A 115,343-nucleotide genomic window follows, 5' to 3' on the forward strand; every position below is an offset into this window, starting at 1 on the left:
GCTCCAAAACATCCACATTCAAAATTCAGCCGGATATCGGCTTTGCCGTCGATGTCGGCATTGCTGGTGATACACCGGGGGTTTCCGAAAAAGAAGCGATGAGTAAGATGGGGGAAGGCCCGCAAATCGTCATCTATGATTCATCGATGGTGGCACATAAGGGATTGCGCGATTTCGTCACCGACACGGCTGATGAATTGAATATTCCTTATCAATATGAATCGATTCCAGGCGGCGGGACGGATGCCGGCTCCATCCATTTAACGGCAAATGGTGTTCCCGCTCTGGCGATCACGATTGCCACACGCTACATTCATTCACACGCAGCAATGCTACACAGGGATGATTATGAGAATGCAGTTAAGCTCATTGTCGAAGTGATTAAACGCCTCGATCGCGAAGCGGTTGATCGGATCATTTACGAATAATATAGTGAAATTAAAAATGGAGAGGCCTAATTTAGGTCCTCTCCATTTTCTATTTCTTATATCTACTTATCTTCGACGATTATATAGACCGCTTTGATGGGGCCATGGACTCCGACGACAAGGTCCATTTCGATATCAGCAGAGTTGCTCGGGCCTGTTATGAAATTGATGCAGGAAGGAACGACCTCGCCCCGTTTAACTTTTGAACGGATGGCCGCAGCAGCCTGGGTCATTCGCGGTACGATGGTGCTTTTTGGAATGATGGAAACATGGCAAGAGGGAAGGAAGCTGATGGAACGGCCGTGATCCTTGTCGCTGAACAAGACGACGGTCGCTGATTCTGCTAATGTCATCTCACTGAATGTGATTCCGATGTTAGCACTTTCGGCTTTTTCGATATTTTCTTTCCCGGCTTGGTGATCCCATATATGGACATCTTTTTCCTTTAAGATACCCTCTAACCCATAGTCGGAAAACCGATCGTCCTTAGGGATGATCAAGGGACCGTTTCCAAGCTCCTCGATTACCTGTGTTAAACAATGCATCACTTCCTTGGAGTCGGTAACGTGAAATTGAGTATGCACCCGTTTACATTGCTCCTCCAATTCCGCGACAAGATCATTTGGTGTCGCATGTTTCAAAACTTCTTTTTGGGGGGCGTGCTTCCATTCCGGAACGGAGATGCCTTCCGTAATAGGACCCCTTCCCAGGTTTTTTGCTATATTGTTTAAAAATGTCCCTTCATTATGGATGATTCCATTCATGATGGTTTCCCTCCTTTTTCCCGATTTTTGAACCAGTCCCGAAAGCTCTCTTTCCCTGGAGCAGGGAACTCGCGGCTTTCTGTCCAAGTTTTGAGCGGTCCCGGTCCTTTCGAGATGATATCCCCCGTTTTAAAAGGGGACATCGCTGATGGTGCGATTTTGGAGCCGAATTTATAAAGCATAGGCGATGCCGCACCAATTCCGAAGGCCTTCATGGCCATCTTTTCTGAAAACGGCGCCATTTTTTCCTTTTCAACGATGACTTCCCGATGCTTCCTCAGTAAATCATGGAGAGGAATCTTTACCGGACAGGCATCTGTACAGGCGGCACAAAGAGTGGAGGCATATGGAAGTTCCTTGAAATCATCATATCCTCCGAGTAAAGGTGAAAGCACAGCACCGATTGGTCCGGGGTATATTGAACCATATGAATGACCGCCAACCTGGCGATAGACTGGGCAGACATTTATACAGGCAGCACAGCGAATGCATTGAAGAACGGATTGAAACTCAGTTCCCAAGATGGAGGAGCGTCCATTATCCACGATCACAAGGTGAAACTCCTCGGGTCCGTCTACATCACCTTCATCACGCGGACCGGTAAGTGCGGTGATGTAACTGGTCAATCTTTGGCCGACAGCGCTTCTTGTCAATAAGCTGACAAGGACTTCGAATTCATCGAATGTAGGTACAAGCCGTTCCATTCCCATCACGGTGATTTGCGTTTTTGGGAGGGCGGTGACCAAATCTGCATTTCCTTCATTCGTCACCAAACCGATCGAGCCCGTTTCCGCAATCGCAAAATTACAGCCGGTAATGCCCACATCGGCGCTTAAGAAATCTTTCCGCAGAATGCCCCGGACATGGGCGGTAAGCTCTTCCGGCTTTTCAGTTTGCGTATATGCAAGCTTTTCTTTAAAAACATCCCTAATCTGCTCCTTATTTTTATGGAGAGCAGGTGCGACGATATGGGAAGGGGGATCATGATCATCCACTTGTAAAATGTATTCACCAAGGTCCGTTTCAACGACATCGAGGCCAACTGCCTCAAGAGTGGCATTCAAATTGATCTCTTCCGTGACCATCGATTTGGATTTCACGACCTTTTTGGCATTCTTTTTTACAATAACATCCTTGATGTAACCGCTTGCTTCTTCAGCCGTTTGAGCGAAGAAGACATGACCGCCTCTTTTCGAAACATTTTCTGCGAGCTGGTGCAAATAGAAATCAAGGTTACTAAGCACATGCTGCCTGATTTCTTCCCCAAGGGAACGCCAATCCTCCCAGCTTCCCAATTCATCAACGGCAGTCAGCCGCCGTCCGTGTAATCGTTCTTGGGCACTCGATACGGCCAATCGCATAAAATCATTATGTATTCCTTCATCCACCCGGTCTTTAAACTTGGCAGAGCTGGTTTTCATAGCCATAATTTTTTCCCCTCCTCGCTTTCTTTAAATACTATTCAGGACTTCCGCAATATGAAGCACTTGCACCGGTTGCCCCTTCCTTTGGATCCGCCCGCCGATATTCATCAAGCATCCTGCATCCCCGCCGATTAAAAAATCTGCCCCGGTATCTTCAATATTGCAGACTTTCTCCTCGACCATTTGCCCGGAAATGTCACCCATCTTGACCGAAAAGGTTCCCCCGAACCCGCAGCAGTTTTGGGCATCCGGAAGTGGTGTCATTTCCAGCCCCCTGACATGGCTTAACAAAATGGCAGGTGCTTCCTTGACCTTAAGCAGCCGTGTCATATGGCATGAAGTATGATAAGTGGCCTTTCCCTTAAGGGTCGCCCCGACGTCGGTCACTTTTAAGACATCCACGATGAATTGGGTCAATTCATATGTTTTAGCCGCTAATGATGCCGCTTTCTTTTCCCATTCGGCATCCCCTTTGAATAGGGCCGGATATTCCTTGAACATCGCTGCACAGGAACCGGAAGGGGTTACGATGTATTCAGCATCCGCGAACGTTTTAATCATCTTTTTCATGGCTTCCTTCGATTCCTTCGTATACCCGCTATTATATGCCGGCTGTCCGCAGCATATCTGGGATTCTGGGAAATCGATCTCACAGCCTAATCTCTCGAGTAGCTCCACTGTCGCTTTGCCGACATTGGATTGAAACAAATCGACTAAACATGTTGCAAAGAGAGTAACTTTCAATCTGAACTCCTCCTATTTCAAATAAGTTAACAGGTCATCTGATGACTAGAAAATGGAAAAAGGAAATGGTTTAGAGAATATACCAATTTCCATGATTTTTTAAATGAGATAATCGTTTTCAAAATAATATATCAATTTTATCCTTTTTTGTATAGGGTATTTTTGAAATTAATGAAAGGTCAACTATGCTTTTACTGATTTTTTTGGATGACCCGGTCCAGTGATTCCTCGACGCTTTGAAGGTGAAACAGCATGGCACTGCGGGCTCCGTCTTCATCCTGTGCCAAGATTGCATCATAAATCCTGACATGCTGCTGATAAAGCTGCTTAAGTGTCATCTCTTCGGAATAAAGCGCAACCCGACGGATATCACGCATCTTTTCCGTCATTAATTCTGAAACATGGTTCATCAATGTAATCAGCAGCTCATTTTGTGATGCGTTTGCCACTGCAACATGGAAGGCGATATCCGCTTTATCACTGAGTTCTTCATCATCAGATACCTTTTCCATATTAAAAAGCCTGTCCTTGAGTTCGGTAAGGTTTTCTTCCGTTCTTTTTTTCGCTGCCACTTCTGCCGTACCGGACTCAAGTATTTTCCGAACTTCCAGTAAATGCTTGATATTGTCTTGATCCATCAAAAGGGCGGCAGACAAGGGGTGGTTCATGATGGCGGGGTCGAAGGTTTTAACGAATGTTCCTTCACCTTGTTTTATTTCAATAAGACCCATTGAACTCAATGCACTTAATGCTTCACGGATGGCCGGGCGCCCGACTTGGAAATTTTCCGCAAGCTGCTGAATCGAATCCAATTGTTCACCTGGTTTCAGGCTGCCTGACCGAATCATTTCATAAAGTTCATCGCTGACTTCTTCATAAATTTTTTTCGGCTTTATTTTTTTATATACCAAGTAGTAGCACCTCTATTTTCTATGAGTTTCTCTGATTAATATTATATAACACAAATGCTATATGACACTTCCAGAAGGGTGAAAAATCAACAAAAAATAAAAAAAATCTTGATTTTATATTTTCAATCATTTAATTTTAATGAGTACTCATCAAGTCATCGGATGACTTTGAATATTTCGGTATGTAAGGGGTTTCAATTAGCGGTTGATTTCTGAATTTTTTAAAAAATCTATAGAAAATGGAGTCGAAATGAATGACATGGACACAAAACTTTACGCCGATCACCGATAATTTAGTTTTATCATCTCTTGCCGCACTCATTCCAATTCTTTACTTTTTCTGGGCACTTACCATCAAACGTATGAAAGGTTACATTGCAGGTATAACCACTTTGCTTGTAGCTCTTGCAGTGGCTGTATTGATATATGGAATGCCTGCAGGAAAAGCAGTGATGTCTGCTTCACAGGGAGCCGTATATGGGCTGCTCCCAATCGGATGGATAATCATCACTTCCGTATTTTTGTACAAAATGACTGTTAAAAGCGGACAATTCAATATCATTCGTTCTTCAGTGCTTTCGCTTACGGAAGACCGCCGTCTCCAGGCATTATTGGTGGCATTTTCTTTCGGGGCATTTTTAGAAGGTGCCGCGGGATTTGGAGCACCTGTCGCCATTTCGGCTGCGCTTTTGGTCGGTCTCGGATTTAACCCGCTATATGCAGCCGGAATTTGTTTGATCGCGAATACCGCTCCGGTAGCATTCGGGGCAGTTGGAATACCGATTATCGCCATGGAAGGCCCTACTGGCATAGCCGCCATGGAGATCTCGAAAATGGTCGGCCGCCAATTGCCATTCCTTTCGGCTTTCATTCCGCTTTATCTCATTTTAATAATGACTGGGTGGAAAAGGTCGCTTGAAGTCCTGCCGGCAATTTTGGTTTCCGGATTTTCCTTTGCCATCACACAGTACTTAAGTTCAAATTTTCTTGGGCCCGAACTACCGGACATCCTTTCCGCGTTAGTGTCACTATTTGCATTGGCGATCTTCCTTAAATTCTGGAAACCTAAAACGATCTTTCGCTTTGCCTCCGAGGAAACGGCAGCCACTGTCGAACCTTTATATACAGCCGAAGCGGAGACAAAATACACGAAGTGGCAGATATTCCATGCTTGGTCACCATTCCTTCTGTTAACGCTTTTCATAACAATATGGGGGATGAACCCAATAAAGCCGGCTCTCTCCGGACATTATGAAGGCAACAATGTGCTGCTTGGCGCAATCAATGAAATCGGGAAGCTATTAACCTTCCAAATCGAAGTCCCAGGTCTGCATAATGAGATAATCGGAAGCAATGGATTGCCGATTGCGGCTTTCTATAAAATAGAACTGCTCGGGGCAGCCGGGACTGCCATTTTACTGGCTGCAATCGTAACGAAGTTCATCGCACACATGTCTGCAAAAGACTTTTATAGCACCTTTGTTGAAGCGATGAAAGAGTTGGCAAAGCCCATCTTGATGATTTCTACCGTGGTGGCCTTTGCCTACGTGACGAATTCTTCAGGAATGTCGACAACATTAGGGATGACCCTTGCAAAATCGGGTGATTTATTTCCGTTCTTCGCACCGGTTCTCGGCTGGCTAGGGGTGTTCATTACCGGATCGGATACATCAGCCAACCTCTTATTTGGCAGTCTGCAGAAAGTGACCGCTCTTAAAGTTGGAATGGAACCGGTGCTGGCACTGGCGGCGAACTCTTCCGGAGGGGTCACCGGAAAGATGATCTCACCACAATCGATAGCGATTGCATGTGCTGCCGTTGGCTTGGCGGGCAGGGAATCGGAATTATTGAGATTCACGCTCAAACATAGTCTTTTCTTATTGCTGCTTGTTTGTGTGATTACCTTCTTGCAAAATGGCGTCCTTTCCTGGATGATTCCATAAGTAGAATGAGGCTCCCTTTTCATAGGGGAGCCTCGAAATATTTTTCAAGCCCATACAAAAAAGGAGGACATATAATGCAATTGGCAGCTGTGGCAGGGAAATTGGTTCATGAGGTTCGGAAACTGATTGAAGAGGAAATCATCATTATTGATAATGCTGGCACAATTATCGCCAGCACCGACAGCAGCCGTATTGGATCTTATCATGAAGGAGCCATCCACGCTTTCAACAATCGTGAGAAATTGATCATCAACAAACAGGATGAACGAAGTTGGAAAGGAGTGAAGGCAGGTATAAACCTACCTATTTTCTTCAACCAGGAAGCCGTTTGTGTCATTGGAATTACAGGTGACCCCAAACATGTTTCCCCTTATGCGGAACTATTAAAAAAGATGACGGAGATGTTCATTCAGGAAAGCTATCATTTCGAACAAGCAGAATCCCAATCACGTCTGATGGAATTCTTTGTATTTGAATGGCATCAGCTGCAGACGTTCAATGAACATTTCCTTCAGAAGGCCAAGTTGCTTGGGGTCGATGTTCATGCAGACCGAATCATCACTCTTGGGGAATTCAAGACTGAGGAAATCATTGAACCTCATGTATGGAGAACGCTTCAGATTTACATAAGCCAGCAGCATCCCAATGACATCGCAGTCCGTTGGGGGAGGAACCAATTCGTCATTCTTTCAATAGCCGATTTCATCGGTTCAAAAAACCAGCAATATAAGAAACTAAGTAAACTGCAAAAAAAGCTGGAGGAGAGTTCGGGTTATAAAGTGTGTGCAGGAGTTAGTTCGCGTGCATCAGGATCCGCTTTCAGGTCGGCGTTTTTTAAAGCGGAACGTTCCTTGAAAATCGCGTGTCCTTCATCAGGGATCATATTTGACGAGGACTTGAAGCTTGAGGTCCTGTTTGATGAAGTTACCGCTGAAACAAAACAGGAATATTTATCCAGGACAATTCAGGAGCTGCTTCCTAATGAGGAGCTGCTTAAAACCCTCTCCATGTATTTTGCATGTGATCTATCTTTGAAGGAAACAGCCGCAGCCCTGCACATCCATATCAATACCCTTCATTACAGGCTTAAGCGCATAGAAGATTTGACCCGACTGAACCCTAGGAAGCTAGCCGATTTAGTCACTATGTATCTAGCGGTAAGAGTATTGGATAAACATACAAAATAATTCTCTGGAAAGCACTAAATTCTATATATTCATACATAGAAGGCCAAGTGTTTTTTTTCTTATACTTACAACATATAAAAAATCTCGAAATTTCCTATGTTTATGGAGGAGGATGTACATGTTAACAAAACAGGTTAAGCAGCTACTTCTTACCATCGTCGGTCAGGAGAATTACGATGACTCGAAAGTGGAATGTCTAGTCTATTCATATGATGCAACGCCAGGCTTTCAAGCGATGCCGGATGCTGTCATTAAACCGGGCAGCACAGCTGAAGTCGCAGCCATCGTCAAAGTTTGTAACGAATATAATGTTCCGATCGTTCCACGCGGGTCTGGGACGAATTTGAGCGGAGGCACCTGCCCGACAGAGGGTGGGCTTGTCCTTTTATTCAATCGAATGAATTCATTACTTGAAATAGATGAGGAGAACTTAACGGCTACCGTACAGCCTGGGCTCATCACATTGGACTTGATTTCAGCAGTTGAAGAGAAGGGATTGTTTTATCCGCCGGATCCGAGTTCGATGAAAATCTCCACGATTGGCGGCAACATTAATGAGAACTCTGGCGGACTGCGAGGATTAAAGTACGGAGTCACCCGTGATTATGTCATCGGGCTTGAAGTTGTCCTTCCGAACGGGGACATCATTCGAACAGGGGGGAAGCTTGCCAAAGACGTAGCCGGATATGATTTAACGAAACTATTTGTCGGATCGGAAGGGACCTTGGGAATCGTTACGGAAGCGATCCTAAAGCTGATCCCCATGCCGGAAACGACAAAGACGATGCTTGCCTTATATCAAGATCTGGATGCTGCAGCCCAGTCAGTGGCCAAGATCATTTCAAATAAAATCATTCCTGTTACATTGGAATTTCTGGATCGACCGACTTTGATAGTTGTTGAAGACTTCGCGAAAATCGGTTTGCCCACCAATGTGGAAGCGGTCCTGCTGATTGAACAGGATGGGCCGCCTGAAGTGGTGGAACGTGATATGAAAAGGATGGCCGATATCTGTCTAGAGGAGAAGGCGGTTTCAGTGGAAATTGCCGAAACGGAATCTGACGCTGTCGCCTTGAAAACAGCAAGACGGACAGCCCTTTCCGCACTGGCACGCCTAAAGCCGACAACCATTTTGGAAGATGCCACCGTTCCCCGCTCGGAAATTGCCAAAATGGTTAAAGCAATTAATGAAATCGCAGACAAGCATGACGTGGATATTTGCACTTTTGGTCATGCTGGGGATGGGAACCTGCATCCAACGTGCATTACCGACGCTCGTGATCATGAGGAAATGGAGAGGGTGGAGCTCGCTTTTGCCGACATTTTTGCCGCGGCTATCGACCTTGGCGGGACGATTACCGGTGAACATGGTGTAGGAGCGATGAAGGCCCCGTATCTTGAATGGAAGCTGAAGAAAGAAGGGATTGACGCAATGAGGGCGATTAAACAAGCTTTCGATCCCAAAAACATCATGAATCCCGGCAAAGTATTTGCCAAGGAAACCAGGAAAAGAGTGGTGGTTACTTCATGACGACAGTTCAGGAAAGGAAAACCATTGCCATTCAATTCGCGGAAAAAATGAATGAAGATGAATTGTTGAATTGTATGCGCTGCGGCTTTTGCTTACCCCATTGCCCGACATACATAGAATCGGGGCTAAAGGAATCCCATTCACCAAGGGGCCGGATCGCACTTATGAAAGCGGTGGCGGATGGTGTGATTGAGCCTGATGAGGATGTAGAACGTTCGTTGAGTCTTTGCCTCGGCTGCAGGGCTTGTGAGCCTGTGTGTCCTTCAGGTGTCAAATATGGACATCTTCTCGAAGAAGCAAGGGATATCATCCATCAGAATAAAAAACACAGTTACCCTGTAAAAACGATTCGCAAGGCCGTCTTTAGTGGGTTATTCCCACACCAGGAGCGAATGCAGGCCATGACGAGTTTGCTTGGCTTCTATCAGAAATCAGGACTGCAATACATTGCCCGTAAAACGGGAGTCCTCAGCCTGCTTCCGGAAAATTTGACAACCATGGAAAAAGTGCTGCCGAAAGTCCCGAAAAAATCAGAAATGAAAAATAGGCCGACCAAGCTGCCTGCAACCGGAACGCCGCTCAAAAAGGTGGCTTTCTTTTCCGGCTGCTTGATGGATACGATGTTTTTGGAAACGAACAAGGCCACATTAAAGCTTCTTCAACTGGCCGGATGTGATATCGTGATTCCGAAATCCCAGGCATGTTGCGGGGCGCTGCACGGGCATAGTGGCGAAAAAGAAGGTGCTAAGCAACTGGCCAAGCGTAATATAGAAGCTTTTGAAGCAGAGGAAGTTGATTATATTATTACGAATGCCGGCGGCTGTGGAGCTTTTCTCATAGATTATGACCATCTGCTCCAAGCTGAACCAGAATGGCACGACCGTGCAATCGCATTTAAAAATAAGTTGAAAGATATCAGCGAGATACTTGTTGATTTGCGTTTCCAGGAAAAGATTCGCTTGAAATTGCCGGCTCAATCGGTAACTTTTCAGGATTCCTGTCACTTACGGAATGTGATGAACACCTCATTGGCTCCGCGAGTTCTCCTTCAATCGATAGAAGGAATCGACTTCAGGGAAATGAAGGATGCGGATCGGTGCTGCGGCTCCGCAGGGATTTATAATATTGTTGAATCAGAGATGTCCATGAATATTCTTGACTCTAAAATGGAGAACACGAAATCGACACACGCCGATATTGTTGTAACGGCAAACCCTGGCTGTTTGTTACAAATGCAATTGGGGATCGAGAGGGAAAACTTGGGGGATTGTACGAAAGCAGTGCATATTGCAGACCTGCTAATAAAGGCTGTGTCTTTATAATAGAAGAAAAAAGAATGTAAATAGAAAATAAATGTAATTATTTGGTTAAACATTACGTTTTAATAAATGAGGAATCCCTTGTAAAGTCTGGATTTTAGAAAAAAATGCGTTCTGTGCTGAGAACGAATTGTAAATGTTATAACAAAAAAGAAATATTGATTCCTCGTTTACTTAGGACCATGGCGGGTAGTGTTTATATATAGCATCCACTAAACGAAACAACAAAACCTAAGGAGGAATGTAAAATGAATAAAACAGTATATGGAGTTTATGAATCAAACGCAGAAGTGATCCAAGCAATTAATGCACTTAAGGCAAAGGGTTTTGAAGGGGACGATATTACTGTCGTCGCGGACAAGGAAGAAACATTGGATTTCACGAACCACAAACGCGAAACGGATGTTCATACAATGACGAATGTTCCTAACGACGAATCTTTTATGGACAAGGTGGCACGTTTCTTCATGCCGGAAGATACGGCAGATCTTTCAACAAGATTGGCGAATGCAGGCCTTTCGAATAGTGAAGCGGCTGAACATGTCTTTGATGTAGAGAACGGAAAAGTCCTGGTTCTGGTTGAAGAAGGTGAAGGCCATCTTGGAACGGCAAAAGATAAATTCACGACCGGAACAATGGACACTGCCGGTACAAGGCTTGATACAAACTCCACTAACCAACTATTTAACGGCACTGAAAAAACCGATGCATTAAATAAAGAAGATGTATATGGAGTCAACGGACACGGCCGTGAATTGCCAGAGGATGAAAGGACGCTTACACTACGCGAAGAACAGCTGAACATCGATAAAGAAAAAGTTCAGACAGGTGAAGTCGTCATTAACAAAGAAGTCAATGAACAGCATAAAACGATAAATGTCCCTGTTGAACACGAAGAAGTGACAGTCGAGCATAGATCAGTTTCAGGACGTGAAGCGAATCTGGAAACCGGGAGCATTGAAGATGGGGAAACAATCAGGATCCCTGTTGTTGAAGAAAAATTGGAAGTTTCGAAAAAACCGGTCGTCACTGATGAAATTGTCATCAAGAAACATGCTGTACAAGAAACGGAACAAGTTCAGGATACTCTTAAAAAGGAAGATATTCAGCTTGATAGTACAGATGATTCGATCGTGAATGAGAAAAAGGCAACTGAACATAGAACCGACCGCTTCTAAGCTTGAAGGAAAAAGCCTGCAGTTTTAAAACTGCAGGCTTCTTTTTGATTTTTAGAGACTTATTAAAGGTTCGAGCCTAGGGAAGGCAAACCTTTTTGTTTAATTAGCACCCATCAGGGTATAAATACACATAAGAAGAAATATCGGAATAATAGGAGGAGGAAGAAGCATGGGAAAAACATTATATGGTGTTTTTAATACGGAAAGAGAACTAATCCAGGCTATACAATCCCTCAAGGGAAAGGGGGTCCATGAAGGAGAAATAACGGTAATGGCTGATAGGAAAGAAGATTTGGATTTCGTCAATGAAAAGCGTGATCCGGATGTCGAAGTCGTTACTAACTTAAATGAGGATTCCTTCATTGATAAGATGAAACATTTTTTCCTGAACGAGGGTTCTGAAGATATAAGGAACCGACTAGGTGAGTTAGGGCTTGCCGATAGTGAAGCCACTGCTTATATAAATGAAGTGGAGGCTGGAAAATTCCTGATTCTTTTAGATGAATCGAAAACCGTATCAGCACGAGAGAACATCTCTTCCAACCACATCGAGGATACGGACGAACCTGCAGAGAATCCGCTTAAAACAGGAGTGGTGAACAATCCGGACCCTAACCTTTTTCCTGAAACAACAGCGAATGCCTATCAATCAGGAGAAGTGGAAGCACAGCCAGGAAGAAATGAAGAGCTTCACGGGAATTCAGCTAACATCTTTGAAAATGAAGAACTGGGTACGAAGCGAGCTCAAGAAAGGGAAATCTGGGGGAACTCCACGGAAAAATTCAAGAAGCAAAAACCAGGTAATCATGAAGGAACACTGGCAAGCGACCCTCATGCAGACCAGTTTTCTGCCGATACTGACAAAGCCCTCGATGCCCAAGGATCACTGGATCAGACTCTGAGCCCGAATGCGAGCGGACAGCAAGAGGAAGGCTTGCAAGAAGAATACATCAAAAATAGAATCAATACCGACAATCTGTAATACGCAAAAAGAACAGCCTGCACAAGGCTGTTCTTCAGTTTGTGGATAAAGAGGGTTTCGGAAAATATATCTTTCATCAAATTATGTTCCCGAAAAATCTGACCCAAAGCAACATCTTATATCCTCCGGTTTGATATAGTTGATTGGAGCGAGCGGGTGCCTGGAATGGAAATCAACGTCCAAGTTGTACAAGCCATAAAGAAATTGCAGGCAAACTCGATTCTTCATCTAGTTTGTCTACAGGCTGTTTTTTAAAAATCCTTTAGGCAAAGGGTTTTCCCGTTCATTAGTTGCGAATTTCCGCTATACTATTTGCTTGTTTAATGTTAAAGCCACAAGGTATAATGACTAAGGAATTTTATTTTTAGTAGAGTAACAAGGAGAGGGAGAAACATGGAAAAAAACGTATATGGTGTTTTTGACTCTAATCCGGAAATACTTGCTGCAATTCAAGACTTAAAAGCTAAAGGCATATCTGGCACCCAAATGACAGTGGCAGCTGATATAAAAAATCACGTGCAGCTTGGAAATGAACATACGGATATACTGATCATTGCCAATCAGGATAAGGAGGACACTCTTTTCTTGAAAATTTTCCATTACTTCACAGATGAAGGATCTGGAGATTTACGCAGCTTTTTCACGAAATATGGCTACTCTTTTGCTGAGACAAAAGCGATGCTTGAAGAAGTGAGCTCAAAAAAACTCATCTTGCTGCTTGATGAAGAAGTCTCCATCGAAAAACTTAAGGCTGGCGAAGCGAAATCAAAAAAATAACAGCCTGCTAAGGCTGTTATTTTTTTAATCCTGCTTCGAGGGCAGTGATCATTTCCTGTTTTTCCTGCTCGGATGAATTTTGCCAGATGACCTCGAATAATACTCCCAATCCAGGAAGCATTTTTTCCTCGCCATTTTGTATGGCATCGACAATCGTGTCTTCCAGCTGCTCTTGCGAATTTCCAGATACATTTTGGATGATCGCATTACGTAAGTTTAAATTCATAATTATTCCTCCTCTAACACATAATGACTGACATTAATAGCATTTCACAAACTCGCATGCAATATGTATGCGAATTGCGTTATAATAGGAAAATCAGTGTGAAGTTAAAGGAGCGTTTACCCTTGAAATATATCGAATCCGTAAAAAACCCGCAAGTTAAGCATTGGAAAAAACTTTTGACCAAAAAAGAACGCGATAAAACAGGTAAATATTTAATTGAGGGTTTTCACTTAGTTGAAGAAGCCTTAAAAGAAGAAATCGTCTTGGAAGTGATCATAAATGAAGAAACTGAAATGCCTGCCCATTTTAAGGTGGAAGGCACAGAACTCATTTATGTGAAAAATGATATTATGAAGGCGATATGCGATACCGAAGCCCCGCAGGGAATTGCCGCGGTTTGTGAACAGAAATCAACGAGCATGGCGTCCATCAATCCGGATAAGCTATTGTTGATCGATGCCGTTCAAGATCCGGGTAATATTGGAACGATGATCAGGACAGCGGATGCTGCTGGAATCGATGCGGTCATACTTGGCGAAGGGTGTGCCGACTTGTATAATCCCAAAGTGGTCCGTTCGACGCAAGGAAGCCTCTTTCATATGCCTGTCATTAAAGGGAACCTTTCCGAAATCATCGATGAGCTGAAGCAAGGCGGCACACCGGTTTATGGCACGGCATTAGAAGGCGCATCGCCATTTGAGGAAGTGGAAAAGTCTTCCCGATTTGCCCTCCTGGTCGGTAATGAAGGCCAAGGGGTATCAAAGGAATTATTGGTGAAAACGACTAAAAACCTTTATATTCCCATCTACGGAAAAAGCGAATCATTGAATGTGGGTATCGCTGCCGGGATTTTAATGTACCATTTACGAAAATCGATTTGAAACGGCCGAAGAATTATAATATAATAAAACAGAATTTTATAATGAAACGACGATGACAAAGACTAGTAGCTTTAGTTAACCATATCCAGGGAGAAAATGCCTTGACTGAAAGCATTTTTATGGCACTGCTTAAGTGAATTCACCTTTCGAGTTGGCATTGGGAAGACAGGATGTCTGAAAAATGTTCCGGTGAAGAGCCGTTATTTTTAATGAAGTGAGTGCAGAAGTTTTTTTGTTTTGTGCACTAATAAGGGTGGTACCGCGATACATAAACCTCGTCCCTTTAGGGATCGGGGTTTTTTTGTGTTCATTTTTACAAAAGGAAAATAAAGGAGGAAGACATGATGCAGGAACGTTTACTAGAACTGCAGGAAGAAGCGTTGCAAAAAGTTGCCGCCGCTTCCGAATTAAAAGAACTGAATGAAGTCCGTGTTGCTTATTTAGGGAAAAAAGGGCCAATCACTGAGGTATTGCGCGGCATGGGTAAATTATCTGCCGAAGAACGCCCGAAAATCGGGGCACTTGCCAATGATGTACGGGAAGCGATCGCAACAAAGATCGAGGAGAAACAAAAAGCACTTGAAACTGCGGCAGTCAATGCAAAGCTAGCAACTGAAACGATTGACGTCACACTTCCAGGACGTCCGGTAAACAAGGGGAACCTTCATCCTTTAACACGTGTCGTGGAAGAAATCGAAGACTTATTCATCGGTATGGGTTATACGGTCGCGGAAGGCCCTGAAGTTGAAAGCGACTATTACAACTTCGAGGCACTTAACTTGCCAAAAAGCCATCCGGCACGTGATATGCAGGATTCCTTCTACATCACGGATGAAATCCTGATGCGTACGCATACGTCACCTGTTCAAGCAAGAACGATGGAAAAACATAAAGGTCAAGGTCCTGTTAAAATCATTTGCCCAGGAAAAGTATACCGCCGTGATAACGATGATGCGACACACTCCCATCAATTCCAGCAAATTGAGGGCTTGGTCATCGATGAGAACATCAGCATGAGCGATCTGAAAGGAACACTAGACGTATTTGCGAAAAAAGTATTCGGGCAAGACCGTGAAATCCGTCTTCGTCCTAGTTTCTTCCCATTTACCGAGCCTTCCGTCGAAGTCGATATTTCTTGTAAAATCTGCGGCGGTAAAGGCTGCAGCGTTTGTAAACAAACAGGCTGGATCGAAGTGCTTGGCGGTGGAATCGTTCATCCGAACGTCCTTGAAATGGCTGGCTTCGATTCCAAGAAATACTCTGGATTCGCATTTGGAATCGGTGTGGAACGGATTGCCATGTTGAAGTACGGCGTGGACGATATCCGTCATTTCTATACGAATGATGTTCGATTCTTAAAACAATTCAACCATCACGAAGCATAAATTTTTTATTTTAAAAAGGAGGACCTACCATGTTTGTGTCATATAAATGGTTACAAGATTATGTTGACCTTTCAGGCATCAATGCGACGGAGCTAGCTGACAAAATCACGAAAAGCGGCATTGAGGTTGAAGGGGTAGAAAAGAAAAGTGAAGGGCTAAAAGGGGTCGTCATCGGGCATGTCCTAGAACGTGAACAGCATCCAAATGCGGATAAATTGAATAAATGCCAAGTTGATATAGGGGCTGAAAATCCCGTTCAGATCATCTGTGGAGCACCGAATGTCGATAAAGGCCAAAAAGTCGCAGTCGCTACTGTTGGCGCGGTCCTTCCAGGTAACTTCAAAATCAAGAAAGCGAAACTTCGCGGAGAGGAATCGCACGGGATGATATGCTCGCTTCAGGAATTGGGCTTCGAATCCAAGCTCGTTTCCAAGGATTATGCTACAGGTATCTTCGTCTTCCCTAATGATGTGGAAGTAGGGAAAGATGCATTGGAGGAACTTGGTTTAAGTGATGAAGTGCTGGAACTTGGGCTGACTCCAAACCGTTCCGACGCTTTGAGCATGCTTGGTGTTGCATACGAAGTGGGAGCCATTCTAGGCCGGGAAGTGAAATGGCCGGTTGTCGAGAAAGAAGAGGCAGCTGAAAAAGCAACTGATTATATCAGTGTCAAAGTGGAAGCGAAAGAAGATAACCCGATATACATGGCTAAAATCATCAAGGATGTAAAGGTCGGCCCTTCACCGCTTTGGATGCAGACTAGGTTGATGTCTGCAGGTATCCGACCTCATAATAATGTCGTGGATATCACGAACTACATTTTACTTGAATATGGCCAACCGCTCCATGCCTTTGATTATGACCGCTTTGGTTCAAAGGAGATCGTCATCCGCAGAGCGAAGGATGCTGAAAAAATCGTAACATTGGATGAAACTGAACGCACTTTGACACCTGACCATTTAGTGATCACAAATGGCAGCGAGCCTGTTGCGATAGCTGGTGTGATGGGCGGAGCTGATTCCGAAGTTAAAAATGATACGACGAACATCATTATTGAAAGTGCATATTTTGCAGGTACAGTAGTTCGTAAAGCATCGAAGGACCATGGATTACGCAGTGAAGCCAGTGCCCGCTTTGAAAAAGGCGTCGACCCAGCACGTGTACGTGAAGCTGGAGAACGTGCTGCACAATTGATTGCGCAATATGCAGGCGGAACAGTCTTACAAGGAGCAGCAGAAGTTGACGAATTGACAATGGAACCTGCAGTCATTAGCATCACTCTTGAAAAAATCAACACACTTCTTGGCACAAGCATGACCGTATCAGTTGTGGAATCAATCTTCAAACGTCTGCAATTCGGCGTTGAACTTGACAATGAAACATTCACAATCACAGTCCCAACGCGCCGTGGTGATATTACGATTGAAGCTGATTTAGTCGAAGAGGCTGCACGTTTATATGGATATGATAACATTCCCGCTACACTTCCAATCGGCTCTGCTACCCCAGGCCAATTGACTGACTATCAAATTAAACGGCGGAAGGCACGCCGTACACTTGAAGGCGCAGGCCTTTATCAAGCGGTGACCTATTCACTGACAAGCCAGGAAAAAGCGTCCCAATTTGCATTGGAAGCAAGAGAATCCATACGATTAGCAATGCCAATGAGTGAAGAACGGAGCCAGCTGCGTTTAAGCATCGTGCCTCAATTGCTGGAAGTCGTGAAATATAACAATGCCCGCCAAATTGATTCACTGGCACTGTATGAAATCGGTTCAGTATTCTTTAAGCGTGACGAACAAGAGCTGCCTGAAGAAAAAGAACATATTGCTGGAGCAATCACAGGCCTATGGGAGTCACATCTATGGCAAGGTGAAAAGAAACCAGTGGATTTCTTTGTAGCCAAAGGCGTGATCGAAGCATTATTCGACACACTTGGAATAGCTGATCAAATCAGTTACCGCCAAGCGGAAATCAACGACATGCATCCAGGACGGACAGCGGAAGTACTATTGAATGGTGAAGTGATTGGCTTTATCGGCCAAGTGCACCCAACTGTCCAAAAAGACTTGGATATTAAAGAAACATACATTTTCGAACTTTCCTTAAAAGCATTGGCAGAAGCCGAAGTAGCGCCGATTGCTTACCAAACCATTCCGCGCTACCCATCAACCACACGCGATATCGCGCTCGTTGTGGATCAAGCTACGAAAGCCGGGGACATTCAGGGAATTATTGAAGAAGCCGGTGGCAAATTGCTGAAAGAAGTAAGTATCTTCGACTTATACGAAGGTGAAAGAATGGAGGAAGGCAAGAAATCCATTGCCTACTCACTGAAATACTTCGACCCGGAACGTACTCTAACGGACGAGGACATTACAAAAGCACATGATAAAGTGCTTGAAGCCGTTAAAGAAAAAGCTGGCGCAGAGCTAAGAGGATAAAACCAAAAAGACAGCTCCCTGAATCTTGGGGAGCTGTCTTTTAGGATTTTACGAGTAAATTGCGAGAATTCACGAGTAAATGGCGCAAACTCACAGTAAAAAGCGCGAACTCATGAGAAAAAGGCGGCTTTTCCAAAAGATCAGCCGCTTTCTTCTATTTATGATATTTCTGTTGATATAGTCGCTTCGCTTTTTCTGTATTGGCGAAGTGGGTTTTCGTGAATTCGTTTAATGAATCGATTCCTTTTTCATGAATCAATCTTGCGGCCGCTTCATCGACTGCAAATCCGGCTCCTTTAGGGATTTTGAATCCGGCCTTTTCACTCAGCAAGTCAAAGCGTTTCACGAATGCATATCGGGCCAGGATGGATGCGGCTGCTACTCCAAGGTGTATGCCTTCCGCTTTTGTGCATAGATAGGTGGCGTTGGCTTGAAATAGTTCTTGCCCTTTAAGGTAATTGAAAAATACCTCTGGTTGGGCGAATTGATCAATAAGGACCGCTTCCGCTTGTTCCGGGTGGATTTTTTGCATGAGATTCTTGATTGCTTGGTTATGGAGGAGTGCCTTCATTTTTCCTTGTGACATTCCCTTTGCCTGGAGCGCATTATATTTCGGGTTGTCGCATGTGAGCAGGCTGAATGGCACTACATCCTTAATCTGTTTGGCGATTTCGATGATCTGTGGATCTTTGAGATTTTTGGAATCCTGGACACCAAGCTCCTTTAATAGGGCTAGTTGTTCCTTTTTTGCATATACGGCTACGACGGTGATCGGGCCGAAATAGTCTCCTGTTCCGACCTCATCGGATCCAATCACAGACATGGTTCCGATATTTGCAGGCGGCGAATATCGATGGACATTGACTGATGCAGAGGATGTCGTTTTTTTCTTTGGAGCAGCAGCAGTGGTGCCATTTTGCCATTTTACTGCTTCTAGCTCGGCATTTTTACCCTGAAAAAGCACCTTTCCAGATTTATAGGCGGTCACCGTACATAACGGCGGTTTGGCGGAAAAGATGCTCCCGGGCGGCTGCTTGGCGGCCAAGGATGAAGAATAGTGGGACTTCATAGCCTTTATTTGTTCAGGGCTGATAAGTAAAACAACATGGGACATAATGGGTAAGCTCCTAACTTCATTTTGTTTATTAGGTAATCCTCTTCCTAAAATTCGTTTTCGTTTGACAAATTATTGAAATTTTTATGCGAGAAATGACGATGTACTCTCTTTCATGACGAAAAACTTCGTGATATGATAGAATTAGGATTGTTTAGATTGGGGGCATCATTTTGTCAGACGATAAACGAAATAAAACAACAGTTGATATATACGGACAACCATATACAATCGTCGGTACAGAAAGCGCAAGTCATATGCGCCTGGTCGCTTCGATGGTTGACGAAAAAATGAGAGAGATCAGGATGAAAAATCCATACTTGGATACAAGTAAGCTAGCGGTGCTAACGGCCGTGAATACCATCCACGAATATATTAAATTAAAAGATGAATTAGACCAGCTTCAACTGGAATTAAAGAGAGAGAAGGACTGAGTACATGCTTGATTTAGCAATTCTGGCCATTCTTTTAATCGGTTTATTAATCGGTTTAAAGCGTGGCTTCATTTTACAAACGGTTCATATGACAGGGTTCATAGTAGCCTTCATCGTCGCCTATGTATTTTACGGAGATCTTGCTCCCAATTTGAAATTGTGGATTCCTTTTCCAACGATGGGAGATTCCTCGACCCTTAATATGTTTTTCGATACAGTCGGGCTTGATACGGCGTATTACAATGCAATTGCCTTTGCAATCATTTTCTTTGCTGCCAAGATTCTTTGGCAAATGATAGGATCCATGCTCAACTTCATTACCCATCTTCCGATATTAAAGCAGCTGAATCGCTGGGGTGGAGGGATATTGGGCTTTCTCGAAGTCTATCTTATCATGTTTATTATATTATATATAGCTGCCATGCTGCCAATGGATTCAATCCAGAAACCATTAACGGGCTCGTTTCTGGCAGAATCGATCGTGAAACATACGCCGTTCCTATCCGAGCAGGTGAAGGAACTTTGGTTTCATGATCTAAAACAATCTTAATGTCAGTATAAGTGGGCCTGCCTCCCTTTCTCAAAGTCCTGGATTCCTATACTTTGAACGGGGGAGGCCCCTTTTTATGTAGCAGCATGTAATTCCCCCTAAGTTAAGAATCGGACTGCTTGTACTTTACCTCCAAGAAAGGTATCTTTAAGAAAGTGAACATGGGAGACCCTACTAATTTTTCCGGCGGTGAATTAAATGACAATTAATAAAAAAGATATCATTAAATTATTAGAAAAAATTGCAATATATATGGAATTAAAAGGAGAGAACCCGTTCAAGGTTTCAGCTTTCCGAAAGGCAGCAGGCGCCTTGGAAACGGATGACCGGAGCCTGTCGGAGATCGAAGATTTTACCGCTTTAAATGGAATCGGGAAAGGAACGGCATCCGTCATCGAAGAGTATATAAATGAGGGGAAATCGACTGTACTTGAAGAGCTTCAGGAGCAGGTGCCAAAAGGATTGATTCCGCTCTTGCAGCTTCAAGGTTTGGGCGGGAAGAAAATTGCCAAGCTTCATAAAGAGCTGCATGTCAAAGATGTGAATGATCTTAAAATCGCCTGTGAAGAAGGCAGGGTCGCGGCGCTTGCCGGTTTCGGCAAAAAAACGGAAGAGAAGATCCTGTCTGCAATTGCCGAGGCGGGTTCAAGGCCCGATCGACTCCCCCTTGCCTTCATGAGGCCGATTGCGGCTGATATTGAAACGGCCCTTGCTAACATGGAATACATCATCCGTTCTTCCAGGGCCGGCAGCATCCGGCGCATGAGGGAAACGATCAAGGACCTAGATTTCATCATTTCGACAGATCAACCCGAAGAGGTTAAAAATCAACTGCTAGCAATAAAAGGGATAAAGCAGGTAATTGCGGCCGGTGATACAAAAGTATCGGTCGTGCTTGATTATGAATATGATATTTCTGTTGATTTCCGAATCGTTAAGGATAAGGAATTCATCACGACACTCCATCATTTTACAGGTTCGAAGGATCACAATGTGCGGATGCGCCAGCTTGCTAAAGATCGCGGAGAGAAAATCAGCGAATATGGGGTGGAAGTGACTGAAACCGGTGATGTATTGACGTTTGAAACGGAAGAACAATTTTATAACCATTTTGGCCTTCCTTTCATTCCGCCAGAAATACGTGAAGATGGAACGGAAGTCGAGCATTATGATGCTAATGAACCTCTCATATCTATAGAGGCCATTAAAGGTGATCTGCATATGCATACCACATGGAGTGATGGGGCTCATACGATTGAAGAAATGATTGAAGCATGCCGTGCAAAAGGGTATCGATATATGGCCATCACCGATCATTCGCAATATCTGAAAGTGGCGAACGGCTTGACCGCGGAACGTTTACGAGAACAAAAACGAATCATCCATGAACTTAATGAAAAATACGCTGACTTTACCGTTCTTTCAGGGATTGAAATGGATATACTTCCTGATGGGACACTTGATTATGACGATGAGCTGCTTGCAGAGATGGATTTGGTGATCGCATCGATTCACTCAAGCTTTTCACAGCCGAGGGAAACGATCATGGAGCGCTTAAAAACGGCTCTGAATAATCCGCATGTAGATATCATCGCCCATCCAACGGGAAGGATCATTGGCAGACGCGCCGGATATGATGTGGATATAGAGATGCTGATCGAACTGGCTCGTGAAACGAATACCGCCTTGGAATTGAATGCGAATCCGAACCGATTGGATTTGGCACCTCCCCATCTGCGCAAGGCGCAAGAAGCGGGGGTTCCTATCATAATCAATACGGATGCCCACAGCATCGACATGCTTGAACATATGCCTGTTGGGGTCTCGTCAGCCAAAAAGGGCTGGATTAAAGAATCAACGGTTCTTAATGCAAGGGATACGGATGGATTATTGGCGTTTTTAAAGAGAAATGATTAACTATTTGCCCATAAATAAGGAGGAGCTTTAACTCCATGCATAAAAAAGCTTTAAAGACATTGGAATTTCATAAAATAAAAGAACAATTAATCTCACACGCATCCTCATCCATAGGAAAAGAGAAGGCAGAGCAATTAATGCCTTCCACGGATTTTGAAGAAGTGTCGAGATGGCAGGAAGAAACAGATGAGTCAGCCAAAATCGTCCGGTTGAAAGGTAACTTGCCATTGGGAGGGATTTTCGATATCCGTCCACATGCAAAAAGGGCACAGATTGGCGGAATGCTCTCACCGATGGAACTGATGGAACTTGCGAGTACGATTCGTGCCGGCAGGATCCTCAGCCGTTTTTTCGAAGAACTCGCAGAGCAGGAAATTGATGTTCCGCTATTATCTGAATATATCGATTCCCTTCATCCGTTGATTGATTTGCAACAGGAAATTACGTTTGCAGTAAGCGAACATGGCGAAGTGATGGATTCTGCCAGCGACAAGCTTCGTACCCTAAGAAACCAAATTCGGACGAACGAAAGTCGCGTCAGGGAAAAACTGGAAAGTATGATCCGTTCTTCAAATGCATCAACAATGTTATCCGATGCCATCATCACCATCCGGAATGATCGATTCGTCATCCCGGTAAAACAGGAATACCGCAGTGTATATGGCGGAATCATTCATGATCAATCATCATCAGGGCAGACGTTGTTCATTGAACCACAAGCAATTGTTCAACTGAATAATGTCCTGCAGGAAACCCGTGTGAAGGAAACGCAGGAAATAGAACGGATATTGATTGAACTATCGGAAAAAGTCGGTGCGTTCACCCCTGAATTGCTTCATAATGTCAAAGTGCTTGCACAAATAGATTTCCTTGTTGCCAAGGCAAAATATGCAAAAGCGATAAAAGGATCCAAGCCGATTCTGAATAATGAGGGACGCGTGAAATTATTCAAAGCGAAACATCCGCTCATTCCGAGTGATGTTGTCGTAGCCAATGATATTTTTCTTGGTGATGAATTTACGACAATCGTCATCACCGGTCCGAATACAGGAGGGAAGACGGTTACCCTGAAAACGATAGGCCTCTGTACGTTAATGGCCCAGTCGGGTCTGCAAATCCCTGCGCTGGATGGTTCCGAAACGGCTGTGTTTTCTTCTGTTTATGCCGATATTGGCGATGAACAGTCGATTGAACAAAGCTTAAGTACATTCTCTTCGCATATGGTCAACATTGTCGATATCCTTAAGCATGTCGATTATGACAGCCTTGTTTTATTCGATGAGCTTGGAGCGGGAACAGATCCACAGGAAGGTGCCGCTTTGGCCATTTCCATTTTGGATGAAGTGTATAAGCGCGGAGCACGTGTAATTGCAACGACACATTACCCGGAATTAAAAGCGTATGGATATGATCGGGAAGGCGTCATTAATGCAAGCGTCGAATTTAATGTGGAAACCTTGAGTCCCACCTACAAACTTTTGATCGGTGTACCAGGGCGGAGTAATGCTTTTGAAATTTCCAAGCGTCTTGGTTTGGAAGAAAGCGTGATAAGCAGCGCCCGCAGTCATATTGGTGAGGACACGAATAAAGTTGAAAATATGATAGCATCACTTGAGGACAGCCGCAAGAAGGCTGAAGAAGAGGAGCTGGAAGCCAAGAATCACCTGAAAGAGGCGGAAATTCTTCATAAAGACCTTCAAAGGCAAATTGATGAGTACCATGAAGAACGGGATGCGATGGTCGAAAAGGCAGCAAAACAGGCAGCAGCAATCGTTGAAAATGCACAAAAGGAAGCGGAAGCGATCATTGCCGATTTACGTAAACTGCGACTGGAAAAGCATGCCGATGTTAAAGAGCATGAACTGATCGATGCCAAAAAGCGGCTTGAAGAAGCAGCGCCTAAAGTGAAAAAAACGTCAAATAAAGCTGCTAAGCCGCTGGATAAAAGCTTGAAACCTGGAGATGAAGTTAAGGTAGTAAGCTTTGGTCAAAAAGGTCACTTGATTGAGAAGGTCTCAAATAATGAATGGCAGGTTCAGATCGGCATCATGAAGATGAAGGTGAAGGAGTCTGACCTGGAATTCATCAAGAGCACAAAAGTAAAAGAAACAAAGCCGCTTACCACAATCAAAGGCCGCGATTATCATGTTAGCGTGGAACTTGACCTCCGTGGAGAACGCTTTGAAAATGCAATTTCAAGAGTGGAAAAGTACATTGATGATGCTCTTTTGGCCGGTTATTCGAGTGTTTCCATCATTCATGGTAAAGGAACGGGCGCTCTTCGGTCCGGAGTCCAGGAATACTTGAAAAATCACCGCTCTGTCAAAAGGATTCGCTTCGGGGAAGCCGGTGAAGGCGGAACAGGTGTTACGGTGGTGGAATTTAAATAAAGGAAAGCGGTCACTCCGGCTATTTAGCCAAGCCGGGTGGCTAGTTACCATTCGGGAGTTGGACCATGGAGAACATGTGGGAAAATGAATATGTATATATAGCTGCTCGTTACAGTGTCGTTATTTTGTGCATGATTGTTTTTTTAGCCATTTTTGAACTTGTCACAAAGTACAAGAACTGGGAGGAAATCAAACAGGGAAACCTTTCTGTCGCATTGGCAACAGGTGGTAAAATATTTGGGATCGCCTATGTATTCCAACAGTCCATTCTCCATCAGAATTCGCTTCTTACCATGATTGGCTGGGGCGTATACGGATTTGTCCTGCTGTTAATCGGGTATTTCATTTTTGAATTTATGACTCCTGGATTTAAAATAGATGAAGAAATACAAAAAGATAATCGGGCAGTTGGATTCCTATCGATGATCATATCAATCGCATTATCTTTTGTCATCGGCGCCGGAATTTCTTAATGCCCTTCATGAGAGGGAGTAAGCTGTGGAGAAACTTGCAAAAGTATTAATTGTTTGTTGCGGTATCTTTTTTCTGTTTGGAATCATTTATATGACATTCTTCAATTGAAGCGGCCATTGTGCCGCTTCTTTTATTTGAACTCTTACAAAAGTTAGAAATAACATTGGTCAAATAGACTTTACGGCAAAGGAAGAGAAATATGGCTCACTCCAAATTGATACAAAAGATTGAAGCATTATCGCTTAATGCTTTACCGTGCATGCAAACTTATATGAGATGAAACCTTCACTAGAATTGAAGGTAAACTGGTTCTACCCTAATTTGTCTACAGTCTGTAAGGAGTGGATCCACTCCTTTTTTTTCTCTCTTTTAATGTATTTCGTTCCCTGTGGTTGGCATAGGATATATACTGGTCTGCTTCTCATCATAAGGTCTTTATACTCTGAAATTCGGCAATTGTAAGAAAATCCCGATTGTATTATAATGATTAAGAGTATTGAGAATATTCAGAAGGAGGGGGCAAATGAGCAATAAGCCATGGCAAGCTATTTATCCGGAACAGATACCCGCTGTTTTGTCGTACGAAGATAAACCTCTTTATTCTTTTTTGAAGGAATCAGCTGAAGAATTCCCTGATAAAGTATCGATTCATTTCCAGGGAAAAGAATTAACTTTCCGGGAAGTGCATGAATCGGCTTTAAAGTTTGCAGCCTATTTAAAAAGTATCGGTCTTCAAAAAGGTGAACGCGTTGCCGTCATGCTTCCAAACTGCCCTCAGGGTGTCATAAGCTTTTTTGGGATTTTGATGGCCGGCGGAGTCGTGGTTCAAACGAATCCAACCTATACGGAACGTGAATTAGAATATCAAATGAAAGATTCCGGAGCGAAAATAATTTTAGCGATGGATATTTTATTTCCCCGTGTCACAGCAGTGGCATCAAGAACGGATATAGAACATATAATTGTAACCGCTATCAAGGAATATTTACCATTCCCGAAAAATCTTATCTATCCTTTTATCCAAAAAAAGCAATACGGCATTGTCATCAATGTGGAGCATGAAGGGAATCATCATTTATTTTCCGAAATCATGAAACGAAAGATCACTGAAGAAGTCACAGTGCCAATCGATGTGGATAATGACCTTGCGCTTTTGCAATATACAGGTGGGACAACAGGCTTTCCCAAAGGGGTCATGCTTACCCATAAGAACATGCTGGCAAATACGAAAATGTGCAATGCATGGCTTTATAAAAATAAGCGTGGTGAGGAAAGGATCCTTGCGATTCTGCCTTTCTTCCATGTATACGGTATGACTACTGTTTTGGTTTTATCCGTCATGGAAGGGAACACCATGATCATCATGCCAAAATTTGATGTCGAAGCGACGCTTAAAACCATTCAAAAACAGAAACCGACCATGTTTCCAGGAGCACCCACGATGTATATTGGCCTCTTGAACCATCCGGATATCGCCAAATATGACCTTTCTTCCATCAATGCCTGTATAAGCGGTTCTGCATCATTGCCCTTAGAGGTCCAGGAGCAGTTTGAGAAAATTACTGGCGGAAAGCTTGTTGAAGGCTATGGGCTTTCAGAAACCTCACCGGTGACACATGCTAATTTCATTTGGGATCAGCCGCGTGTAAAAGGAAGCGTTGGACTGCCTTGGCCAGATACCGACTCGGTGATTCTGTCCCTGGAAAACTTTGAAGAGCTTCCTCCGAATGAAATTGGAGAGATTGCAATAAAAGGACCACAGGTGATGCAAGGATATTGGAATCGTCCGGATGAAACGGAAAAAACCTTTAAAAATGGCTGGCTGCTTACTGGCGATCTGGGTTACATGGATGAGCAGGGGTTCTTTTATGTAGTCGAGAGGAAAAAGGATACAATCATTGCAGGCGGTTTCAATATATATCCACGTGAGGTGGAAGAGGTGCTATACGAGCATGAGGCCATACAGGAAGTGGTTGTGGCAGGTATCCCTGACCCATATCGCGGGGAAACCGTCAAGGCCTATGTCGTACTGAAAAAAAATGCGAGGGTCACAGAAGAGGAATTGAATGAATTTGCCAGAAAGAACCTGGCTTCCTATAAGGTGCCGCGCAGCTATGAATTCAGGAATGAACTTCCAAAAACGACGATAGGAAAAATCCTGAGAAGGGTCCTAATCGAGGAGGAAAAGAAAAAAATATCCGAGGAAAGAAAAGAAGCTTAAACATGCACCCCCTTTTAACGGAGCAGCGGAAGAGAGCTCCGTGTTTTGCAAAACGGCTGGACAACCTATGGATGGGGACTGTACAATGAACAGAAGTGGAATGTCAGGCCCCTTAGAAGTTTTGCTTGACAGTAAAGGGTCATCATTTTATGATAGAAATATGAATGATGGTTCATTCATTTTCTGAAAGGGGACATCCAGTGAAAAGCAACAGACCTAAGTATAATCAAATTATTGATGCGGCCGTTATCGTCATTGCCCAAAACGGTTACTATCAAGCCCAAGTATCCAAAATCGCCAAGCAGGCAGGGGTAGCGGATGGCACCATATATCTTTATTTTAAAAATAAAGAAGATATCCTAATATCATTATTCCATGAAAAGATGGGCTATTTTGTGGAACAGATCGAAGAAGAGCTAAAAGGAAAGACCACTGCTTCGGATAAACTGCATGTGCTCATCCAAAAACATTTTAAAAACCTTTCAGAAGACGTGAATTTAGCAATTGTCACTCAGTTGGAATTAAGACAGTCGAATAAAGAATTGCGCCTAAGAATTAATGATGTGTTAAGAGGGTATTTAAATTTAATCGATCAAATCATTATAGAAGGAAAAGAAAACGGCGAATTCCTGCCTGATTTAAATAATTTACTTGCCAGGCAGATGATTTTTGGAACGATTGACGAAACAGTGACGACCTGGGTCATGAACGAGCAAAAGTATTCGCTCCCAGACCTTGCACCTGATGTTCACCGCCTTCTGATTGGCGGCTGTGGCCTGAAAAGTTAACGATTTAAATAGAGGATGGCGAGCCATCCTCGAAAGAATCGGTTAATTCTGCTTCCAGCTTTATCGGGAAGTGATACATATTTAATTTTCGAAAAAGTTTGACTAGTATGCCTGGAGGGATTGAAATGGAATATCTTAAGCTTTCAGTCGAAAATCATGTGGCTTTTATAACGATTGATCATGCACCTGCAAATGCACTTTCTTCGGCTATCATCGGAGAGCTGTCACAGGCCTTCGACCAAATTGAGAATGATGACGCCGTACGGGTTGTCCTTCTTCATGGTGAAGGAAGATTCTTCTCTGCAGGAGCAGACATTAAGGAGTTTACGGAAGTGAAAGACGGGAAAGCTTTCGAGAAGCTGACCAAGAACGGGCAATCTGTTTTTGAGAAAATCGAATCTTTCCCAAAACCGGTCATTGCAGCCATCCATGGAGCGGCCCTTGGCGGAGGATTGGAGCTGGCCATGGCCTGTCACATCCGTTTGGTAACCGAAAGGGCTAAACTGGGTTTGCCTGAGCTGCAGTTGGGCTTAATCCCTGGATTTGCTGGGACCCAACGTCTTCCTCGTTATGTGGGCATGGCAAAGGCAGCTGAAATGCTGTTTACAAGTGAACCGATTTCAGGTACCCAAGCTGTACAATGCGGATTGGCGAATCATGCCTTCACGGATGAAGAATTGATTCCGAAAGCTAAAGAACTAGCCAATAAAATTGCCAAGAAAAGCCCGCTTGCTTTAAAGTCGGCCATAGAGTTATTAAATTATTCCAAGCATGATGCCTACCATAAAGGTGTGGAAAGGGAAGCAGCCCTCTTTGGCCAAGCTTTCGATACTGCTGATGCACAAGAAGGAATCGGCGCTTTCATTGAAAAAAGGGAAGCTGTATTCACAGGGAAATGATGATTCGAGTATAAATAACTATTTTTATATATCATGCAGGATTTTGATGAAATCTGTAGAATACAATACTATATATCAATAAAATTCATAATCTTCAAAACTCAAATCATTCGGGAGGTATTATCGTGAACATTTATGTACTGCTGAAAAGAACATTTGATACAGAAGAAAAAATTACTCTATCCAACGGGAAAATTAATGAGGATGGAGCAGAATTCATCATTAATCCATACGATGAGTATGCAGTTGAAGAAGCAATCCAGGTGCGTGATGCACAAGGCGGCGAAGTAACGGTTATTTCCGTCGGAACCGAAGAGGCTGAAAAGCAATTACGTACGGCGCTGGCAATGGGTGCTGACAAAGCCGTATTGATAAATATAGAAGACGATATTGAAAATGGCGACCAATTCACGACTGCCAAAATTATAGGCGAATACTTAAAAGATAAAAATGCCGATTTAATCATTGCAGGGAACGTTGCAATTGATGGCGGTTCTGGTCAAGTGGGACCACGCGTGGCCGAAATTTTAGAAATTCCTTATATTACTACCATTACTAAGCTGGACATCGAAAATGGAAATGTAAGCGTTATCCGTGATGTCGAAGGGGACTCTGAAACGATCGAAGCATCCCTTCCGTTGTTGGTAACGGCTCAGCAAGGGCTAAACGAACCACGTTATCCATCATTGCCGGGAATCATGAAAGCGAAGAAAAAACCGCTTGAAGAATTGGAATTGGATGACCTGGATTTGGAAGAAGAAGATGTTGAGGCAAAAACAAAAACGATTGAAATTTACCTTCCTGCTAAAAAAGAAGCTGGAAAAGTATTAAACGGCGAAATCGGTGATCAAGTAAGCGTACTTGTTCAATTATTACGAAGCGAAGCAAAAGTGATTTAATCGAAACGGTACTTTTTCAAAATAACAACACACGACAAAAAGATAAAATAGTGCACAGGAGGTTTTTATAAATGGCTAGAAAGTTTCTTGTATTGGGCGAAGTTCGTGACGGTTCACTGAGAAATGTATCATTTGAAGCTATCGGTGCGGCTAAACTTGCTGCAGATGGCGGGGAAATAGTAGGTGTCTTGGTTGGTGACAGTGTTCAAAATTTCGGAAATGAATTGATCCAGTATGGGGCAGACCGGGTTGTTGCAGTCGAAAATGATCAATTGAAACAATATACTTCAGATGGTTATGCGCAAAGCTTGCTTGCCGTCATCGAACAGGAAAAACCAGAAGGAATATTCTTTGGACATACGGCCCTAGGAAAAGACCTTGCACCAAAATTGGCTGGAAAGCTTGAATCAGGATTGATCTCCGACGTTACATCCATTGAAGAAGAAGGCGGAAATATCGTTTTCACCCGTCCGATCTATTCCGGTAAGGCATTTGAAAAGAAAATTGTAACAGATGGCGTGATATTCGCGACAATCCGTCCGAACAATATCGAACCATTAGCGAAAGATGAGTCCCGCTCTGGTGATGTTTCTACATTAAGTGTGGATATCAAGGATCTACGTACAATCATTAAAGATGTTGTAAGAAAAGCCAGTGAAGGGGTCGACCTTTCAGAAGCGAAAGTAATCATCGCTGGTGGCCGCGGCGTGAAAAGTGAAGATGGTTTTGAACCATTAAAGGAACTGGCACAAGTTCTTGGCGGAGCGGTAGGAGCTTCCCGCGGAGCATGTGATGCGGATTATTGCGATTACTCTCTGCAAATCGGGCAAACGGGTAAAGTCGTAACACCTGACCTTTATATCGCCTGCGGAATTTCCGGTGCGATCCAGCATTTAGCTGGGATGTCCAACTCCAAGGTTATCGTTGCGATCAATAAAGACCCGGAAGCTAACATATTCAATGTGGCGGATTATGGAATTGTCGGAGACCTTTTCGAAGTCGTTCCGTTACTAACGGAAGAATTCAAAAAACTTAAAGTTAACGCGTAATAGAAATAATACAGATGAGGGGCAAGACATTTGGCATAAGCCGATACATGTCTTGCCCCTTTATTTGGCCTGCATATTTACTCTTTTTTTGGACATCCTACCACTGAAGCAAAATATTAGCATCGATTCGAGCAACAATGATATACTGTTTTTAGTTATTTGAGTAAATTTGAGGAGGAAATATATATGGCAATTATAAATGCAACTGACCAAACGTTCACAACAGATACTAGCGAAGGTGTCGTTCTTGTAGATTTTTGGGCTCCATGGTGCGGACCTTGTAAAATGATCGCTCCTGTTCTTCAAGAGCTTGATACTGAAATTGGCGATACAGCAAAAATCGTAAAAGTGGATGTGGATGAAAACCAAGAAACAGCTGGAAAATTTGGTGTGATGAGCATCCCGACATTAATCGTGCTTAAAGACGGTGAAGTGGTTGATAAGGTTGTTGGTTTCCAACCTAAAGAAGCACTTGCTGAACTTATTTCAAAACACGCGTAATAGTAGGTTAGCTAAAAAAAGCTTCAAGTCTGCGGACTTGAAGCTTTTTTCGCTATCTTGATATATAATAATTGTAAAAAAGGGAGAACAGGAGGCTGAATGCATGAATCAACAAATAAAGAATAAACTTGCCCTTCTTCCCGATCAACCTGGTTGTTATTTAATGAAAGATCGTCAGGGAACGATCATCTATGTAGGCAAAGCGAAAGTGTTGAAAAATCGTGTCCGTTCTTATTTCACGGGATCTCATGACGGAAAAACATTCCGGCTCGTGAATGAAATTGAGGATTTCGAATATATTGTCACCTCTTCCAATATCGAGGCTCTTATTTTAGAGTTGAACTTAATCAAAAAACATGACCCAAAATATAATGTCATGCTGAAGGATGATAAGACGTATCCCTTCATAAAGCTGACTGCGGAACGCCACCCACGTCTAATCATTACGCGAAAAGTCAAAAAAGACAAAGGTAAATATTTCGGTCCTTATCCGAATGCATTTGCAGCTAACGAAACGAAAAAATTGCTCGACCGCATCTATCCCCTAAGAAAATGCAATACTTTACCTGATCGCGTTTGTCTCTACTATCACCTTGGCCAGTGCCTGGCCCCATGTGTATATGATGTAGAGGAACAGGAATATAAAAAAATGGTGGATGATATCAACAGGTTCTTGAACGGCGGGCATACTGAAATAAAAAAAGAACTGACTGAAAAAATGCTGGAGGCATCGGAAGATCTCGATTTCGAGAGGGCCAAGGAGTTCCGTGACAAAATTGCCCATATCGATATTACGATGGAGAAGCAGAAAATGATGACGACAGATTTCATCGACAGGGATGTATTTGGTTTTGCTTATGATAAAGGCTGGATGTGCGTTCAGGTATTTTTTGTCCGGCAGGGTAAATTAATAGAAAGGGATGTTTCACTTTTTCCGGTCTACGATGAACCCGAACAGGAACTTCTTACATTCCTCGGTCAGTTTTACGAGATTACGAACCACTTTAAACCAAAGGAAATCTTGCTGCCTGAATCAGTGGATGCCGAAATGGCCGAAGGGCTGCTTGGTGTCAAAACGATTCACCCGAAACGGGGAGCGAAAAAAGACATGCTTAAATTGGCGAATAAAAATGCCTCCATCGCGCTTCAGGAAAAATTCTCTTTGATTGAAAGGGATGAAGAAAGAACGATCAATGCGGTGGAAAACCTCGGGAAGCAACTGGGTATCTACACCCCGCATCGAATTGAAGCTTTCGATAACTCCAACATCCAGGGAAGTGACCCAGTTTCCGCTTTAGTCGTGTTCATTGATGGAAAGCCGGAAAAAAGGGAGTACCGCAAATATAAGATCAAGACGGTCCAAGGGCCTGATGATTATGAATCGATGCGTGAAGTGGTCAGAAGAAGGTATTCACGGGTATTGAAAGAAGGGCTGCCGCTTCCGGACTTGATCATCATTGATGGCGGAAAGGGACATGTGGAAGCCGTTCGGGATATTCTGGAAAATGAATTGGGCCTTGATATTCCACTTTCAGGCCTCATTAAGGATGAAAAGCATAGGACCTCGCAATTGATGATCGGAAATCCGCTTGAAATCGTACCTCTTGATTCACGGAGCCAGGAATTTTACCTATTGCAAAGAATTCAGGATGAAGTCCATCGGTTCGCGATTACATTCCATCGCCAGCTACGCGGGAAAAATGCAGTTCACTCCCAGCTTGATGATATTCCAGGAGTCGGGGAAAAGCGAAGGAAGCAATTATTAAGGCATTTTGGATCATTGAAGAAAATCAAAGAGGCAACCGCCGAGGAAATCATGGAAGCTGGCATGCCAAAAGGGGTAGCAGAGGGAATCGTTAGAAAATTACAAGAATAATCTTGCTACCGATAAATCTCTATGCTATGATTAAAAAGAATTTTTAACTAGACAACTTAAAAGTGCTGATAGAGGTGCGGAATTCAAGAGTAAAAACCTGGAGAAGTATGAGCTTCCATGAAAGGTTTTGAAAGGGGATGACGCCGAAGGAAGACAAGACTCATACCTTGTTTTCCTGGTCCGACATTTAATAAATGTCGGATTGTCAGGGTTTATATCCTGGAGAGCTATCTCACTGTGTTTACAGTATTTAGATATGTGATCACAGCAATGAGATATTTCTCATTGCTTTTTTTATTGCCTAAAAAGGTAGAGAGGGTGCATGAGGATGGCATTAATCGTTCAAAAATTTGGCGGAACATCCGTCGGAAGCGTAGAAAAAATCAAAAATGTTGCCAATCGGGTAATCGAGGAAGCGCAGAATGGAAATGAGGTAGTCGTCGTTGTTTCAGCCATGGGGAAAACCACGGATCAATTGGTTTCCATGGCCCGGGATATTTCCGGAACCCCGAGCAAGAGGGAAATGGATATGCTATTGACTACGGGGGAGCAGGTAACGATTTCCCTGTTAACGATGGCATTGATTGAAGAAGGTCATGAAGCCATTTCGTATACTGGCTGGCAGGCTGGCATGCAAACGGAATCCGTTCATGGGAATGCCCGGATTTTAAACATCGATGCCACGAGGATCCAAGCTCAGCTTCAGGATAAGAAAATAGTGGTCGTGGCTGGTTTCCAGGGGAACGATGCAAATGGGGAAATCACTACCTTAGGGCGAGGCGGTTCCGATACGACAGCGGTTGCCATCGCTGCAGCGCTGAATGCGGATAGATGCGATATTTATACGGATGTAACGGGTGTTTTCACAACGGACCCTCGCTACATAAAAGGCGCACGAAAACTCCAATCGATTTCTTATGATGAAATGCTGGAACTTGCCAACTTGGGGGCGGGCGTCCTTCATCCAAGGGCTGTCGAATATGCAAAAAATTATCAAATACCGCTTGAAGTCCGTTCAAGCATGGAGAGAGAATCAGGAACGATCATTGAGGAGGAAGCAACTATGGAAGAAAACTTAATTGTACGCGGGATTGCTTTTGAAGACAGTATTACGAGGGTCACAATATATGGTTTGCCCCAATCACTTGGTGCATTATCCACAATCTTCACAACACTTGCGAAAAACCGGATTAATGTGGACATCATCATTCAAAGCATGACTGCCGAGGATACGACCAATCTATCTTTTTCCACAAAAAGTGAAGATACGGAAGCGGCCTTGATCGTGCTGGAAAATAATAAAGAACAATTGGGATTCGACCGAGTCGAAACGGAGAGCGGATTGGCAAAAGTATCCATCGTCGGTTCTGGTATGGTATCCAATCCGGGAGTGGCTGCCGAGATGTTTGAAGTGATGGCCAATACAGGCATCCAGGTGAAAATGGTCAGCACATCGGAAATTAAAGTTTCGACTGTCGTCAATGAAAAGGAAATGGTGAAGGCGGTTGAATCTCTTCATGAAGCATTTAAACTAGGTCAGCATGCAAATGTGCTAGCTTAAGTGTCAGGAGTCCAATAAAAAACAGACTTCCGGTAAAAAGGGTAAGTCTGTTTTAAGGGCTTATTAGATTGGATCTCTGGGATCCCATTGGATGGTGAATATCACTTTTTTTGCGCGGCGTTTAATTTCTTCCGTTGATTCGCTGAGGAATTTTTTTTGCAGTGTAAACTGCTCGGCAAGGAAACCGGCTTCAAGTTGGAAGTGACAATCAGGGTGTAAATCCAGGCGGCGGCTGATTATTTCACCCGTCAGGGATAATTCCATCTCGTGTTTCGTATATTTCAAGATTTCCAGATTGCCCCATCCAGCGCTTTGGAAAAATTCAATCACTTCCTGATCGCCATTCAATGGGAATTTTCTTGCTAATTGTTTACCTGCCCAATAGAGGATTTGATTAGAGTCTTTTCCGAGAATATCGTTCAATAGAACTTCTCTGATTAATTCGTATCCGAAAGCTGGAACCAGGAATTCTTCAGTTTGAATTTCTTCAGTTTGAATCTCTTCTTCTATCGCAGCAGCAATATTTTTTTTCATAATTTATCGCCTCTTTCTGTAAATCTATTATAAACGTATTTCTTTTGCAAATTATACTGTTTTTTATTTATTTAAATAACAATTGGAAAAAAATGAGAAATTATATCGAGATATTAATAGTTAAATTAGAAATTTATTCAAAATATCATCTTGACATACAAAAAATAGCTAATTTAATCCAATAAAATCTATTCTGAAAAAGAGATTTCTTGTATCCGTTTTCTTGACGCATATAGAAGTCAGGAGTAAAATGGACATGTCACATAATTGTAAAGGAAGTATAGAGGAGTTTTTTTGACTCTATACTGTATTTTCACGCGGAGATAAAAGGTAGCCACCAGTTTATCTTTGCATGATTTTTCACAAATTAAGGGGGGGCACTTAGTGGCAAAAAATCGTGAGTTTGGGAATCGCAGGCTTCATTCACTTCTAGGAGTAATTCCAATTGGTCTATTCCTAATTTTTCATTTATCGGTAAACTTTATGGCAACAAAAGGAGAAGAGACTTTTAATGGGGCAGTTCATTTAATTGAGTATACGCCCGTGAAGATTCTGGTAGAATGGGTCGTCATCTATCTACCGCTCATTTTCCATGCTGTGTACGGAATTTATATTGCCTTTACAGCAAAAAACAATTTAGGCAGATTTAGTTTCTTCCGTAACTGGATGTTCATGCTACAACGTCTAACTGGAATCATAACGTTGATTTTCCTTGTTTGGCATATATGGGCAACTAGAATTCAAGCAGCTATGGGTGCTGAAGTTAACTTTGACATGATGGCTGAAATTTTCTCTAGTCCATTTATGATTGTGTTCTATATTGTTGGTATTATCTCGGCAATCTTCCACTTTGCTAATGGATTATGGTCATTTGCAGTTAGCTGGGGTCTTACAGTTTCACCAAGATCGCAAAGAATCATGACTTACTTTACATTGATCGTTTTCGTTCTTCTTTCTTATATCGGAATCAGCGCAATTTTCGCTTTCGTATAAGAAGATAGAGTTCATTTATAAGAATTAGGAAAAACATAGCTTGGCTAATGGAAATAAGGGAGTGACAGAATTGGGTAAAGGTAAAATAGTTATCGTTGGTGGAGGTCTAGCTGGATTAATGGCTACGATCAAAGCAGCAGAGCTGGGACAACAGGTTGATTTATTTTCTTTAGTGCCTGTTAAACGCTCTCACTCAGTTTGTGCCCAAGGCGGAATCAACGGGGCAGTAAATACAAAAGGTGAAGGGGATTCTCCATATATCCACTTCGACGATACAGTTTATGGCGGAGATTTCTTGGCTAACCAACCGCCGGTTAAAGCGATGTGCGAAGCAGCACCATCGATTATCCATATGTTTGACCGTATGGGTGTTATGTTCAACCGTACTCCGGAAGGTCTTCTTGATTTCCGTCGTTTCGGTGGTACTCAACATAGCCGTACAGCATTCGCTGGTGCAACAACTGGTCAGCAATTACTTTACGCATTGGACGAGCAGGTTCGCCGTTATGAAGTTGAAGGCCTTGTAACGAAATATGAAGGCTGGGAATTCCTTGGAGCTGTAATCGATGATGAGCAAACAGCACGCGGTATCGTAGCTCAAAACCTGACTTCAATGGAAATCAAATCATTCCCTGGAGACGCAGTCATCATGGCGAGCGGCGGCCCTGGAATCATTTTCGGTAAATCAACTAACTCAATGATCAATACGGGTTCAGCAGCTTCCATCGTTTATCAACAAGGTGTAAATTATGCAAATGGTGAGTTCATTCAAATTCACCCGACAGCAATCCCTGGAGATGACAAACTTCGTCTAATGAGTGAATCCGCTCGTGGTGAAGGTGGACGTATCTGGACATATAAAGACGGAAAACCTTGGTATTTCCTTGAAGAAAAATACCCTGCTTATGGTAATCTAGTACCTCGTGATATCGCGACTCGTGAAATCTTCGACGTCTGCATGAACATGAAGCTTGGCATTAATGGAGAAAACATGGTTTACCTGGATCTATCACATAAAGATCCGAAATTACTTGATATTAAACTTGGCGGAATCATTGAAATCTACGAGAAATTCATGGGTGAAGATCCTCGTAAAGTTCCAATGAAAATTTTCCCTGCCGTTCACTATTCAATGGGCGGTCTTTGGGTGGATTATGACCAAATGACTAACATCAAAGGTTTATTCGCTGCAGGTGAGTGTGATTACTCACAACATGGCGGTAACCGTCTTGGCGCTAACTCACTTCTTTCTGCAATCTATGGTGGTTCAGTCGCTGGACCGAACGCCGTTAAATATATTGAAGGCCTTGATAAAACTTCAGAATCCATTCCTTCTTCATTGTATGAAGGGTACGAAAAACAAGAACAAGAGAAATGGAATGAAGTCATGTCTCTTGATGGTAACGAAAATGCGTACGTCCTTCACAAAGAACTTGGTGAGTGGATGACACAGCATGTTACTGTAGTTCGTTACAATGACAAGCTGAAAGAAACGGATAACAAGATTCTTGAACTGATGGAACGTTACAAGAAAATTAACATCAATGACACGGCTAAATGGAGTAACCAAGGAGCTGCATTCACTAGACAGCTGCAAAACATGATGCAATTGGCTCGTGTAATCACAATTGGTGCGTTAAACCGTGACGAAAGCCGCGGAGCGCATTACAAACCTGATTTCCCAGAACGTAATGATGAGGAATTCATGAAAACTACTATGGCAACATTCAAAGGCTTGGATCAAGCACCTGAATTCCATTATGAAGATATTGATGTATCACTGATCGCACCGCGTAAACGTGACTACACTACGAAACACTAAAGAGGGGGAGCAAAAAAATGGTTGAAACTAAATCTGAGACTAAAACAGTCCGTTTTATAATCACTCGTCAAGATACACCGGATTCAGCTCCTTATGATGAGGAATTCGAATTAGCATACCGCCCGAATATGAACGTAATTTCGGCTCTTATGGAAATTCGTCGTAATCCGGTAACTGTACAAGGCAAGCACACTACAGCAATCGCATGGGACATGAACTGTCTTGAAGAGGTATGTGGTGCTTGTTCTATGGTTATCAATGGTAAACCAAGACAATCATGTACAGCTCTTATCGATCAATTGGAGCAGCCAGTTCGTCTAGCTCCAATGCGTACATTCCCTGTTGTTCGTGACCTGCAAGTCGATCGCAGCCGTATGTTCGACTCATTGAAAAAGGTAAAAGCATGGATTCCAATCGATGGAACGTACAATCTTGGACCGGGACCGCGTATGCCAGAAAAGAAACGTCAATGGGCTTACGAGTTATCTAAATGTATGACTTGCGGTGTTTGTTTGGAAGCTTGTCCGAACGTAAACAGCAATTCAGACTTCATGGGGCCACAACCATTATCACAAGTTCGGTTGTTCAACGCACATCCAACAGGTGCAATGAACAAAGCTGAACGTTTAAATACAATCATGGGTGATGGAGGACTTGCAAACTGCGGTAACTCACAAAACTGTGTGCAGTCTTGCCCTAAAGGCATTCCATTAACTACTTCGATTGCAGCGTTGAACCGTGATACTACGATCCAACAATTCCGTAACTTCTTCGGCAGCGATGAAGTTTAAAAATGAACATGAAAGAACCTATATCTTATGATATGGGTTCTTTTTTTATCGATTGATAGCTTGGATTGATGTGTAAAATGATTTGTGGCACCCGCAAATGCTGAATGACTAAATTAATGAAGTGAGAATGATAAAATTAAACATCTTCCAATATAAAATACTTTTCATTATGGCTTTTTTCTTATAAAATGAGTGAATAGTCATTCATTTCAGAAAGGGTGTGCACAAGTTGGGCAAAATATCATATATCGATAATATAACGGAGTGGATCAATGATTTTTCCTTTAAACATGAGATTAAGGTCCGCTTTTCAGAAACTGATATGTTTGGGCACTTGAATAACACGATTCCTTTTACTTATTTTGAGGAAGCACGGATTGAGTATTTCAATAGCATGGGATTCATGTCGGATTGGACCTCTGCTGAATGCGGTGAGATGCCGGTTGTTGCTAACTTACAGTGTGATTACCTGAAGCAGGTTTTTTTCAATGATCGATTGACAATCCATGTGAAAGCTGACCATATCGGAAATTCTTCAGTGGACATACATTATATGGGGACCAAACAGGATGGATCAATTTGTTTAACGGGCAGGGGGACGATTGTACAAGTCTCCAAGGCCACCGGAAAGCCGATACCTTGGACGGAAGAGATGAAGCACTCGATGTGGCAAACTGTGCTGGAACATTCCTAAAAATATTTCCATTTAGACAAGTAAAATAGTCACTCCATTGCCTCAGCCGACATACTATATCTTGACTAAATAGACACCCACTCCGGGTTTTATGCTGGTGAAGGCAAGGAGGGTAACATTACTTGAAGGAGAACGAATTCACTCATAAGCCACTACTCACCAAAAGAGAAAAAGAAGTATTTGAGTTACTAGTACAAGACAAAACAACAAAAGAAATCGCAGGTGAATTGTTTATTAGCGAAAAAACAGTTCGAAACCATATTTCGAATGCGATGCAGAAGCTTGGAGTTAAAGGACGTTCGCAGGCAGTCATAGAACTCCTTCGTATGGGAGAACTTAAGCTTTAATGTGTTAACTCTTAATACGTAAGCCTTATAAATATTTTCTCTCCCGTTCATTGGCAGCATATAAGGAAGGGCAAAACAATTTGGTTGTTTTGACTTCTTTGGATGCTGCTTATTTTTATGAGAGCGTTTCATTATGATTCCAGGTAATCAATCTTGAAAATCATTTCACTTTCATCCAAAATGGTAGTATGATAAGTTTCATGAAGTGGGGAGCTGTGTGTATGGATGAAGAGAAGCAGGCGGCATATGTAGCCGATATCGAGAGGGAATTGCGCTATGTATCGTCATGGCTTAAACAAAGGGGAAGAGAAATTCTCCATGATTATAAAATTACCATTCCTCAATTCGTGGCTTTGCAATGGCTTTTTGAATCAGGTGACATGACGATTGGCGAATTGTCCACGAAGATGTTTCTCGCCTTCAGCACAACGACGGATCTGATTGACCGCATGGAGAAACATCAGCTTGTCCAGCGTGTCAGGGATGAAAAGGACCGGCGTGTGGTTCGAATTCACCTTCTTGAAGAAGGTGAACGGATAATCGAAGAAGTGATTAATAAGCGGCAGCAGTACTTGAGTGGCGTGTTAGTCAATTTTAACGAATCTGACATCATGTCCCTCAAAGGGATTCTAGTAAAACTACATCAAGAAATGAAAGAAAAATGAGGCGAGTTTTTTGAAACAACCGATAGGCATCATTGATTCAGGGGTAGGCGGTTTGACAGTAGCTAAAGAAGTCATGCGTCAGCTTCCAAATGAAAATATAATTTACTTAGGTGATACAGCAAGATGCCCTTATGGGCCGAGGACCAAAAAAGATGTCCAAACCTTTACATGGCAAATGACGAGGTTTTTGATGAAGAAGGAAATAAAAATGCTGATCATCGCCTGCAATACAGCGACTGCAGCTGTACTGGATGAAATCAGGGCAACACTTCCGATTCCGGTGTTGGGTGTCATCCATCCAGGGGCAAGGGCGGCATTGAAAGTTTCTGATTCCTTGCATATTGGCGTGATTGGTACGGAAGGCACGGTGAAAAGCAAAGCATATGACGACGCGCTTGCCTCCATCAATTCCGATGTGAAAGTAGATAGTTTAGCATGCCCGAAATTTGTCCCAATCGTAGAAAGCGGGGAGTTTGAAGGGGGTATCGTCAATAGGGTCGTGGCACAAACCTTGAACCCGTTGAAGAAAACGAAGATCGATACATTGATCCTTGGATGTACCCATTATCCACTGCTGGGGCCTGTAATCTCTTCCTATATGGGGGATGAAGTACAAGTCATTTCCTCTGGGGAAGAAACCGCCCGTGAGGCAAGTGTCATTTTGGATTACTATAAATTAATCAATAAAAGCAAGCTCCGCCCAGTTCATCGCTTTTATACAACCGGTTCCAGAGATATGTTTGGTTCCATCGCGTCGAGCTGGCTCGGTATTCATGTCAATACCATTGAAACAATTAAAATCGATCACTTATAAGACTTCCATTTGGAAGTCTTTTTTTCTTGTCTTGAACAGACGGTGTTAGTATCGATACGGTGATTATGAGACATATGACAGATTCATATTTTGGAACAAGAATTTCCCTATCAACATAAAGCCTGCTTTCAAGAAGTGCGAAAGGGTTATGGACGAAGATGTAGGTGATTTCATCGGAAAAAAGAAAGAAGGTTCAAGGATCTGGCTTGTCGGCAGTGCAGAATTAGTGAGAGATTTCATAAGGGAAACGCAGGTGGATGAAATGATTCTGTCCATCATTCCGGTTATATTGGGGAATCGGATTCGATTGTTCCATTCAGGTAGTCCCGAAATCCCAGTGAAGCTGACAAACGGGCAAATTGCCCAGCCCCATTATCAAAGAGAAAAATAATTGGTCTATTTTCCCCTAGGGCTCGTATAAATAGGAGTACAAACTGTCCTAGGAGTGATTTTATGTCCAATAAATCAAAAGTAACAATGGCTGTGACCATTCTGGCATCTTCTTTTTGGCTTTCAGGCTGCGGATTATTTGGCGGTGAAGAGAAAAAGGAAATAGATCCGCCAAAGGATGTTTCATTAGTCGAGGATGAATCTTCATTAAAAGAAACAGAAATGAATGGTGAGGAAAAGCCCGCGACTGATGGAGAAGAGGGCGCTGTTGAAACGAAAACAGTGAAGACGGAGTTATATTTAATTGATAAAAGCGGGTATGTGGTTCCACAAACATTGGAACTTCCTAAATCGGAAGCTGTCGCCAAACAGGCCCTTGATTACCTTGTCACTAACGGACCTGTCACGGATAAACTTCCGAATGGATTCAGGGCCGTCATTCCTGCCGATACCCAAATAAGCGTGAACATTAAAGACGGAGTGGCTGTGGCGGACTTTTCGCCGGAGTTCAAAAATTATCAGAAAGAGGATGAACTTAAAATCCTCCAAGCCATTACATGGACACTGACACAATTCGACTCGGTCGAGAAAATCCAAATGAGAATTAATGGGGAAGATATATCCGAAATGCCTGTCAATGGCACACCGATAGATGAGAATGTCTCAAGGTCGTCAGGAATCAATATCGATACGAGTGACGTAGTCGACATTTCCAATACCAAATCACTGACCGTTTATTATGTAGGCGGTGACGAGGAGTACACCTATTATGTTCCGGTGACACGCAGGATCAGCGAAACGGTGTCTGATAATGTAACAGCGGTCATTCAGGAATTAACGAAGAGTCCTTCAGGTTCAAGCCTGCAAACAGGGTTCATGAGTGATGTAGCTTTACTTGACGAGCCTAAAATCGCAGAAGGTAAGGTCAGCCTCAATTTTAATGAAAATATCCTTGGAAGCTTTAAAGAGAAAAAGGTATCACAAGAAGTCCTTGATGCCTTGGTCCTTTCCTTAACGGAACAGAAAGGAATTGAAAGCGTTGAAGTGCAAGTGCAGGGCAGCGCAGATGTTCTTAATGAAGAAGGCAAGAAATTATCCGAACCAGTGGTCCGTCCAGAGAAAGTCAACACAGGTAGTTTTTAAAGAGCAATTTATATCTGGAAATCACAATGAGGCAGCCTGCAGCTGCCTCTATTTTTTATTCCACAATTGAATTACCACGCTGTTATTGCACCTGTTGTATACATTGTTTTTAGTTGAATGCTAATACCGCCGCCAAGCATTTCTAGTATCAAGAGAAAGTTTTTACATAAATAAATTTTTAAAAGGGGAAATTACTTTTAATCGTGTAATTAATGGGGGGATATTATGGATCAAAAGATCATTCAGGCTTTACACATCTATGTTTTAATCATCATGAATACAGGATTCATGGTACATGTCCTACTCCTTCCCAATATATTGACCGCATCTCAACGCGACGCATGGATAAGTGTCATAATAAGTGTTGTTCCATGTATCGTTTGGACCCTATTTATTTTTTATATTTATAAAAAACTAGATAAAGAAGATATAATCGCTTTTCTAAAAAAATGGTCTACACCTTTTGTTACATATATTTTCACAATAGCATTTGGGTTGTACTTTATATTTAACGCCTTCATTACCGTCAAGTTTACAGTGATTTGGGCAAAAGCTAATTATACTCATGACATACCGAACATCGTAGTCGTTAGCCTATTCACTTTTATTTGTATTTTTGCAACTTATAAAGGAATACGCACCATAAGTACTTTGGCTCTCCTGTTTCTTCCGTTCGTCACTTTTTTTGGGATATTTGTGGGGCTGGGGAATACGAGTAATAAGAATTACGAATTATTGTTCCCGATATTTGAAAGCGGGTATCGCAATACTCTAAATGGTATTTTGTATACGAGTGCAGGATATTTAGAAATTATCGTTTTTTTATTTTTGACTCCTTACCTGAAAGATAAGCTAAAAGCCAAGTGGCTTTTATTAGTTAGTGTAATTTTAATCATGCTTACGTTAGGACCCCTGATGGGGGCGATTGCAGAATTTGGTTCTGTGGAAGCAGTGAAAATGAGGAATCCAGCTTATGAACAGTGGAAGCTGTTAAGGTTTGGCTATTATATTACTCGACTCGATTTCCTGTCCATTTTCCAATGGCTTTCAGGTGCCATGATTCGAATAAGTTTATGTTTATTTATAGGATATAAATTAATCTCAAATTCAAAACATCAGAAGTGGATACTGCTCTCACTATATTCATTAATTGTTATTGGAACGCTAATCCATTGGGATGCCACTTCATTTTTTTATTTTATATACAAATATTTCTTTCCGATCAGTAGTCTGTTTCTCTTGGGTGCTGCAATTATACTGTTATTCCTTATTATAAAAAAGGGAAAAGGAAAAGGTGAAACATTATGAGGAAGGGAAAATTGAATGGAACTCCTTCTTGCATTGACCAAATCCAAAAATGGTTCGAACATTCCTCTGATGTTTTTTTAAGAAAAAAAACATTTGATCCTGAAGGTCGTTATTTGTTGGGGTTTTTATATGCGCCAAACTTAGTCGATATGCAATTTATCAATGAAGTGATACTGCCTACAATATCAAAAGCGGTTCAAGAAAATGGGGAATTAACAATTGATCAATTAAGCAATATTATGGAGATCAGTACGCTAAAAAAAGACGCCGATTTAAAAGAGGAAGTAGAAAGCATTCTATTTTCAGGAGACTTAATCATTATTAATGAATCTTCTAATGAAATTTATTATACCCCATTAGCTAATTCCCCTAAGCGTAGTCCGGAAGAGTCCAATATAGAATCTTCCATTCGCGGACCTAGAGATGGATTTATTGAGAATATTTCGGATAACATGTCTTTAATTCGCCAAAGGTTAAAAACGTCAACACTTAAATGCATAGAATATACAATCGGGAAAAGAAGTAAAACCAAAATATTGCTACTTTATATAGATGACATTATTAATCCTTCGATTCTTTTGGATATTAAAAAACGATTGGATTCATTAAATGTTGATATCATAGTCAGCAGTTACCAAGTTGAAGAACTCCTATATGATACTCAACTTTCCATCTTCCCTTTAATGGATTATATCGGTCGACCGGACTATGTTGTTGAATCCTTGAATCAAGGACGCTTTGCCATCCTGGTGGACGGGAATCCCACATGCTTGATCGGACCGACCAGTATTAATCAGTTACTTTATTCTGCTGATGACGCACATGCAAGCTTTTTTTACATTAGTTTTATGCGCATCATTCGTGTAGTCGCCTTATTTGTAACGGTTGCGTTACCGGGTTTTTTTATAGCGTTAGTTTCCTATCAATTCGACCAAATTCCCTTTTCGCTTCTTGCGACGATTTCAATCACGAGACAAGGATTACCGATACCTGCTTCTTTAGAGGCATTCATGATGATCATATTGTTTGAACTATTTAAAGAAGCTGGTCTTCGCCTGCCAAAAGCTGTAGGTCCGACGGTTTCTGTGTTGGGTGGATTGATTATAGGTGATGCAGCGATTCGGGCAGGGCTGACTTCACCCTCCATGTTAGTAGTAATAGCTGTTACAGTTCTCTCAAGCTATACCTTAATCAATCAGAATATTGCTGGAAATATCGTTCTTATAAGGTTATTCATATTTGCTTGTTCAGCGTTTTTAGGCTTGTTTGGATTCTTCATGGGAATATTCCTTATCTTGATTGTTGTGGTTTCCTTGGAAAGTTTCGGACAGCCTTTTGTGAATCCATTTTCCAAACCAAATAAATCGGATATGTTAAAAGTCTTATTCAAGCTTCCGTATGGGATGTTAAGGCAGCGGAATCAAGCTATACAGTCCAGTGATAATGAACCGCAAAAGGAGTCGAACAAATGAGAAAGCTAATTGCAGTCATGGTTATTGGCTGTCAACTTTTATTGACGACAGGATGCTGGGGAATGAAGGAAATTCAAGCTCAAACATATGGATCCGCTCTAGGGATCGATTATAAAGAGGGTGAATTCATCTTATACTTTCAAGCGTTGAATTTTGCGGATATAGCAAAACAAGAGGGGGCCACTGCATTACAAGAAAGATCTACTGTTGTCATTGGGGAAGGTAAAGGGGAAAGTATCGAGGAAGCATTTACCGAATTAGAACAACATGCCGCATTACCGCTTTATATCGGGCATATTAACTCCTTCATTTTAAGTGAGAATGTAATCAAGAATAAAATGAAGGATTTCATTGAATATGTAGGAAAAGAGCCCTTATTGCGATACAATTCATGGCTGTTCGTTACGAACAAGGATATTAAAAAGGTGTTTGACAGTGATAGTTTCTTTAATCTTCCTAACTTATTCACGATCATTCAAAGGCCAGAGACCGTTATTAACGAGAACTATTTCATTTCCCCGTTAAAATTCAGTGAACTGGTTTCGAAGTTTTATCAACCGGTTGGTTCCATTTTAATTCCCTCTTTGGTCATAAATGAGCATCATTACTCAGAGGGCGGGAAAGAAAAGAAGATACCAACATTGAATGGCGGCTATGTTTTATCAAAACAACAATATAAAGGGTACGTAAGTAAACAAGATTTGATAGGTTTAAAATGGGTTGAAAACAAGGCGACAGTAATGTTTTTTTCCCTGAACAAACAAAAGGTAAGTGTTGAAATCATGGACCCTAAAACAAACATCATAGTATTGGAACAACAAAAGAAACCCTTATATGACTTAGAGGTTAGAGCAAATGGAATATTGAAACAAAATATAGATAACTTGGATATGGAAAAAATCGAAAAAAAGGTAGAAACAAAAGTTAAGCATGATATTTTGAAGACATTGAAGACGGGGGAGAAAATCAATACAGACCTATTTAACATAAGTGAAAAGGCATACAGATACCATGTCAATAAGTGGGATAACAGAATTATTAATTCCTTTGATAAGACTTCAATAAATAACATAAAAGTTAATATCCATATTGAACATAGTGAAAATTACAAACGTTAGTTTATAAGTTTCAGGTTATTGCAGATGAGGGAGTTGTGTTAGACTTAACTTATCTGGAAAATTCAGCAGCCTTTATTGATCATGAAAGGCAGCGCTGAATTCGTCCGTTTGGCACTGGAGAATAAGCGGCTTAACATATAATGAGTACAGCAAATTCTTTCTTAGCCCGAAAAGAGCTCACATGCCGATAAAATGAAAAAGGGTGAAATGAAAAATGAAGACAGTAATAATTGCAACGAAAAATAAAGGGAAAGCAAAGGAGTTCGAAAGCTTATTCTCTGCTAAAGGATATGAAGTCAAAACACTTCTTGATGTACCGGATGCTCCGGATGTTGAGGAAACAGGGACGACATTTGAAGAAAATGCGATCCTGAAGGCAGAGGCCATTGCCCATCAGCTAGGCCGTTTTGTCATTGCTGATGATTCCGGATTGATTGTAGATGCATTGGAGGGCCGTCCAGGCGTATATTCTGCGCGCTATGCTGGAGAGTCCAAGAGTGATGAAGCGAACACGGAAAAAGTCCTCCGGGAACTGGAAGGCGTGCCAAAAGAGGATAGAACGGCGAGGTTTTATTGCGCATTGGCACTAGCGTCACCCAACCAGGAAACGATTACGGTATCGGGAACGATGGAAGGCTTGATTACAGAACGGCCTTCAGGAGCGAATGGATTTGGTTATGATCCCATCTTTTTTGTTGAGGAACAGGGTAAAACAAACGCAGAATTGACAAAAGAGGAAAAAAACAAAATCAGCCACCGTGCCAATGCATTGAGGGCCCTAGATGAAAAACTTGATCTATTTCTAAAAAGGGAAGAAGGAATGTGACGATGAAAGTGCTAATAATGAGTGACAGTCATGGCTTAACTCATGAAATCAGCATGATTACCGACCGTCATAAACAAGAGGTTGCAGCCATGATCCATTGCGGTGATTCAGAGTTGGAAAGAAATGACCCTCACATGTCGGGGTTCTTAGCCGTACGCGGGAATTGTGACTATGATTCGGCATATCCGAATGACATTGTGGAGAACATCGCAGGCAAGCGTTTCTTCCTTACACATGGACACCTCTATAACATAAATATGACCTTGATGAACCTATCTTATAAAAGTGAAGAGACAGGGGCGGATATTGTTTGCTTTGGTCATTCCCACGCTGCAGGCTCTGAATTGATTGACGGCAAGCTCTTCATCAACCCGGGAAGCATTCGTCAGCCGCGTGGACGAAAAGAAAAAACCTATGCCATTTTGGAAATCGGAAATGACCAACTTGAAATCATCTATTATGACCTTGAAGGAAAAATCGTTGAAGAACTAAGAAATGCTTATCAAATGGAATGACTTCATGTATAATGAACAGGAAGCGTTTTTCCCCGCTTCCTGGTTATTTAAAAAAGAAAAAACTTTTTTTGAAAAAGCGTTGACTTTCTTTTGATATCCTACTATAATAAGAAGTGTCCTAAGGGAACAGTTAAGGTAATACATAAGTTTTACCGCAACTTATATCATAAACGTCTCAGTAGCTCAGCTGGATAGAGCAACGCCCTTCTAAGGCGTCGGTCGGGAGTTCGAATCTCTCCTGGGACACTACTAAAAAAAGCCAAAACCTTCAAAGGTTTTGGCTTTTTTACTTTTGGCTTAAGACAATGAGGGTAATTTAAATTTGCTATCCTTTTAACTGTTAAAGTTCGTATGACGACAAGAAGTTTTTTATTTCATATTTATCGCAGGTGGATGACCTTTTATGTCGAACTTGTTATAAATAAGGAGATGTTTAAATGAATAAAGATAGATTATTCAAGTTCATTCAAACTTCCACTCGGGGCAATTTCTTCTCAGTCGAAATAACCGAAGATGGAACAGAAGTGGTCCAATTAGCCAAGGAGTTAGAAAAAGAAGGAAGAATCAAGTTGAGGGAATGCAAACGAAAAGAGCAAGGTGTTTATCTGGAAGGAATACTTAAGTTTGTGCCTAGCTAATACTTAAAGAGCTCAACGAAGGACTAATATTAGGAATTTCATATGTTCCACAAACTCAGGCATCCATGATTGGATGCCTGAGTTTGTATCTAAATTTTAAAGCAAAGTTGATTGGAGCCGGTGTGCGAGACTCCTGCGGGGAAAGCGCGTGCCTCGAGTGGAAATCAACGTTCGATTTACAAAAACCAATTATTATCGAGTTTGTCTACAAATTCAGGCATCCATAATCGGATGCCTTTTTTCTATATCAAATTCTATTTAATGTTTGGAGATTTTTTTTAATGATTTCACGGTTTTTGATTATTGCCGTATTCAATTCTTCGACGGGTGAACTTTTATCATCTCCTAAACTAAGCTGCATCCCACTTGATTGGTTTTGTATAAGTAATTCAATCGAATCGCGTAATTCTGGCAGTGATACCTTGAATTGTTCAGATAAATGTTGTATTGCCTTGTGTAAATCGGTGTTATGGATTGATGGAACAATTGCATTGTTTTCATCTTTCAATATATATCCTCCTCTAAAGCTTATTCACGCTTATATAGCATATTATTGGGGAAATTAAGCTTATTATTCAATGTGCTATAAGGCATAGTGTCAGGGGGATCGTTTCGTTTAATGGATGGTGTAGCGCCTGTCAGCTGTATTGTATGTTATGAAGCCCTCTGGCCACCGAGTACATCTTTGGATACTTTGCTGGAGTTAAATTAGAAAAAACATTGACATAATGCAAACGAATTAATATTATGTTTATTATATTATAAACTTTATAGGGAAGTGTTTGTTTTATGAAGGACGCTGAAATGTTTTGGAGCGCATCTCAGGATGAGCTTAAACAAGGGTATATAGAAGGTGAGAACCAATATGTTTGTTTGCTGTGCGGAAATGCAGTTGAAAAGGGGGTGGTATACCCGAAAGATGGGGTTCTTTATGAAGCAAAGAGGTATATGCGGATTCATATTGAACATGCACACAACTCCGTTTTTGAATACTTGATCGATCTCGATAAAAAACTTACAGGTCTCACGGACCATCAAAACCGCCTTCTTCGCCTATTTTACCAAGGGAAGAATGATGCTGAGGTTCAGGAGGAAATGGGGATAGGCAGTCCGTCCACCATTCGGAACCATCGTTTTGTGTTGAAAGAGAAAGAGCGTCAGGCTAAGTTGTTTTTAGCCCTGATGGAACTTTTGAAAGATAAAGATGAACATGCGCCGGCATTTATCCCGCTTCATCAAAAAGCGACGATGGTTGATGATCGTTATAACGTTACCGAGGATGAAAAGGTGGCTGTACTGAAAAAATACTTCCCTAAAGGCAGTCAGGATGCATTAAAGTCTTTCCCGCCAAAGGAAAAACAAAGGCTGATCATTCTTCAAGAAATTATGAACCGATTTGAAAATGAGCGGAAATACGAAGAAAAAGAAATCAATCAAATTTTGGGTACCGTTTATCATGATTACGTTCTTTTGAGAAGGTATTTAATAGAATATGGATTTTTGGATAGAAAGCCTGATGGGAGCCAATATTGGCTGAAGAAATGATGACTGGAGGCAAGAAAGATGGATCGTAAAAAAGAATTGAAGCAATTATATAAAGAAACGAAAGTTGAAGCAGGTGTATACCAAATCAGAAATACGGTAAATAATAAAGTTTTTATCGGAAGCACGAGGAATTTAAAGACGTTGAAGGGGAAACAATTTGAATTGGAAGTCGGAACAAACACCAATAAAGTGCTGCAAGGTGAGTGGAACCAATATGGGAAAGATGCTTTTTCTTTTGAGGTGCTGGAAGTATTGAAGCCGAAAGAAACAGGATTTTTTGATGTTAAACGGGAATTGAAAAAACTTGAAGAAATGTGGATGGAAAAAATACAGCCATACGAAGAACGGGGATACAATAGAATGAAATCCACTGACTTGTAAGTGGCCTTAAAACAGGGAGTCATTTGTGGCTCTTTTTTTGTGGGAAAAAAATCAGAGGATCTCACTTGTTGTAAGTTTTTAAATGGTTTAAGCTAATAATGAGGGTCCTGTTTATGAAATAGGGGGAAACCAGTGGAGACCTTCACTAAATAATTTATTTTAGGAGTTGCGAATGAAAAAAATAGGATGGACCATAACGGGGATAGGAGCAATCATAGCGCTGGGGGCCTTACTTTATCCTTTGAATGTTATTGATAAAACTCTATGTATATATTTATTGCTCGGCGGTGCAGGGCTTATGTTTGTCGGGTCTATGTTCAGGGCCTTTTCACTCCTGAAAAGATGACTGATTTTATTAAGGTGATGACATGGAGAAAAACCAATTGAAATATGCCCAGCAGCATCTGGCTAATGAACGTACCTTTTAGCCTGGGTAAGAACGGTGATTGCGATAGTGGGGGTTGGTTTTCTTGCGACTAGCCTACATTTTACGTTTGGTGTGCATCGGGATCCCCGGATTGACCTGATCAGTATCGTGCAGGGGATGTTTACATGTGCATTGGGCCTTGTGATTGCAGGGCTGGCGAAGTTCGGTTATCTTCAGAAGAAGCGGCAAATCAATGAAGGGACATTCGAGCCCTCGAGTGCGACGTTATTCTAATCGCTGTTTTTATGGTCATATTGTTATCGATGATCATTTTATATTTTGTTTTCATAAAAGTGTAAAACTGTCCTAACATTTAAAGGGCAGTTTTTTCCATTTCTACTATTATATACTTATTCTTACATCGTTACGGGATGATTTCTTCCATTGATTAAATGCAATCAAAAAACGAAAGCTTGAAAAACACTGTATTTCAGGTTATGAAGAATTATTCAGACTGTAGAAAATCCGAAGAAAACCTGTTGCCTGCAGTAATTTTATGGTGTTTACAATTTGGACGTTGATTTCCGATCCAGGCACTCGCTTTCCGCGGGCGGCTCGGGAGCTTGAGCTTCCTCGGCTTGAGCCTGTGGGGTTCTCCTCTAGACTCGCTTTTCCCGCAGGAGTCTCGCACCTTCCTCTACAATCAACTTCGTAATAAAATTCAGATGGAAATCATAAAGGTCTTGAAGGTATGGCTACTTTGTGTCCGTTGATTCGGGTGCATCATTTGATGAAAGATAAATTTTCTGAACCCTATTGTCGACAAACTGGAATAATTAAAACCTTTTTATTACATTAAATACAGTGTTGTGCACGTAGCCATGGTGAAATTTGAAGTACCGGAAGGGCATATAAGCGGTAAGGAAAAATCGGTCAAGTTTTGCCTTTCTTGAAAAAATATATATTAGCCACCATCAGTTTGTGAATAAACTTCACATGGGCAATGCTAGCATTAAAACTTTTGAAAGTACTTTACTTTATTCAATTTCAATCGCATTTTAAATATTTGTTTAATTTCCATTTTGTGAGATATGATAAAGAGGAACTAAAAGGAGGTCATTAACATGGTTGATATTAGAAAAGGTGAAAGTTCTTTTTTTGTCGAAGAATCTGGTGAGAAATTAGCGGAAATTACATTCTTTAAATCAGGTGATGATGAAATCACGGTCGATCATACCGTTGTTTCTGACAAGCTGCGCGGACAAAAGGTAGGAAATGCCCTTGTTGAAAAGGTAATAGGATTCGCAAGGGAGGAAAAACTGAAAATTGTTCCGGTATGTTCGTTCGTTCAAAAACAATTTGAAAAAAATGAAGAATACGAGGATGTATTGGCTAAATGAACTAGAGGGCTGGACCAGGGGATGATTAATATCACCTGTGTTCAGCCCATTGTCATTTTTTTAGATAATCTTCACACCATCAATTCCCCAAGAAAAAAATATTAAACGCCTTTCCGCCTACAGTGTTGTTCGCATTTAATATAGGGGAGGTGCTAGGATGGCCATCAAATTACAAACCCTATTGAATCGCGCAAAGGAAAATATGGGAGGCGGTATGGATCCGGTCGTGAACGAGACGATACTCGAAGTGGTTAAATTAGCTTATGAAGCGGGGATATTTGTTCAAATAACAGCTGGTTATCGAAGTTTCCCAGAACAAAATGAATTGTATGAACGGGGCAGAACGAATAAATCAATGCCTATCGTGACTTATGCCAGAGCTGGCCAGTCCTTGCATAACTATGGACTTGCTGTAGATTTTGTCATTGTTAGTGATGACGGCAAGCGGACATTGTGGACAGAGGGCGAAAAGTGGACAAGGGTAGCGGCCATAGCAAAATCCCTGGGATTTGTTTGGGGAGGGGATTTTGAATTGTTCCGTGATTTTCCTCATCTTGGAATGTCAGGCGGTTTATCCACTAGAGATCTTCAAAAGGGATTGAGGCCGAATCTTATATCAAGAGTGGCGTCAGCGAACAGTGAAAGGGAAAATGGATGATCCGCTGTTTGAGAATACTAATACTAGTGACTGGCATCATGTGCGTAGTGCGAGGATATTTCAGTGGAGAAGTTTTGTTATCATTTTAATAATTTTAATGGGATATCTGACGTTTTTAAAAATTAAATATTGAAAAAACTTTTTTTATAGAATGTGGTCATGATAGGTATGTAAGCGGATACAACAAATCTTTCAATTTAGAATTATCAAAAAATTTCAAAAAACCTGTTGACTACTACCTGAAATACACGTAAGATAATCACAAATACAAGACATCAAACATAAGCGTTTCAAAAAATATGAATAATGCGAAAAGCATTGAAGAGGATAAGTAGTCTTTTAAAAAGGCAGTCACAGAGAGCCGGGTAGCTGAGAGCCGGTATTGTCCCGAAAGATGAACTCACCTTGGAGTTTCAGCTTGAACGTCAGACTAGTAGGGCTGAACGGGTGCGTACCAGTACCCGTTACCAAAACAGAGAATAGTGTAGGCTATTCAAAGTGCGCATGGAGTTTCATGCGAAAAAGGGTGGTACCGTGGAGTGGCTCATCAAGCCTTTTCACCCCTTTAACTTGCCGAGTGCAAGTACATTTGGGGTGAAAAGGCTTTTTTGTATGCATAAAAAGCTGAAAATTCTGAATGTTAAGAAATATTCAATAGAAAAGCGAAGGAGGTTTTTTACGAAATGACACAAAAGTCAGTTGTTGCTGATCGGAAAAGTGGAAAGACACATTATACTGGTGCTGAATTTCTGCTGAATGCATTGAAAAAGGAAAATGTTGAAGTCATCTTTGGTTATCCGGGAGGTTCTGTATTGCCGATTTATGACAAGCTTTACAGTTCAGAACTTTTTCATATTTTGACAAGGCACGAACAAGGTGCGATTCATGCAGCGGAAGGATACGCCAGGATTACCGGCAAGCCGGGAGTTGTCATAGTTACATCCGGTCCAGGGGCAACGAACATTGTCACCGGTTTGGCCGATGCAATGATTGATTCTTTACCGCTTGTGGTAATTTCGGGTCAGGTAGCTACCAGTGTAATTGGCTCGGATGCTTTCCAGGAGGCTGATGTACTGGGGATTACTACCCCGATCACAAAACATAACTATCAGGTAAGGAGGCCGGAAGACCTTCCACGCATTATAAAAGAAGCTTTTTATATCGCTTCAAGCGGCCGGCCCGGTCCAGTATTAATCGATATACCTAAGGACATGGCCATTATAGAAGGTGTATCGACTGAAGAGGAGCCAGAGATGAATCTCCCGGGCTATCAGCCGACGACCAAGCCGAATTACTTACAGATCAGAAAGCTTGTTGAAGCAGTAAGCGGGGCGAAAAGACCGGTCATTCTTGCAGGGGCAGGTGTCCTGCATGCAAAGGCCTCCCATCTATTAAAGGAATATGTCGAGCAGCAAGGCATTCCCGTCGTCCACACTTTATTGGGTCTTGGGGGCTTTCCGGCGGAACATCCTCTCTTTATCGGTATGGGTGGTATGCATGGCTGCTATGCAGCAAACATGGCGTTAGCGAAATGTGATCTATTAATCAATATCGGTGCCAGGTTCGATGATCGATTGACTGGGAACCTAGCGAAATTCGCACAGCATGCAACGGTGGCCCATATCGATATTGATCCAGCGGAAATCGGTAAAAATGTGCCGACAAAAATTCCGGTTGTCGGAAGTGCCAAGGAAGCACTGGCAGAGTTGATTGCGCAAAATGGCAAGAAACCGGAAATTGATGAATGGACAACACAGCTTACTGCATGGAATGAAGAGTTCCCATTGCGTTATACCCATGAAGAAGGCGTATTGAAACCTCAGCGGGTCATCCAGATGCTTCACGAAAAAACGAATGGGGAAGCCATCGTTACGACGGATGTTGGACAGCATCAAATGTGGGCAGCGCAATACTATCCATTTAACAAACCGAATTCATGGGTCACTTCCGGTGGATTGGGAACGATGGGCTTTGGCTTACCATCGGCTCTCGGAGCGCAACTGGCGAATCCGAAAGCGACGGTGCTTTCCATATCTGGGGATGGTGGATTCCAGATGTGCCTGCAGGAACTTTCAGTCATTGCCGAAATGAATCTGCCAATCAAAATCATCATCGTCAACAACGGGGCACTAGGTATGGTAAGACAGTGGCAGGAACTATTTCATGAAAAACGTTTCTCGCACAGTATTTTTCAATCGCATCCGGACTTCGTGAAATTGGCTGATGCTTATGGAATTCCGGGGTACAAAGTGACGACGGAGGAAGAAGCAAGCAACTGCCTGGATGTAGCGTTAAAGACTGATGGTCCAGTGTTGATTGATTTCCGGGTAAAACAAAATGAAAATGTCTTTCCGATGGTAGCACAAGGAAAAGGGCTTGATGAAATGGAAGGAGTTTAATCAATGAAGGGAATTCTTAGCCTCACCGTGAACAACAGGCCAGGCGTCCTGAATCGGATTACGAACCTGTTCACGAAAAGAAATTATAACATTGAAGGCATGACTGTCGGACCTTCCGAACAGGATGGCATTTCAAGGATGACCTTCGTGGTCGATGTTGATGACGAAGCTGTCATTGAACAGATCACCAAGCAATTGAATAAGCAGATCGATGTTTTGAAAGTATATGATATTACGAATCAATCGATTGTGGCGAGGGAACTTGCACTCATTAAAATATTGGTGACTACACAAACCCGAGCTGAGATTTATTCAGTCATCGAACCCTTCCGAGCTTCAGTTATTGATGTCAGTAAAGATAGCCTGACAGTTCAAATCACAGGGGAATCGGATAAAATCGAAGCCTTCATTGAACTGATCAAGCCATATGGCATCAAGGAATTGGCAAGGACAGGGACAGCCGCCATCCCGCGTGGAATGCAAATTGCACACGCTAAGAGTGCGACAATCGTATAAAAATAAAAACCAAAACAAACCAAAACAAACCAAAACAAAAAACAATGATGAAAAGGGAGATGTAATTATTATGGCAAAAGTATATTATAACGCAGAAGCAAACGAGAATTTCTTCAACAATAAAAAGGTAGCGGTAATCGGATATGGTTCACAAGGACACGCACATGCACAAAACCTACGTGACAGCGGTGTAGATGTAATCATCGGAATCAGGAAAGGTAAATCCTTCGATAAAGCGGTGGAAGACGGCTTCAATGTTTACACGGTGAAAGAGGCAGCTGAACAGGCAGACGTGATCATGAACCTATTACCGGATGAAACTCAGCCGAAAGTATACCAAGAAGAAATCAAGCCGGTATTGCGCGCAGGTCAAGCGTTAATGTTCGCACACGGATTCAACGTCCATTTCAATCAAATCGTTCCTCCGGCAGACGTAGATGTACTATTAGTCGCTCCAAAAGGTCCGGGACATCTTGTTCGCCGTACATATGAACAAGGCGCAGGGGTGCCAGCATTATTCGCCATCTATCAGAATGTTACGGGTGAAGCAAAAGATTTGGCCCTTGCGTACGCTCGGGGAATCGGCTCTTTAAGAGCTGGCGGTTTGGAAACTACATTCCAAGAAGAAACGGAAACGGATCTATTTGGAGAACAGGCCGTACTTTGCGGCGGATTGACTGCCCTTGTGAAAGCTGGATTCGAAACATTGACAGAAGCTGGATACCAACCGGAAGTAGCATATTTCGAGTGTTTGCATGAACTTAAATTAATCATCGACCTTATGTATGAAGGCGGTATGGAAAACATGCGCTATTCCATTTCTGACACAGCTCAATGGGGAGATTTCGTTTCTGGACCACGCGTTGTGACGGAAACTACGAAAGAGGCAATGAAAGCGATCTTGAAAGACATCCAAGACGGTGAGTTCGCTAAAGGATGGATCTTGGAAAACCAAGCGAATCGTCCAGTCTTCAATGCTATCAATAATCGTGAAAACCAACATCAAATCGAAGTGGTTGGCCGTGAATTAAGAAAAATGATGCCATTCGTAAAACCTCAACAAAAAGAGAAAGAAGTGGTAGCCGTTGCGAAAAATTAATATATTTGAAACTACACTTCGAGATGGGGAGCAATCAGCCGGTGTAAATTTGAATTTTACCGAAAAACTTGAAATTGCTTATCAGCTTGAAAGATTGGGTGTTGATATTATCGAAGCCGGTTTTCCGGCAGCATCCAAAGGGGATTTCAACTCCGTACAGGAAATCGCGCGCAAAATCAAAAACAGCTCTGTCACAGGGCTGGCGCGCGCTGTAAAAGAAGATATCGATGCAGCTTGGGATTCATTAAGGGGCGGGGAAGAACCAAGGTTGCATACTTTCATCGCCACTTCGCCCATTCATCGTGAATATAAGTTGAAAATGACGAAGCAGCAAGTGATTGAAAAGGCAGTTGATATGGTCAAGTACGGGGCAGCGCGTTTTCCGATCGTACAATGGTCTGCAGAAGATGCAAGCCGTACAGAACTTGACTATTTGGCTGAAATCGTTGAAGCGGTCATTCAGGCTGGTGCCAAGGTCATTAACATCCCGGATACTGTTGGATATGCAGCTCCAATCGAGTACGGAAACATTTTCAGATACCTTCGTGAACATGTTCCTTCTATTGATAAAGTTAGTTTATCCGCACACTGCCATGACGATCTTGGAATGGCGACGGCCAATTCATTGGCTGCCATCGAAGGCGGAGCTACGCAAGTCGAAGGCACAATCAACGGAATTGGGGAACGTGCCGGAAACGTGGCCCTTGAAGAAGTGGCCATGGCACTCTACATCCGTAAAGATTTCTATCAAGCGGAAACGGGTCTTGTATTGAATGAAATAAAAAGGACCAGTGATTTGGTCAGCCGCCTTACGGGAATGCAAGTACCTGCTAATAAAGCCATTATTGGTGCCAATGCATACGCACATGAATCTGGCATTCACCAGGATGGCGTGTTAAAAGAAAAAACGACATACGAAATCATTTCACCAGAACTTGTCGGGGTTTCGTCCAATTCGTTAGTTTTAGGAAAGCATTCAGGACGCCATGCTTTCAAAGAAAGATTACAAGAGTTGAATTTTACGGTAACGGATGAGGAAATGAACTCATTATTCATTCAGTTCAAGGAATTGGCCGATAATAAAAAGAACATGACGGATGAAGATATCGTTGCGCTGGTGCTTGAAGAGAAAGCGACGGATATCAGTTTTTATGACATGATTTCCTTACAGATTTCCCATGGTACCCATCAGACGGCGACAGCAACGGTCACGCTGAAAAAAGGCGATAATGAAGAGATTCAGGAAGCGGCTACAGGTGCAGGAAGTGTAGAAGCCTTATATAACACGCTTGAAAGATGTTTGGGCAGCGAGATCAGCTTGCTGGACTATCGAATTCAATCGGTGGGCGGCGGAATGGATGCCCTTGCTCAGGTTTTTGTAAAAATTGATTATAACGGTGTGGAAACAAGCGGCAGGGGTCTTGATCAGGACGTCTTGGAAGCATCCGCCAAAGCGTATTTGAACGCTGTGAACCGAGTGATCATCATGAAGGAACTGGAAGAAAAAGCAGTATTACAATAGGAAGGGGAGATTTCGATGAAAAGGAATATTGCGGTGCTTCAAGGAGATGGCATCGGGAAAGAAGTAACAAGAGGCGCTGTAGAAATCCTCGAAGCCGTTGCCCAAAGATATGGACACGATTTTGAATTTCAATATGGTGAGATTGGCGGCGGGGCCATCGATAACACAGGTGCACCCCTGCCGGATGAAACAGTGGAGATTTGTAAAAACAGCGATGCGGTATTATTAGGGGCCGTTGGAGGACCTAAGTGGGATGACCAGCCTGCGCACCTAAGACCGGAACGAGGTTTGTTGAAAATCCGCAAAGATTTGAATCTTTATGCTAACATCCGTCCAATCAGCTATTATTCCAGCTTGTCGGAATCTTCTCCTCTTAAAAAGGAATTCATTGAAGATGTGGATTTCGTGATTGTCAGGGAACTAACAGGCGGCCTTTATTTCGGAAAGCCAAGTGAGCGCATGGAAAAAGAAGGGCAAGAGGCGGTCGTCGATACACTTTTCTATCAGAAAAGCGAAATGAAGCGCATCATTGAACTTGCTTTTGCATTAGCATCGGATCGCAAGAAAAAAGTAACATCCGTGGATAAAGCGAATGTTCTTGAATCAAGCAGGATGTGGCGTGAGACAGCTGAAGAAATTGCCAAGGACTATCCGGATGTAATCCTTGAACATATGCTTGTTGATAATGCGGCCATGCAATTGATCAAAAACCCGAAACAATTTGATATTATCGTGACGGAGAATATGTTCGGTGATATTTTAAGCGATGAAGCGTCGGTATTGACTGGCTCGCTTGGAATGCTTCCTTCCGCCTCAATATCAACAAATGGGCCTAATCTATATGAACCGATTCATGGCTCCGCCCCGGATATCGCAGGCAAAAACCTGGCTAATCCGATTGGGACGATTTTATCAGCAGCTTCCATGCTGCGTCTATCCTTTGGTTTGGAAGATGAGGCGAAAGCCGTTGAGCAGGCTGTGGAAACGGTCCTTGAATATGGCTTAAGAACAGGCGACATCGCAAATGGCCAACCAAATATTACATCCACTTCAGAGATGATCGCAGAAATAAAAGCAAATCTTTTAGACCAGGAAGCCATTTCCAATATCATGGGAGCTTACGCATAAACTTCTTTCACGGCCTAACAATAGGCCGTGTTTTTTAAAAAAATACAAGATTGATCGAGGTGGGATAGTGATGGGAAAGTCGATAATAGAGAAAATATGGGATCGCCATATTGTAAATGAAGAGGAGAATAAACCGGATTTAATTTATATAGACCTTCAATATATTCATGAAGTGACCTCTCCGCAAGCATTTGAAGGATTGAGATTAAAAGGACGCACAGTCAGAAGACCCGACCGTACTTTCGCGACAATGGATCATAATGTGCCAACCGTTAACCGCTATTTCATCGAGGATGATATTGCAAGGAAACAACTAGAGGCGCTTGAGCAAAACTGTAAGGAGTTCGGCATCCGCCTTGCTGATTTAGACAGCCCGGATCAAGGTATCGTTCACGTTATCGGGCCGGAATTAGGGCTTACACAGCCAGGAATGACGATTGTCTGCGGAGACAGTCATACTTCCACACATGGTGCGTTTGGCTCGATTGCATTTGGAATCGGTACGAGTGAGGTCGAGCATGTTTTGGCTACACAAACCCTATGGCAAACTAAACCGAAAACATTAAAGCTTGAGGTTAATGGCAAGCTTGGTCATGGTGTGATGGCGAAAGATGTCATTTTATATGTGATTTCTAAATTCGGCGTCAATTTCGGTACTGGACATATCATTGAGTATTGTGGGGAAGTTTTCCGGGATATGTCGATGGAAGAGAGAATGACGGTTTGCAATATGTCGATCGAAGGCGGGGCAAGAGCGGGGCTGGTAGCTCCCGATGAAACCACGTTCTCTTATTTGAAAGGTCGTAAATATTTGCCGAAAGGAGAAGAGTTCGAACGATGTGTTCAGGACTGGAAGTCACTTTCCAGTGATGAGGATGCTGTTTATGACCAAGAAATCATTCTTGATGGCAGTTTGATTCCACCGATGGTGAGCTGGGGGACGAATCCTGGAATGGCTAGTGGCGTGGACGGTAAAGTGCCTACCTTCGCGGAAGATATCATGGATCCCAAGGAACTGAATCGAGCCATTGAGTATATGGGTCTTAAGGAAGGCATGCCGATCACGGAAATTCCCGTACAACATGTTTTCATAGGATCGTGTACCAATTCGCGCATTGAGGACTTACGGCAAGCTGCAGAAATGATCGAAGGCCAAACTGTTCAAAAAGGAGTTCGGGCGATGGTCGTTCCCGGTTCACAAAGCGTCAAAAGGCAAGCGGAAGATGAAGGGTTGGATGAAATCTTCAAATCTGCGGGCTTCGAATGGCGTGAATCGGGCTGCAGCATGTGCCTGAGCATGAATCCTGACGTGGTTCCGTCCGGTGAGCATTGTGCCTCCACAAGTAATCGGAACTTCGAAGGCAGGCAAGGCGCTGGAGCAAGAACGCACCTGGTTAGTCCGGCTATGGCTGCCGCGGCCGCCATTCATGGGAAATTTGTCGATATTAGGAATTTGAAAAGAACTGAACAAGTCCATTAAGAATACGAATTAACCGGAGGTGCATAGAATGGAACCCATTACTATATATAAAGGAAGAGCGGCGGCACTTGACCGTAAAAACGTGGATACGGACCAAATCATTCCAAAGCAATTTTTAAAACGGATTGAGCGAAGCGGATTTGGCGAATTTTTATTCTATAACTGGCGTTTTGATGAAAATGGACAGAAGCGTCCTGATTTTGAATTGAATCAGCCTCATAATCAAAACACGTCCATTTTAATAGCAGGAGAAAATTTTGGCTGCGGTTCTTCGCGTGAGCATGCCCCTTGGTCATTGAAAGACTATGGATTCGATATCATCATCGCTCCATCTTATGCTGATATCTTTAAAAGTAATTGCATGAAAAATGGGATGGTCCCCATCGCTTTAACCCAGGCTGAAGTAAACTATTTAATGGAGAGAGTGTCGGCACCTGACTATGAGTTGACGATCGACCTCCCCAATCAGACATTGAATGATGGTCAAGGGTTTGAAACAAGCTTTGAAATTCATCCATATTGGAAGGAAATGCTCATCAAAGGCTGGGATGAAATTTCGATAACGCTTCAATATGATAAAGAGATTTCTGCCTATGAATCTCAAAAAAAGGCTGTTTCGAGCATTTAATATTAATAGAAGAAGGTCATATCCCGTTCTCCTTTCTTGATTAGAAAGGATGCGGGATTTTTTTATCTGGGAAAGAAAGAAAGAAAGGTGTTCATCCATCCCATATAAATTTTGTGTTTCCTGCTATTACATGCTAAACTGTTTCTCAAAAAGCGAACGGTGAGGCGGAAAATAGGATGGATAATGAGAATAACCAAAAGAAGGCCGAAGAAACCAAGATTATCGCCTTTCCAAATCTCGGTGATAGGCTGATTGCAAAGGGACTGGATGAGCTTGGAAACAGAAACTTTAAAGCGGCTGCACAGCTTTTCAGCCAAGCTAGGGAGTATGAGCCCGAGAATGATGAAGTTTGCATGGGACTAGTGGTCTCACTAGTCGAACTTGAGCATTACAAGGAGTCAAAAGAGTTGTGTATAGAGATGCTGAATAAAGGCATCGGTGACTATTTTCAACTGATCAATATTTATTTGATGGTTCTGCTGCAATTAGGCGAGCATCAGGAAATGGTCACGACGATCGAACTGCTATTTGAAGAAAGCCAAATTCCTTTTGATAAAGAGGAACATTTCGAAAAGATGCTTCAGTTCAGTAAAAGGGCCCTTGAGGATAAAAAAGAGGAGAAGGAAAGGCAAAATCAGCAGCTTTCAGAGGAATTGCAGGAGGATGAACTTTTTGAAGGGAAAACGGATAATGAAATGCTAATGGTCATTTCAAAACTAACGAATATCAATATTCGACCATTTATCCCTCAAATCGAAAAATTTCTACAAAAAGAAGAGGGACACCCTTTCTTTAAAACGATGCTCCTTAACATTCTTATCGACCAGGAATATAACGAGGAAGTGACGTTGAGGAAATTCAATCAATCGAAGTCGGTCATACCAAGGGGATTGAAAAGTTTGAAGGAGACGGACTTCTATAAGAAGGTAACCGGACTGACCGAAGAGGAAATCAGTCAGGATAATCCGAGCTTATTTGAAATGGTCCATAGTTTGATTGAACGTCATTCTTTTTTATTGTTCCCTTTTGAACCCGGACCTGAAAGCTTGCCTGCATGGGCAGCTGCCTATCATGCCTTGGCGGAAGAATACATGACCGGGGAAGTTTTCGGTAGGGACTTAGCGGACCTGTACCAGGCTGATGAGGAAAGCATTGCGGATATTCTTTCCTATTTAAAAGAAATTGAAGAAATTTCTTATCCCATTATTTAAGCTATTGCTGTTGTAACAGATTAATCCTGTGGTATAATGTAGTGGTTGTAATGTATATTCGTCTAATTTTGACGATTTCCCCAATATTTTTTGGGTATATTTGAAGGATGACTTGTTAACACTTGCAAAGCATATTCATCCAATGCTTATTATTGAAGTATATAGATTTTTTGGAGGGAAACACATGTCTGTAAAATGGGAAAAACAAGAAGGTAATCAAGGCGTACTAACAATTGAAGTTGACGCTGCAAAAGTAAACGAAGGTTTAGACGCAGCTTTCAAAAAAGTAGTGAAACAAGTAAATGTACCTGGCTTCCGTAAAGGTAAAATGCCACGTCAAATGTTCGAAAAAAAATTCGGCGTAGAATCACTTTACCAAGATGCGCTTGATATCATTCTTCCAGATGCTTATGCAAATGCTGTCGAAGAAGCTGGAATTCAGCCTGTAGATCGTCCTGAAATCGACATCGAGAAAATGGAAAAAGGCGAAAACCTGATCTTCACTGCAACTGTAACAGTTAAGCCTGAAGTTAAATTGGGAGATTACAAAGGTGTTGAAGTTGAAAAATTCAATACTGAAGTAACTGACGAAGATGTTGAAAACGAATTGAAAACTTTACAAGAGCGTCAAGCTGAGCTTGTCGTTAAAGAAGAAGGACAAGTTGCTGAAGGCGATACAGTTGTTCTTGACTTTGAAGGATTCGTTGATGGTGAAGCATTCGAAGGCGGAGCTTCAGAAAACCATTCATTGGAAATCGGTTCAAACTCTTTCATTCCAGGATTTGAAGAGCAACTTGTTGGTCTTGAAACTGGTGCTGAAAAAGATATCGAAGTTACATTCCCTGAAGAATACCATGCTGCTGAACTTGCAGGTAAACCAGCAGTATTCAAAGTGAAAATTCACGAAATCAAAACAAAACAACTTCCTGAGTTGGATGATGAGTTCGCGAAAGATGTCGACGACGAAGTGGAAACTTTGGCTGAACTTAAAGAAAAAACAAAACATAAATTAGAGCATGACAAAAAGCACGAAGAAGAAAACTTCATTCAAAACACTGTAATTGGTAAAGCTGTTGAAGGCGCAGAAATGGACGTTCCTGAAGCGATGATTTCAAATGAAGTTGACCGCATGATGAATGAGTTCTCTCAACGCATTCAATCTCAAGGTCTGAATTTGGAACTTTACTACCAATTCTCAGGTCAAGACGAAGAAGCTTTAAAAGCGCAAATGAAAGAAGAAGCTGAAGGACAAGTTCGTACGAGCCTAACTCTTGAAGCAATCGCTGAAGTTGAAAAACTTGAAGCGACTGACGAAGACGTAGAAGCTGAACTTGCACAAATGGCTACTATGTACAATATGGAAGTTGATGCGATCAAACAAGCGCTTGGAAACTTAGAAGGAATCAAAGGCGATCTTAAAATTAAGAAAGCAATTGACTTCTTGGTAGAAAACAGCAAAACAGTTGACGCAAAATAATTTTTATAAATAAGTAGATTTAAATATTTCCTTTTAAAAAAACAAGGCGCGAGTAATCGTGCCTTGTTTTATACATATTGAGAATTAGTGTAAATTTCAAATATCGGTTATTTCCTGATTGATTTTTTTTGGATTTCAGTGTAGATTAGTTCTAATACCGCATATACATATTTATACAGCAAATCCTGCTTTTAAAAATCCAAAGTTTTGGGCATACTGGTAAAGGGCAAATACATATTGATTGATTATTGTACTTATTTAACAACTCGGACGCGTGAGCATTTTTGTTACTAAACTTCCAAGAACATGATAAAATGCAAAACATACTAGGGATTTTGGAATGTTTAAGTAGATGTGTGCCTCGTTTTTTTTCATTACGATTAGGTACCGCTATGTAATAGAGTTGGAAGAGTATTTAAAGGGGTGAACGTACATGTTTAAATTTAATGATGAAAAAGGACAGTTAAAATGTTCTTTTTGCGGTAAAACACAAGAACAAGTCCGTAAACTGGTTGCTGGTCCAGGTGTCTATATTTGTGACGAGTGTATAGAACTTTGTACGGAGATCGTCGAAGAAGAGCTGGGCACTGATGAAGAAGTAGAATTCAGGGATGTTCCTAAACCTATGGAAATCCGTGAAATTCTTGACGAATATGTTATTGGACAAGAACAGGCAAAGAAATCTTTGGCTGTCGCTGTTTACAACCATTATAAACGTATCAATTCCAATAGCAAAGTCGACGATGTGGAGCTTTCTAAAAGTAACATCGCCCTGATCGGACCGACGGGAAGCGGGAAAACCCTTCTTGCGCAAACATTGGCGCGCTTACTGAATGTTCCATTTGCGATTGCTGATGCCACTTCATTGACGGAAGCTGGATATGTTGGGGAAGATGTCGAAAACATCCTTCTAAAGCTGATCCAAGCCGCTGATTATGATGTGGAAAAAGCGGAAAAAGGCATCATTTATATTGATGAAATCGATAAAGTTGCCCGTAAATCGGAAAATCCTTCTATTACACGTGATGTGTCTGGTGAGGGTGTGCAACAAGCATTATTGAAAATCCTTGAAGGAACGGTTGCAAGCGTTCCGCCTCAAGGTGGACGTAAACATCCACATCAGGAATTCATCCAAATCGATACGACCAATATTTTGTTCATCTGCGGCGGTGCCTTTGATGGCATCGAACCGATCATCAAACGCCGTCTTGGTCAAAAAGTCATTGGATTTGGCTCTGACGTGAAAAAGGATGATGTTGCAGAAAAAGAATTGCTTTCAAAAGTCCTTCCTGAAGACTTGCTTCGTTTCGGATTAATTCCGGAATTCATCGGTCGTCTTCCGGTAATTGCGACTCTTGAGCAATTGGATGAAGCTGCGTTGATTGAAATCCTGACAAAACCGAAAAATGCCCTTGTTAAACAATATCAAAAGTTGCTTGAACTAGACGATGTTGAATTGGAATTCGAACAGGAAGCGCTAAGTGAAATTGCTAAAAAGGCAATTGAACGTAAAACTGGTGCACGTGGTCTGCGGTCCATCATCGAAGGCATCATTCTTGAAGTGATGTTCGATCTGCCTTCACGTGATGATGTAGCAAAATGTGTAATCACAGGCAGCACGATTTCGAAAAATGAATCTCCAAAGCTCGTCCTTAAAGACGGTACAACCATCAAAGGACAAGAAAAGAAAACATCTGCTTGATAATATGGAATGGAAAAGAAAGACTGCCAGTTAATGCTGGCAGTCTTTTTGTTTATAGACCAAAGTTGATTGTAACGTAAGGTACGAGACTCCTGCGGGAATACGCGTCCAAGGGAGACCCCGCAGGGGCTGAGCGCCGAGGAGGCTCCCGGACCGCCCGCGGAAAGCGAGTGCCTGTAGTGGAAATCAACGTTAAAACCTCAAAACAGTAGGTAAAACCAGTTAATTTCGAGTTGTTTACAGTCTGAGACTGCCGGTTCATCCTGGTAGTCTTTTTTTCAATTTGTTGTTACTTAGGATAAAAACGCCAAAATTTTCAACACGAATTTCTTGGATAATATCGCCCTTCCAAAGGAGATACTAACAGAAATGACAAACTAGGAGAGTGCAGGAGGGAATACGATGAATTGGACAGGATTGGCGTTGTTTATCCAGCTGTTTTTTGGGATTATTATTGGATTGTATTTTTTGAACTTATTGAAAGGGCAGCGGACACAAAAAGTTTCCATTGACCGTGATTCACGTAAGGAGATGGACCAATTACGGAAAATGAGATCGATTTCGTTAACAGAGCCGTTGGCAGAGAAAGTCAGACCAAGCACATTTAATGAAATCATCGGTCAAGAAGATGGGATTAAATCTTTAAAAGCTGCTTTATGCGGGCCGAATCCCCAGCATGTGATAATTTACGGTCCTCCAGGGGTAGGGAAAACGGCAGCTGCCAGACTTGTTTTGGAAGAGGCGAAGAAAAATGGCAAGTCCCCTTTTAAGAATTCAGCCGTTTTCGTTGAATTGGACGCCACCACAGCCAGGTTCGATGAACGGGGGATTGCCGATCCGCTCATTGGTTCTGTGCACGATCCAATCTATCAAGGAGCCGGGGCAATGGGACAGGCAGGCATTCCGCAGCCAAAGCAGGGTGCAGTCAGCAATGCTCATGGAGGCGTACTGTTCATAGATGAAATAGGGGAGCTTCATCCAATACAGATGAATAAACTGTTAAAGGTATTGGAGGATCGTAAGGTCTTTCTTGAAAGTGCTTATTATCAAGAGGAAAATCAAAATATTCCGACTCACATCCATGATATTTTTAAAAATGGATTGCCGGCTGACTTTCGATTGATTGGGGCCACAACAAGAACACCGAATGAAATCGCGCCTGCGATACGCTCAAGATGCATAGAAGTGTTTTTCCGTGAACTTGACCGTGAGGAAATAATCACCGTGGCTAAGAATGCCTCAGATAAAGTGGGAATCACCATCAGTGAAAAAGGCTTGCAGTCGATCTCGGATTATGCCCGAAATGGCAGGGAAGCTGTCAACATGATTCAGACTCTTGCTGGTATATCAATTAATGAAAACAGGACTTTTATCAGAGAAGAAGATATAGATTGGATGGCCCATAGCAGTCAGCTGACACAAAGAATGGATAGAAAAATAGAAGCGAATTCTAAAATAGGTCTTGTCAACGGTCTTGCAGTTTATGGTCCCAACAGCGGGGCATTGCTGGAAATCGAGGTTACGGTCATGGCCGCTACTGATGAAAAAGGATCGATAAACATTACTGGTATCGTTGAAGAAGAAAGTATCGGCGGTGGAAGCGGCAAATCGGTTCGCCGCAAGAGCATGGCAAAAGGTTCAATTGAAAATGTCATTACGGTTTTACGGTCGATGGGAGTGCCTGCCGGTCAATTTGATATCCATGTGAACTTTCCAGGCGGAAGTCCAGTAGATGGCCCTTCTGCAGGAATTGCAATGGCCACAGGCATATACTCGGCCATTTATAAAATCCCTGTTGATCACACAGTGGCAATGACTGGAGAAATAAGCATTCATGGCGGCGTTAAACCGATCGGCGGTGTCATTCCGAAAATAAAGGCGGCAAAACTGGCCGGGGCAAAGAAAGTAATCATCCCAGCCGAAAACATGCAGCCACTTCTATCTGAAATCAAGGATATAGAAATCATTCCCGTTTCAAATGTGAAAGAAGTGCTGGATCAGGCATTGAAAAAAGAATTGATGTCGGAACAAATCCTCACAACCTTGGACCTATCAAAAAAAGAAAGTGTATAAAGGAGATGCCCCGGGAAAAACAAGAACCGGGGCATTTTAAGGACCATATTGGCGTTCCGGACAAACCTGAAGTATAAAATAAACACGCATTCAGACGTGCTTTTTTATCTAATATTGGAGATAATAATAGCAGTCGAAACGTGTTAAGGTAAACGAATAGACACTTCTATATAAATAGGATAGAATTGTTAAAAGGTTGAGAACATGGGTAAATAGTTTACAACGACGATACTAATTAGATGGAGGTGTCAGGAAATGACTGATAAAGAAATCATCGTCCCCCTCCTGCCGCTTAGAGGACTGCTTGTATATCCAACGATGGTACTTCATTTAGATGTAGGCCGAGATAAATCGGTACAAGCCCTTGAGAAAGCAATGGTGGAAGACCATCTTATATTTTTGACGACACAACAAGATGTTTCGTTGGACGAACCAGGTGAAGAAGATTTATTTACAATGGGAACTTTAACAAAGGTAAAACAGATGCTTAAGCTTCCGAATGGTACAATCCGGGTGTTGGTGGAAGGGTTGAACCGCGCAGAAGTCATGGAATTTTACGATTATGAGACACATTATGGTGCCAAGATTAAAATATATGAAGACAGTGATGAAAAGGATGCTGAACATCAAGCATTAATGCGCACACTACTGGATTATTTTGAACAATACATAAAAATGTCCAAGAAAATAACCGGTGAAACGTTTTCGTCCACTTCGGATATTGAAGAGCCTGGGCGATTAGCGGATATAATCGCTTCCCATTTGCCTTTGAAATTGAAGGAGAAGCAAGAAGTGCTTGAGACCATTGATATGAAAGAGCGTTTAAGCCGTGTAATCGAGATCATCAATAACGAGAAAGAAGTTCTTTTTCTCGAGAAAAAGATCGGCCAGCGTGTTAAGCGTTCGATGGAACGGACTCAAAAGGAATATTATTTACGAGAACAAATGAAAGCGATCCAAAAGGAATTGGGAGATAAAGAAGGAAAAACAGGGGAAATTGAGGTTCTCAACGAAAAGATAGAGGAAGCGGAAATGCCTGAGCACATCAAAGAAACGGCATTAAAGGAATTGGACCGTTATGAAAAGGTTCCTTCCAGCTCGGCCGAAAGTTCTGTCATCCGCAATTATATCGAATGGTTGATCTCGCTTCCTTGGACCAAAGCGACCAAAGATGACTTGAATATTCATAAAGCTGAAAAAATCCTGAACCGGGACCATCATGGTTTGGAAAAGGTGAAGGAGCGGGTACTTGAGTATCTGGCCGTCCAGCAATTGACCAATTCATTGAAGGGACCGATCCTTTGCTTGGTGGGACCTCCAGGGGTCGGGAAAACCAGCTTGGCTAAATCGATCGCTTCATCGCTGAATAGGAATTTCGTCCGTATATCTTTAGGTGGGGTGCGCGATGAATCAGAAATCCGCGGACATCGCCGTACATATGTAGGGGCGATGCCAGGAAGGATCATTCAAGGCATGAAAAAAGCTGGAACGATCAATCCAGTCTTTTTACTGGACGAAGTGGATAAGATGTCCAATGACTTTAGGGGAGATCCATCTGCAGCGATGCTGGAGGTGCTCGATCCAGAGCAAAATCATAATTTCAGTGATCATTATATTGAAGAAACTTACGATCTTTCCAAAGTCATGTTCGTGGCGACGGCGAATAATTTGGGATCGATTCCCGGCCCGCTTCGTGATCGTATGGAAATCATTTCGATTGCAGGTTATACTGAGATAGAGAAACTTCATATAGCCAAGGATCACTTGCTGCCTAGACAGCTGGAAAACCATGGTTTAACGAAGACACAACTGCAAATCCGTGAGGAAGCTCTTACAAAAATCATCCGTTATTATACTCGGGAAGCCGGTGTTCGAAGTTTGGAGCGACAGCTTGCAGGCATCTGTCGGAAGACTGCGAAAATCATCGTGTCCGGAGATAAAAAGCGGGTCGTCATATCAGAAAAGAATGTCGAGGAGTTTTTAGGGAAAACCATGTTCCATTATGGACAGGCGGAGGTCGAGAACCAAGTCGGTGTAGCTAATGGATTGGCATACACATCGGTAGGCGGCGATACGCTGCAAATCGAGGTTTCCTTATCACCAGGTAAAGGCAAGCTGATCCTGACAGGAAAGCTTGGCGATGTAATGAAAGAGTCAGCCCAGGCTGCTTTCAGTTATGTCCGTTCAAAAACCGAGAAACTTCAGATTGATTCGAACTTCCATGAAAAATATGATATTCATATTCATGTCCCTGAAGGTGCGGTCCCAAAAGATGGCCCTTCTGCAGGCATCACGATTGCAACAGCGTTAATATCGGCCCTTACAAATAGGCCGATCAGAAAAGAGGTAGGCATGACAGGCGAAATTACATTACGCGGACGGGTTCTTCCAATCGGCGGGCTTAAAGAAAAATCTTTAGCGGCCCATCGCGCAGGACTTACGAAAATCATCATCCCGCAAAATAACGAAAAGGATATTGATGATATCCCGGAAAGTGTCCGTAAAGCATTAACATTTGTTCCAGTTTCACACGTCGATGAAGTCCTTGAGCATGCATTGGTAGGTGTGAACGAATGAAAGTGACAAGTTCAGATATTGTCATCAGTGCTGTGAAGCCTGAACAATATCCCAATACTCCAATACCGGAATTTGCCTTGGCAGGCCGTTCCAACGTTGGAAAATCCAGTTTCATCAACAAAATGATCAATCGAAAAAACTTGGCGCGCACATCCTCTAAACCGGGTAAGACGCAGACCTTGAATTTTTATATCATAAATGAAGCACTCCATTTTGTGGATGTACCGGGTTATGGTTATGCAAAAGTATCCAAGACGGAACGTGATGCTTGGGGAAAAATGATCGAAACGTACTTCACTTCCAGAGACCAGCTCCGCGCTGCGCTTCTGATTGTGGATTTGCGTCATCCGCCTACAAAGGATGATATCGCGATGTATGAATTCCTGAAGCATTATGATCTGCCCCGGATCGTCATTGCAACCAAAGCGGATAAGATTCCAAAAGGCAAATGGCAGAAACACTTGAAAATCACGCGCCAAACGCTAAATATGGAAAAAGAAGATGAATTGCTTCTATTCTCTGGTGAAACAGGCGAAGGCAAGGAACAAGCCTGGGGCGTCCTTAAGAAATATATGTAAAAGAAAAGGGTATTCCGCAACTGGAATACCCTTTTTCATCATGGAATTTGCAAAAAATGTGAATCGGCAATTCTCACTTTTTTCGAACCAAAAAATAAATGCCGATTGCCATCAACGCAAATGGCCAAAACCTTTCGATGTTCGCAGTGCTTGTTTCAACAAGCCCAAAAGAAGAAGTGATTTGATCATAGAATAAGAAAGTGATCGAGATGAGAAGTATTACCATCCCGTGAAACATTCCAGAATTTGTTTTACGTGCCCGGAGAATAAATCCCAGCGAGATGATTAAAATAAAGATACCTATATTATCCGGCCAAATATCCAGATTCTCGACGATATGGAAGTGAGCCCCGAAACCCAGTAAGATGACGCCTGGCAGGATGGACTCATATTCATTACCGCTATATGCCTGAATCAGGAAGGCTGCACCAACTATACATAATAAAGTGGGCCAGCTGAAAAAGCCTGGAAAGATTTCGATTTGGGAATGTTCAAGAAAAAAATAGAGCCCGAAACCGATTAATACGATTCCTGGGAAAATACGCTGCGTTTTCATTTTATCCTCCTATGCAATTCGATTACTTGAAGTTTTTTGCCATTTTTGATATGGTACTTTTGTACACAATGTCGAAATATGTATGTAACTTACCAATCCTGCTAAGACACCTTTTGTAGCATTTCGGGCGTTTTGGCTGTCTTTTCATGGTAGCATACGTTATTCATAAACTGTTCATATTATTTGCGTAAAACCATTTTAGTACATGGTATAATAAATTTACATGAAAAATTTTGGGGGTGCAAAACAAAAGGATGCATATTCTAGCGGTTGGTATAAATTACAAAACTGCCCCTGTAGAAATTCGGGAAAAACTATCGTTTAACGAAGCCGAACTTGCCGAGGCAATGAAAGCTCTTAAAAATAAAAAAAGCATCTTGGAAAATATTATTATTTCAACATGTAACAGGACGGAAATATATGCGGTCGGTGACCAGCTTCATACAAGCAGGTATTATATAAAGGAATTTCTTTCGGAATGGTTTAATATCGATAAAGAAGAATTTTCTAAATATCTGTTCATTTATGAAGGCGATGGGGCTGTTGAGCATTTATTTTCAGTTACCTGCGGCTTGAATTCCATGATACTGGGCGAAACTCAGATTTTGGGACAAGTACGTTCAAGCTATCTGTTAGGGCAGAAGGAAGATACGATCGGTACCGTTTTTAACCATCTCTTCAAGCAAGCCCTTACATTGGCTAAAAAAGCTCATTCGGAAACCGAAATCAATACAAATGCCGTTTCCGTCAGCTATGCGGCAGTCGAGCTTGCCAAGAAAATCTTTGGTGGCCTCAACGGCAAGAATGTCTTGATTCTTGGGGCCGGTAAGATGGGTGAGCTGGCCATTCAAAATCTTCATAGCAATGGTGCCGACAGCATTACAGTCATTAACCGCACCTTCCAGAAAGCGGTCGACCTGGCGGAAAGATTCAATGGTACGGCGAAACAGCTTCAAGAGCTGCAATGCGCTTTAGTGGAAGCTGATATCCTGATTACTTCCACCGGATCAAAAGATCTCCTTGTAACAAAAGAAATGATGTCATTCGTCAATAAGCTTCGTAAAGGCCGTCCTATTTTCATGGTCGATATCGCAGTGCCGCGTGACCTCGATCCAACATTGGCTGAGCTGGAAAATGTCTTCTTGTATGATATTGACGATCTTGAAGGGATCGTGCAAGCCAATATCGAAGAACGTAAAAAAGCTGCCGAGAAAATAGAATTGATGATCGAATCAGAAATCGTTGATTTCAATCAATGGATTAATTTACTTGGTGTGGTTCCCGTCATTTCTTCTTTACGGGAAAAATCCCTATCGATACAAAAGGAAACGATGGAAAGCATCGAAAGAAAGCTTCCGCATTTGAGCGAACGTGACAAAAAAGTTTTAAATAAGCATACGAAAAGCATCATCAACCAAATGCTGAAAGATCCGATTCTTTATGCAAAAGAGCTGGCAGATGAGCCGAATGCAAAAGAGCAATTAAATAATTTCGTGAAAATCTTCCATTTAGAGGAATTGATTGAAGACCAGCTGGTTGCGGATGAAAAAGAACGGAACAGCTCCAAGTCATCCCTATTGAATCCAGTTCCTGTCCAGTAATGAGGTAGATATGGAATTACTAATGACAAGATTGCATGAAGCCACTGTATTGTTGTATGCCATCAGTATGCTTTTATATTTTATCGATTTCCTCAATAATAACCAGAAGGCGAACAGGGTCGCCTTCTGGTTGCTTTCTATTGTTTGGGTACTGCAAACAATTTTTTTATTTCTGTATGTGTTGAAAACGGGAAGGTTCCCGGTATTGACGATTTTTGAAGGATTATATTTTTATGCATGGGTCCTCATATCGTTATCTTTAATCATTAACCGATTGCTAAGAGTCGATTTTACGGTCTTTTTTACGAATGTATTAGGTTTCATGGTTATGGCCATCCATACCTTTGCACCTGTTCAGATAGAATCTCAAGTGCTTGCACAGCGCCTGGTTTCAGAACTACTGCTCATACATATCACTTTTGCCATCCTATCCTATGGGGCATTCACGCTTTCTTTCGTTTTTTCACTTTTATACTTAATCCAATATGATTTACTGAAACGGAAGAAATGGGGAAAACGCCTGCTTCGACTCGGCGATCTAACAAAGCTCGAGCAAATGTCTTATGTCCTCGCAGTAATAGGTGTTCCATTATTAGTGGTTTCCCTTATCCTGGGGATTCAATGGGCATATATAAAAGTGCCTGGGGTATCCTGGCTGGACATGAAGATCATCGGCTCATTTATTTTGCTTATCGCTTACAGTGTGTTTTTATACTTGAAAATTCGGAAACAAATGTATGGAAGGACGCTAGCCTTTCTGAATATTGGATCTTTCATGATTGTGTTAATAAACTTTTTCCTTTTCGGAAGCCTTTCAACATTCCACTTTTGGAATACATAGGAGGAAACTATGAGAAAAATAATTGTCGGTTCTAGACGTAGTAAATTAGCGATCACCCAAACTAACTGGGTTATCGATCAACTTAAAGAGCTTGGGGTCCCATACGATTTCGAGGTGAAGGAAATTGTCACAAAGGGTGACCAAATCCTTGATGTAACACTTTCCAAGGTAGGCGGAAAGGGCTTATTCGTTAAAGAAATCGAACAAGCGATGCTGGATAAAGAAATTGATATGGCTGTACATAGTATGAAAGATATGCCAGCAGTGCTGCCTCCAGGCTTGACGATTGGCTGCATACCACCGAGGGAGGACCATCGGGATGCCTTGATTTCAAAAAATCATGAAAACCTTTCCGAACTGAAGCCGGGTTCCATCATAGGTACAAGCAGCTTGCGCCGTGGCGCGCAAATATTGGCTAGAAGGCCGGACCTTGAAATTAAATGGATTCGCGGTAATATCGATACCCGTCTGAATAAGCTGAAAACGGAAGATTATGATGCTATCATTTTAGCTGCTGCCGGACTATCAAGAATGGGTTGGGAGAAAGACATCGTAACGGAATTTTTAGATGAAGATATTTGCATTCCGGCAGTTGGACAAGGAGCACTTTCCATTGAGTGCCGTGAAGACGACAAAGAGCTGCTGGCGGAACTTGCTAAATTGACCTGTGAAAAAACTAAAAGAACGGTTGAAGCGGAACGTGCCTTTTTGGATAAAATGGAAGGCGGATGCCAGGTACCGATTGCCGGATTTGCGGTGGCAAAAGATAATGGATCCGTTTCCTTGACGGCTTTGGTCGCTGCCCCGGATGGAAAGGTGATTTATAAAGAAATGGTTGAGGGAACCGATCCCGAGGCGGTTGGGCATGCTGCTGCCAAACAGATTAGCGAAATGGGCGGTAAAGAATTGATCGATCGCGTAAAAGAAGAGCTTGATCAGTAATGAATCCCTTTCAACCTCTTAAGGATTATCAGGTATTAATCACCAGAGGGAAAGGACAGGCAGATGGTTTAAAAGAGTCGATCGAAAAAAATGGCGGAACGCCGCTTCTTGTGCCATTGCTTGAGTTCACTCTTCCTGATCATTTGGAAGATGTACAACAGCGGTTAGATGAGTTACTTACATATGACTGGATCATTTTGACCAGTCAAAATGGGGTGGATTTCTTCTTTAAGCTTCTTGGTAACCAGCCTTTAAAGCTTCCGAAAATAGCCGTAATCGGCTCCAAAACAGAAGCGGCCCTGAAACGGCTTGGATATAAGGCGGATTTCGTTCCAACTCAGTTTGTTGCCGAAGGGTTCGTGGCGGAGTTCAATGCCATGCTTGATAAAGGGTCCCGCGTGTTGCTGGCAAAAGGAAATCTCGCAAGGGCGGTTATTGCGGAGGCAATCAATGAAGCTGGTGCATCCTGTGATGAAGTGATTATTTATCATACCGTGCTTCCTCGAAGCAGTGAAAAAAAACTGGTGCAGCTTATAAGGAACGACGATATCGACATCATAACCTTTACGAGTTCATCGACGGTCAATCATTTTTTACAGATCATGAAACGCCATGAATTGGATACATACATAGACCGGATCATCATCGCCTGCATCGGGCCGATTGCCGCTAAAACGGCTGAAAAACATGGGCTATCCGTCGATGTCTGTCCAGAAGTTTATACGACGGATGCCATGGTTGCTGAGTTAATACGCTTCATTTTGAAAAGAAGTAAAAAGGAGGAACTTTAAAATGAAAAACATTCCATTCAATCGCCACCGTCGCTTGCGTGCAAGTGCCGGCATGAGGGCTTTAGTCCGTGAAACACAATTACATAAAGAGGATTTGATCTATCCGATCTTCGTTATCGACGGAGAAAATGTGAAAAATGAGATCAACTCCATGCCAGGGATCTATCAGCTATCCATGGATAATCTGGGGGCCGAAATGGATGAAGTCGTGAGTCTGGGCATTAAATCAGTCATTTTATTCGGTGTCCCTTTTGATCATGATAAAGACGAACAGGGTACAGGGGCATTTCACCATAACGGACTTGTGCAAGAAGCAACCCGTTTTATTAAAAAACAATATCCCGATGTTATTGTCATAGCGGATACCTGCCTATGTGAGTATACAAGCCATGGCCATTGCGGGGTCGTAGAAGGGGAAAAAATCCTCAATGACGCTTCACTTGACCTTCTTGCCAAAACGGCAATCAGCCAGGCAGAGGCCGGCGCCGATATCATTGCACCTTCCAACATGATGGACGGTTTTGTTGCGGCCATCCGTGCAGGTCTGGATGAAGCGGGTTATGAAGATATCCCAATCATGTCCTATGCGGTGAAATATGCTTCGGCTTTTTACGGCCCATTCCGTGATGCCGCAAATGGTGCGCCGCAATTCGGCGACAGGAAAACTTACCAAATGGATCCCGCCAATCGCCTTGAAGCATTCCGTGAAGCTGAATCCGATGTTGCTGAAGGTGCGGACTTCCTAATCGTGAAACCGGCCCTTTCCTACATGGACATCATCAGGGACGTTAAAAATAACTTTAATCTTCCGATCGTTTCCTATAATGTCAGCGGTGAATATTCAATGGTTAAGGCAGCTGCCCAAAATGGCTGGATTGATGAAAAAGCGATAGTGATGGAAATGCTGACAGGCTTGAAACGCGCAGGTTCCGACTTGATCATTACGTATTTTTCAAAAGAGGTAGCACGCTGGATAAACGAAGATAATCAATGATATAAAAATATAACCTGTAATGGAAAAAGGGGATTGAATCATGCGGTCATATGAAAAATCGAAAAAAGCGTTTGCTGAAGCAAAAAATTTGATGCCAGGCGGCGTGAACAGCCCGGTACGTGCCTTCAAATCTGTGGACATGGATCCCATTTTCATGGAGCGCGGAAAAGGCTCAAAAATGTATGATATCGATGGAAATGAATATATCGACTATGTTCTTTCATGGGGACCGCTTATCCTGGGTCACACGAATGACCGTGTCGTGGAATCATTGAAAAAGGTAGCGGAATCAGGCACAAGCTTTGGGACCTCGACACTGATTGAGAATGAACTGGCCAAGCTGGTCATTGAACGGGTGCCTTCGATTGAAATGATCCGTATGGTATCTTCAGGCACGGAAGCGACGATGAGTGCACTAAGGTTGGCACGAGGCATTACAGGCCGTGATAAAATCCTGAAATTCGAAGGCTCCTATCATGGACATGGCGATTCCTTGCTGATCAAGGCGGGTTCCGGCGTTGCGACATTAGGTTTACCGGATAGCCCGGGAGTACCGGAAGGCATTGCAAAAAATACGATTACCGTAGCATATAATGATCTAGCTGCGACCAAATACGCATTTGAACAATTTGGCGAAGACATTGCCTGTATCATCGTAGAACCTGTTGCAGGGAACATGGGTGTGGTTCCGCCACAACCTGGTTTCCTCGAAGGCTTACGTGAAGTGACCACCCAATACGGGGCTCTATTGATCTTTGACGAAGTTATGACAGGGTTCCGTGTCGGCTATAATTGTGCACAAGGCTATTTTGGCATCGTACCTGATTTGACTTGCCTTGGGAAAGTTATTGGCGGCGGCTTGCCTGTAGGAGCGTTCGGAGGCAAGCGAGAATTCATGGAACAAATTGCCCCGAGTGGGACAATCTATCAAGCGGGAACATTGTCGGGTAACCCTCTTGCCATGACGGCCGGTCTTGAAACGCTGAGCCAATTGACTCCAGAATCTTATGATGAGTTTACCCGAAAAGGGGATATGCTCGAAAAAGGTATTGGGGAAGCAGCGAAAAAGTACGGAGTCCCGTATACATTCAACCGTGCCGGTTCCATGATTGGACTTTTCTTTACGAATGAAGAAGTGGTAAACTATGATACAGCAAAAACATCCGATTTAGAGTTCTTTGCTTCTTACTATAGGGAAATGGCGAATCAAGGCATCTACTTGCCGCCGTCACAGTTTGAAGGTTTATTCCTTTCCACTGCACATAGTGATGAAGATATCGAAAAGACCATTACAGCGGCAGAACAGGCTTTTGCAAAATTAAAAAAATGATGCAAGGCTTCACGAACTACCGATAAATTGAATAATGATAACTTTGAACTGGCTGCCATTTTCCAAGAACTTTTGGAGAAGGGCAGCCAGTTTTTTTGAATTCAATCAGTACGTGGAAAGTCGAATTAATGGTTTCATTCAGGATTTTCATGCCCATTGTTACAATCCCTTATGATTTTAGCCTGAAATATTTGAATCCCTTCTTTTTAAAAGGTTCAGGAAATAAAAGGTCTCGAGTGTGGCATATGAAATTAAGGAATAATCGGCTTCCTTCCTTCATAGATTGATATTGGTATAGGTACCGTTTCCTGAAGCTGAAAGGAGGAGTTGTTTTTGTCGCAAGAAAATGAATCGTATTTACGATTTTCTTTAGAGGAATCCGTTTGGTTCCAGAAGGGACAGGAAGTGGCTGAGCTATATTCCATTTCGCTTGATCCAAATGTGACGATTCAAGAAAGTGACCAATATGTTTTTATACGAGGCTCGTTGGATTTAAGCGGTGAATATAAAGACTCGCAAAATGGTGAAGAAGAGGAGTTTTCGCAGACCTTTTTGCCAAAAGCGGTTCAAAAGGTCGAGAGGCATCTCAATGGACTAAATGAGTTCACACACCGTTTTCCGGTTGACATAACGATTCCGAATAATCGGATTGCCTCATTGGATGAGGTCGATGTCTCGATTCAAAGCTTTGATTATGCCCTGCCAGAGCATAACTGTTTGAAATTGCAGGCGGATCTTTTGATAACCGGAATCTATAATGATTCATATGTGGAAGAACGGTTCGATACGGAGCAGGAAGTTGGGGAAACAGAGGAACAAGAAGAAACGGATGGGGAAAATGAGTCGTATATTCCTTATGCGGCTGCAGTGCCGCCGATTCCGGACTTTCAGCCTGTTTTCCGTGATGAGGAGGAAGAAGAGTTATACGCGCCCTTTTCTGCAGAGTCAAAACGAGTTTCTGAAGCAAATGAAGAAGAGGAAGAGGAGCCGATTTATTTAAGCGATCAGCATAGTGCCCCAGTTTTTGAAATTCCCGTTTCACCATATCCTGAAGAGGAGGAGTGGGAAACGGAAGTGCATAGACAGGAAGAAGCTGAAGCTGTAGAGGAAGAAGTTATTGGAGATCCGTCTGACCCAACGGATAAGGTACCTTCCATGGAAGAGGGGAAACTGGAGGAAGAACCAAGCAGGCAGGATCCAGTGGAGAAGATAGAGGTTCCTAGAGTGACATTGAAAGAAGAAGTAGAAGAAGTAGAAGAAGTAGAAGAAGAAGTAGTAGAAGAGCCAAGTCAAGCAGCCATCCATCAAAATAGCCCTGTTTCCAATTTAGAAACCGAGGAGGTCATACGGCAGGAGGAGGATGGCGTTGCAGCGGGTCCTATTCTAAATGAACATGTAAAGGTGGAGCAGGAAGAGGAATCTCATTCGTCCTTAAGCGATCTATTCAAAAAGAGGGAAAGACCTGCGCCACCGGCTAAGGAGGTTAAGAATTTCAAAGGCAGGAAACAAGCCGCAGAACGTGATGATAAAGAAACGGCCGATCATGGTGAGAAGCAGCCTTCCATCATGGATTTATTCGGACGGAAACAGGAAGAAGAACTGGTAAGGATGAAAGTTTGCATTGTTCAGCAAGGGGAAACGCTTGATGACTTGGCTCAACGATATGATGTTACGGTTCAATCGATACTTTTCAGCAATGAATTGGAGTCGAATCAAAACGTTCATGAAGGGCAAGTCATCTATATACCGAAGGCGGTTGCATATAAGAATTGATCGGGACAGAGAGCAGAGCATATGGTCTGCTCCTGTTTTTTAGGTGCTGGAGAATCTTTAGTTTTTTAGAGAAAGTGAGTGAGTCTCGTGAGGGAAAACGAGAATCAGCAGCCTGCCAATCTGAATCGGGACACGGAAACCGTATTGAAGGAATATGCCATGTATGTACAATATATCGAGGACTTCGGGCGTGTGAAAAAAGTGTACAGTGATCGCGGTACATTTGCTTTGAAATCGTTGTTACCGCAGAACGGCATTGATTTTATCAAAAATGTTCAAAAACTGTACCATCGCGGCTATAATCGGATCGTTCCGATTTATCAAACGATGGATCAGCGTTACGCCGTTCTTCATAATGGCCGTTTGTATTACCTGATGCCCTGGCTCAATAATGAGGGGGACGGGGAGCGCGATGAAAAACATAAGCAAATGTTCAGGGAGCTTGCTCGGATGCATACACTTTCCGTTAAGGAAATACAAGTGGATATTGAGGAAAGGGAAGCCCATTATGAGCGGACGCTTGATGCCTGGAATAACGAGAAGGACTTTATGGATGAGTATATTGTCAGCTGTGAAAAGAAGTGGTATATGTCTCCATTCGAAATGACGGTTTGTTCTTTCTACACTGATATTTCACAGGCGCTGAAGTACTCGATCAAGAAGTTTGAAACCTGGTATGAAAAAACGAAGGATAGTGAAAAGGTGCGAACCGTGGTCACGCACGGAAAGGTTTCTTTGAAGCATTTCGTTTATGATGAGCGGGGGTATGGCTACTTCATCAATTTTGAGAATTCGAATACGGCTCCGCCGCATTTCGATTTACTGCCATTTCTCGTTAAATCGGCCAGGACCTATCCTGTCCAATGCGATGACTGCGTTGACTGGCTATATAACTATTTTCGTTATTTTCCGTTGAAGGAAGAAGAATTGCTGCTCATGCAAAGTTATCTGGCATTCCCTGGATCAGCTTTGGAATTAGTGAAGAGTTATTCCGATGGCAGGGTCCATCGTTCAGAGCTTGAAAATGTTACTCAACTGCAGCGGCAATTTTGGCTTCTGAAAAATATTGAATATATGGTGATGAAAATCGAAGAGATCGAACAGCAGAAAAAGGCTGCTGCCGAGGCTGCCAAAGAAGAACAATCACCTCCAAGCTAAATATACATGATTGGATTATCTCCAGTCATGTATATTTTTTTGCTGTAAGGGAATAATTATATCCATTCGAAATATAAAGACATGGCCAGGAAAATAAATGCGATTAGCAGGAGCATATCGAAGAAAGTCGGAAAAATCAACGTGCGTAATCCTTGGAATACGATAAAGGGGACGATGAACTGCTGACAGACACCGCGGAATTTCTTCATCCAAGGCGGTAAAGTATAGGGAGTATATCTTCGCTTCATATTATTACCTTCCTTTTTAGGACTTCTTATATTCTATGGGTGGGCAGTGGAAAAGGTGATAAAGCCGTCACATTCACTGTTCCTGGAGGATAAAATAAAGAAAACGACCTTGAATGTATCAAATGGGATGATTCCTGGGAAAGTAAGCGAAAAGATGATTGACTGGAGCCCCATATTTTTTGTACTATATACTATATGCATTCAATGAATTTACATATGAATATAAATCAATGCAAAGACCGGAAATAGTAAGATGATATGCACTTTTCAGAGAGGAAACCAAATTGGTGCGAGGTTTCCAGGAAGCAGCATCCGAAGTCGTCCGCGAGCAGTCTTCGTGAACCTCTTAGTAGCGAAGGCCGGTGAAGAGCCGTTATCCGATTTGAGAGCCGAAAGAGTTTTTTTCTTTTTCGGAAAAAAGGTGGCACCGCGAACAACTTCCTTCGTCCTTTTGTGATGATGGAAGTTTTTTTTATGCCTAAAAAGGAGGAAATGATATGGAAGAGAACCAAATTTCTATGCCGACTAAATATGATCCGCAGACGATAGAGAAAGGCCGCTACAAATGGTGGCTTGATGGAAAGTTTTTCGAAACGACGGGTGACGATAAAAAAGAACCATACACGATTGTCATCCCGCCGCCTAACGTGACAGGTAAGCTTCATCTTGGTCACGCTTGGGATACGACACTTCAAGATATTTTGACACGCATGAAAAGAATGCAGGGCTATGATGTTTTATGGTTGCCGGGCATGGACCATGCCGGTATCGCCACTCAAGCGAAAGTAGAACAGAAACTTCGTGCGGAAGGCGTGAGCCGTTATGACCTTGGACGTGAAAAATTCGTAGAAGAGACATGGAAATGGAAAGAGGAATATGCGAGCCATATCCGTGAACAATGGTCAAAGCTGGGTCTTGGACTTGATTATACACGTGAACGCTTCACTCTTGATGAGGGGCTTTCAAAAGCTGTGCGCGAAGTGTTCGTTTCGCTTTATAACAAGGGCTTGATATATCGCGGCGAATACATCATCAACTGGGATCCATCGACGAAAACGGCTTTATCCGATATCGAGGTTATTTACAAAGATGTGCAGGGCGCATTTTACCATATGAAATATCCGTTGGTTGACGGATCAGGTGAAATCGAAATTGCCACCACCCGTCCAGAAACGATGCTTGGTGATACTGCTGTTGCTGTACATCCTGAAGATGACCGTTATAAACACTTGATCGGCAAAATGGTCCGATTGCCAATTACAGGCCGGGAAATTCCGATTGTCGGTGATGATTATGTCGATATGGAATTCGGTTCAGGCGCGGTCAAAATTACTCCGGCTCATGACCCGAATGATTTCGAAATCGGGAACCGTCACGATTTGGAGCGCATCCTTGTCATGCATGAGGATGGCTCGATGAATGAAAAGGCTGGTAAATATGAAGGCATGGACCGGTTTGAATGCCGGAAACAAATCGTCAAAGACCTTCAGGAAGAAGGAGTACTCTTCAAAATCGAAGATCACCTTCACTCAGTCGGACATTCAGAGAGAAGCGGTGCTGTTGTTGAACCATATCTTTCGACACAATGGTTCGTTAAAATGCAGCCGCTGGCTGATGCATCCGTTGAGCTTCAAAAAGGATCCGATGAGGAAAAAGTTCATTTCGTACCGGATCGTTTCGAAAAAACGTACCTGCATTGGATGGAAAATATCCGTGACTGGTGCATTTCCCGTCAGCTTTGGTGGGGTCACCGCATTCCAGCCTGGTACCATAAAGAAACAGGTGAAGTGTATGTAGGTCACGAAGAGCCTGCGGACGCTGAAAACTGGGAACAAGATACGGATGTTCTGGATACATGGTTCAGCTCGGCATTATGGCCGTTCTCGACTATGGGCTGGCCTGACAAGGACAGTATCGATTTCCAACGTTACTATCCAACCGGGGCACTTGTGACAGGCTATGATATCATATTCTTCTGGGTATCACGGATGATTTTCCAAGCTCTTGAGTTCACGGGTGAACGACCATTTGAAGATGTGCTGATCCACGGACTCGTTCGTGACGAACAGGGGCGCAAGATGAGTAAATCGCTTGGCAATGGTGTCGATCCGATGGATGTCATCGATCAATACGGTGCCGATTCACTGCGTTACTTCTTGTCCACTGGCAGCTCGCCAGGACAGGATCTTCGTTACAGCACGGAAAAAGTGGAAGCGGTCTGGAACTTCTCCAATAAGATTTGGAACGCATCCCGTTTTGCTTTGATGAACATGAATGGCATGACTTATGACGAAATCGATTTAAGCGGTGAGAAGTCTGTAGCCGATAAATGGATCTTGACGCGCTTGAATGAAACGATTTCCAACGTAACCAGACTTGCGGACCGTTATGAGTTTGGTGAAGTGGGCCGTGTGCTATACAACTTCATTTGGGATGACTTCTGTGACTGGTATATTGAAATGGCGAAGCTTCCGCTATATGGCGAAGACGAAGCAGCGAAGAAAACGACGCGCTCTATCTTGGCTTATGTACTGGATAACACGATGAGATTGTTACACCCGTTCATGCCTTTCATTACCGAAGAGATCTGGCAGAACCTTCCGCATCAAGGTGAGTCCATCACTGTTGCCGCTTGGCCGGAAGTGAATGAAGGATTGACAGATACAGCTGCAGCCGAGGAAATGAAGCTGCTTGTTGAAATCATCCGCTCCGTACGTAATATCCGTGCTGAGGTGAACACACCGCTAAGCAAAAAAATCAATTTGATTTTAAAAGCGAAAGATGAGTCAATCTTAGAGACGTTACAGAAAAACAGCAGCTATATCGAGCGTTTCTGTAATCCTGAACAATTGACGATCGGAATTGAAGTCGAGGAACCTGCTCAAGCCATGACAGCTGTCGTAACTGGCGTAGAACTGATCCTTCCGCTGACAGGACTGATCAATATTGACGAAGAAGTGAAACGTCTTGAAAAAGAACTCGACAAACTTAATAAAGAAGTTGAGCGTGTACAGAAAAAACTAGGCAACGAGGGCTTCGTCAAAAAGGCGCCGGCAAGCGTCATCGAAGAAGAACGTGCCAAGGAAAAAGACTATAGCGAAAAACGCGACTCTGTAATCCACAGGATCAGCGAACTGAAACAACTGTAAAACAAAAGGATGAACCAGCTTTATGCCGGTTCATCCTTTTTGTGCTTCGTTAGGAGGATATTCTTTCTTTTATGAATGTAAGGTACTCCGATACGATATTCATATCACTTAATGCACTTAATGTCCGGCTGCCGACGACATCCTCGATTTCGTTGAGCATGGGGCTGCCATCTTCGGCAAATATGAAATCGATTCCGACCAGGCCGAAATCAAACGACTTCATTACTTTTTCGACAAGGGCTAATTCAGCTGCAGATAGCTCATATAGTGAAGCCGATCCGCCCAGCGTATAATTTGCCTTGAAACTTGAAGCGGACTCCCTAAGTACAGCAGCCTTCACTTTTTTTCCAATTACAAAAACGCGGATATCTTTACCGAATAAGCCGGGTTTTTGGACAATCCAATTTCCATCTTTCAGTATGGCAAGATCATCGGCATGTTGTATTAGATATACTTGTTTCCCGCCGCGTCCACTTGTTTCTTTAGCAATGAAAGGGAACTCCATGTCATCGGCACTCGGTCTTCCGTTACAATATACGGTATCGGCCATTGGAATCCCAAGCGAGGACATATATTGGTGCGTCTTTGCTTTGTCATTCGCGATTTCCGATACGAAGGAGGAGTTAAAGCAAGCAATCCCCAGTTGCTCAAGCTGCTTTGTAAAAAAAGGATCGATGGTCCGGACGATAGCGAAGTCTGGCAATGAAATTGGCTGCGTCCCATGTTCCACGTACAACTCGTTGAAACGATGACCGATCCTAAGGTCTTCCCGAAAGTGAAAGTGTAAATCAAGATCAAGCTTACTGGCTTCGTCAAGCATCCAATCTATGTATCCTTTGTTTTTCAAGGCATCCTCACGGTTATAAATCAACCAGCCTGCTTGTTTTTTCATCAGATGCACTTCCTTTTCCTAATTCTTTCAAGATATAATCGAACATGCTTTCAGCGATGTTGATGCCTGTACATTCATAAATATTCAGTAAATGCGAATTCGAATTCACTTCGCACAAAAGCGGACCTTCTTCACCGAACAACAAATCGACGCCAGCGAAGTCGGCACCCAGAATTTGCGCACATCGGATGGCAAGTTGTGCTTCTTCGTTGGTGGGTATATATGGTGCAGCCTGCCCTCCGGCAGTCATATTAGCTCGGAAGTCTTGCTCCGAATGGCGTTGCATCGCTGCTATGACTTGATTGCCCACGACATTCACACGAATATCCCGACCTTTACTGTGCTCGATGAATTCCTGGATTATAAATGGTTTGTGGCCAAGATTACTGATCGTCTTTAGTAACTCATCCTCTGTTTGGATCAAATATACTTGCTCCCCAAAAGAACCGTATGCTTCCTTAACGATAAGCGGATACCCAAGCTCATTGCCGATTTGGATAAAAGCATCCATATTGACCCTTTCAATCCCTTCGTATGTAAAAGGGGGAAATAAGGTTTTTGGCATTGGTATGCCATGCCCGGTTAATGCTTGATGTGTTTTTGCTTTACTGTCGCAAATATCGATCGCTTTACTGCTGTTATAAACGGGGATGCCGAGCAATTCCAAATGGCGTGCCAAATGAATGTCTTTATCCATGAACAGAATAAAATCAGGAAGCTTATCAAAAGCTCCTTTAAGCAGTGGCACTCCTTTTTCGATTATGGGAATGAGATCTGAATTACGGATAAGAGTTGCCATGATATCTTTCCTTTCAGCCGCCTCTTTAATGAACAAAGCTAAACTGGAAAACTTATCATGCTGTAAATAGCCGTTAACGACAATCCAACAGTGGTAATCTGAAGGTTTCATGGTAAAACACTACCTTTCATCTAGGTTAATCGTTCATATATTGATAAAATAATCTTAACGCATAAGAGCGGTATAAAGAAAGAGGAGGCACAACGATAATGGTAACGACCATGAAAGAAATCAATCATTTTTTTGAACGGCGCCAAGTTCAATTGGGCATGAATTTTGGCCTATCACGGATGGAAGCATTGTTAACTGAATTAGGAGACCCGCATAAGGCGCTACAGTATATTCATATTGCAGGATCTAACGGGAAAGGATCAACACTGCAATATATTAAAGAGATCCTACTTGCCCAAGGGATTCGGGTCGCTTCCTTCACATCACCTTATTTAATACGGATGAATGAACAGCTCAAGATTAATGAAGATGAAATCAGTGATAAGGATTTTATCGCTGTCTTCCGGGAGCTTTGGCCGATTATCCAAGAGATGGACAGTAAAGGGGACGGTCCCACTCAGTTCGAAATTTTGACTGCGGTGGCATTTTCTTATTTTAGCAAAAAGGAAGTGGATTTGGTTTTGATGGAAACCGGTTTGGGAGGCAGGCTCGATACAACGAATGTCATCCAGCCGTTTCTTTCGATCATTACCTCGATTTCTTTGGAACATACGAGCATCCTGGGTAACACACTTGGGGAAATTGCTTTTGAGAAGGCTGGCATCATTAAAAGCGGGGCGCCGATCATCAGCGGAGTCACAGCCGGGGAACCAGCAAAAGTAATTGAAGAAAAAGCGTCATCATTAGGCGTACCTTATTACCAATTAGGTAAAGACTTTCATATAGGCAATATAAAGCAAAGTGAACGAGGGCAAAGTTTCTCATTTTCGCTTGCCGACAGGTCCATCGAAAATGTGGAAATGCGGATGCTAGGACGTCATCAAATGGAGAATGCGGCACTGGCCATTGCTGCTGTCACATTAGGAATGGAAAATATCGATAAAAAAAGCATCCTTAAAGGAATAGGCGAAGCGAAATGGGATGGCCGCTTTGAAAAAATATCGGATGAGCCGTTGGTGATCATCGATGGTGCACATAATCCTGCCGGCATCGACGTGCTGAAGGAAACGCTAAAAGTGCATTACCCCGACTATAAGTACCGATTCGTATTCAGTTCATTTAAAGATAAAAATTATTCCGAAATGCTTCATGGACTGGAAACTGAAGCGATGGAAATCATCATTACCGAATTCGACCATGAACGGGCGGCGGATGCGAAAACGCTATATGAAAAATGCAGTCATCCCAATAAACGGATAAACAAGGATTGGCAGGCGGCGATAACGGAAGGCAGAAGGAAAACAGGGGAAAAAGAGATTCTTGTCATCACAGGGTCGCTCCATTTCCTTTCACTTGTGAGGGAGTTCCTAATCAGAGAAGATGCCTAAAGGGATGTGCCTTTACCGGTGGACTAATTATTTTTCCCAATTGTTGAGAAATGAGGCGCTTTATCATGGAAACCAAAGCTTAAGAACCAACGGTAAGCCATATTTGTTTCAACTTCTTCAATTGTAGAATTGAACGAATACCGAAGGTAAATTGACTGAAAGTCAGTTTGGCTAATATAACTGGATCAATACTTGGGCTTCCATTCTCTGAATACCTATCTTTCACCAAATCATAAATGAAAGCAAACACGATTTTCATCGAGTTTGTCTACAGTCTGAAAGGACCTTTTCAAAGGTCCTTTTCCCTTGTTAACAGAGCCGCTTGAAAAGAAAAAACTCTAATAGGGTGATTGATAACAAATCACCAAGTATTTTTGTTAAAATATGTTTATATATTGATTCTACATGATTGATGAATAGTAGGATCTACTTAATGAAATGATGGGAGGAATGAATGATCATGAAGAGCCCCAGTGATGATTACATAGCGGAAGGGACTTTTTTATTAGGGTTTCATAGAAAAGCAATCGAATCCTCATGCACTTTGTATAAATGATGGCTATCCATATCTATCTCTTCGTCTTCGGCTTAATTTTAGGCTCATTCTTTAACGTTGTCGGTTTAAGTGTTCCAGCTGGTCAGACATTTGCGAATCGTCGCTCCGCCTGCCCTTCTTGCGGGCGTACATTGACATTCTTCGAGTTGATGCCGGTTATTTCCTATATGTTGCAAGACGGAAAATGCCGGGGCTGTAAAGCAAGGATTTCCCCCCTTTATCCGATAGTGGAAATGCTGACCGGTGTTTTGTTTGCCTCTGCTCCCATATTCCTTGGCTGGTCGAGCGAACTCTTGGTTGGCTTGGCATTGATTTCATTATTTATGATCATCTTCGTGACTGATGTCGCCTATATGCTCATACCTGATAAAATACTGCTTTTCTTTACGGTGATTTTTATCGTTTTAAGAGTTTCATTTCCGCTGTCGCCCTGGTGGGATTCAATTGTCGGGGCAGTGGTGGGCTTTAGCCTGCTGTTATTAATCGCAGTCGTGAGTCAGGGGGGCATGGGTGGCGGTGATATCAAGCTATTTGCAGTGATTGGTTTTGTACTGGGACTGAAGATGGTGCTGTTATCGTTTCTTTTTGCGTGCTTTTATGGGGCATTCGTGGGCTTCATCGGATTGCTGAGCGGAATCCTAAAAAAGAAAACACTTATTCCTTTCGGTCCGTATATCGTTTTTGGGACATTGACTGCTTATTTTTGGGGCGATTCCCTTCTGCATTGGTATGTAACTTTTTTTAGATGAGCTTAAAGAACCAACCTGATCCAAGAGGAATTTGTCAAAAATCACCTGAACAATAGCTCAGTAGGGAACTATCCCCAATTGGCTGCAAGTGAAGCTGGCATTAAAGAGTGATGTATGTAATTGGTGAGAGGCGATATTGAATGGTTTGTGAACCAGAAGTACCAGTACCTGGAATTCTATTTTCGTCACCCATATATGAATAGGGAAATTTGACGAAACCTATTAATGACAAGACGACAAAAGTCTTGTTATTTTTTTTTACCTCTATGTTAGGATGAAAAAAATGATCTGGAGGGGAGGAAAAAAATTGGGCAAGCCGGAACAAAGCAAGGGTGTAACGATTAAAATAAATGGGGAAGAAAAAGTATTTGCCGATAAAAAGGCTGAAAGTCAAGAGGCGGCGAGTAAGGAGCAGGAACAGGGACACACGGACGAGAGTTTCGAATGGATACTCCCTGAGGATTCAAACGAAAACAAAATCGTATTGGTACCCTCACCGCCAAAGAAAAAAATGCCGAAGCTCATCGGTTTTGGTACCAGTTCGCTGAAAAGTTCTGATAAAAGACCGATCAAGACATTCATGATCGCTGTCATTTGTGCTGTTTTTTTTGGGTCGATTCTTGGCTTGATCGCCGTTAAAACGATTACAAAGGAAAAAGCCGAAGTATCTTCGGTCGAGACCCCGGTTCCAACGGAAGCCACTGTTGAGGATAAAAAAGCGGCAGTGACTGAACCAGGAAACCAGCTGAAGACATTCCTTGTACAGGGAGGAGTATTCAGCAGCGAGGATGCGGCAAGGCAAATACAAAAGAAAATCATTGAAAAGCAGGTTCCTGCTGAAATTTTCAAATTGGAAGACAGCTATTATCTATTCTTGGGGTCGGCAGAGAGTCTAGCTTCAAGTAAGGAGCTGGCCTTATTCTTAAAGTCCTATGATGTGGACGTATATTGGAAGGAAATCAATTTTGAAGCGGCTGGGGCAAGCCAGGAAGATGAGAAAACCCTCGACAAGATGAAGGAAGTATATACTTCCTTGGCAGAAACATCCGCAACCAAGCTTCGCGGAAAGGAAGGGACGGTAAACAAAGAAACCCTGAAAAAGAACTTGGATGAACTGAAGGCGGGGAAATTATCGCCGGAGTTTTCGAATATGAACGATGACCTGACTGCTGCCGCAAAGTCGATTGATGAATATGAGACTTCCAAAAACGAAGAAAAGCTATTCCAGGCTCAAGAAAGTCTTCTTGATTTTTTATTGAATTACCAAAACAAATCGAGTTAAGTAAAGAAAAGAAGGGGGGCTGCCAAATGGACAAGCTCCCCAATATGAAACCATCTGTGACACCTTTTTTATTTTCCGGGAAATACTTACAGGCATTTGTCGATTCCTAGTAAACAATAATTGTGGATTGCACCATAATTTGATAGGATAGGTATGTATCTCCCTATGTAAAGAAAGGTGACTTTTATATTATGCAGCCATTGATTTTAGCTTCTTCATCACCACGTCGTAAAGAACTTCTACAATTTCTTCAAATCCCCTTTGAAAGCATGAATTCCAATGTCGATGAAAGTATTGATGAAAACATGTGTCCTGATGCTGCGGTGAAAGAACTGGCATCCCGTAAAGCGGAAGCCATCGCCGCAAAATTTCAGGAAAGCTGGGTAATCGGCTCGGATACCGTTGTTGTCCTTGATGGAGAGATATTGGGTAAGCCGACAAGCCGTGCGGATGGAAAAAGAATGCTGGAAATGTTATCGGGACGGACACATGAGGTATACACAGGTGTCGCCATTCTATTCGGCAAGCATCGCAGAGTATTCGCAGAAAAAACGGAAGTGACATTTTGGGAGCTGCCAGAAGCTGAAATCGAACGTTATCTGGATAGCGGGGAACCTTTTGACAAAGCTGGCGGCTATGGGATTCAAGGATACGGATCTCTTCTTGTCGAACGAATCAAAGGGGACTATTTCTCAGTCGTCGGGCTTCCGGTCTCAAGACTGGCCCGGGAACTTAAAGCGATGCAGCAAGAGTTAGAATGATCGATTTCCTCTGGCATCTTCCCTTTTCTAAGGAAGGGTTGATTTTTTGAGCGAAAAAATGTTAATACGGGATTACCCGAAAGAGGAGAGGCCGCGCGAAAGGTTTCTGCAAGACGGACCGCAGGGTCTCTCCAATCAGGAATTGCTCGCTCTGCTATTGAGGACGGGATCAAGGGAAGAATCCGTCCTGCAGCTATCCGGCAGGCTCATCAATTCCTTCAAGGGCCTTCGCCTGCTAAAAGAAGCCTCAGTGGAAGAACTGACCGTGATTAAAGGGATTGGTGAAGCGAAAGCGATTCAAATCCTTGCCTCCGTCGAACTTGGCAGGAGAATTAACAATTTGAATGATCAAGACCGTTATGTGATTAGATCTCCAGAAGATGGAGCCAATTATTGTATGGAAGAAATGCGGTTTTTATCACAGGAACATTTCGTCTGTCTTTATTTAAATACGAAAAATCAAGTGCTTCAAAAAACTACGGTATTCATCGGCAGCCTCAATGCCTCGATCGTGCATCCGCGCGAGGTCTTCAAAGAGGCTTTCAAAAGGTCCGCTGCCTCTATCATCTGTCTTCATAACCACCCCTCCGGAGACCCCTCTCCCAGCAGAGAAGATATTGAAGTGACGAAAAGGTTAGTAGAATGTGGTAAAATAATCGGGATTGAAGTATTGGACCATATCATCATCGGGGAGCATAAATATGTTAGTTTGAAGGAAAAAGGTTATTTATGACACTATCAAAATTTTTGACGATGCGATATAATATTGTTTATGATTTTTAAAAGAGGAAACTTTTTCAAAACTCTTATTGTCAAAAAACGACAAATTATTATTTGAACTTATAAAAAGGCATTTTTGTTTACGAAAGGGAGATACCATAATGTTTGGAATTGGCGCTAGAGATATAGGGATTGATTTAGGAACGGCGAATACGCTTGTCTATGTGAAAGGAAAAGGCATCGCAGTACGTGAACCATCGGTTGTAGCTGTGCAAACAGATACAAAGCAAATCGTTGCAGTCGGAAACGACGCGAAAAACATGATCGGCCGTACACCTGGTAACGTGGTTGCCCTCCGCCCGATGAAGGATGGAGTAATTGCCGATTATGAAACGACGGCTACCATGATGAAGTACTATATGAAGGAAGCTCAAAAGAAGGGCGTATTTGGCAACAAGCCATATGTCATGATTTGTGTGCCTTCTGGGATTACTGCAGTTGAGCAGCGTGCAGTCATCGATGCAGCAAGACAAGCTGGAGCCCGTGACGCATATCCAATCGAAGAACCGTTTGCAGCAGCGATCGGTGCGGACCTTCCTGTTTGGGAGCCTACAGGAAGCATGGTCGTTGATATCGGCGGAGGAACGACGGAAGTGGCAATCATTTCCCTTGGCGGAATCGTTACAAGCCAATCGATCCGTATCGCAGGTGACGAAATGGACGACGCCATTATCGTTTACATCCGTAAGAACTACAATTTGATGATCGGTGAGCGTACTGCTGAAGCGATCAAAATGGAAATTGGTTCTGCTGGGGATACGGAAGGCGTAGAAAACATGGAAATTCGCGGCCGTGATCTATTGACAGGATTACCAAAAACGATCGAAATTACAGCTGAGGAAATATCCAAAGCATTAAGCGACACAGTTTCTGCAATTGTGGATTCCGTGAAAAACACTTTAGAGAAAACACCACCTGAATTAGCGGCTGACATCATGGACAGAGGCATTGTGCTGACAGGCGGGGGCGCTTTGCTGCGCAATTTGGATAAAGTCATCAGTGAAGAAACGCAAATGCCGGTGATCATCGCTGAAAACCCGCTGGATTGTGTTGCAATCGGAACGGGAAAAGCGCTGGACCACATTCACTTATTCAAGACTAAATCAAGAGATTCGCGATAAGCATTACTTCTCAAATAGGGCCGGCTCAACAAAAGGTGCAATTTTGAGCCGGTTTTCTTATGTTTTGCTGTTTAATTAAATCCATAGTGTATTTTTAAGAAATTTTAGATAGAGGTGTAATCACCATGCCACAGTTTTTTAATAAAAAGCTCCTTCTCTTGCTCGTTAGTATTATCGTTCTCGTGGCATTGATCGGTTTTTCATTAAGGGAGAGAGAAGAGTTGACTTGGCCGGAGCAATTCCTGAAAGATACGACAGGCTGGGTCGGAAATGTGTTTAATAAGCCAGTATCGGGTATAACAGGTTTTGTAGGGGGCTTAAAAGACCTACAACATACATACGATGAAAACAAAAAATTGAAAGCCCGCTTGGATGAATATGTATTATTGAAAACCCAAGTCCAAGATTTAAAGGAAGAAAATGAAGAACTTCGCGATAACCTCAAAAAAGAAGATGACCTGCGCAAGTATTCGCCCACTCAGGCGACGGTCATTGGACGCAATCCCGACCGCTGGCATGAAATGCTGACGATTAATAAAGGGAAGCGCAATGGGGTAGAAAAAAATATGGCTGTCATTACGTCCAATGGGTTAGTCGGTAAGGTGAAATCAGCGACGGATTTCACGGCCTCGGTTCAACTTTTAAGCTCGATCGATAAAGCCAATCGTGTCTCAGCGATCGTCCAAGGTGATGATAAAGCATATGGCTTGATTGAAGGATTCGATGATAAGAAGAACCTTTTGTTGATGAAACGGATCCCATATGATAAAAAGATCAAGAAAAATTCATTGGTCATCACATCCGGTTATGGAGGGATCTTTCCGAAAGGTCTGCTGATCGGGAAAGTTGTCGATGTTAAAGTGGATCAATATGGATTGAACCAGACTGCATATATTGAACCTTCGACGGATTTTTATGATATTAATAATGTCATGGTCGTTCAGCGCGAAGTGGACGGTGTACCGAAAGAAAGTGAAGGGGAGGATGAAGCTGAGTGAGATATTTCATCCTTTCTTTTATAGCCTTGGTTTTTTTTGTTTTTGAAAGCATCTTCGCCCAGATGTTCGCTGGAGATGCATTCGGGGCCGATAAAATCCTCGTGCCCCATTTCATGATGGTTTTCGTTTTTTTCCTGACCATGTTCGGCTCAAGGAAAATGGGTATGCTTTATGGTGCGATTCTTGGGTTGACTTATGATGTCGTATATACGGAAATCCTTGGGACTTACATGTTCCTGCTGCCTTTTCTTGCCTATTTGATATCGAAATGCATGAAAATCCTGCAAAATAATATATTGATTGCCTGTCTTACTGCGCTTTTATTCACGGCAGTTTTAGAGGTTGTCATCTTTCAGATGAATATCATACTCTCTTTTGCAGATATGGGGTTTGCTGAATTTGCGGAACGGAGATTGATTCCGACATTATTATTGAATCTCGCATTCATTATTATTAGCTGCTACCCTTTAAAGAGAATGATTGAAAAGCTTGATTTGCAAGGAGAAACGGAATAACGTTCCTGTGTCTTAAGAAGCAGGTGGGAAATGTATTTTCTCATTTCCGTGTACGTAGAAAAAGGAAATTTGTTTTCCTATGTCGAATTATATTTCATTGAGGTGAAACAAACGTCATGAATAAAAGAATTCAGCAAAATGTCATGATTAAGGGAACAAAAGACGGGTTTATGCTTCATCTCGATGATTCTTGCTCATTTTCCGAATTATTGAAAGAGTTAGAAGTGAAGCTTTCGGCAAACTATCAGTTTCAAGAAAATGACCCGTCCATTTCCGTAAAAGTACATACAGGGAACCGCTATCTTGATGAACAACAAGAAGAACAGATTAAAGAGGTCATCCATAAAAAGAAGAAGCTTTTCGTGGATGAGATGATTTCGAATGTCCTGACGAAGGATGAAGCGAAACGATGGAAAGATGAAAACCAAGTGACGACCGTGACCAAGGTGATAAGGTCGGGACAGGTTTTTGAAGTTCCCGGGGACTTACTGCTGATAGGGGATGTCAATCCCGACGGAACGGTTCGTGCGGGTGGCAACATATATATCATGGGACAGTTAAAGGGAATAGCCCATGCCGGATATAAAGGGAATAACGAGGCCATTATAGCTGCCTCTGTCATGAAGCCTGCCCAACTGCGTATTGCCGGAAAAGTGAATTTATCTCCTGACCAATATACGAAATGGGGACATGACTTGGAATGTGCCTTCATGGATGAAGAACAAAATATCATAATAGAAAAATTGCAAGTCTTAAAGAAATATAGACCTAATTTAAATAGATTAGAAGGGGGTCTCTAATCGTGGGAGAGGCAATAGTTATAACATCCGGTAAGGGTGGTGTCGGGAAAACGACCACCTCCGCCAATTTAGGAACATCTTTAGCTCTTCTAGGCAAAAAGGTTTGCTTGATTGATACGGATATTGGTCTTCGGAATTTGGATGTGATCATGGGATTGGAGAATCGCATCATCTATGATTTGGTCGATGTGGTCGAAGGGCGCTGTAAGATACACCAGGCGCTTATAAAAGATAAACATTTCGAGGATTTGCTTTATCTGCTTCCCGCTCCGCAAAATAGTGACAAAACAGTGGTGAATGAAGAGCAGATGAGGAAACTCATCAGCGATATGAAGCCTGACTATGATTATGTCATCATTGATTGCCCTGCAGGCATTGAACAGGGCTTCAGGAATGCCATAGCTGGGGCAGACAAGGCTATCATCGTTACGACTGCAGAGAGACCGGCTGTCAGGGATGCTGACCGTATTATTGGCCTGCTTGAAAAAGAAGAGCATATTGAACCGCCCCAATTGATCATCAACCGGATCCGCGGCCATTTGCTTCATGAGGATGAAGAAATGGATATCGATGGAGTTGCCGATTTTCTTAAGATTGATTTGATCGGCGTCATTCCTGATGATGACCAGGTCATTGTGGCAGCGAATAAAAAGGAACCCATTGCCTATAATCCGGATAATAGAGTTTCACTTGCCTATCGGAACATCGCCAGAAGGATCCTTGGTGAATCTGTGCCCTTGACTCCAATTGGCAGCGAACCAAAGGGCTTCATGTCCAAATTGAAAAAATTCTTCAGCGTGCGGTAAATCTATATTCTTTTGTCAAGAAGCGGGGAGCATTTGATGCCCTCGCTTTTTTTTATGCTTCTTGTGAAATAAAAAAGGCAAGCCATATACTGGCTTGCCTGATCTATATGCTAAAAATGCAGCGGGTTATCCGCGTCTTCCGCCTCTGCCGCCGCGTTTTGATTCGGTGCTGCGTTTAAGAGTCGATAAATTTTCTTCACTAGTCTTTAAAAAGCGCACCATTTTATCTTCGAAATTTTCCTTTGGTTGGAAATTACCTTTTGAACGAAAATCTTTAGAACGGCTATCCCCTTGGCGTGGTGGGCGTTTGGTATAAGAAGAGGTTTGCCCTTCGGGTCTATCTATAGCCTTTTTGATGGACAAGGCAGTTTTTCCGTCTTTCTCACTAATCACTTTTACTTCAATTTGGTCGCCTACTTTAAGATGGTCATTTACGTCTTTTACATAGCTATCTGCTACCTCACTGATATGCACAAGACCTGTTGAGCCTCCTGGTAATTCTACGAATGCTCCAAAATTAGTGATACCTGTTACTTTACCTTGTACTTTGCTGCCTATTTCGATTGACATAAAAAAATGTTCCCCCTCAATAATGTTAAAACCACTTTATTATAACAAATTCCGGGGAACAATATCAATCTCAATTATTCGATTTTCTGAATCGATTGCCCGAACCACCTTGGAAATTCATAAGTTTCAGTGAATTTTTCATCGGAAAAAATTTTTTAAGGGAAGTGCAGAATAGTCTGGACAAGTTGCTCATACGTTGTAATATAGCGCTTTGACATGAGCAGGGGGGGAAGTCTGGAATGGATGATCGCAGGAAAGATATCCGCAATCGTATCGCCAAGAGACGCAAGTTTAATGATAAACCTGCAGGAAGCAGTAGTTGGACGGAGATCAACAATGAGGAACCATATGGGATTGATTCATATAACGGATATTCCGAAAAAGACCATCCGCTCTTCAAGAAAGAATATTTTTTCTTTAAAATCCTTGCCAGTGTATGCCTGTTCCTGATTGTCGCGGTGATGTTCAAACACCCTTCTGTGCGGCTTGACCCTGCCAGGAGTTTTGTCACGGAGAACATGAGCAAGGAATTTCAGTTCGCTTCAATCTCCAATTGGTACGAAAGTGCGTTTGGTAAACCAATCGCTTTTTTACCGAATGAAGCCAATACGGAAACTGTTGATTCGAATGAAGAATATGCAATGCCAGCTTCTGCGAAGATTACCCAAAACTTCGAGACGAACGGTGAGGGAGTCATATTGGAAACGAGCAAAGGCTCAAAGGTCGAGGCCGTTAATGAAGGGGTAGTCATTTTTGCCGGTGAAAAGGAGGGGATCGGAAAGACGGTAGTCATTCAGCATGCCAATAAAACTGAATCTTGGTATGGGCAGCTGAAAGAAATTGATGTGAAATTGTATGAGTTCGTTAAAAAGGGCAATGAAGTCGGACAGGTTACACTAAGTGAAGATGGATCCATGGGCAGGTTTTATTTAGCGATAAAGGAAAATGATGCTTTCGTCGATCCTAAAAAGGTGATTTCCTTTGAGTGAATATGGGAAGTTACTGTTTAAAATCAGGGTGCACCCGACATTGTGGTTTGTCATTGGCATCGCCATCCTCACAGCCCATTTCGTTGAAGTGATGATGCTGTTGCTCATCGTCTTCATACATGAGATGGGGCATGCCGTCTGTGCGCAGCACTTCAAATGGCGGATAAAGTCAATCCAGCTTCTTCCTTTTGGCGGGGCTGTCGAGACTGAGGAATATGGAAACAAGAGTTTGAAGGAGGATTTGGCGGTGGTGCTTGCCGGTCCGCTTCAACACGTTTGGCTCATTGGCGCAGCTTTTCTGCTCTATTTCTTTACCATTATTCCATATGAGCTGTACCAGCCATTTTTGTATATGAATCTTATGCTGCTGATTTTTAATCTGCTGCCAATTTGGCCCCTGGACGGGGGAAGGCTGCTATTCATCGGTGTTTCCCTATACTGCACCTTTCTGGAAGCGCAGAAGCATACACTTCACTTTTCTGCAGTATTCGCTTTCCTTGCTTTTTTGACCTGGCTCATTCTGGATCCGCTCAATTTGAACATCTGGCTCATCATCTTTTTCATAAGTCTCTCACTCGTCATGGAATGGCGGCAGAGGTATTATGCGTTCATCCGTTTTCTTTTGCAGCGCCATTACGGGCATACGAATGATTTGGCGAAACTGAAGCCAATCTCGGTGGATTCACAAGAACCGATTTATAAAGTGCTGGAAATGTTTCAACGCGGCTGTAAACACCCCGTGATCATCATGAAAAACGGGAAAGAGAGCGGCTCGTTGGATGAAACGGAAATCCTTCATGCCTATTTTTCCGAGAAAATGACAAACGGGAAAATCGGCGACCTATTATATTCTTATTAAATATGTTATCCTTTCCTCAAATTGAGGAGAGGATTTTTTTTGATGAAAAAAATGATCGCGAACCTGGCTTCACGCGAAAAAAGAGTGGCTGTACTTGAGAATGGTGTTTTACGTAAACTTGAAATCATTCCGCCTCAAAAGCGCAGTACGGTCGGTAATATTTATCTTGGGAAGGTGACGAAGGTGTTACCGGGCATGGATGCCGTCTTCATTGATTATGGAGCAGAGAAAAATGGTTTTTTACACCGTGACGAGATTCCCTCTTTCCAGCTGATAAAAAAAAGTGATGGGAAAGCCTCGATCGGTCAATTTGTCCGTCAGGGAGAAAAGCTGCTAGTTCAGGTGACGCGGGATGAAACGGGCACCAAAGGAGCTAAATTGACTGGGCTGATCGAGTTTTCGACAGATTCCCTCGTATACATACATGGAATAGATTATGTTGGTGTTTCAAAGAAATTCAAAAACAATGATCTTCAGAAGCAATGGCGGGAAACTGCCTTGCAGCATAAAAAGCCTGATGAGGGATTGATTGTCCGCACCTCGATGGAGAACGAAAGTGAATCGGTCTTCCTTGACAGGTTAAATGGATTGCGGGAGCTCTTTAAAGGGCTTGAACTTAAGGCTGCGTCCCTCAAGGCCCCTTCCCTTCTCTATGAGAGGGATGAATACCTTGATATGATCATTTCCGAAATGTCGGGAACGGCGACCGGGGAACTTGCCATCGATGACTTCGAGGCCTATCTCGAGTTGAAAAAATGGATACAGGAAAACCGTAAGGAGTGGGAAATATCCCATGTATCGGGTACAAAGAATATTTTTTCCGAATGGAATGTGGAAGCGCAAGTTGAGAAAATGGCCAAGAAAATCGTTTGGCTTGAGAATGGCGGATATTTAATTTTTGAAGAAACGGAAGCTTTCACCGTAATCGATGTCAATTCAGGTAAGTTCACCGGCAAGGTGGCGAAGGAAGCAACGTTGTTTGCGGTTAATCAGGCTGCGGCGAAAGAGGTCGCCCGTCAACTGAGATTGAGGAATATCAGCGGAATCATCCTGATAGATTTCATCAATATGGAGCAGTCCCGGCATAAGCAGGAAATCATCGAAATCGTTAAAAAGGAAGCGGTGAGGGATGAGAAGCGAACCCAGGTCATCGGTTTTACGGAACTGGGCATTTTACAAATGACGAGAAAGCGAACCTCCCCATCTTTAAGTGAGGTGACGACGGTGCCTTGCCCAGTGTGCAGTGGAAGCGGTAAAATCGAGAGCCCTGAAACGGTTGCCTTCCGGTTGGAACGTGAACTGCTGGAACACAGGAAGACAGATGATGAAGCGGTCTGGGTGGAGGCCAGTAAAGCGGTGGCGGACGTGCTGCTAGGTGAAAAGGAATCATATCGGCCGACATTGGAGGAATTGATCGGTAAAAAGGTATTCCTGTCTTTTATCCCAGGTTCGAGGAATGCTTACTCCATCAAGCGCTTCGGGAGCATTCAGGAAATCGGGAAGGCTTTCGAGTGAAGGGCGGGAATTGTTATAAATATATTGACAGCCTTTCCTGTTTCATGTTAGGATTTTAATGTTATGTTTGTAGCACCCGTGCTACAACCGCTCAACATCAGGTTTTAAGCTTTTGCCTTTCTGGTAAAACGCCTGTGATTGGCGAGTCTGAGACATTTAAGGAGGTGCAAGTATGTACGCAATTATCGAAACTGGCGGTAAACAAATTAAAGTAGCAGCTGGCGAAGCGGTTTACATTGAAAAATTAAACGCAGAAGCAGGCGAAACTGTTACATTTGACAAAGTTTTATTCGTAGGTGGCGAAGACGTGAAAGTCGGTGCTCCATTAGTTGAAGGCGCTACTGTAACAGGTACTGTCGAAAAACAAGGTAAGCAAAAGAAAATCACTGTTTTCAAATACAAAGCGAAGAAAAACAATCGTAAAAAACAAGGTCATCGTCAACCATACACTAAAGTTGTTATCGAAGCAATCAACGCGTAAGGGCTGATTCTAGATGATCAAAGTTGTATTTGATGCTCCGCAGGAACGGATTGCTTCGTTCACCTTAAGCGGACATGCTAATTTTGCTAAAAAAGGTTCTGATATCGTTTGTGCAGGTGTATCGGCTGTTTCCTTCGGGGCAGTCAATGCAATCATGTCCTTAACGGACGTAGAGCCTGAGATTGAGCAAGGGAGAGAAGGCGGCTATCTTCGCTGCGTCATTCCGGGGAATCTTTCGCCGGAATCGGAAGAGAAGGTTCAGCTGCTTTTGAACGGCATGCTCATATCGCTGCAAACCATCGAACGTGATTATGGTAAATACATGAAAATTATCCTCAACCAGTAGGAGGTGGAACAAATGTTAAGATTAGATCTTCAGTTCTTCGCTTCGAAAAAAGGAGTAGGTTCTACAAAGAACGGACGTGACTCAATCTCCAAGCGCCTTGGTGCTAAACGTGCAGATGGTCAATTCGTATCTGGTGGTTCTATCCTTTACCGTCAACGCGGAACAAAAATCTATCCTGGTGAGAACGTAGGCCGTGGTGGAGACGATACTCTATACGCTAAAGTAGACGGTGTTGTTAAATTCGAACGTTTCGGACGTGACCGTAAAAAAGTAAGCGTATATCCAGTTGCACAAGAAGCATAATTGGCATCTTTGAACAGAGGCTGACTCAAAAGGGTCTGATTCCTTCTACAAGACACTATATACCGCGTCATTTTTAATAATGGTATGCTATATAGTGATGAAGGGGTCCGGCCCTTTATTTATACTATAGGAAATGAACCAGCAGTTTGCAGGAGACTTTAGTCATTAGTATAAGGAAAACAACCTCTGACTTACAAAAGGCTCGCCAATCGGCGGGCTTTCTTAAACTTTCAGGGGGAAATCCAAGATTACTCATCCATCCGATTTGGTTTAAACCAAATAGACACTCCAATTCAACTATAATATCTCCAATTGGTGCATAAAAGGCCCATTCTCTTTTTTAGTTCAAATGGCTCTACCATCGTCCAAAGAACTCAGGGTGTGCGGCTGTATTTTTTGGACGGGGGCTTTCATGTGAAGGCATGTGAATCGAGCTTCATTTCCTGTTTGTTGTTTTTTTGATATACTGTACAAATGGAAGTATTCAACATGATAGAGCTGAAAAAAAAGTTTCTTTATCATAATTGAAGGTGTTAATAATGGACAAAAATTGGACGACTATTGAAACTCTGCGTCAAACCAGGCATGACTGGCTGAATAAAATTCAAATCATCAAAGGGAATCTGGAGTTGAACAGAATTGATCGTGTCAAGGGCATCATTGATGAAATCATTGTTGAAACCCAGAATGAAGCACGCCTCTCCAGTTTGAATTTACCTAAGTTCACCGAGATGTTGTTGACGTCGAATTGGAATAATGGATCATTTTATTGCGAATATGAAATCATTGATGTTTTTGAAGGCTCAACTGAGATGGACGGGCTGATGTATCGCTGGACAAATGATTTCTTTAAAATTCTCGATAAGAATCTCGATCCGTTTTTTGAAAATATACTGGCTGTTTCCATGTGTAAAAAAGAAGTGAGCGATATGCGCTGTTCATTTCATATGCAAGGCAGGTTCATTGATCAATCCCCAGTGATCGAGTTTTTGGAAAGTTCATTGACGGCCGAGCAATCAATTGAAATTCTTGAATGTAATGAGGATGAAATATTTTTTAAGATGGATATTAACTTTTAGAGAAGCATACAGCAAGAAATGACTTGCAGAAAACAAGGAAGTGATAGCATGTTTGTCGATCAAACGAAAGTCTATGTAAAAGGCGGAGACGGTGGTAACGGGATAGTTGCTTATCGTCGTGAGAAATTCATACCTAAAGGCGGACCTGCCGGCGGAGATGGCGGAAATGGGGCCAATGTCGTTTTTGAAGTGGAAGAGGGCTTGCGTACATTAATGGATTTCCGTTACCAACGTCACTTTAAGGCACCTCGCGGAGAACATGGCATGTCCAAAAACATGCACGGTGCGGCTGCAAAGGATATGGTCATCAAGGTTCCACCAGGCACCGTTGTCATTGATGATAAGACAAAGGAAGTCATTGCTGATTTAGTTGAGCACGGACAACGCGCCATTATTGCCAAAGGTGGCCGCGGAGGCCGGGGAAATTCCCGTTTCGCCACACCTGCCAATCCTGCACCTGAAATCGCGGAGAACGGCGAACCGGGCCAAGAACGTGATATAGTCATGGAATTGAAACTGTTGGCTGATGTCGGTTTGGTTGGTTTCCCAAGTGTAGGGAAATCCACTTTGCTTTCCGTCGTATCCGCAGCAAGACCTAAAATTGCCGAATACCATTTTACGACGATCGTCCCGAACCTCGGAATGGTGGAAACGGAAGATCACCGCAGCTTCGTCATGGCCGATTTACCTGGTCTGATCGAAGGCGCTTCAGAAGGTGTGGGCCTTGGACATCAATTCCTGCGCCATATTGAAAGAACGAGGGTAATCGTTCATGTAATCGATATGTCGGGTCTTGAAGGCCGGGATCCATATGAAGACTACCAAACAATCAATAAAGAGTTGGAAGAGTATAACCTGCGCTTGACTGAACGTCCGCAAATCATTGTAGCAAGTAAAATGGATATGCCGGACTCAGAAGATAACTTAGCTGCTTTCAAAGAAAAGCTGGAAGAAGACTACCCTGTCTTCCCGATTTCTGCCGTGACGCGTGAAGGGATCCGTGAGCTTCTTTATGCTATTGCTGATAAAATCGAAGAGACCCCAGAGTTCCCTCTTGAACATGAAGAAGAGAATACTGGAATCCACCGGGTTCTATATAAACATACATCACAGTCGGATGAATTTAACATTGAACGCGAACCCGATGGCAGCTTTGCCGTATCAGGATTCAAGATCGAGCGTTTATTCAAAATGACTGACTTCACCCGTGAAGAGTCCATACGTCGTTTCGCCAGACAGCTTCGTTCATTCGGAGTCGACGAAGGCCTTCGCCAAAAAGGTGCGACAAATGGCGATATCGTCCGTATCCTTGAATATGAATTTGAATTTGTTGATTGATTGGAGACCATGATGGCAGGCAAAAGGAGGCGTGCGGAGTTTGAATAAGTCCGATCAGAAATTTTTCCTCGTTCGAGAGGATGTCCTTCCCGAAGCGATGAAAAAAACGCTGGATGCAAAAGAAATGATTGAACGGGGAAAAGCGGAATCAGTTTGGGAAGCGGTACAGCGAGTGGACCTAAGCAGGAGTGCTTTTTACAAATACCGTGACACGGTTTTTCCGTTTCATACAGTTGTTAAGGAAAAGCTGATTACACTGTTCTTCTATCTCGAAGATCGTTCTGGTACTCTATCGGAGCTTTTACGGCTCGTCGCCTCATCCGGTTGCAACATCATGACCATCCACCAAACGATTCCTTTGCAGGGACGTGCAAATGTCACCCTATCCCTGAATACGGGTGGGATGACGATGGATATTAATGAACTGCTTACTAAACTGCGTAAAATGGAGTTCGTCGAAAAAGTCGAAATCATTGGTAACGGCGCATGAAAACAGCCTGTACATTTCACATGTACAGGCTGTCAGTTTGTAGACAAAAGGTTTCGAATTGGTCTCATTAAGAAACCTTTTCCAACTGATCATTAGAGTGTCTACTATGTAAAGATGAACGAACAAAACAGTTTGCCTATTCGTTTCATGCGGCGCAGACCGTGATGGATGTATGTTGGGGAGGATAGTAGCTCCGAGAAAATCTGTTCAAACAGGTCAGTATCTTTAAAGCGTGGCTCATAATTTTTGCCGAACGTAGAGAAGTGAGGCATTTATCATGGAAACCGTAACCTAAAGACCAACGGACTCTAGTAATCATGTCAAATTGAACTCATTGATTGGAATTTAAGTTACAGACTCCTGCGGGAAAAGCGCGTCCAAGGGAGATCCCGCAGGCGCGATGGCGCCGAGGAGGCTCCCGGTCCGCCCGCGGAAAGCGAGTGCCCTCCGTTCCAATCAACGGTCAAAGTTTAAAAACCTAAAACAGCTTGAAGACAAACTCATTTATTATAGGGTTTGTCTTCAGGCTGTTTTCATTTGAAAGAGGAAATTAACGATTAACTATTGTAAAAAATCAGAAAATGGCATAACATAAACAGTAGATTTTCCGTGAGAAGGAGTTTATAATATGACATCAAAAATTGCATTTCTTGGACCAAAAGCAACGTTCACGGATTTAGCTGTATCGCGACTATTTCCTAATGATATAAAAATACCGATGAACACGATTCCGGACTGCCTTGATGCTGTTCGGGACGGGGAAGTGAATCACGCGCTCGTGCCGATCGAGAATGCTTTGGAGGGTTCGGTAAATATAACGATGGATTACTTAGTTCATGAAGTCACATTACCGATGAAAGGCGAAGTGACGATTCCAATCCAACAGCATTATATGGTGCATCCGGATCATGCATATCCTGGTTTCAAACCTGACATGGTATATTCGCATTCCCATGCCATCGCTCAATGCCGCAAATTTCTACATAATGAGCTAAGGGGCATTCCGTATGAGTATGTCACATCCACAGCTGCCGCTGCGAAGATGGTGATGGAGAATCCCGATATCAATATTGCAGCGATTGCAAATGATATGGCTGCAGAGGAATACGGTTTGACGATTGCAAAACAAAATATTCACGATTACGAACATAATCACACCAAGTTTATTGTCGTATCCAACAGTGAAGTCGACTATGAAGGGCATTTGACCGTTGAAGGCGACAAGAAAACGACCTTGATGATTCAGCTGCCTGCCGACCACTCAGGGCAGCTGCACCAAGTCCTTTCCGCTTTTTCCTGGAGGAAACTTAACCTTTCCAAGATTGAATCAAGACCTATGAAAACTGGATTGGGCAATTACTTTTTCATCATCGACATCGAAATGCCCCTTGACGATGTCCTTATCCCAGGAGCGATTTCCGAGCTTGAGGCCTTAGGATGTACGGTATCGATCATGGGAAGCTATTCATGCTTTAAAGTCCAAACAGGTGTACCGCAGCGCTGATTTTTCTTTTGTGAAATTTTTTTTCTAAAATGATAAATGGTACAACCTCAGCTGAGTTTTATCCAATGAATATGTAAGTGCCCCGGGGTTTTCCCGGGGCATTTTTTTGCGAAGGTTTTGTATTCCCTTGGCGTGCATTTTATGAAATATATAAAAGTAGGCAGCATGATTCTGGATGAAAAACAAACACCGATTGTGATGAAAGCAAATACAATAAGTAAATCCCGGTAGGCCACATGTGGAAATAGGAGCAGTAATACATACCTTGATGACTGATTCAGTGGATGCACCTTTTTAATCAAAAATGCAGAGAGAGGGTGGTGGTCAGCAGAGATGGATAGTCAATTCAAAGAAACTTTCGGTTCTTGGACTCAAGCGATAGGAACCGTCATTTCTGCTGTTGCTGGTACACCATCCAAAGTCTTGGACGAAGAATTTCGTACGAACTTGGATTTGATTGGAAATGAACTTCAAGCAACAGGTAATGCCTTATTGGCTGATGCGGAAGAAACCTGGTCACTGGATAAATTCGGTAATATAATACAGGCGATCGGGAATTCGACCGTTATCTTAGGCCTAGTCATTGATTTTGATGAAATAACGAAACAGGAATTAATCATCAAAGGTAATCTGATTCAAGCGTTGGGCGGAGGCACCGCTTTGGCGGGGGCATACGAAAATCCGGATGAACCGGAGCAGGCCTTCAATGCAACGGGAAATTTGTTGCAGGCGATTGGGAATTCGATGCAAGCGATAGGTGGAATTGCCGAACTTAAAAATAGCATTCTAGAAAAAGACCAAGATAAGGATCAAGAGCAAGAAGAACAAGATAAGGAGCAGGAACTGCAAAAATATCAATATCCTTATTTGGAAGAGAAGCCATCTGATGCTGAATCAATCCAAGTGATGGGAGGCTGGGTACAGGCGGTCGGTTCCGTCATTAGTCTTATCGGGCAGTTAAGAAGTAACGAAGATGAAAACTCCGGGGATGGCAGCTCAAATGAAAGCAATTCCAATGATGAGTGAACATAAGGAACATAAAAAAACCTCAAAAGATATGGCTTTTGAGGTTTTTTCGTTCATTCAATCGACTAAAATGCCGGCATCCCTCAAAGCACACTCCGCTTCGTCGAGCAGTTCTTCAGATGATGCGCTCAGTGTATGGAGATGGATGCCGCTCGTTAGCTCCGATAAAAAAGATGCATTCGTTGCCGTCACCCTTGAAAGGAATTGCTGGACTTCCTTACGGCTGCTGACCATGATGGAAGCAGTTAGGTCACCGTATACGGGGTGCTCGATTTTGACATCTTTCACCGTGATGCCGATATCCACGAGTAAATATAGCTCTTCTTGGGTCCGGGAAGGATCGTGTTGGCAAGCAATGATCCGTTCCGGCTTTTGCGTGCTCCCCGTTTGTAAGTACAGATAGCCTTGGCTCGTCGCAATGATAGGCTCATTCCGCGCTTTCAGGAGGGTTATGTCACCAACGATAACCTGCCGGCTTACATTCGTTATCTGCGAAAGCTCGCTGCCTGTTACAGGCTCCGCGCTTGTTTGCAATAAATGTAAGAGTTTCGTCCGTCTTTCTTCCCCGAGTAATTTCTTTCTTTCCATAAACATTCACCTCTTTAATTACAAACATTCTAACACAGATTGGAGGATTTTATCGAATGGCAGCTATTCCTTCGATGCAGTCCGCCAACTTGTGAATGTCGTCGGCCGTCGTGTATTTGCCAAAGGAAAAGCGGACGAATTGATGGGCTTCATCTTCGCTTTTACCAATGGCCATCATCGTTTTTGAAGGATCCTGTTTACCGATTTGACAGGCGCTTCCCGTCGAAACGGCGAATCCTTTCTGGTTTAATTCCAGCATAATGTACTGTCCTTGCAATCCAGCGAAGGTCAGCGCCAGAATGTGAGGCAATTGCTCGTTTTTTGATTCGATGATTTGAAAATCGATTTTCCTATCCGTTAGCCGTTGGATCAATTGCATCCTAAGTGTGGAAATCCGTTTTCGTTCATCTTCCATGATATCCCCCAATTTCTTAGCAGCGGTTACAAAGGAAGCTATTCCGGGGACGTCCACTGTTCCTGGTCGGAAACCATATTCATGAGTGATATTCGGGACCGAAGCCTTCAACTGATGGATGGCCGGGAAAATGACGGCCCCAGTCCCTTTTGGACCATAAATCTTATGACTGGAAACGGAAAGTCCATCACATGAGGCAGCTATCTTGCCAAGCGGTAATTTAGCAAATGATTGGACACAATCCACATGAAAAAAGGCCTGGTGTTTACGAACGATTTCACTTATTTGCTCAATGGGTTGAATGACCCCGATTTCCGAATTCACATGCTGGACAATGACCAAGCATGTTTTCTCCGACATACATTCCTGGAGATGTTCAATATCAACACGGCCATCTTCCAAATGCCGTAAATAAGTAACCTCGAAGCCATCTTGTTCAAGCTTCGTCACGAGGTTGGCAAGAGATGCATGTTCAGTTCGGCTTACGATCAAGTGGTTCTGCCAGGATGGTTTCGAAGCGATGAATGTATCAATGGCAAGCATGTTGCTTTCTGATCCGCCGCTCGTAAAGATGATTCCTTCCTTTTTTATGTTCAGCATTTCTGCGAGTTGCTGTCGTGACATATCCAATAAACGTGCCGCCTCAGAGCCAATATCATGCAAACTGCTCGCATTCCCGAAAAACTTCCGGGATGCTTGGCTGAATACGTCGAGAGCCTCCTCATCAATCGGAGTTGTAGCGGCATAATCCAAATAAATCAAGAAATCACTTCCATCCTTTAATCTTAAAAAACTTCTTGATAATAGTTTAATAATATGTAAATATAGTTGTCAAGACACCTGTCATAAACAGGAGGAATGAAATAATGGTAAAAGCGGAAATCATCGTGATAGGCAGCGGTATTGCTGCCTTGAAAACGGCATTGGAAGCAAGTGAACATAAGCATGTGATACTCATCACAAAATCAAATATCCGTCATGGCAATTCTTATTTAGCTCAGGGCGGGATTGCTGCTGCGATATCTGATCGTGACAGAGTATCCTTACATAAAAAAGATACGCTGGCGGCTGGTCAGCGATATAACAAGGTGAAGGCAGTGGAAAAACTCGTCGAAGAGGCACCTTCGGTAATAGCTGATCTTATTGAATCGGGTATGCGATTTGACCATGATCATGACGGAACACTATTGCTTGGCATGGAGGGCGCCCACAGTGAACGAAGAATCCTCCATAGTCACGGAGATGCTACCGGGAAGTACATGATGGAACATCTTATAGGGTGCTTGAAAAAATCATCGATTACTGTGCTGGAGAATGTTGCTGCAGTGGAGTTGATCATCGGGAAAGATGATTCCTGCATAGGGGTCAAAACACTTGATAAGGCAGGTAATCTTGCTGCATATCATGCTGAACAGACGGTTTTGGCTACAGGCGGCTGTGGTTCCCTATACCATTTCACTTCAAATTCACAAACGGTATCAGGTGATGGAATTGCACTTGCATTCAAGGCCGGGGCAAAAGTTCGTGACATGGAATTCATTCAGTTCCATCCGACCCTGCTTTTTGTGAATGGCAAAGCGCAAGGGCTGGTTTCAGAAGCGGTCCGCGGGGATGGTGCGAGATTAGTGACGGAAATGGGAAGGCCGATCATGGAGGATGTCCATAGCTTGAAGGATCTAGCTCCAAGGCATATTGTGGCACAAACGATTTTTTCTTATTTGCAGCGCGGTGAAAAGGTATTTTTGGATATTTCGATGATTAAGGATTTTAAGATTCGTTTTCCGACAGTGAGCTCATTATGTGAAAAAAGCGGGCTGGACCTTCAATCGGGGAAAATCCCCGTTGCACCTGGAAACCATTTTCTAATGGGAGGAATTGAAGTGGATGAATTCGGGCAGACCTCAGTTCCTTCTTTGTTTGCTGTTGGTGAAGTAGCGTGCACGGGTGTACATGGTGCTAACCGATTGGCAAGCAATTCACTTCTCGAAGGGCTGGTTTTTGGAAATACACTTGGCCGTTTCCTTGCTAAAGTGCCGGCAAGGGCGATACCGGAAGAAAAAGAGCAGTTCAAGAGTTCCAGTCCGGTTACCTTTTTACCTGATCTCACGACATTGCAGGAAAAATTAATGAACGAAGCGGGAATCGTTCGAGATGAAGCGGGATTAACTCGACTGAAGGATTATCTTGAGACATTTAATATCGAAAAATTGCTGCATTTGGAAGTAACGGAATTAACGATAGAAGAAATAACGAAAATAAATGCCATGATAGTGGCGTGGCTGATTGCCGAATCTGCATTGACCAGAACGGAAAGCAGGGGCGGTCATTTCCGCAGTGACTATCCAAGCGAAGATGACGCCAAATGGCTTGAAAATTCGGTTATCCTTGCTTGCACCGATGTGAAAAACCGAGTGAAAGGGAGACGACTATATGAATATATTGAAGCTTAAGCAGATGCTGCAACAATTTTTATTGGAAGATATAGGGGAATGCGATGTAACGAGTGATACGATTTTCGATCAAGGTGAACAAGGGACTTTGACATTCATCGCAAAAGAAGGCGGGGTCTTTAGTGGAGGGGACGTCATCAAGACGGGATTTGTATTATTGGATGAGCAAATCGAGGTTTTCCTTTTTGTTCAAGATGGCGAAGTCTTTGAAGAAGGACAGCAGCTTGCAAGAATGACCGGCGATATGGCATCTCTTTTAAAAGGGGAACGGGTCGTTTTGAATTTAGTGCAGCGTATGTCCGGCATTGCTACACAGGCTAATAAAGCTGCCATGATTTTAGCGGGGACGAAGACGAGAGCTTGTGATACGAGGAAAACTACACCTGGCCTGCGGATGCTTGAAAAGTATGCGGTCCGTTCCGGCGGGGCATACAATCACAGAAATGGTCTGTATGATGCAGTCATGATAAAGGACAACCATATTTCTTTCGCTGGGTCCATAACGAAAGCGGTTCAAACGGTAAAATCCAAACTGGGACATACCACTAAAGTGGAAGTGGAAACGGAATCGCCACAACAGGTGCTTGAAGCAGTGGAAGCCGGTGCAGATATCATCATGTTCGATAATCGAAGCCCAGAAGAAATCAAGCAACTGATTAAATTGGTTCCCGCCCACGTCATAACTGAAGCTTCTGGAGGGATCAATTTAGACAATCTAGCCTCATATCGGGAAACAGGGGTAGATTATATTTCGTTGGGCAGCTTGACCCACAGTGTAAGGGCACTTGATATTAGCGCAAAGGTCAAAGAATGTGAGGGGATATTGAAATGAACATATTGGAAATGGCTAAAACAGCAGGAAATGCATTGCCTGAAACGTATAAAACGATGACAAAGGAAGAGATGGAGAATCGGGTCCGGGACATTAAGGAACGACTGGGAAACCGCCTTTATATCCCAGGTCATCATTATCAACGGGAGGAAGTCATTCAATTTTCGGATTCAACGGGAGATTCACTTCAATTGGCTCAGCTTTCAGCGCAAAATCGCGAAGCGGATTATATCGTGTTTTGCGGTGTGCATTTCATGGCTGAAACAGCTGATATTTTGACGGAAGAAGGGCAGACGGTTATCCTTCCTGACATGCGTGCAGGCTGCTCCATGGCGGATATGGCGGATATTGAACAAACGGAACGGGCTTGGACAAAGCTTCAGGATTTATTTGGCGATACGATCCTTCCGCTAACTTATGTTAATTCCACCGCGGCCATCAAAGCATTTGTAGGTAAAAATGGCGGGGCGACAGTGACTTCTTCCAATGCACAAGGGATGGTCTCGTGGGCACTTTCGCAAAAGGAAAGGATCCTTTTTCTTCCCGATCAGCATCTTGGTAGGAATACAGCCTTTGACCTTGGCATCTCATTGACTGAAATGGCTGTCTGGGATCCGCATAAGGATGAATTGATTTATGATGGGGAACTCGAAGATCTGAAGGTACTTCTTTGGAAAGGACATTGTTCAGTCCATGAAAATTTCACCACAACTAATATTGAAACGCTTCGAGCGGAGCAGCCTGAAATGAATATCATCGTTCATCCCGAATGCCGCCGTGAGGTAGTCGCCCTTTCAGATTATGCGGGTTCGACATCGTACATCATCAATATGATCGAAAGAGCAGAACCAGGCAGTTCCTGGGCAATCGGAACGGAAATGAACCTTGTCAAGCGACTTATCGCCAATAATCCTGACAAGAACATCATCTCGTTAAATCCGAATATGTGTCCATGTCTTACGATGAACCGAATTGATCTGCCTCACCTGCTTTGGGCACTTGAATCCATTGAAGAAGGTATAATCATCAATCCGATCAAAGTGGAGAAGAACATTGCGGATAATGCAATCCTAGCTTTAAACAGAATGCTGGAACGCGTTTGAGTCAGTGCTTTCTAAAAAGACTTTGGATCATAAGAAAAAGAGGGGCAATACCCCTTTGAGTTTGTCCGCTTGATGTGGATTGGAATGGTTTTGTCCCATATCCCTATTACAATTTTATCAAAGAATTATTGCCATGACTTTAAAACAAGACCGAGTAATCCATGTATTTTTACTGTTTTAGCTGAACCTCACAGGATTGAAGAAATTTGCGACACCCCTGCTGAATAGCTGACTAGCCTAGACCCTACAGACGCTTGGCAGACAGTCGGCGGAAAGGGAGCGGATTTCTGAAATCAACTGCAATTTTTAACATGAAAAAAGTAGACAAACTCGCTTTTCTTCGAATTTGTCTACAATCTGAAGGGGGGATAAGCCCCCCTTTTTTCTTTTAATCTAAACAGGTAAGAACTTTTAAAGGTTACTCGCTTTAAAAGTATTACCTTCATTCATATCCCCGGATTTAAAACCTTTATTGAACCACCGTTTTCTCTGTTCGGATGTACCGTGCGTGAAGCTGTCCGGAACCACATACCCCTGCGCCTTTTCTTGGATACGGTCATCCCCCACACCACTTGCTGCATTCAAGGCCTCCTCAAGATCGCCTTTTTCAAGCAAATTCTCTCCTTGGACATGATGTGCCCAAACTCCAGCCAAATAATCGGCCTGTAGTTCAAGACGGACAGAATACCTATTATATTCAGTCTCGCTGACCTGTGAACGATCGGGCATTTCCTTTTCCGTTGTCCCTAAAAGTGTCTGAACGTGATGTCCGACTTCGTGGGCAATAACATAGGCCATGGCGAAATCACCAGGTGCCTGGAACTCTTGCTTCAACTCTTGATAAAAGCTGAGATCAATATATAGTTTCATGTCACCCGGACAATAAAATGGCCCTACGGAAGAAGCTGCCATTCCGCATGCCGATTCGACACTGCCTGAATACAGGACAAGGTTCGGTTTCTTATATTCCAGTCCATTTTTTCGGAATTCTTCTGTCCAGACCTGCTCCGTTTCTGCAAGGACGACAGATACGAACTGCGCAAGTTCCTTCTCTTCATCAGTCTCGACATAAGTGCTGCCATTGTTCGATTCAGTAGAATTCAAACTGCCTAGCAATTCGCTAGGATTACCGCCAAGAAGCGTCACGATCAAGACAATTACCAATCCGATTCCTCCGCCGATTCCGGCCATGCCTTTTCCGCTCATGCCTCTTCTGTCCTCGACGTTCGAGCTGCCCTGTCTACCTTTCCATTTCATTATTATTCCCCCCAGGGATGTAAGATAAGTACCTGAAGACAAAGCCTTAGGTCATTTACTTTCTTATACCCGGATTACCCTGAGTTTAGACAGAAGTTTGAAAGAGCGTTTCATAACATGATGGCTTCAAACCTAAAAGCCATTGCCTCCTTTTTTTAGAATGAAGGCAATGGTCCCAATTAAATTTCCTTTTTGAAGATGTCATATCATTTAGTTCCTCTCCAAAAAAGTACCTTCCATTTCTCTAAATCATTGATCCAATCATAAATGTCATTTTTCAAGCATAAGTTTTCATGATAAAAATAATAGCAATTCACCCACTGCTTCATAGAATATATGGACATATGCACAGGAGGGGTTAACAGCGTGAAAATTCATATAGTCCAAAAAGGCGATACACTTTGGAAACTCGCCAAAAAATACGGCGTCAGTTTTGAAGAACTTAAAAAAGTTAACGCGCAATTGAGCAACCCGGATATGATGATGCCCGGAATGAAAATTAAAATACCAGGGACATCCGGAGCTGTAATAAAAGAAACGGCTAAACCAAACGTGAATATTCAACCGGGAATTAAAGAATCCCAAATTCAACCGTACCAGGCTCAGCCAGCGCCTATAAAAGAACAGCCAATTATGCAAAAACCGGCTGTTAAAGAACAGCCGATGTTTCAACAGCCGGTAAAAGAACAGCCGAAATTTCAGCAGCCGGTAAAAGAACAGCCGAAATTTCAACAGCCGGTAAAAGAACAGCCGAAATTTCAGCAGCCGATGAAAGAGCAGCCGAAATTTCAGCAGCCGGTAAAAGAGCAGCCGAAATATCAACAGCCGGTAAAAGAACAGCCGAAATATCAACAGCCGATAAAAGAGCAACCAATCGTTCAACAGCCAGTGAAGGAAAAACCAGTTAAGAAAGAGCAGCAGATCATTCCGCCAAAGCCAATCATTAAAGAAAAGCAAAAAATCGTTCCAAAAGAAATTCCGGTGCCCATGCCGGTGATTCCGGAAATCGATATCAATAATTACTATATGGTCAACATGACCAATATGAGTGTGCAAAAGCCTCCTGCACCACCACCTTTACCAAAGAAAAAAGAAGAGCCGGTAGCCACTAAAAAGAAGAAAAAGCCAGCTGTACAGCCAGCACAGGAATACATTGAGCCGGTGGATGATTGTATTCCAGTAACACCAATTTTGCCCGGAAGCGGTTATTGCATTCAGCCGCCACCGTGGGCGCAGATGCATATGCAAGCTCCGTATCAAGGAGTTCCAGGGTATCAGACGGCTCCGGAAACATATGGTTATCATATGATGGAAGAGAGCTCTGATATTTGGGGCGAATCCCCTGACATGGAAATGATGGATCAAGGATTCGTTCAAGGGGCGAGCATGAATATACCAAGCCAGCAACAATATCCATATCAAGCCTCCGCACCGGTTCCGCACCATTACTATGGAGGGATGAATCAACAAGCACAAGTAGCAGGTTCATATATGCAGCAAGATTATGAGTCACCAGGCGAATCGCCATCTTCATACAACAATAACTATAACTTCCCTCAGCAGTATAACCAGGCTGCCGGTGAGGAAGAGGAAGAGGAAGATTGCGGCTGTAATAAGGGGTTACTTGGAACTTATGGGCCGGAAGTGAA

General features: G+C 42.7%; 108 protein-coding genes, 1 tRNA gene, 2 pseudogenes, 1 riboswitch and 4 other annotated features (2 of these 116 running past the window's edge). Of the genes and pseudogenes, 93 read left to right on the forward strand and 18 right to left on the reverse strand.

The window, feature by feature from the left end; genetic code table 11:
* Positions 1-428, forward strand: the 3' end of a protein-coding gene (locus tag ACWF5P_RS02895; RefSeq protein ID WP_452444570.1) for a M42 family metallopeptidase. It extends 658 nt beyond the left edge of the window; only the last 428 of its 1,086 coding nucleotides appear in the window; the start codon falls outside the window, past its left edge; its stop codon occupies positions 426-428.
* Positions 429-490: 62 nt separating this feature from the next.
* Here the strand turns inward: ACWF5P_RS02895 and ACWF5P_RS02900 are convergent, their stop codons facing one another.
* From ACWF5P_RS02900 to ACWF5P_RS02915, 4 genes are all read right to left on the reverse strand, one after another.
* Positions 491-1,195 (reverse strand): LutC/YkgG family protein, encoded by a 705-nt coding sequence (locus ACWF5P_RS02900; RefSeq protein ID WP_452444625.1) that lies wholly within the window; start codon positions 1,193-1,195, stop codon positions 491-493.
* A complete protein-coding gene (locus ACWF5P_RS02905; protein ID WP_230176764.1) occupies positions 1,189-2,619 on the reverse strand; it encodes a LutB/LldF family L-lactate oxidation iron-sulfur protein in 1,431 nt (476 codons plus the stop codon). Before ACWF5P_RS02905 ends, ACWF5P_RS02900 begins: the two co-directional genes overlap by 7 nt.
* Before the next feature lie 24 nt (positions 2,620-2,643).
* On the reverse strand, positions 2,644-3,360 hold the full coding sequence (locus tag ACWF5P_RS02910; protein WP_101222868.1) for a (Fe-S)-binding protein: 717 nt from the start codon (positions 3,358-3,360) through the stop codon (positions 2,644-2,646).
* 191 nt (positions 3,361-3,551) lie between these two features.
* Positions 3,552-4,271 carry a FadR/GntR family transcriptional regulator gene (locus ACWF5P_RS02915; protein WP_452444571.1) on the reverse strand — a complete coding sequence of 240 codons (720 nt, stop codon included), beginning with the start codon at positions 4,269-4,271 and terminating at the stop codon, positions 3,552-3,554.
* Between the two features lie 254 nt (positions 4,272-4,525).
* On the opposite strand from ACWF5P_RS02915, the gene ACWF5P_RS02920 reads away from it, so the two are divergent.
* The 7 genes from ACWF5P_RS02920 to ACWF5P_RS02950 all read left to right on the forward strand — a co-directional run bounded on the left by ACWF5P_RS02920 (position 4,526) and on the right by ACWF5P_RS02950 (position 13,188).
* Positions 4,526-6,214 carry an L-lactate permease gene (locus tag ACWF5P_RS02920; protein ID WP_402938856.1) on the forward strand — a complete coding sequence of 563 codons (1,689 nt, stop codon included), beginning with the start codon at positions 4,526-4,528 and terminating at the stop codon, positions 6,212-6,214.
* 74 nt (positions 6,215-6,288) lie between these two features.
* Positions 6,289-7,401, forward strand: a complete 1,113-nt coding sequence (locus tag ACWF5P_RS02925) for a sugar diacid recognition domain-containing protein (RefSeq protein WP_434167523.1) — start codon at positions 6,289-6,291, stop codon at positions 7,399-7,401.
* A gap of 118 nt (positions 7,402-7,519) precedes the next feature.
* Complete coding sequence (gene glcD, locus ACWF5P_RS02930) at positions 7,520-8,932, forward strand: glycolate oxidase subunit GlcD (RefSeq protein ID WP_452444572.1); 1,413 nt, start codon at positions 7,520-7,522, stop codon at positions 8,930-8,932.
* The gene (locus ACWF5P_RS02935; RefSeq protein ID WP_452444573.1) at positions 8,929-10,254 is read left to right on the forward strand and encodes a (Fe-S)-binding protein; all 1,326 of its coding nucleotides are present in this window, start codon (positions 8,929-8,931) and stop codon (positions 10,252-10,254) included. Before glcD ends, ACWF5P_RS02935 begins: the two co-directional genes overlap by 4 nt.
* 245 nt (positions 10,255-10,499) lie before the next feature.
* Complete coding sequence (locus ACWF5P_RS02940; protein WP_452444574.1) at positions 10,500-11,429, forward strand: YsnF/AvaK domain-containing protein; 930 nt, start codon at positions 10,500-10,502, stop codon at positions 11,427-11,429.
* A gap of 169 nt (positions 11,430-11,598) precedes the next feature.
* Positions 11,599-12,411: a general stress protein gene (locus ACWF5P_RS02945; RefSeq protein WP_452444575.1), complete on the forward strand. Its 813-nt coding sequence runs from the start codon at positions 11,599-11,601 to the stop codon at positions 12,409-12,411.
* 393 nt (positions 12,412-12,804) lie between these two features.
* The gene (locus ACWF5P_RS02950) at positions 12,805-13,188 is read left to right on the forward strand and encodes a general stress protein (protein WP_101222856.1); all 384 of its coding nucleotides are present in this window, start codon (positions 12,805-12,807) and stop codon (positions 13,186-13,188) included.
* A gap of 16 nt (positions 13,189-13,204) precedes the next feature.
* Here ACWF5P_RS02950 and sspI read toward each other — a convergent pair whose 3' ends face one another.
* Positions 13,205-13,414 carry a small acid-soluble spore protein SspI gene (gene sspI / locus ACWF5P_RS02955; RefSeq protein ID WP_057911488.1) on the reverse strand — a complete coding sequence of 70 codons (210 nt, stop codon included), beginning with the start codon at positions 13,412-13,414 and terminating at the stop codon, positions 13,205-13,207.
* Between the two features lie 122 nt (positions 13,415-13,536).
* Here sspI and ACWF5P_RS02960 point away from each other — a divergent pair, with 122 nt between their 5' ends.
* The 3 genes from ACWF5P_RS02960 (at position 13,537) to pheT (ending at position 18,124) form a co-directional block, all read left to right on the forward strand.
* Complete coding sequence (locus ACWF5P_RS02960; RefSeq protein WP_101222854.1) at positions 13,537-14,295, forward strand: TrmH family RNA methyltransferase; 759 nt, start codon at positions 13,537-13,539, stop codon at positions 14,293-14,295.
* Between the two features lie 43 nt (positions 14,296-14,338).
* Positions 14,339-14,581 (forward strand) — a binding site (T-box leader).
* A 58-nt stretch (positions 14,582-14,639) separates the two neighbouring features.
* Positions 14,640-15,680 carry a phenylalanine--tRNA ligase subunit alpha gene (gene pheS, locus ACWF5P_RS02965; RefSeq protein ID WP_098370018.1) on the forward strand — a complete coding sequence of 347 codons (1,041 nt, stop codon included), beginning with the start codon at positions 14,640-14,642 and terminating at the stop codon, positions 15,678-15,680.
* Between the two features lie 29 nt (positions 15,681-15,709).
* Entirely contained in the window at positions 15,710-18,124 is a 2,415-nt protein-coding gene (pheT, locus tag ACWF5P_RS02970; RefSeq protein WP_452444576.1) for a phenylalanine--tRNA ligase subunit beta, read from the forward strand.
* A 154-nt stretch (positions 18,125-18,278) separates the two neighbouring features.
* On the opposite strand, the gene rnhC is transcribed toward pheT, so the two are convergent.
* Positions 18,279-19,238: a ribonuclease HIII gene (rnhC, locus tag ACWF5P_RS02975; protein WP_452444577.1), complete on the reverse strand. Its 960-nt coding sequence runs from the start codon at positions 19,236-19,238 to the stop codon at positions 18,279-18,281.
* Positions 19,239-19,411: 173 nt separating this feature from the next.
* Between rnhC and zapA the strand changes: the two genes are divergently transcribed.
* The 13 genes from zapA to ACWF5P_RS03040 all read left to right on the forward strand — a co-directional run bounded on the left by zapA (position 19,412) and on the right by ACWF5P_RS03040 (position 34,797).
* Positions 19,412-19,672 carry a cell division protein ZapA gene (gene zapA, locus ACWF5P_RS02980; RefSeq protein ID WP_048678967.1) on the forward strand — a complete coding sequence of 87 codons (261 nt, stop codon included), beginning with the start codon at positions 19,412-19,414 and terminating at the stop codon, positions 19,670-19,672.
* Positions 19,673-19,676: 4 nt separating this feature from the next.
* A complete protein-coding gene (locus ACWF5P_RS02985; RefSeq protein ID WP_101222851.1) occupies positions 19,677-20,222 on the forward strand; it encodes a CvpA family protein in 546 nt (181 codons plus the stop codon).
* 198 nt (positions 20,223-20,420) lie between these two features.
* Positions 20,421-22,139: a DNA polymerase/3'-5' exonuclease PolX gene (gene polX, locus ACWF5P_RS02990; RefSeq protein ID WP_452444578.1), complete on the forward strand. Its 1,719-nt coding sequence runs from the start codon at positions 20,421-20,423 to the stop codon at positions 22,137-22,139.
* 35 nt (positions 22,140-22,174) lie between these two features.
* Positions 22,175-24,529 carry an endonuclease MutS2 gene (locus ACWF5P_RS02995; protein ID WP_434167516.1) on the forward strand — a complete coding sequence of 785 codons (2,355 nt, stop codon included), beginning with the start codon at positions 22,175-22,177 and terminating at the stop codon, positions 24,527-24,529.
* 65 nt (positions 24,530-24,594) lie between these two features.
* A complete protein-coding gene (locus ACWF5P_RS03000) occupies positions 24,595-25,002 on the forward strand; it encodes a DUF350 domain-containing protein (RefSeq protein WP_034309012.1) in 408 nt (135 codons plus the stop codon).
* Positions 25,003-25,526: 524 nt separating this feature from the next.
* On the forward strand, positions 25,527-27,224 hold the full coding sequence (locus ACWF5P_RS03005; RefSeq protein WP_427571795.1) for a long-chain-fatty-acid--CoA ligase: 1,698 nt from the start codon (positions 25,527-25,529) through the stop codon (positions 27,222-27,224).
* Positions 27,225-27,424: 200 nt separating this feature from the next.
* Entirely contained in the window at positions 27,425-28,012 is a 588-nt protein-coding gene (locus ACWF5P_RS03010) for a TetR/AcrR family transcriptional regulator (protein ID WP_101222845.1), read from the forward strand.
* 125 nt (positions 28,013-28,137) lie between these two features.
* Positions 28,138-28,911 (forward strand): enoyl-CoA hydratase, encoded by a 774-nt coding sequence (locus ACWF5P_RS03015; RefSeq protein WP_427571797.1) that lies wholly within the window; start codon positions 28,138-28,140, stop codon positions 28,909-28,911.
* A 125-nt stretch (positions 28,912-29,036) separates the two neighbouring features.
* Entirely contained in the window at positions 29,037-29,810 is a 774-nt protein-coding gene (locus ACWF5P_RS03020) for an electron transfer flavoprotein subunit beta/FixA family protein (protein ID WP_452444579.1), read from the forward strand.
* Between the two features lie 71 nt (positions 29,811-29,881).
* Positions 29,882-30,859 (forward strand): electron transfer flavoprotein subunit alpha/FixB family protein, encoded by a 978-nt coding sequence (locus tag ACWF5P_RS03025; RefSeq protein ID WP_098370029.1) that lies wholly within the window; start codon positions 29,882-29,884, stop codon positions 30,857-30,859.
* Positions 30,860-31,045: 186 nt separating this feature from the next.
* Positions 31,046-31,360, forward strand: coding sequence for a thioredoxin (trxA, locus tag ACWF5P_RS03030; RefSeq protein WP_101222840.1), 315 nt, complete (start codon positions 31,046-31,048; stop codon positions 31,358-31,360).
* 103 nt (positions 31,361-31,463) lie between these two features.
* On the forward strand, positions 31,464-33,236 hold the full coding sequence (gene uvrC / locus ACWF5P_RS03035) for an excinuclease ABC subunit UvrC (protein ID WP_230176777.1): 1,773 nt from the start codon (positions 31,464-31,466) through the stop codon (positions 33,234-33,236).
* 61 nt (positions 33,237-33,297) lie between these two features.
* A riboswitch (Lysine riboswitch) is annotated at positions 33,298-33,474 on the forward strand.
* A 90-nt stretch (positions 33,475-33,564) separates the two neighbouring features.
* Complete coding sequence (locus tag ACWF5P_RS03040) at positions 33,565-34,797, forward strand: aspartate kinase (protein WP_434167514.1); 1,233 nt, start codon at positions 33,565-33,567, stop codon at positions 34,795-34,797.
* Between the two features lie 63 nt (positions 34,798-34,860).
* Here the strand turns inward: ACWF5P_RS03040 and ACWF5P_RS03045 are convergent, their stop codons facing one another.
* Positions 34,861-35,331, reverse strand: a complete 471-nt coding sequence (locus ACWF5P_RS03045) for a YslB family protein (RefSeq protein WP_101222837.1) — start codon at positions 35,329-35,331, stop codon at positions 34,861-34,863.
* 384 nt (positions 35,332-35,715) lie between these two features.
* On the opposite strand from ACWF5P_RS03045, the gene ACWF5P_RS03050 reads away from it, so the two are divergent.
* The 16 genes from ACWF5P_RS03050 (at position 35,716) to ACWF5P_RS03125 (ending at position 48,867) form a co-directional block, all read left to right on the forward strand.
* Complete coding sequence (locus tag ACWF5P_RS03050; protein ID WP_034308986.1) at positions 35,716-36,324, forward strand: succinate dehydrogenase cytochrome b558 subunit; 609 nt, start codon at positions 35,716-35,718, stop codon at positions 36,322-36,324.
* Between the two features lie 70 nt (positions 36,325-36,394).
* Positions 36,395-38,146: a succinate dehydrogenase flavoprotein subunit gene (gene sdhA, locus ACWF5P_RS03055; RefSeq protein ID WP_095390769.1), complete on the forward strand. Its 1,752-nt coding sequence runs from the start codon at positions 36,395-36,397 to the stop codon at positions 38,144-38,146.
* A 17-nt stretch (positions 38,147-38,163) separates the two neighbouring features.
* A complete protein-coding gene (sdhB, locus tag ACWF5P_RS03060) occupies positions 38,164-38,937 on the forward strand; it encodes a succinate dehydrogenase iron-sulfur subunit (RefSeq protein ID WP_048689018.1) in 774 nt (257 codons plus the stop codon).
* Positions 38,938-39,166: 229 nt separating this feature from the next.
* The gene (locus ACWF5P_RS03065) at positions 39,167-39,631 is read left to right on the forward strand and encodes an acyl-CoA thioesterase (RefSeq protein ID WP_101222836.1); all 465 of its coding nucleotides are present in this window, start codon (positions 39,167-39,169) and stop codon (positions 39,629-39,631) included.
* A 122-nt stretch (positions 39,632-39,753) separates the two neighbouring features.
* Positions 39,754-39,978 carry a helix-turn-helix domain-containing protein gene (locus tag ACWF5P_RS03070; RefSeq protein WP_028392149.1) on the forward strand — a complete coding sequence of 75 codons (225 nt, stop codon included), beginning with the start codon at positions 39,754-39,756 and terminating at the stop codon, positions 39,976-39,978.
* 221 nt (positions 39,979-40,199) lie between these two features.
* Positions 40,200-40,643, forward strand: coding sequence for a MarR family winged helix-turn-helix transcriptional regulator (locus ACWF5P_RS03075; RefSeq protein ID WP_101222835.1), 444 nt, complete (start codon positions 40,200-40,202; stop codon positions 40,641-40,643).
* 10 nt (positions 40,644-40,653) lie between these two features.
* Positions 40,654-41,457, forward strand: coding sequence for a glutamate racemase (racE, locus tag ACWF5P_RS03080; RefSeq protein ID WP_101222834.1), 804 nt, complete (start codon positions 40,654-40,656; stop codon positions 41,455-41,457).
* A gap of 148 nt (positions 41,458-41,605) precedes the next feature.
* On the forward strand, positions 41,606-41,848 hold the full coding sequence (locus ACWF5P_RS03085) for a dihydrofolate reductase family protein (RefSeq protein ID WP_434167513.1): 243 nt from the start codon (positions 41,606-41,608) through the stop codon (positions 41,846-41,848).
* Between the two features lie 62 nt (positions 41,849-41,910).
* Positions 41,911-42,990 carry a GerMN domain-containing protein gene (locus tag ACWF5P_RS03090; RefSeq protein WP_452444580.1) on the forward strand — a complete coding sequence of 360 codons (1,080 nt, stop codon included), beginning with the start codon at positions 41,911-41,913 and terminating at the stop codon, positions 42,988-42,990.
* A 225-nt stretch (positions 42,991-43,215) separates the two neighbouring features.
* Entirely contained in the window at positions 43,216-44,298 is a 1,083-nt protein-coding gene (locus ACWF5P_RS03095; protein ID WP_434167512.1) for an endospore germination permease, read from the forward strand.
* Positions 44,295-45,770 carry a spore germination protein gene (locus tag ACWF5P_RS03100; RefSeq protein WP_452444581.1) on the forward strand — a complete coding sequence of 492 codons (1,476 nt, stop codon included), beginning with the start codon at positions 44,295-44,297 and terminating at the stop codon, positions 45,768-45,770. The genes ACWF5P_RS03095 and ACWF5P_RS03100 overlap by 4 nt, the downstream gene beginning before the upstream one ends.
* On the forward strand, positions 45,767-46,888 hold the full coding sequence (locus ACWF5P_RS03105) for a Ger(x)C family spore germination protein (protein ID WP_434167510.1): 1,122 nt from the start codon (positions 45,767-45,769) through the stop codon (positions 46,886-46,888). The genes ACWF5P_RS03100 and ACWF5P_RS03105 overlap by 4 nt, the downstream gene beginning before the upstream one ends.
* Before the next feature lie 214 nt (positions 46,889-47,102).
* Positions 47,103-47,714, forward strand: a complete 612-nt coding sequence (locus tag ACWF5P_RS03110) for an XTP/dITP diphosphatase (RefSeq protein WP_101222828.1) — start codon at positions 47,103-47,105, stop codon at positions 47,712-47,714.
* Between the two features lie 2 nt (positions 47,715-47,716).
* The gene (locus ACWF5P_RS03115; RefSeq protein ID WP_260358268.1) at positions 47,717-48,229 is read left to right on the forward strand and encodes a metallophosphoesterase; all 513 of its coding nucleotides are present in this window, start codon (positions 47,717-47,719) and stop codon (positions 48,227-48,229) included.
* A gap of 172 nt (positions 48,230-48,401) precedes the next feature.
* Positions 48,402-48,475, forward strand: a tRNA-Arg gene (locus ACWF5P_RS03120).
* 191 nt (positions 48,476-48,666) lie between these two features.
* The gene (locus ACWF5P_RS03125) at positions 48,667-48,867 is read left to right on the forward strand and encodes a hypothetical protein (protein ID WP_063575539.1); all 201 of its coding nucleotides are present in this window, start codon (positions 48,667-48,669) and stop codon (positions 48,865-48,867) included.
* 247 nt (positions 48,868-49,114) lie between these two features.
* Here the strand turns inward: ACWF5P_RS03125 and ACWF5P_RS03130 are convergent, their stop codons facing one another.
* The gene (locus ACWF5P_RS03130; protein ID WP_434167508.1) at positions 49,115-49,375 is read right to left on the reverse strand and encodes a hypothetical protein; all 261 of its coding nucleotides are present in this window, start codon (positions 49,373-49,375) and stop codon (positions 49,115-49,117) included.
* 281 nt (positions 49,376-49,656) lie between these two features.
* Between ACWF5P_RS03130 and ACWF5P_RS03135 the strand changes: the two genes are divergently transcribed.
* The 19 genes from ACWF5P_RS03135 (at position 49,657) to yihA (ending at position 71,608) form a co-directional block, all read left to right on the forward strand.
* On the forward strand, positions 49,657-50,412 hold the full coding sequence (locus ACWF5P_RS03135; protein WP_452444582.1) for a DUF2087 domain-containing protein: 756 nt from the start codon (positions 49,657-49,659) through the stop codon (positions 50,410-50,412).
* An 18-nt stretch (positions 50,413-50,430) separates the two neighbouring features.
* Positions 50,431-50,793, forward strand: a complete 363-nt coding sequence (locus ACWF5P_RS03140) for a GIY-YIG nuclease family protein (protein WP_101222824.1) — start codon at positions 50,431-50,433, stop codon at positions 50,791-50,793.
* A 172-nt stretch (positions 50,794-50,965) separates the two neighbouring features.
* On the forward strand, positions 50,966-51,139 hold the full coding sequence (locus tag ACWF5P_RS03145) for a hypothetical protein (protein ID WP_170971560.1): 174 nt from the start codon (positions 50,966-50,968) through the stop codon (positions 51,137-51,139).
* Positions 51,140-51,235: 96 nt separating this feature from the next.
* Positions 51,236-51,454, forward strand: coding sequence for a hypothetical protein (locus ACWF5P_RS03150; protein ID WP_434167506.1), 219 nt, complete (start codon positions 51,236-51,238; stop codon positions 51,452-51,454).
* Between the two features lie 830 nt (positions 51,455-52,284).
* A complete protein-coding gene (locus tag ACWF5P_RS03155; RefSeq protein ID WP_101222823.1) occupies positions 52,285-52,560 on the forward strand; it encodes a GNAT family N-acetyltransferase in 276 nt (91 codons plus the stop codon).
* 157 nt (positions 52,561-52,717) lie between these two features.
* Entirely contained in the window at positions 52,718-53,218 is a 501-nt protein-coding gene (locus ACWF5P_RS03160; RefSeq protein WP_101222822.1) for a M15 family metallopeptidase, read from the forward strand.
* Between the two features lie 309 nt (positions 53,219-53,527).
* Positions 53,528-53,786 (forward strand) — a binding site (T-box leader).
* A 115-nt stretch (positions 53,787-53,901) separates the two neighbouring features.
* Positions 53,902-55,617 (forward strand): acetolactate synthase large subunit, encoded by a 1,716-nt coding sequence (ilvB, locus tag ACWF5P_RS03165; protein ID WP_434167505.1) that lies wholly within the window; start codon positions 53,902-53,904, stop codon positions 55,615-55,617.
* 3 nt (positions 55,618-55,620) lie between these two features.
* Positions 55,621-56,133, forward strand: coding sequence for an acetolactate synthase small subunit (gene ilvN / locus ACWF5P_RS03170; RefSeq protein WP_101222819.1), 513 nt, complete (start codon positions 55,621-55,623; stop codon positions 56,131-56,133).
* A gap of 70 nt (positions 56,134-56,203) precedes the next feature.
* Entirely contained in the window at positions 56,204-57,232 is a 1,029-nt protein-coding gene (gene ilvC, locus ACWF5P_RS03175; RefSeq protein WP_101222818.1) for a ketol-acid reductoisomerase, read from the forward strand.
* On the forward strand, positions 57,219-58,754 hold the full coding sequence (locus ACWF5P_RS03180; RefSeq protein WP_452444583.1) for a 2-isopropylmalate synthase: 1,536 nt from the start codon (positions 57,219-57,221) through the stop codon (positions 58,752-58,754). The genes ilvC and ACWF5P_RS03180 overlap by 14 nt, the downstream gene beginning before the upstream one ends.
* 15 nt (positions 58,755-58,769) lie before the next feature.
* Entirely contained in the window at positions 58,770-59,882 is a 1,113-nt protein-coding gene (gene leuB / locus ACWF5P_RS03185) for a 3-isopropylmalate dehydrogenase (RefSeq protein WP_101222816.1), read from the forward strand.
* A gap of 70 nt (positions 59,883-59,952) precedes the next feature.
* Positions 59,953-61,362 carry a 3-isopropylmalate dehydratase large subunit gene (gene leuC / locus ACWF5P_RS03190; protein ID WP_101222815.1) on the forward strand — a complete coding sequence of 470 codons (1,410 nt, stop codon included), beginning with the start codon at positions 59,953-59,955 and terminating at the stop codon, positions 61,360-61,362.
* A gap of 28 nt (positions 61,363-61,390) precedes the next feature.
* Positions 61,391-61,990 carry a 3-isopropylmalate dehydratase small subunit gene (gene leuD, locus ACWF5P_RS03195; RefSeq protein ID WP_101222814.1) on the forward strand — a complete coding sequence of 200 codons (600 nt, stop codon included), beginning with the start codon at positions 61,391-61,393 and terminating at the stop codon, positions 61,988-61,990.
* Between the two features lie 176 nt (positions 61,991-62,166).
* Positions 62,167-63,201 (forward strand): tetratricopeptide repeat protein, encoded by a 1,035-nt coding sequence (locus ACWF5P_RS03200; RefSeq protein WP_452444584.1) that lies wholly within the window; start codon positions 62,167-62,169, stop codon positions 63,199-63,201.
* A 184-nt stretch (positions 63,202-63,385) separates the two neighbouring features.
* A complete protein-coding gene (gene tig, locus ACWF5P_RS03205; RefSeq protein WP_101222812.1) occupies positions 63,386-64,678 on the forward strand; it encodes a trigger factor in 1,293 nt (430 codons plus the stop codon).
* 433 nt (positions 64,679-65,111) lie between these two features.
* Positions 65,112-66,380 (forward strand): ATP-dependent protease ATP-binding subunit ClpX, encoded by a 1,269-nt coding sequence (clpX, locus tag ACWF5P_RS03210; RefSeq protein ID WP_101222811.1) that lies wholly within the window; start codon positions 65,112-65,114, stop codon positions 66,378-66,380.
* A 402-nt stretch (positions 66,381-66,782) separates the two neighbouring features.
* On the forward strand, positions 66,783-68,453 hold the full coding sequence (gene lonB, locus ACWF5P_RS03215) for an ATP-dependent protease LonB (protein WP_101222810.1): 1,671 nt from the start codon (positions 66,783-66,785) through the stop codon (positions 68,451-68,453).
* A 255-nt stretch (positions 68,454-68,708) separates the two neighbouring features.
* On the forward strand, positions 68,709-71,030 hold the full coding sequence (lon, locus tag ACWF5P_RS03220) for an endopeptidase La (protein WP_402938777.1): 2,322 nt from the start codon (positions 68,709-68,711) through the stop codon (positions 71,028-71,030).
* A complete protein-coding gene (gene yihA, locus ACWF5P_RS03225) occupies positions 71,027-71,608 on the forward strand; it encodes a ribosome biogenesis GTP-binding protein YihA/YsxC (protein ID WP_034308918.1) in 582 nt (193 codons plus the stop codon). Before lon ends, yihA begins: the two co-directional genes overlap by 4 nt.
* A 73-nt stretch (positions 71,609-71,681) precedes the next feature.
* Here yihA and ACWF5P_RS03230 read toward each other — a convergent pair whose 3' ends face one another.
* On the reverse strand, positions 71,682-72,164 hold the full coding sequence (locus ACWF5P_RS03230; protein ID WP_101222808.1) for a LiaI-LiaF-like domain-containing protein: 483 nt from the start codon (positions 72,162-72,164) through the stop codon (positions 71,682-71,684).
* Positions 72,165-72,418: 254 nt separating this feature from the next.
* On the opposite strand from ACWF5P_RS03230, the gene hemA reads away from it, so the two are divergent.
* The 8 genes from hemA to ysxE all read left to right on the forward strand — a co-directional run bounded on the left by hemA (position 72,419) and on the right by ysxE (position 81,594).
* Entirely contained in the window at positions 72,419-73,765 is a 1,347-nt protein-coding gene (gene hemA, locus ACWF5P_RS03235; RefSeq protein WP_101222807.1) for a glutamyl-tRNA reductase, read from the forward strand.
* 10 nt (positions 73,766-73,775) lie between these two features.
* Positions 73,776-74,606: a cytochrome C assembly family protein gene (locus ACWF5P_RS03240; RefSeq protein ID WP_133349505.1), complete on the forward strand. Its 831-nt coding sequence runs from the start codon at positions 73,776-73,778 to the stop codon at positions 74,604-74,606.
* Positions 74,607-74,615: 9 nt separating this feature from the next.
* The gene (gene hemC / locus ACWF5P_RS03245) at positions 74,616-75,548 is read left to right on the forward strand and encodes a hydroxymethylbilane synthase (protein WP_101222805.1); all 933 of its coding nucleotides are present in this window, start codon (positions 74,616-74,618) and stop codon (positions 75,546-75,548) included.
* On the forward strand, positions 75,548-76,339 hold the full coding sequence (locus ACWF5P_RS03250; protein ID WP_101222804.1) for a uroporphyrinogen-III synthase: 792 nt from the start codon (positions 75,548-75,550) through the stop codon (positions 76,337-76,339). Before hemC ends, ACWF5P_RS03250 begins: the two co-directional genes overlap by 1 nt.
* Position 76,340: 1 nt before the next feature.
* Positions 76,341-77,333 (forward strand): porphobilinogen synthase, encoded by a 993-nt coding sequence (gene hemB, locus ACWF5P_RS03255; protein WP_260358251.1) that lies wholly within the window; start codon positions 76,341-76,343, stop codon positions 77,331-77,333.
* Between the two features lie 40 nt (positions 77,334-77,373).
* Positions 77,374-78,663: a glutamate-1-semialdehyde 2,1-aminomutase gene (gene hemL, locus ACWF5P_RS03260; RefSeq protein ID WP_230176788.1), complete on the forward strand. Its 1,290-nt coding sequence runs from the start codon at positions 77,374-77,376 to the stop codon at positions 78,661-78,663.
* Positions 78,664-78,996: 333 nt separating this feature from the next.
* On the forward strand, positions 78,997-80,436 hold the full coding sequence (locus tag ACWF5P_RS03265; protein ID WP_452444585.1) for a LysM peptidoglycan-binding domain-containing protein: 1,440 nt from the start codon (positions 78,997-78,999) through the stop codon (positions 80,434-80,436).
* Positions 80,437-80,523: 87 nt separating this feature from the next.
* Positions 80,524-81,594 (forward strand): spore coat protein YsxE, encoded by a 1,071-nt coding sequence (ysxE, locus tag ACWF5P_RS03270; protein ID WP_452444586.1) that lies wholly within the window; start codon positions 80,524-80,526, stop codon positions 81,592-81,594.
* A gap of 56 nt (positions 81,595-81,650) precedes the next feature.
* Here the strand turns inward: ysxE and ACWF5P_RS03275 are convergent, their stop codons facing one another.
* A complete protein-coding gene (locus ACWF5P_RS03275; RefSeq protein WP_101222799.1) occupies positions 81,651-81,842 on the reverse strand; it encodes a hypothetical protein in 192 nt (63 codons plus the stop codon).
* A 226-nt stretch (positions 81,843-82,068) separates the two neighbouring features.
* Positions 82,069-82,296, forward strand: a binding site (T-box leader).
* Positions 82,297-82,339: 43 nt separating this feature from the next.
* On the opposite strand from ACWF5P_RS03275, the gene ACWF5P_RS03280 reads away from it, so the two are divergent.
* The gene (locus ACWF5P_RS03280; protein WP_101222797.1) at positions 82,340-84,991 is read left to right on the forward strand and encodes a valine--tRNA ligase; all 2,652 of its coding nucleotides are present in this window, start codon (positions 82,340-82,342) and stop codon (positions 84,989-84,991) included.
* 49 nt (positions 84,992-85,040) lie between these two features.
* On the opposite strand, the gene ACWF5P_RS03285 is transcribed toward ACWF5P_RS03280, so the two are convergent.
* A complete protein-coding gene (locus tag ACWF5P_RS03285) occupies positions 85,041-85,883 on the reverse strand; it encodes an ATP-grasp domain-containing protein (protein WP_452444587.1) in 843 nt (280 codons plus the stop codon).
* Entirely contained in the window at positions 85,852-86,793 is a 942-nt protein-coding gene (locus ACWF5P_RS03290) for an ATP-grasp domain-containing protein (protein ID WP_452444588.1), read from the reverse strand. Before ACWF5P_RS03290 ends, ACWF5P_RS03285 begins: the two co-directional genes overlap by 32 nt.
* 98 nt (positions 86,794-86,891) lie before the next feature.
* Here ACWF5P_RS03290 and ACWF5P_RS03295 point away from each other — a divergent pair, with 98 nt between their 5' ends.
* Positions 86,892-88,181, forward strand: a complete 1,290-nt coding sequence (locus tag ACWF5P_RS03295; protein WP_452444589.1) for a bifunctional folylpolyglutamate synthase/dihydrofolate synthase — start codon at positions 86,892-86,894, stop codon at positions 88,179-88,181.
* A gap of 29 nt (positions 88,182-88,210) precedes the next feature.
* Here ACWF5P_RS03295 and ACWF5P_RS03300 read toward each other — a convergent pair.
* Positions 88,211-88,434 (reverse strand): annotated as a pseudogene (locus ACWF5P_RS03300) (transposase); the annotation flags it as partial.
* Positions 88,435-88,736: 302 nt separating this feature from the next.
* On the opposite strand from ACWF5P_RS03300, the gene ACWF5P_RS03305 reads away from it, so the two are divergent.
* The 9 genes from ACWF5P_RS03305 (at position 88,737) to minD (ending at position 96,549) form a co-directional block, all read left to right on the forward strand.
* Positions 88,737-89,486, forward strand: coding sequence for a prepilin peptidase (locus ACWF5P_RS03305; protein ID WP_452444626.1), 750 nt, complete (start codon positions 88,737-88,739; stop codon positions 89,484-89,486).
* 307 nt (positions 89,487-89,793) lie between these two features.
* Entirely contained in the window at positions 89,794-90,768 is a 975-nt protein-coding gene (locus ACWF5P_RS03310; protein WP_434167495.1) for a hypothetical protein, read from the forward strand.
* A 191-nt stretch (positions 90,769-90,959) separates the two neighbouring features.
* Positions 90,960-91,529 carry a Maf family protein gene (locus tag ACWF5P_RS03315; RefSeq protein ID WP_101222791.1) on the forward strand — a complete coding sequence of 190 codons (570 nt, stop codon included), beginning with the start codon at positions 90,960-90,962 and terminating at the stop codon, positions 91,527-91,529.
* A gap of 58 nt (positions 91,530-91,587) precedes the next feature.
* A complete protein-coding gene (gene radC / locus ACWF5P_RS03320; RefSeq protein WP_101223484.1) occupies positions 91,588-92,262 on the forward strand; it encodes a RadC family protein in 675 nt (224 codons plus the stop codon).
* 148 nt (positions 92,263-92,410) lie between these two features.
* Positions 92,411-93,430, forward strand: a complete 1,020-nt coding sequence (locus ACWF5P_RS03325; RefSeq protein WP_034308871.1) for a rod shape-determining protein — start codon at positions 92,411-92,413, stop codon at positions 93,428-93,430.
* A gap of 125 nt (positions 93,431-93,555) precedes the next feature.
* The gene (mreC, locus tag ACWF5P_RS03330) at positions 93,556-94,428 is read left to right on the forward strand and encodes a rod shape-determining protein MreC (protein ID WP_034308869.1); all 873 of its coding nucleotides are present in this window, start codon (positions 93,556-93,558) and stop codon (positions 94,426-94,428) included.
* Positions 94,425-94,943 carry a rod shape-determining protein MreD gene (gene mreD / locus ACWF5P_RS03335; protein WP_101222789.1) on the forward strand — a complete coding sequence of 173 codons (519 nt, stop codon included), beginning with the start codon at positions 94,425-94,427 and terminating at the stop codon, positions 94,941-94,943. The genes mreC and mreD overlap by 4 nt, the downstream gene beginning before the upstream one ends.
* A 116-nt stretch (positions 94,944-95,059) precedes the next feature.
* A complete protein-coding gene (gene minC, locus ACWF5P_RS03340; protein WP_230176797.1) occupies positions 95,060-95,743 on the forward strand; it encodes a septum site-determining protein MinC in 684 nt (227 codons plus the stop codon).
* A 2-nt stretch (positions 95,744-95,745) separates the two neighbouring features.
* On the forward strand, positions 95,746-96,549 hold the full coding sequence (gene minD, locus ACWF5P_RS03345) for a septum site-determining protein MinD (protein WP_034308862.1): 804 nt from the start codon (positions 95,746-95,748) through the stop codon (positions 96,547-96,549).
* Between the two features lie 126 nt (positions 96,550-96,675).
* Here minD and ACWF5P_RS03350 read toward each other — a convergent pair whose 3' ends face one another.
* Complete coding sequence (locus ACWF5P_RS03350) at positions 96,676-97,119, reverse strand: S1 domain-containing RNA-binding protein (RefSeq protein WP_034308861.1); 444 nt, start codon at positions 97,117-97,119, stop codon at positions 96,676-96,678.
* 239 nt (positions 97,120-97,358) lie between these two features.
* Between ACWF5P_RS03350 and ACWF5P_RS03355 the strand changes: the two genes are divergently transcribed.
* The 9 genes from ACWF5P_RS03355 to ACWF5P_RS03395 all read left to right on the forward strand — a co-directional run bounded on the left by ACWF5P_RS03355 (position 97,359) and on the right by ACWF5P_RS03395 (position 104,519).
* Positions 97,359-98,108: a peptidoglycan DD-metalloendopeptidase family protein gene (locus ACWF5P_RS03355; RefSeq protein WP_452444590.1), complete on the forward strand. Its 750-nt coding sequence runs from the start codon at positions 97,359-97,361 to the stop codon at positions 98,106-98,108.
* A complete protein-coding gene (locus tag ACWF5P_RS03360; protein WP_101222786.1) occupies positions 98,101-98,967 on the forward strand; it encodes a M50 family metallopeptidase in 867 nt (288 codons plus the stop codon). Before ACWF5P_RS03355 ends, ACWF5P_RS03360 begins: the two co-directional genes overlap by 8 nt.
* Before the next feature lie 42 nt (positions 98,968-99,009).
* Positions 99,010-100,482, forward strand: coding sequence for an Rne/Rng family ribonuclease (locus ACWF5P_RS03365; protein ID WP_452444627.1), 1,473 nt, complete (start codon positions 99,010-99,012; stop codon positions 100,480-100,482).
* Positions 100,483-100,557: 75 nt separating this feature from the next.
* Positions 100,558-100,641: a sequence feature (ribosomal protein L21 leader region), on the forward strand.
* A 13-nt stretch (positions 100,642-100,654) separates the two neighbouring features.
* A complete protein-coding gene (gene rplU / locus ACWF5P_RS03370) occupies positions 100,655-100,963 on the forward strand; it encodes a 50S ribosomal protein L21 (protein WP_034308849.1) in 309 nt (102 codons plus the stop codon).
* Between the two features lie 13 nt (positions 100,964-100,976).
* Positions 100,977-101,309: a ribosomal-processing cysteine protease Prp gene (locus ACWF5P_RS03375; protein ID WP_101222784.1), complete on the forward strand. Its 333-nt coding sequence runs from the start codon at positions 100,977-100,979 to the stop codon at positions 101,307-101,309.
* A gap of 12 nt (positions 101,310-101,321) precedes the next feature.
* Positions 101,322-101,612 (forward strand): 50S ribosomal protein L27, encoded by a 291-nt coding sequence (gene rpmA, locus ACWF5P_RS03380; RefSeq protein ID WP_048688955.1) that lies wholly within the window; start codon positions 101,322-101,324, stop codon positions 101,610-101,612.
* Between the two features lie 539 nt (positions 101,613-102,151).
* A complete protein-coding gene (locus ACWF5P_RS03385) occupies positions 102,152-102,691 on the forward strand; it encodes a Spo0B domain-containing protein (protein ID WP_101222783.1) in 540 nt (179 codons plus the stop codon).
* A 48-nt stretch (positions 102,692-102,739) separates the two neighbouring features.
* Positions 102,740-104,029 carry a GTPase ObgE gene (obgE, locus tag ACWF5P_RS03390; RefSeq protein ID WP_101222782.1) on the forward strand — a complete coding sequence of 430 codons (1,290 nt, stop codon included), beginning with the start codon at positions 102,740-102,742 and terminating at the stop codon, positions 104,027-104,029.
* A gap of 40 nt (positions 104,030-104,069) precedes the next feature.
* On the forward strand, positions 104,070-104,519 hold the full coding sequence (locus ACWF5P_RS03395) for an ACT domain-containing protein (protein WP_034308837.1): 450 nt from the start codon (positions 104,070-104,072) through the stop codon (positions 104,517-104,519).
* 185 nt (positions 104,520-104,704) lie between these two features.
* On the opposite strand, the pseudogene ACWF5P_RS03400 reads toward ACWF5P_RS03395, so the two are convergent.
* Positions 104,705-104,823: pseudogene (locus ACWF5P_RS03400) on the reverse strand (transposase); the annotation flags it as partial.
* 324 nt (positions 104,824-105,147) lie between these two features.
* Here ACWF5P_RS03400 and pheA point away from each other — a divergent pair.
* Both pheA and ACWF5P_RS03410 read left to right on the forward strand, forming a co-directional pair.
* Entirely contained in the window at positions 105,148-106,023 is an 876-nt protein-coding gene (pheA, locus tag ACWF5P_RS03405; RefSeq protein ID WP_101222781.1) for a prephenate dehydratase, read from the forward strand.
* 333 nt (positions 106,024-106,356) lie between these two features.
* Positions 106,357-107,049, forward strand: a complete 693-nt coding sequence (locus ACWF5P_RS03410) for a DUF6944 family repetitive protein (RefSeq protein WP_230176800.1) — start codon at positions 106,357-106,359, stop codon at positions 107,047-107,049.
* A 57-nt stretch (positions 107,050-107,106) separates the two neighbouring features.
* Here ACWF5P_RS03410 and ACWF5P_RS03415 read toward each other — a convergent pair whose 3' ends face one another.
* Positions 107,107-107,637: a transcription repressor NadR gene (locus ACWF5P_RS03415; RefSeq protein WP_101222780.1), complete on the reverse strand. Its 531-nt coding sequence runs from the start codon at positions 107,635-107,637 to the stop codon at positions 107,107-107,109.
* Positions 107,638-107,686: 49 nt separating this feature from the next.
* Positions 107,687-108,814, reverse strand: a complete 1,128-nt coding sequence (locus ACWF5P_RS03420; protein ID WP_434167492.1) for an IscS subfamily cysteine desulfurase — start codon at positions 108,812-108,814, stop codon at positions 107,687-107,689.
* A gap of 104 nt (positions 108,815-108,918) precedes the next feature.
* Between ACWF5P_RS03420 and nadB the strand changes: the two genes are divergently transcribed.
* From nadB to nadA, 3 genes are read left to right on the forward strand one after another with little or no spacing between them, the layout of a single operon-like run.
* The gene (gene nadB / locus ACWF5P_RS03425; RefSeq protein WP_452444591.1) at positions 108,919-110,502 is read left to right on the forward strand and encodes an L-aspartate oxidase; all 1,584 of its coding nucleotides are present in this window, start codon (positions 108,919-108,921) and stop codon (positions 110,500-110,502) included.
* On the forward strand, positions 110,483-111,334 hold the full coding sequence (gene nadC / locus ACWF5P_RS03430) for a carboxylating nicotinate-nucleotide diphosphorylase (RefSeq protein WP_434167490.1): 852 nt from the start codon (positions 110,483-110,485) through the stop codon (positions 111,332-111,334). The genes nadB and nadC overlap by 20 nt, the downstream gene beginning before the upstream one ends.
* A complete protein-coding gene (gene nadA, locus ACWF5P_RS03435) occupies positions 111,331-112,437 on the forward strand; it encodes a quinolinate synthase NadA (RefSeq protein ID WP_434167489.1) in 1,107 nt (368 codons plus the stop codon). Before nadC ends, nadA begins: the two co-directional genes overlap by 4 nt.
* A gap of 411 nt (positions 112,438-112,848) precedes the next feature.
* On the opposite strand, the gene ypfJ is transcribed toward nadA, so the two are convergent.
* A complete protein-coding gene (ypfJ, locus tag ACWF5P_RS03440; RefSeq protein ID WP_434167488.1) occupies positions 112,849-113,694 on the reverse strand; it encodes a KPN_02809 family neutral zinc metallopeptidase in 846 nt (281 codons plus the stop codon).
* A gap of 366 nt (positions 113,695-114,060) precedes the next feature.
* Between ypfJ and safA the strand changes: the two genes are divergently transcribed.
* A protein-coding gene (gene safA, locus ACWF5P_RS03445) for a SafA/ExsA family spore coat assembly protein (protein ID WP_452444592.1) crosses the window boundary here: on the forward strand, positions 114,061-115,343 show its beginning. The gene runs 1,492 nt beyond the window's last position; only the first 1,283 of its 2,775 coding nucleotides appear in the window; its start codon is at positions 114,061-114,063; the stop codon falls past the right edge of the window.

This window comes from Peribacillus sp. NPDC055009 (genome assembly GCF_053608705.1).

Bases quoted from the DNA above. Each gene is read 5' to 3' on its own strand.
- lon (WP_402938777.1), top strand. From the start codon at position 68,709: ATGACTGATAAAGAAATCATCGTCCCCCTCCTGCCGCTTAGAGGACTG.
- minC (WP_230176797.1), top strand. From the start codon at position 95,060: ATGAATAAAAGAATTCAGCAAAATGTCATGATTAAGGGAACAAAAGAC.
- ACWF5P_RS02945 (WP_452444575.1), top strand. From the start codon at position 11,599: ATGGGAAAAACATTATATGGTGTTTTTAATACGGAAAGAGAACTAATC.
- lonB (WP_101222810.1), top strand. From the start codon at position 66,783: ATGAATTGGACAGGATTGGCGTTGTTTATCCAGCTGTTTTTTGGGATT.
- ACWF5P_RS02920 (WP_402938856.1), top strand. From the start codon at position 4,526: ATGACATGGACACAAAACTTTACGCCGATCACCGATAATTTAGTTTTA.
- trxA (WP_101222840.1), top strand. From the start codon at position 31,046: ATGGCAATTATAAATGCAACTGACCAAACGTTCACAACAGATACTAGC.
- ACWF5P_RS03295 (WP_452444589.1), top strand. From the start codon at position 86,892: ATGGTAACGACCATGAAAGAAATCAATCATTTTTTTGAACGGCGCCAA.
- sdhB (WP_048689018.1), top strand. From the start codon at position 38,164: ATGGTTGAAACTAAATCTGAGACTAAAACAGTCCGTTTTATAATCACT.
- ACWF5P_RS03230 (WP_101222808.1), bottom strand. From the start codon at position 72,164: ATGAAAACGCAGCGTATTTTCCCAGGAATCGTATTAATCGGTTTCGGG.
- ACWF5P_RS03095 (WP_434167512.1), top strand. From the start codon at position 43,216: ATGGATCAAAAGATCATTCAGGCTTTACACATCTATGTTTTAATCATC.
- ACWF5P_RS03315 (WP_101222791.1), top strand. From the start codon at position 90,960: ATGCAGCCATTGATTTTAGCTTCTTCATCACCACGTCGTAAAGAACTT.
- ACWF5P_RS03100 (WP_452444581.1), top strand. From the start codon at position 44,295: ATGAGGAAGGGAAAATTGAATGGAACTCCTTCTTGCATTGACCAAATC.
- ACWF5P_RS02925 (WP_434167523.1), top strand. From the start codon at position 6,289: ATGCAATTGGCAGCTGTGGCAGGGAAATTGGTTCATGAGGTTCGGAAA.
- ilvN (WP_101222819.1), top strand. From the start codon at position 55,621: ATGAAGGGAATTCTTAGCCTCACCGTGAACAACAGGCCAGGCGTCCTG.
- mreC (WP_034308869.1), top strand. From the start codon at position 93,556: ATGCCACAGTTTTTTAATAAAAAGCTCCTTCTCTTGCTCGTTAGTATT.
- ACWF5P_RS03250 (WP_101222804.1), top strand. From the start codon at position 75,548: ATGAATCCCTTTCAACCTCTTAAGGATTATCAGGTATTAATCACCAGA.
- yihA (WP_034308918.1), top strand. From the start codon at position 71,027: ATGAAAGTGACAAGTTCAGATATTGTCATCAGTGCTGTGAAGCCTGAA.
- ACWF5P_RS03240 (WP_133349505.1), top strand. From the start codon at position 73,776: ATGGAATTACTAATGACAAGATTGCATGAAGCCACTGTATTGTTGTAT.
- hemC (WP_101222805.1), top strand. From the start codon at position 74,616: ATGAGAAAAATAATTGTCGGTTCTAGACGTAGTAAATTAGCGATCACC.
- ACWF5P_RS03385 (WP_101222783.1), top strand. From the start codon at position 102,152: ATGGACAAAAATTGGACGACTATTGAAACTCTGCGTCAAACCAGGCAT.
- ACWF5P_RS03410 (WP_230176800.1), top strand. From the start codon at position 106,357: ATGGATAGTCAATTCAAAGAAACTTTCGGTTCTTGGACTCAAGCGATA.
- pheT (WP_452444576.1), top strand. From the start codon at position 15,710: ATGTTTGTGTCATATAAATGGTTACAAGATTATGTTGACCTTTCAGGC.
- leuB (WP_101222816.1), top strand. From the start codon at position 58,770: ATGAAAAGGAATATTGCGGTGCTTCAAGGAGATGGCATCGGGAAAGAA.
- hemB (WP_260358251.1), top strand. From the start codon at position 76,341: ATGAAAAACATTCCATTCAATCGCCACCGTCGCTTGCGTGCAAGTGCC.
- ACWF5P_RS03085 (WP_434167513.1), top strand. From the start codon at position 41,606: ATGGACGAAGATGTAGGTGATTTCATCGGAAAAAAGAAAGAAGGTTCA.
- ACWF5P_RS03045 (WP_101222837.1), bottom strand. From the start codon at position 35,331: ATGAAAAAAAATATTGCTGCTGCGATAGAAGAAGAGATTCAAACTGAA.
- glcD (WP_452444572.1), top strand. From the start codon at position 7,520: ATGTTAACAAAACAGGTTAAGCAGCTACTTCTTACCATCGTCGGTCAG.
- pheA (WP_101222781.1), top strand. From the start codon at position 105,148: ATGACATCAAAAATTGCATTTCTTGGACCAAAAGCAACGTTCACGGAT.
- ACWF5P_RS02985 (WP_101222851.1), top strand. From the start codon at position 19,677: ATGCTTGATTTAGCAATTCTGGCCATTCTTTTAATCGGTTTATTAATC.
- leuC (WP_101222815.1), top strand. From the start codon at position 59,953: ATGGGAAAGTCGATAATAGAGAAAATATGGGATCGCCATATTGTAAAT.
- ilvC (WP_101222818.1), top strand. From the start codon at position 56,204: ATGGCAAAAGTATATTATAACGCAGAAGCAAACGAGAATTTCTTCAAC.
- ACWF5P_RS02935 (WP_452444573.1), top strand. From the start codon at position 8,929: ATGACGACAGTTCAGGAAAGGAAAACCATTGCCATTCAATTCGCGGAA.
- ACWF5P_RS03275 (WP_101222799.1), bottom strand. From the start codon at position 81,842: ATGAAGCGAAGATATACTCCCTATACTTTACCGCCTTGGATGAAGAAA.
- hemA (WP_101222807.1), top strand. From the start codon at position 72,419: ATGCATATTCTAGCGGTTGGTATAAATTACAAAACTGCCCCTGTAGAA.
- ACWF5P_RS03285 (WP_452444587.1), bottom strand. From the start codon at position 85,883: ATGAAAAAACAAGCAGGCTGGTTGATTTATAACCGTGAGGATGCCTTG.
- ACWF5P_RS03005 (WP_427571795.1), top strand. From the start codon at position 25,527: ATGAGCAATAAGCCATGGCAAGCTATTTATCCGGAACAGATACCCGCT.
- ACWF5P_RS03015 (WP_427571797.1), top strand. From the start codon at position 28,138: ATGGAATATCTTAAGCTTTCAGTCGAAAATCATGTGGCTTTTATAACG.
- pheS (WP_098370018.1), top strand. From the start codon at position 14,640: ATGCAGGAACGTTTACTAGAACTGCAGGAAGAAGCGTTGCAAAAAGTT.
- ACWF5P_RS02995 (WP_434167516.1), top strand. From the start codon at position 22,175: ATGCATAAAAAAGCTTTAAAGACATTGGAATTTCATAAAATAAAAGAA.
- ACWF5P_RS02950 (WP_101222856.1), top strand. From the start codon at position 12,805: ATGGAAAAAAACGTATATGGTGTTTTTGACTCTAATCCGGAAATACTT.
- polX (WP_452444578.1), top strand. From the start codon at position 20,421: ATGACAATTAATAAAAAAGATATCATTAAATTATTAGAAAAAATTGCA.
- ACWF5P_RS02905 (WP_230176764.1), bottom strand. From the start codon at position 2,619: ATGGCTATGAAAACCAGCTCTGCCAAGTTTAAAGACCGGGTGGATGAA.
- ACWF5P_RS02940 (WP_452444574.1), top strand. From the start codon at position 10,500: ATGAATAAAACAGTATATGGAGTTTATGAATCAAACGCAGAAGTGATC.
- ACWF5P_RS03155 (WP_101222823.1), top strand. From the start codon at position 52,285: ATGGTTGATATTAGAAAAGGTGAAAGTTCTTTTTTTGTCGAAGAATCT.
- ACWF5P_RS03145 (WP_170971560.1), top strand. From the start codon at position 50,966: ATGAAAAAAATAGGATGGACCATAACGGGGATAGGAGCAATCATAGCG.
- nadC (WP_434167490.1), top strand. From the start codon at position 110,483: ATGAATATATTGAAGCTTAAGCAGATGCTGCAACAATTTTTATTGGAA.
- nadA (WP_434167489.1), top strand. From the start codon at position 111,331: ATGAACATATTGGAAATGGCTAAAACAGCAGGAAATGCATTGCCTGAA.
- ACWF5P_RS03040 (WP_434167514.1), top strand. From the start codon at position 33,565: ATGGCATTAATCGTTCAAAAATTTGGCGGAACATCCGTCGGAAGCGTA.
- ACWF5P_RS03325 (WP_034308871.1), top strand. From the start codon at position 92,411: ATGTTTGGAATTGGCGCTAGAGATATAGGGATTGATTTAGGAACGGCG.
- ilvB (WP_434167505.1), top strand. From the start codon at position 53,902: ATGACACAAAAGTCAGTTGTTGCTGATCGGAAAAGTGGAAAGACACAT.
- ACWF5P_RS03075 (WP_101222835.1), top strand. From the start codon at position 40,200: ATGGATGAAGAGAAGCAGGCGGCATATGTAGCCGATATCGAGAGGGAA.
- rnhC (WP_452444577.1), bottom strand. From the start codon at position 19,238: ATGTCCCATGTTGTTTTACTTATCAGCCCTGAACAAATAAAGGCTATG.
- ACWF5P_RS03355 (WP_452444590.1), top strand. From the start codon at position 97,359: ATGGATGATCGCAGGAAAGATATCCGCAATCGTATCGCCAAGAGACGC.
- clpX (WP_101222811.1), top strand. From the start codon at position 65,112: ATGTTTAAATTTAATGATGAAAAAGGACAGTTAAAATGTTCTTTTTGC.
- ACWF5P_RS03350 (WP_034308861.1), bottom strand. From the start codon at position 97,119: ATGTCAATCGAAATAGGCAGCAAAGTACAAGGTAAAGTAACAGGTATC.
- tig (WP_101222812.1), top strand. From the start codon at position 63,386: ATGTCTGTAAAATGGGAAAAACAAGAAGGTAATCAAGGCGTACTAACA.
- rpmA (WP_048688955.1), top strand. From the start codon at position 101,322: ATGTTAAGATTAGATCTTCAGTTCTTCGCTTCGAAAAAAGGAGTAGGT.
- ACWF5P_RS03140 (WP_101222824.1), top strand. From the start codon at position 50,431: ATGGATCGTAAAAAAGAATTGAAGCAATTATATAAAGAAACGAAAGTT.
- ACWF5P_RS03290 (WP_452444588.1), bottom strand. From the start codon at position 86,793: ATGAAACCTTCAGATTACCACTGTTGGATTGTCGTTAACGGCTATTTA.
- ACWF5P_RS03025 (WP_098370029.1), top strand. From the start codon at position 29,882: ATGGCTAGAAAGTTTCTTGTATTGGGCGAAGTTCGTGACGGTTCACTG.
- leuD (WP_101222814.1), top strand. From the start codon at position 61,391: ATGGAACCCATTACTATATATAAAGGAAGAGCGGCGGCACTTGACCGT.
- ACWF5P_RS03125 (WP_063575539.1), top strand. From the start codon at position 48,667: ATGAATAAAGATAGATTATTCAAGTTCATTCAAACTTCCACTCGGGGC.
- ACWF5P_RS03090 (WP_452444580.1), top strand. From the start codon at position 41,911: ATGTCCAATAAATCAAAAGTAACAATGGCTGTGACCATTCTGGCATCT.
- ACWF5P_RS03135 (WP_452444582.1), top strand. From the start codon at position 49,657: ATGAAGGACGCTGAAATGTTTTGGAGCGCATCTCAGGATGAGCTTAAA.
- ACWF5P_RS03105 (WP_434167510.1), top strand. From the start codon at position 45,767: ATGAGAAAGCTAATTGCAGTCATGGTTATTGGCTGTCAACTTTTATTG.
- ACWF5P_RS03110 (WP_101222828.1), top strand. From the start codon at position 47,103: ATGAAGACAGTAATAATTGCAACGAAAAATAAAGGGAAAGCAAAGGAG.
- ACWF5P_RS03280 (WP_101222797.1), top strand. From the start codon at position 82,340: ATGGAAGAGAACCAAATTTCTATGCCGACTAAATATGATCCGCAGACG.
- nadB (WP_452444591.1), top strand. From the start codon at position 108,919: ATGGTAAAAGCGGAAATCATCGTGATAGGCAGCGGTATTGCTGCCTTG.
- ACWF5P_RS03160 (WP_101222822.1), top strand. From the start codon at position 52,718: ATGGCCATCAAATTACAAACCCTATTGAATCGCGCAAAGGAAAATATG.
- rplU (WP_034308849.1), top strand. From the start codon at position 100,655: ATGTACGCAATTATCGAAACTGGCGGTAAACAAATTAAAGTAGCAGCT.
- ACWF5P_RS03415 (WP_101222780.1), bottom strand. From the start codon at position 107,637: ATGGAAAGAAAGAAATTACTCGGGGAAGAAAGACGGACGAAACTCTTA.
- obgE (WP_101222782.1), top strand. From the start codon at position 102,740: ATGTTTGTCGATCAAACGAAAGTCTATGTAAAAGGCGGAGACGGTGGT.
- uvrC (WP_230176777.1), top strand. From the start codon at position 31,464: ATGAATCAACAAATAAAGAATAAACTTGCCCTTCTTCCCGATCAACCT.
- ypfJ (WP_434167488.1), bottom strand. From the start codon at position 113,694: ATGAAATGGAAAGGTAGACAGGGCAGCTCGAACGTCGAGGACAGAAGA.
- ACWF5P_RS03305 (WP_452444626.1), top strand. From the start codon at position 88,737: ATGGCTATCCATATCTATCTCTTCGTCTTCGGCTTAATTTTAGGCTCA.
- hemL (WP_230176788.1), top strand. From the start codon at position 77,374: ATGCGGTCATATGAAAAATCGAAAAAAGCGTTTGCTGAAGCAAAAAAT.
- radC (WP_101223484.1), top strand. From the start codon at position 91,588: ATGTTAATACGGGATTACCCGAAAGAGGAGAGGCCGCGCGAAAGGTTT.
- ACWF5P_RS03200 (WP_452444584.1), top strand. From the start codon at position 62,167: ATGGATAATGAGAATAACCAAAAGAAGGCCGAAGAAACCAAGATTATC.
- ACWF5P_RS03000 (WP_034309012.1), top strand. From the start codon at position 24,595: ATGGAGAACATGTGGGAAAATGAATATGTATATATAGCTGCTCGTTAC.
- sspI (WP_057911488.1), bottom strand. From the start codon at position 13,414: ATGAATTTAAACTTACGTAATGCGATCATCCAAAATGTATCTGGAAAT.
- ACWF5P_RS03115 (WP_260358268.1), top strand. From the start codon at position 47,717: ATGAAAGTGCTAATAATGAGTGACAGTCATGGCTTAACTCATGAAATC.
- ACWF5P_RS03365 (WP_452444627.1), top strand. From the start codon at position 99,010: ATGAAAAAAATGATCGCGAACCTGGCTTCACGCGAAAAAAGAGTGGCT.
- ACWF5P_RS03375 (WP_101222784.1), top strand. From the start codon at position 100,977: ATGATCAAAGTTGTATTTGATGCTCCGCAGGAACGGATTGCTTCGTTC.